This window comes from Oerskovia sp. NPDC060338 (assembly GCF_042726295.1).
GTDB lineage: Bacteria > Actinomycetota > Actinomycetes > Actinomycetales > Cellulomonadaceae > Oerskovia > Oerskovia merdavium.
The window spans coordinates 190989-303790 of sequence record NZ_JBHXCQ010000001.1 but is presented as its reverse complement, the minus strand read 5'-3'; the positions used below and the strand labels follow the sequence as shown (position 1 = coordinate 303790).

The 112802-nt window shown below is 73.3% G+C and carries 94 protein-coding genes and 4 pseudogenes (1 of these 98 only partly in view); 51 read left to right on the top strand and 47 right to left on the bottom strand.

Translation table 11 applies throughout. The annotated features are described in order from the left end of the window. The first annotated feature begins 180 nt into the window (after positions 1–180). The 7 genes from ACFWGN_RS01380 (at position 181) to ACFWGN_RS01350 (ending at position 5838) form a co-directional block, all read left to right on the top strand. Positions 181–918 (top strand): hypothetical protein, encoded by a 738-nt coding sequence (locus ACFWGN_RS01380; protein WP_377615339.1) that lies wholly within the window; start codon positions 181–183, stop codon positions 916–918. Continuing rightward, entirely contained in the window at positions 911–1216 is a 306-nt protein-coding gene (locus ACFWGN_RS01375; protein WP_191805210.1) for a transcriptional regulator, read from the top strand. Before ACFWGN_RS01380 ends, ACFWGN_RS01375 begins: the two co-directional genes overlap by 8 nt. Continuing rightward, the gene (locus tag ACFWGN_RS01370; RefSeq protein ID WP_377615338.1) at positions 1213–2454 is read left to right on the top strand and encodes an ABC transporter ATP-binding protein; all 1242 of its coding nucleotides are present in this window, start codon (positions 1213–1215) and stop codon (positions 2452–2454) included. Before ACFWGN_RS01375 ends, ACFWGN_RS01370 begins: the two co-directional genes overlap by 4 nt. Next, the gene (locus tag ACFWGN_RS01365; protein ID WP_191805208.1) at positions 2451–3254 is read left to right on the top strand and encodes an ABC transporter permease; all 804 of its coding nucleotides are present in this window, start codon (positions 2451–2453) and stop codon (positions 3252–3254) included. Before ACFWGN_RS01370 ends, ACFWGN_RS01365 begins: the two co-directional genes overlap by 4 nt. A gap of 215 nt (positions 3255–3469) precedes the next feature. Then, entirely contained in the window at positions 3470–4420 is a 951-nt protein-coding gene (locus tag ACFWGN_RS01360; protein WP_191805206.1) for an SPFH domain-containing protein, read from the top strand. Beyond that, the gene (locus ACFWGN_RS01355; protein ID WP_377615337.1) at positions 4417–4770 is read left to right on the top strand and encodes a hypothetical protein; all 354 of its coding nucleotides are present in this window, start codon (positions 4417–4419) and stop codon (positions 4768–4770) included. The genes ACFWGN_RS01360 and ACFWGN_RS01355 overlap by 4 nt, the downstream gene beginning before the upstream one ends. A 528-nt stretch (positions 4771–5298) precedes the next feature. After that, positions 5299–5838, top strand: coding sequence for a hypothetical protein (locus ACFWGN_RS01350; RefSeq protein WP_377615336.1), 540 nt, complete (start codon positions 5299–5301; stop codon positions 5836–5838). Between the two features lie 231 nt (positions 5839–6069). Here the strand turns inward: ACFWGN_RS01350 and ACFWGN_RS01345 are convergent, their stop codons facing one another. The 3 genes from ACFWGN_RS01345 to ACFWGN_RS01335 form a co-directional block, all read right to left on the bottom strand. Continuing rightward, positions 6070–8853 (bottom strand): heavy metal translocating P-type ATPase, encoded by a 2784-nt coding sequence (locus tag ACFWGN_RS01345; RefSeq protein WP_377615335.1) that lies wholly within the window; start codon positions 8851–8853, stop codon positions 6070–6072. 259 nt (positions 8854–9112) lie between these two features. Beyond that, positions 9113–9481, bottom strand: a complete 369-nt coding sequence (locus tag ACFWGN_RS01340) for a heavy-metal-associated domain-containing protein (protein WP_191805200.1) — start codon at positions 9479–9481, stop codon at positions 9113–9115. Between the two features lie 26 nt (positions 9482–9507). Beyond that, positions 9508–9849 carry a metal-sensitive transcriptional regulator gene (locus ACFWGN_RS01335; protein WP_191805198.1) on the bottom strand — a complete coding sequence of 114 codons (342 nt, stop codon included), beginning with the start codon at positions 9847–9849 and terminating at the stop codon, positions 9508–9510. Positions 9850–10119: 270 nt separating this feature from the next. On the opposite strand from ACFWGN_RS01335, the gene ACFWGN_RS01330 reads away from it, so the two are divergent. Then, positions 10120–10707, top strand: a complete 588-nt coding sequence (locus tag ACFWGN_RS01330) for an HdeD family acid-resistance protein (RefSeq protein ID WP_377615334.1) — start codon at positions 10120–10122, stop codon at positions 10705–10707. A 173-nt stretch (positions 10708–10880) separates the two neighbouring features. Here ACFWGN_RS01330 and hemL read toward each other — a convergent pair whose 3' ends face one another. The 6 genes and pseudogenes from hemL to hemE form a co-directional block, all read right to left on the bottom strand. Then, a complete protein-coding gene (gene hemL, locus ACFWGN_RS01325; protein WP_377615333.1) occupies positions 10881–12251 on the bottom strand; it encodes a glutamate-1-semialdehyde 2,1-aminomutase in 1371 nt (456 codons plus the stop codon). 5 nt (positions 12252–12256) lie between these two features. After that, entirely contained in the window at positions 12257–13219 is a 963-nt protein-coding gene (gene hemB, locus ACFWGN_RS01320; RefSeq protein ID WP_377615452.1) for a porphobilinogen synthase, read from the bottom strand. Between the two features lie 159 nt (positions 13220–13378). Then, positions 13379–14368: pseudogene (locus ACFWGN_RS01315) on the bottom strand (uroporphyrinogen-III synthase); the annotation flags it as partial. Beyond that, positions 14368–15540 carry a hydroxymethylbilane synthase gene (gene hemC, locus ACFWGN_RS01310; protein WP_377615332.1) on the bottom strand — a complete coding sequence of 391 codons (1173 nt, stop codon included), beginning with the start codon at positions 15538–15540 and terminating at the stop codon, positions 14368–14370. The pseudogene ACFWGN_RS01315 and the gene hemC, both read right to left, overlap by 1 nt. Positions 15541–15726: 186 nt before the next feature. Further along, a complete protein-coding gene (locus ACFWGN_RS01305; protein ID WP_377615331.1) occupies positions 15727–17223 on the bottom strand; it encodes a protoporphyrinogen/coproporphyrinogen oxidase in 1497 nt (498 codons plus the stop codon). Between the two features lie 54 nt (positions 17224–17277). Continuing rightward, a complete protein-coding gene (gene hemE, locus ACFWGN_RS01300; RefSeq protein ID WP_377615330.1) occupies positions 17278–18387 on the bottom strand; it encodes a uroporphyrinogen decarboxylase in 1110 nt (369 codons plus the stop codon). 49 nt (positions 18388–18436) lie between these two features. Here hemE and ACFWGN_RS01295 point away from each other — a divergent pair, with 49 nt between their 5' ends. After that, the gene (locus ACFWGN_RS01295; protein ID WP_377615329.1) at positions 18437–19900 is read left to right on the top strand and encodes a glutamyl-tRNA reductase; all 1464 of its coding nucleotides are present in this window, start codon (positions 18437–18439) and stop codon (positions 19898–19900) included. A gap of 111 nt (positions 19901–20011) precedes the next feature. On the opposite strand, the gene ACFWGN_RS01290 is transcribed toward ACFWGN_RS01295, so the two are convergent. Beyond that, positions 20012–20440 (bottom strand): NUDIX domain-containing protein, encoded by a 429-nt coding sequence (locus tag ACFWGN_RS01290; RefSeq protein WP_191805183.1) that lies wholly within the window; start codon positions 20438–20440, stop codon positions 20012–20014. Between the two features lie 212 nt (positions 20441–20652). Here ACFWGN_RS01290 and ACFWGN_RS01285 point away from each other — a divergent pair, with 212 nt between their 5' ends. From ACFWGN_RS01285 to ACFWGN_RS01260, 6 genes are all read left to right on the top strand, one after another. Continuing rightward, a complete protein-coding gene (locus tag ACFWGN_RS01285; protein ID WP_377615328.1) occupies positions 20653–21864 on the top strand; it encodes an SHOCT domain-containing protein in 1212 nt (403 codons plus the stop codon). Between the two features lie 10 nt (positions 21865–21874). Continuing rightward, complete coding sequence (locus ACFWGN_RS01280) at positions 21875–23155, top strand: TFIIB-type zinc ribbon-containing protein (RefSeq protein WP_377615327.1); 1281 nt, start codon at positions 21875–21877, stop codon at positions 23153–23155. Then, complete coding sequence (locus tag ACFWGN_RS01275) at positions 23155–23430, top strand: hypothetical protein (protein WP_191805177.1); 276 nt, start codon at positions 23155–23157, stop codon at positions 23428–23430. Before ACFWGN_RS01280 ends, ACFWGN_RS01275 begins: the two co-directional genes overlap by 1 nt. A 118-nt stretch (positions 23431–23548) precedes the next feature. Then, positions 23549–24472: a Ppx/GppA family phosphatase gene (locus tag ACFWGN_RS01270; protein WP_377615326.1), complete on the top strand. Its 924-nt coding sequence runs from the start codon at positions 23549–23551 to the stop codon at positions 24470–24472. 87 nt (positions 24473–24559) lie between these two features. Beyond that, positions 24560–24901: a PadR family transcriptional regulator gene (locus ACFWGN_RS01265; RefSeq protein WP_377615325.1), complete on the top strand. Its 342-nt coding sequence runs from the start codon at positions 24560–24562 to the stop codon at positions 24899–24901. Then, complete coding sequence (locus ACFWGN_RS01260) at positions 24898–25659, top strand: HAAS signaling domain-containing protein (protein WP_377615324.1); 762 nt, start codon at positions 24898–24900, stop codon at positions 25657–25659. Before ACFWGN_RS01265 ends, ACFWGN_RS01260 begins: the two co-directional genes overlap by 4 nt. 123 nt (positions 25660–25782) lie before the next feature. Here the strand turns inward: ACFWGN_RS01260 and ACFWGN_RS01255 are convergent, their stop codons facing one another. Further along, positions 25783–27222, bottom strand: a complete 1440-nt coding sequence (locus tag ACFWGN_RS01255; protein WP_377615323.1) for a DUF2252 domain-containing protein — start codon at positions 27220–27222, stop codon at positions 25783–25785. A 205-nt stretch (positions 27223–27427) separates the two neighbouring features. Between ACFWGN_RS01255 and ACFWGN_RS01250 the strand changes: the two genes are divergently transcribed. Beyond that, complete coding sequence (locus ACFWGN_RS01250; RefSeq protein WP_377615322.1) at positions 27428–28795, top strand: FAD-binding oxidoreductase; 1368 nt, start codon at positions 27428–27430, stop codon at positions 28793–28795. A gap of 110 nt (positions 28796–28905) precedes the next feature. On the opposite strand, the gene ACFWGN_RS01245 is transcribed toward ACFWGN_RS01250, so the two are convergent. From ACFWGN_RS01245 to ACFWGN_RS01235, 3 genes are all read right to left on the bottom strand, one after another. Continuing rightward, positions 28906–30723: a hypothetical protein gene (locus ACFWGN_RS01245; protein WP_377615321.1), complete on the bottom strand. Its 1818-nt coding sequence runs from the start codon at positions 30721–30723 to the stop codon at positions 28906–28908. A gap of 107 nt (positions 30724–30830) precedes the next feature. After that, the gene (locus ACFWGN_RS01240) at positions 30831–32630 is read right to left on the bottom strand and encodes a hypothetical protein (protein ID WP_377615320.1); all 1800 of its coding nucleotides are present in this window, start codon (positions 32628–32630) and stop codon (positions 30831–30833) included. Positions 32631–32815: 185 nt separating this feature from the next. Beyond that, the gene (locus tag ACFWGN_RS01235; protein ID WP_377615319.1) at positions 32816–34519 is read right to left on the bottom strand and encodes a glycoside hydrolase family 10 protein; all 1704 of its coding nucleotides are present in this window, start codon (positions 34517–34519) and stop codon (positions 32816–32818) included. Between the two features lie 222 nt (positions 34520–34741). Between ACFWGN_RS01235 and ACFWGN_RS01230 the strand changes: the two genes are divergently transcribed. Together ACFWGN_RS01230 and ACFWGN_RS01225 are read left to right on the top strand one after the other, a co-directional pair. Beyond that, entirely contained in the window at positions 34742–35140 is a 399-nt protein-coding gene (locus tag ACFWGN_RS01230) for a PadR family transcriptional regulator (RefSeq protein WP_377615318.1), read from the top strand. Next, a complete protein-coding gene (locus ACFWGN_RS01225) occupies positions 35137–36246 on the top strand; it encodes a hypothetical protein (RefSeq protein WP_377615317.1) in 1110 nt (369 codons plus the stop codon). Before ACFWGN_RS01230 ends, ACFWGN_RS01225 begins: the two co-directional genes overlap by 4 nt. A gap of 114 nt (positions 36247–36360) precedes the next feature. Here the strand turns inward: ACFWGN_RS01225 and ACFWGN_RS01220 are convergent, their stop codons facing one another. After that, positions 36361–37719 carry a glycoside hydrolase family 6 protein gene (locus ACFWGN_RS01220; protein WP_377615316.1) on the bottom strand — a complete coding sequence of 453 codons (1359 nt, stop codon included), beginning with the start codon at positions 37717–37719 and terminating at the stop codon, positions 36361–36363. Between the two features lie 242 nt (positions 37720–37961). Further along, a complete protein-coding gene (purB, locus tag ACFWGN_RS01215; protein WP_377615315.1) occupies positions 37962–39434 on the bottom strand; it encodes an adenylosuccinate lyase in 1473 nt (490 codons plus the stop codon). Positions 39435–39614: 180 nt separating this feature from the next. Between purB and ACFWGN_RS01210 the strand changes: the two genes are divergently transcribed. Both ACFWGN_RS01210 and ACFWGN_RS01205 read left to right on the top strand, forming a co-directional pair. After that, positions 39615–39914: a hypothetical protein gene (locus ACFWGN_RS01210; RefSeq protein ID WP_377615314.1), complete on the top strand. Its 300-nt coding sequence runs from the start codon at positions 39615–39617 to the stop codon at positions 39912–39914. Next, entirely contained in the window at positions 39911–41494 is a 1584-nt protein-coding gene (locus ACFWGN_RS01205) for a hypothetical protein (RefSeq protein ID WP_377615313.1), read from the top strand. Before ACFWGN_RS01210 ends, ACFWGN_RS01205 begins: the two co-directional genes overlap by 4 nt. Positions 41495–41564: 70 nt before the next feature. Here the strand turns inward: ACFWGN_RS01205 and ACFWGN_RS01200 are convergent, their stop codons facing one another. Next, positions 41565–41963, bottom strand: a complete 399-nt coding sequence (locus ACFWGN_RS01200) for a protein-tyrosine phosphatase family protein (RefSeq protein WP_377615312.1) — start codon at positions 41961–41963, stop codon at positions 41565–41567. Positions 41964–42068: 105 nt separating this feature from the next. After that, positions 42069–42458, bottom strand: coding sequence for a phage holin family protein (locus tag ACFWGN_RS01195; RefSeq protein WP_377615311.1), 390 nt, complete (start codon positions 42456–42458; stop codon positions 42069–42071). Positions 42459–42673: 215 nt separating this feature from the next. On the opposite strand from ACFWGN_RS01195, the gene hisC reads away from it, so the two are divergent. The 5 genes from hisC to ACFWGN_RS01170 all read left to right on the top strand — a co-directional run bounded on the left by hisC (position 42674) and on the right by ACFWGN_RS01170 (position 48191). Then, positions 42674–43786, top strand: a complete 1113-nt coding sequence (hisC, locus tag ACFWGN_RS01190; protein ID WP_377615310.1) for a histidinol-phosphate transaminase — start codon at positions 42674–42676, stop codon at positions 43784–43786. A 50-nt stretch (positions 43787–43836) separates the two neighbouring features. Then, positions 43837–44118 (top strand): hypothetical protein, encoded by a 282-nt coding sequence (locus tag ACFWGN_RS01185; RefSeq protein ID WP_377615309.1) that lies wholly within the window; start codon positions 43837–43839, stop codon positions 44116–44118. Between the two features lie 382 nt (positions 44119–44500). Then, the gene (gene pdhA, locus ACFWGN_RS01180; protein WP_377615451.1) at positions 44501–45670 is read left to right on the top strand and encodes a pyruvate dehydrogenase (acetyl-transferring) E1 component subunit alpha; all 1170 of its coding nucleotides are present in this window, start codon (positions 44501–44503) and stop codon (positions 45668–45670) included. Beyond that, complete coding sequence (locus ACFWGN_RS01175; protein ID WP_191805146.1) at positions 45667–46677, top strand: alpha-ketoacid dehydrogenase subunit beta; 1011 nt, start codon at positions 45667–45669, stop codon at positions 46675–46677. The genes pdhA and ACFWGN_RS01175 overlap by 4 nt, the downstream gene beginning before the upstream one ends. A 68-nt stretch (positions 46678–46745) precedes the next feature. Then, positions 46746–48191 carry a dihydrolipoamide acetyltransferase family protein gene (locus ACFWGN_RS01170; RefSeq protein WP_377615308.1) on the top strand — a complete coding sequence of 482 codons (1446 nt, stop codon included), beginning with the start codon at positions 46746–46748 and terminating at the stop codon, positions 48189–48191. Positions 48192–48204: 13 nt separating this feature from the next. On the opposite strand, the gene ACFWGN_RS01165 is transcribed toward ACFWGN_RS01170, so the two are convergent. Together ACFWGN_RS01165 and glsA are read right to left on the bottom strand one after the other, a co-directional pair. Then, positions 48205–49842 carry an MFS transporter gene (locus ACFWGN_RS01165; protein WP_377615307.1) on the bottom strand — a complete coding sequence of 546 codons (1638 nt, stop codon included), beginning with the start codon at positions 49840–49842 and terminating at the stop codon, positions 48205–48207. Next, positions 49839–50861: a glutaminase A gene (gene glsA, locus ACFWGN_RS01160; RefSeq protein ID WP_377615306.1), complete on the bottom strand. Its 1023-nt coding sequence runs from the start codon at positions 50859–50861 to the stop codon at positions 49839–49841. The genes ACFWGN_RS01165 and glsA overlap by 4 nt, the downstream gene beginning before the upstream one ends. Positions 50862–51363: 502 nt before the next feature. On the opposite strand from glsA, the gene ACFWGN_RS01155 reads away from it, so the two are divergent. The 3 genes and pseudogenes from ACFWGN_RS01155 to ACFWGN_RS01145 all read left to right on the top strand — a co-directional run bounded on the left by ACFWGN_RS01155 (position 51364) and on the right by ACFWGN_RS01145 (position 53698). Further along, positions 51364–52800: a choice-of-anchor A family protein gene (locus tag ACFWGN_RS01155; protein ID WP_377615305.1), complete on the top strand. Its 1437-nt coding sequence runs from the start codon at positions 51364–51366 to the stop codon at positions 52798–52800. 45 nt (positions 52801–52845) lie between these two features. Continuing rightward, a pseudogene (locus ACFWGN_RS01150) lies at positions 52846–53385 on the top strand (DUF5979 domain-containing protein); the annotation flags it as partial. A gap of 121 nt (positions 53386–53506) precedes the next feature. After that, positions 53507–53698 (top strand): hypothetical protein, encoded by a 192-nt coding sequence (locus tag ACFWGN_RS01145; RefSeq protein ID WP_377615455.1) that lies wholly within the window; start codon positions 53507–53509, stop codon positions 53696–53698. A gap of 120 nt (positions 53699–53818) precedes the next feature. Here the strand turns inward: ACFWGN_RS01145 and ACFWGN_RS01140 are convergent, their stop codons facing one another. Continuing rightward, complete coding sequence (locus ACFWGN_RS01140; protein WP_377615304.1) at positions 53819–54193, bottom strand: hypothetical protein; 375 nt, start codon at positions 54191–54193, stop codon at positions 53819–53821. Positions 54194–54569: 376 nt separating this feature from the next. Here ACFWGN_RS01140 and ACFWGN_RS01135 point away from each other — a divergent pair, with 376 nt between their 5' ends. From ACFWGN_RS01135 to ACFWGN_RS01095, 9 genes are all read left to right on the top strand, one after another. After that, positions 54570–56054: an MFS transporter gene (locus ACFWGN_RS01135; protein WP_377615303.1), complete on the top strand. Its 1485-nt coding sequence runs from the start codon at positions 54570–54572 to the stop codon at positions 56052–56054. A gap of 2 nt (positions 56055–56056) precedes the next feature. Next, positions 56057–58381, top strand: a complete 2325-nt coding sequence (locus tag ACFWGN_RS01130; protein ID WP_377615302.1) for a molybdopterin oxidoreductase family protein — start codon at positions 56057–56059, stop codon at positions 58379–58381. After that, positions 58378–60423, top strand: a complete 2046-nt coding sequence (locus tag ACFWGN_RS01125; protein WP_377615301.1) for an FAD-dependent oxidoreductase — start codon at positions 58378–58380, stop codon at positions 60421–60423. Before ACFWGN_RS01130 ends, ACFWGN_RS01125 begins: the two co-directional genes overlap by 4 nt. Next, positions 60312–64166, top strand: a complete 3855-nt coding sequence (locus ACFWGN_RS01120; protein WP_377615300.1) for a hypothetical protein — start codon at positions 60312–60314, stop codon at positions 64164–64166. The genes ACFWGN_RS01125 and ACFWGN_RS01120 overlap by 112 nt, the downstream gene beginning before the upstream one ends. A 196-nt stretch (positions 64167–64362) precedes the next feature. Next, entirely contained in the window at positions 64363–67047 is a 2685-nt protein-coding gene (gene nirB / locus ACFWGN_RS01115) for a nitrite reductase large subunit NirB (RefSeq protein WP_377615299.1), read from the top strand. Further along, positions 67044–67556: a nitrite reductase small subunit NirD gene (nirD, locus tag ACFWGN_RS01110; RefSeq protein WP_377615298.1), complete on the top strand. Its 513-nt coding sequence runs from the start codon at positions 67044–67046 to the stop codon at positions 67554–67556. The genes nirB and nirD overlap by 4 nt, the downstream gene beginning before the upstream one ends. Then, complete coding sequence (gene cobA / locus ACFWGN_RS01105; RefSeq protein ID WP_377615297.1) at positions 67553–68845, top strand: uroporphyrinogen-III C-methyltransferase; 1293 nt, start codon at positions 67553–67555, stop codon at positions 68843–68845. Before nirD ends, cobA begins: the two co-directional genes overlap by 4 nt. 65 nt (positions 68846–68910) lie before the next feature. Then, the gene (locus tag ACFWGN_RS01100; RefSeq protein WP_354508127.1) at positions 68911–70002 is read left to right on the top strand and encodes a uroporphyrinogen-III synthase; all 1092 of its coding nucleotides are present in this window, start codon (positions 68911–68913) and stop codon (positions 70000–70002) included. Next, positions 69999–70925: a sirohydrochlorin chelatase gene (locus ACFWGN_RS01095; RefSeq protein WP_377615296.1), complete on the top strand. Its 927-nt coding sequence runs from the start codon at positions 69999–70001 to the stop codon at positions 70923–70925. Before ACFWGN_RS01100 ends, ACFWGN_RS01095 begins: the two co-directional genes overlap by 4 nt. A gap of 71 nt (positions 70926–70996) precedes the next feature. Here ACFWGN_RS01095 and ACFWGN_RS01090 read toward each other — a convergent pair whose 3' ends face one another. Continuing rightward, positions 70997–72532 (bottom strand): MFS transporter, encoded by a 1536-nt coding sequence (locus ACFWGN_RS01090; protein WP_377615295.1) that lies wholly within the window; start codon positions 72530–72532, stop codon positions 70997–70999. Positions 72533–72684: 152 nt separating this feature from the next. Here ACFWGN_RS01090 and soxR point away from each other — a divergent pair, with 152 nt between their 5' ends. Beyond that, entirely contained in the window at positions 72685–73155 is a 471-nt protein-coding gene (soxR, locus tag ACFWGN_RS01085) for a redox-sensitive transcriptional activator SoxR (RefSeq protein ID WP_191805126.1), read from the top strand. Between the two features lie 24 nt (positions 73156–73179). Here soxR and ACFWGN_RS01080 read toward each other — a convergent pair whose 3' ends face one another. From ACFWGN_RS01080 to ACFWGN_RS01055, 6 genes are read right to left on the bottom strand one after another with little or no spacing between them, the layout of a single operon-like run. Beyond that, positions 73180–74301, bottom strand: a complete 1122-nt coding sequence (locus ACFWGN_RS01080) for a hypothetical protein (RefSeq protein ID WP_377615294.1) — start codon at positions 74299–74301, stop codon at positions 73180–73182. Then, the gene (locus tag ACFWGN_RS01075; protein ID WP_377615293.1) at positions 74298–75350 is read right to left on the bottom strand and encodes a VWA domain-containing protein; all 1053 of its coding nucleotides are present in this window, start codon (positions 75348–75350) and stop codon (positions 74298–74300) included. The genes ACFWGN_RS01080 and ACFWGN_RS01075 overlap by 4 nt, the downstream gene beginning before the upstream one ends. After that, entirely contained in the window at positions 75347–76453 is a 1107-nt protein-coding gene (locus tag ACFWGN_RS01070) for a VWA domain-containing protein (protein WP_377615292.1), read from the bottom strand. Before ACFWGN_RS01070 ends, ACFWGN_RS01075 begins: the two co-directional genes overlap by 4 nt. Next, on the bottom strand, positions 76447–76965 hold the full coding sequence (locus tag ACFWGN_RS01065) for a hypothetical protein (protein WP_377615291.1): 519 nt from the start codon (positions 76963–76965) through the stop codon (positions 76447–76449). The genes ACFWGN_RS01070 and ACFWGN_RS01065 overlap by 7 nt, the downstream gene beginning before the upstream one ends. Further along, positions 76952–77878, bottom strand: a complete 927-nt coding sequence (locus ACFWGN_RS01060; RefSeq protein WP_377615290.1) for a DUF58 domain-containing protein — start codon at positions 77876–77878, stop codon at positions 76952–76954. The genes ACFWGN_RS01065 and ACFWGN_RS01060 overlap by 14 nt, the downstream gene beginning before the upstream one ends. 10 nt (positions 77879–77888) lie before the next feature. Continuing rightward, positions 77889–78887: a MoxR family ATPase gene (locus tag ACFWGN_RS01055; RefSeq protein WP_191805118.1), complete on the bottom strand. Its 999-nt coding sequence runs from the start codon at positions 78885–78887 to the stop codon at positions 77889–77891. 249 nt (positions 78888–79136) lie between these two features. Here ACFWGN_RS01055 and ACFWGN_RS01050 point away from each other — a divergent pair, with 249 nt between their 5' ends. Next, positions 79137–81464, top strand: coding sequence for a cytochrome c oxidase assembly protein (locus ACFWGN_RS01050; RefSeq protein ID WP_377615289.1), 2328 nt, complete (start codon positions 79137–79139; stop codon positions 81462–81464). 195 nt (positions 81465–81659) lie between these two features. After that, a complete protein-coding gene (locus tag ACFWGN_RS01045) occupies positions 81660–82589 on the top strand; it encodes a type IV toxin-antitoxin system AbiEi family antitoxin domain-containing protein (RefSeq protein WP_377615288.1) in 930 nt (309 codons plus the stop codon). 121 nt (positions 82590–82710) lie between these two features. Here the strand turns inward: ACFWGN_RS01045 and ACFWGN_RS01040 are convergent, their stop codons facing one another. From ACFWGN_RS01040 to ACFWGN_RS01015, 6 genes are all read right to left on the bottom strand, one after another. Beyond that, positions 82711–83262, bottom strand: coding sequence for an OmpA family protein (locus ACFWGN_RS01040; protein ID WP_377615287.1), 552 nt, complete (start codon positions 83260–83262; stop codon positions 82711–82713). Continuing rightward, positions 83259–83852 carry a hypothetical protein gene (locus ACFWGN_RS01035; protein WP_377615286.1) on the bottom strand — a complete coding sequence of 198 codons (594 nt, stop codon included), beginning with the start codon at positions 83850–83852 and terminating at the stop codon, positions 83259–83261. The genes ACFWGN_RS01040 and ACFWGN_RS01035 overlap by 4 nt, the downstream gene beginning before the upstream one ends. 324 nt (positions 83853–84176) lie before the next feature. Next, complete coding sequence (gene phnE / locus ACFWGN_RS01030) at positions 84177–85067, bottom strand: phosphonate ABC transporter, permease protein PhnE (protein ID WP_377615285.1); 891 nt, start codon at positions 85065–85067, stop codon at positions 84177–84179. Beyond that, positions 85064–85984, bottom strand: a complete 921-nt coding sequence (locus ACFWGN_RS01025) for a phosphonate ABC transporter ATP-binding protein (RefSeq protein WP_377615284.1) — start codon at positions 85982–85984, stop codon at positions 85064–85066. The genes phnE and ACFWGN_RS01025 overlap by 4 nt, the downstream gene beginning before the upstream one ends. 141 nt (positions 85985–86125) lie before the next feature. Then, positions 86126–87061 (bottom strand): phosphate/phosphite/phosphonate ABC transporter substrate-binding protein, encoded by a 936-nt coding sequence (locus ACFWGN_RS01020; RefSeq protein WP_377615283.1) that lies wholly within the window; start codon positions 87059–87061, stop codon positions 86126–86128. Positions 87062–87129: 68 nt separating this feature from the next. Further along, positions 87130–88341, bottom strand: coding sequence for a TIGR03364 family FAD-dependent oxidoreductase (locus ACFWGN_RS01015; RefSeq protein WP_377615282.1), 1212 nt, complete (start codon positions 88339–88341; stop codon positions 87130–87132). Between the two features lie 166 nt (positions 88342–88507). On the opposite strand from ACFWGN_RS01015, the gene ACFWGN_RS01010 reads away from it, so the two are divergent. After that, complete coding sequence (locus ACFWGN_RS01010; RefSeq protein ID WP_377615281.1) at positions 88508–89521, top strand: GntR family transcriptional regulator; 1014 nt, start codon at positions 88508–88510, stop codon at positions 89519–89521. Next, on the top strand, positions 89518–90312 hold the full coding sequence (locus ACFWGN_RS01005) for a phosphonatase-like hydrolase (protein ID WP_377615280.1): 795 nt from the start codon (positions 89518–89520) through the stop codon (positions 90310–90312). The genes ACFWGN_RS01010 and ACFWGN_RS01005 overlap by 4 nt, the downstream gene beginning before the upstream one ends. Before the next feature lie 140 nt (positions 90313–90452). On the opposite strand, the gene ACFWGN_RS01000 is transcribed toward ACFWGN_RS01005, so the two are convergent. Then, on the bottom strand, positions 90453–90917 hold the full coding sequence (locus tag ACFWGN_RS01000; RefSeq protein WP_377615279.1) for a hypothetical protein: 465 nt from the start codon (positions 90915–90917) through the stop codon (positions 90453–90455). A 161-nt stretch (positions 90918–91078) separates the two neighbouring features. Here ACFWGN_RS01000 and ACFWGN_RS00995 point away from each other — a divergent pair. Then, positions 91079–93224 (top strand): annotated as a pseudogene (locus tag ACFWGN_RS00995) (prolyl oligopeptidase family serine peptidase). Between the two features lie 226 nt (positions 93225–93450). Here the strand turns inward: ACFWGN_RS00995 and ACFWGN_RS00990 are convergent. From ACFWGN_RS00990 to ACFWGN_RS00970, 5 genes are all read right to left on the bottom strand, one after another. Beyond that, positions 93451–93639, bottom strand: a complete 189-nt coding sequence (locus ACFWGN_RS00990; protein ID WP_191805102.1) for a hypothetical protein — start codon at positions 93637–93639, stop codon at positions 93451–93453. 301 nt (positions 93640–93940) lie between these two features. Beyond that, positions 93941–95110, bottom strand: a complete 1170-nt coding sequence (locus tag ACFWGN_RS00985) for a glycoside hydrolase family 1 protein (RefSeq protein ID WP_377615278.1) — start codon at positions 95108–95110, stop codon at positions 93941–93943. A gap of 10 nt (positions 95111–95120) precedes the next feature. After that, positions 95121–96011: a carbohydrate ABC transporter permease gene (locus ACFWGN_RS00980; RefSeq protein WP_377615277.1), complete on the bottom strand. Its 891-nt coding sequence runs from the start codon at positions 96009–96011 to the stop codon at positions 95121–95123. Between the two features lies 1 nt (position 96012). Next, positions 96013–96936 carry a carbohydrate ABC transporter permease gene (locus ACFWGN_RS00975; protein ID WP_377615276.1) on the bottom strand — a complete coding sequence of 308 codons (924 nt, stop codon included), beginning with the start codon at positions 96934–96936 and terminating at the stop codon, positions 96013–96015. 9 nt (positions 96937–96945) lie between these two features. Continuing rightward, entirely contained in the window at positions 96946–98235 is a 1290-nt protein-coding gene (locus ACFWGN_RS00970) for an extracellular solute-binding protein (protein WP_377615275.1), read from the bottom strand. A gap of 141 nt (positions 98236–98376) precedes the next feature. Between ACFWGN_RS00970 and ACFWGN_RS00965 the strand changes: the two genes are divergently transcribed. Continuing rightward, positions 98377–99093, top strand: a complete 717-nt coding sequence (locus tag ACFWGN_RS00965; RefSeq protein ID WP_191802652.1) for a TetR/AcrR family transcriptional regulator — start codon at positions 98377–98379, stop codon at positions 99091–99093. Further along, entirely contained in the window at positions 99090–102464 is a 3375-nt protein-coding gene (locus ACFWGN_RS00960; protein ID WP_377615274.1) for a GH36-type glycosyl hydrolase domain-containing protein, read from the top strand. The genes ACFWGN_RS00965 and ACFWGN_RS00960 overlap by 4 nt, the downstream gene beginning before the upstream one ends. Before the next feature lie 97 nt (positions 102465–102561). Here ACFWGN_RS00960 and ACFWGN_RS00955 read toward each other — a convergent pair whose 3' ends face one another. Continuing rightward, positions 102562–103302 carry an alpha/beta fold hydrolase gene (locus ACFWGN_RS00955; RefSeq protein WP_377615273.1) on the bottom strand — a complete coding sequence of 247 codons (741 nt, stop codon included), beginning with the start codon at positions 103300–103302 and terminating at the stop codon, positions 102562–102564. A gap of 100 nt (positions 103303–103402) precedes the next feature. Here ACFWGN_RS00955 and ACFWGN_RS00950 point away from each other — a divergent pair, with 100 nt between their 5' ends. Both ACFWGN_RS00950 and ACFWGN_RS00945 read left to right on the top strand, forming a co-directional pair. Further along, a complete protein-coding gene (locus tag ACFWGN_RS00950) occupies positions 103403–104242 on the top strand; it encodes a helix-turn-helix transcriptional regulator (RefSeq protein WP_377615272.1) in 840 nt (279 codons plus the stop codon). A gap of 211 nt (positions 104243–104453) precedes the next feature. Next, entirely contained in the window at positions 104454–104912 is a 459-nt protein-coding gene (locus ACFWGN_RS00945; RefSeq protein WP_191802658.1) for a YbaK/EbsC family protein, read from the top strand. A gap of 40 nt (positions 104913–104952) precedes the next feature. Here the strand turns inward: ACFWGN_RS00945 and ACFWGN_RS00940 are convergent, their stop codons facing one another. Next, positions 104953–105183 carry a hypothetical protein gene (locus ACFWGN_RS00940; RefSeq protein ID WP_191802660.1) on the bottom strand — a complete coding sequence of 77 codons (231 nt, stop codon included), beginning with the start codon at positions 105181–105183 and terminating at the stop codon, positions 104953–104955. Between the two features lie 187 nt (positions 105184–105370). Here ACFWGN_RS00940 and ACFWGN_RS00935 point away from each other — a divergent pair, with 187 nt between their 5' ends. Both ACFWGN_RS00935 and ACFWGN_RS00930 read left to right on the top strand, forming a co-directional pair. After that, the gene (locus ACFWGN_RS00935) at positions 105371–106408 is read left to right on the top strand and encodes a hypothetical protein (protein ID WP_191802663.1); all 1038 of its coding nucleotides are present in this window, start codon (positions 105371–105373) and stop codon (positions 106406–106408) included. Positions 106409–106452: 44 nt separating this feature from the next. Continuing rightward, positions 106453–106761, top strand: a complete 309-nt coding sequence (locus ACFWGN_RS00930; protein ID WP_377615271.1) for a hypothetical protein — start codon at positions 106453–106455, stop codon at positions 106759–106761. Positions 106762–106771: 10 nt separating this feature from the next. On the opposite strand, the gene ACFWGN_RS00925 is transcribed toward ACFWGN_RS00930, so the two are convergent. Beyond that, on the bottom strand, positions 106772–107263 hold the full coding sequence (locus tag ACFWGN_RS00925) for a GNAT family N-acetyltransferase (RefSeq protein WP_377615270.1): 492 nt from the start codon (positions 107261–107263) through the stop codon (positions 106772–106774). Positions 107264–107358: 95 nt separating this feature from the next. On the opposite strand from ACFWGN_RS00925, the gene ACFWGN_RS00920 reads away from it, so the two are divergent. Further along, positions 107359–109560 carry an NHL domain-containing thioredoxin family protein gene (locus tag ACFWGN_RS00920; RefSeq protein ID WP_377615269.1) on the top strand — a complete coding sequence of 734 codons (2202 nt, stop codon included), beginning with the start codon at positions 107359–107361 and terminating at the stop codon, positions 109558–109560. Positions 109561–109628: 68 nt separating this feature from the next. On the opposite strand, the gene ACFWGN_RS00915 is transcribed toward ACFWGN_RS00920, so the two are convergent. From ACFWGN_RS00915 to ACFWGN_RS00900, 4 genes and pseudogenes are all read right to left on the bottom strand, one after another. Then, positions 109629–110093 (bottom strand): PTS glucose transporter subunit IIA, encoded by a 465-nt coding sequence (locus ACFWGN_RS00915; RefSeq protein WP_377615268.1) that lies wholly within the window; start codon positions 110091–110093, stop codon positions 109629–109631. Continuing rightward, the gene (locus ACFWGN_RS00910; RefSeq protein WP_191802671.1) at positions 110093–110323 is read right to left on the bottom strand and encodes a PTS transporter subunit EIIB; all 231 of its coding nucleotides are present in this window, start codon (positions 110321–110323) and stop codon (positions 110093–110095) included. The genes ACFWGN_RS00915 and ACFWGN_RS00910 overlap by 1 nt, the downstream gene beginning before the upstream one ends. Before the next feature lie 191 nt (positions 110324–110514). Next, positions 110515–110793 (bottom strand): annotated as a pseudogene (locus ACFWGN_RS00905) (PTS transporter subunit EIIB); the annotation flags it as partial. A 25-nt stretch (positions 110794–110818) separates the two neighbouring features. Further along, complete coding sequence (locus ACFWGN_RS00900) at positions 110819–111610, bottom strand: GntR family transcriptional regulator (protein WP_377615267.1); 792 nt, start codon at positions 111608–111610, stop codon at positions 110819–110821. A gap of 235 nt (positions 111611–111845) precedes the next feature. Between ACFWGN_RS00900 and ACFWGN_RS00895 the strand changes: the two genes are divergently transcribed. Beyond that, positions 111846–112802: the 5' portion of a PTS transporter subunit EIIC gene (locus tag ACFWGN_RS00895; protein ID WP_377615266.1), read on the top strand. It continues 471 nt past the right edge of the window; 957 of the gene's 1428 nt are visible here — the first part of the coding sequence; its start codon is at positions 111846–111848; its stop codon lies beyond the right edge, outside the window.

Here is a 112802-nt window from a genome sequence, read left to right as displayed (position 1 = left end):
CACCGCCTTCACCGCCCCCCGTGCCCTATATTTTTTTACTGCCCCCTGATCCACGCGGATCAGGGGCATCTACTCACTTCTCGGCGTCCGAGATCGATCCCGGTCCACCCCTTGCGCACACCCCGCACCTCCTGGCAGGCTACAAAGTAGTTTGCAGTACAAACCTCAGGAGGAGCCGCCGTGCCCGCCCAGACGCCCGACCAGACCGCTGGACCCGCCCAGGGACCCGACGACGACCTGCCGCTCGACCCTGCCGAGAGCCTGCGCCTCATCGCGGCCCAGCAGGAGAGGGCCAAGGACGTCGAGCCCGACGGCCGCGTCCTCTACGGGGTCTGGGGGCTGGCCTGGCTGCTGGGCTACACGACGCTCTACGCGAGCTCGCTGCGCACGGCCGACGCCGCAGCGACGGCGACCGGAGCGACCGGGGTGGGTGGCGCCGTCGGGCAGCCCGAGCCCTGGGCGTTCCTCGCCTTCACCTTCCTCATCGTCTCGGCGGTGGCGATCACGATCGTGCACATCATGACCCGCACGAGCGGCCTGCGCGGCACGAGCGCCCGCTCGGGCGCGCTGTACGGCTGGGCCTGGTTCATCTCGTTCGCGGCCATGAGCATGGTCCTCGGCGGCCTTGCCCGGGCGGGCGCGAACCCCGAGGTCATGGCGCTCGCGAGCAACTCCCTGTCGTGCCTGGTCGTCGGGATCATGTACCTCGCGGGCGGGGCCATGTGGCAGGAGAGCCGTCTGTACGTCCTGGGCGTGTGGATCCTGATCGTCGCCGGAGCCGCGACGATCGTGGGCCTCCCGGGCCTCTACCTCGTCATGGCCGCCGCTGGGGGAGGCGGGTTCCTGCTCATGACGCTCGTCGAGCAGGTCCTGCGCGTGCGGACCCGCCGCCGGATCGCGGGAGGCGCCCGTGCCTGACGTCGAGCTCGACCCGGTCATCCACGCCCAGTCGCGGCTGCGCGTCGTCGCGACGCTCGCGACGCTCGGTACCGGCGACCAGATCGCGTTCCCCAAGCTCCAGAAGCTCCTCGACATGACCGCGGGCAACCTCTCGACGCACCTGCGCAAGCTCGAGGACGCCGAGTACGTGACCGTCACCAAGACCCACGAAGGTCGCACGCCGACCACCTACATCTGCCTGACCCCTCGCGGGCGCCGCGCCTTCGAGGTCTACACCGAGTCCCTGAGCACGCTCCTGAGAGGAGCCGGATCGTGACCACCGAGCACCCATCGACCGGACGGGAGGCCCCGTCGGCCACCGTCCGTACCGCAGCACGTGGAGGCCCCGCGCCCGACGGCTCCCTCGTCTCCGCGCAGCACGTGACCCGCCGCTTCGGCGAGGTCGTCGCGCTCGACGACGTGACCCTCGAGGTCGGGGCCGGTGAGCTCGTGGGCCTCCTGGGCCCCAACGGCGCCGGGAAGTCGACTCTGCTCTCGCTCGTGAGCGGGCAGCGCAAGCCGGACTCGGGCGTCGTGCGCCTGTTCGGCGGCAACCCGCGCGACGCCTCGTCCCGGCAGGGGCTGGGCCTGACGCCGCAGGAGACCGGGCTGCCCGCGACGCTCAAGGTGCGCGAGGTCGTCGACTTCGTCGGCAAGCACTACGCGAACCCCGTGCCCACCGGTCAGCTGCTCGAGCAGTTCGGGCTGTCCGAGCTCGCGGGACGCCAGACAGGGGCCATGTCCGGCGGGCAGAAGCGGCGGCTCGCGGTCGCGTTGTCGCTCGTCGGGCGGCCTCGCGTCGTGCTGCTCGACGAGCCCACCACGGGCCTCGATGTCGGAGCACGCCAGGCGCTGTGGGCCGCGATCCGCGAGTACCACGCGGCCGGCGGGACCGTGCTGCTCACGAGCCACTACCTCGAGGAGGTGCAGGCGCTCGCGCAGCGCGTCGTCGTGATCGACCAGGGCGTGGTCAAGGCCGACGACACGCTCGACGCGATCCTGCGTCGTGTCGGGCTGCGTCGCGTCGTCGTGCGCAGCACCGCGGACCTGGGGACCGACCTGCCGGGCGTGGTGCGTTCGGAGCGGACCGCTGACGGTGGGGCCGGTGGGCTCGGTGGGCTCGGGGGGCTCGGTGGGGCCGGTCAGTCCGACGGGAGCGGGGTCGAGTCCGGGCCCCGGAACCCCGCGGGCTGGCGCTACGAGCTCTACACGGCCGACGCCGACGAGCTCGTCCGCACGCTCGTGACCTCGGGCCTGCCGTTCCACGGGCTCGAGATCCGGGGCGCGAGCCTCGAGGAGGCGTTCGAGCAGATGGTCGCGAGCGGTCCCGCGGGGGCCGCGTCTCCGGGTGGCGGCCCCGGGGCCGACCGGCCGCCGGGCGGGTCGCGCCCGACGGGCAGCGGGTCCGACGGTGCCGACGCGACCACCTCCCGTGGTGGCGCCCGAACCCCGACGGACGTGGCGCCGTCGGGCGCTGCCGACCAGCAGACCTCCGAGGAGGAGAGCGCGCGATGAGCACCCCCGACGCAGTCACCACGACCCCCGGCGTGAGCGGACGCCCGCCCGGCGCCGCGACCCTCACCTGGATCCACCTCAAGTACCAGTTCCTCGAGACCGTGCGCGTGCCCATCGCGGTCCTCGGGAACCTCCTGTTCCCCGCGCTCGCGATGTTCTTCTTCGTCGTGCCGCAGAAGGAGGTCGCGGGCGACCCCGTCGCGGCGACCACGGCCGTCGCGTCGCTCGGGCTGTTCGCGATCTGCTCCGCGAGCCTGTTCACCTACGGGCTGGGCGTCGCGGAGGACCGCGCGCTGCCGTTCGACCCGTTCCTGCGCTCGCTGCCCGCGGGCCCCGCGCCGCGCATGATCGCGCGCATCCTCAACGGCGGGATCTTCTCGCTGTTCGGGCTCGTGCCGCTCATCCTCATCGGGTGGCTCCTGACCGCGGCCTCCGTGACGTGGTCGCAGCTGCTCGCGGGCGTGGGGACCGTGCTGCTCGTGTCGGTGCCGTTCGTGCTGCTGGGCATCGCGATCGGGTACTCGCTCTCGGCCAAGGCTGCGCTGCCCGTGGTGCAGGTCATCCTGTTCCCGCTCGCGTTCGCGGGCGGTCTGTTCCTGCCGCCGTTCCTGTTCCCGCCGTGGCTCGACGCGATCTCGATGGCGACGCCGACGCGTGCCGGCCGCGACCTGCTGGTCCAGGCGCTCACGGGCGAACCGGCCTATGCGCTCGCGTGGGTCGTGCTGCTGGGGTGGACCGTGGTGTTCGCGGTCCTGGCGGTGTGGGCGTACCGGCGGGACGAGGGGCGCCGGTTCAAGTAGGGCTCCTTGGTGCCGACGTGGTGCCGACGTGGTGCCGAGAACGAGGTTGTGGTCGCTTTCCGCTGGAAAGCGACCACAACCTCGTTCTCGACAGCGCGGAACCTCGTGCTCGGCGGGCACGCCCGCCCGTCCCGCTTCCGTCCGCGGCGATTAATGTGATATCACTTTGATAGATGCGGAGCGCGAGGCGCCGTAGCCCGACGAGAGGAACAGCCATGACCGAGACGACGGCCCCACCGCAGGAGTCCGTGGGCGGCGAGCCGAGCGGCCGACCCGTCGGGCACGACGGCACGCGCGTCGACGTGACCGAGCGCCCCGCCTGGTCGACCGGCGCGGGCGGCGCCCTGGTCGCCCTGATCGTGTTCGCCCTGCTCGCGGTCGGCGCTGTCGTGCTGTTCGCCCAGGGGGAGGGGCCCGCGGTCCTCGGCGGCGTCGTGGTGTCGGTGGTCGCGATCCTGCTCCTGACCGGGCTCGGGGTCGTCAACCCCGGCCAGACGCTCGTGGTCCAGCTCTTCGGTCGTTACCTCGGCACGATCCGCCGCACGGGCCTCGTCTTCACGGTCCCCCTCACGACCCACAAGCGGGTCTCGGTGCGCGTGCGCAACTTCGAGACGAGCGAGCTCAAGGTCAACGACGCCGACGGCAACCCCATCAACATCGCCGCGATCGTCGTCTGGCAGGTCGCCGACACCGCGAAGGCCACGTTCGCCGTCCAGGACTACGAGGACTTCGTGCGCGTCCAGTCCGAGTCCGCGCTGCGCCACGTCGCGATGTCCCACCCGTACGACCAGGCGGACGAGGGCGAGGAGAGCCTGCGCGGCGCGACCGAGCTCGTGTCGGCCGAGATCGCGCAGGAGGTCGCGGCGCGTGTCGTCATCGCGGGCATCGAGGTCGTCGAGGCCCGCATCTCCAACCTCGCGTACGCCCCGGAGATCGCGCAGGCCATGCTCCAGCGCCAGCAGGCCGGGGCGATCATCGCGGCCCGGTCGAGGATCGTCGAGGGTGCCGTGTCGATGGTCGAGGACGCGCTCCAGCGCCTCGAGGCCGAGTCGATCGTCACGCTCGACGACGAGCGCCGCGCCGCCATGGTGTCGAACCTCCTCGTCGTGCTGTGCAGCGACAGCCGCGCGACCCCCGTCGTCAACGCCGGGTCGCTCTACTCGTGACGCCGGAGGTCCCGGCGCCCGCTCCCGGCGGGTCGCCGGGGGCGGGAGAGCCGGGGCCCGACGGCGGAGCGGACGTCGGGCGTGAGGGTGCGCCGGGTGCGGGGGTGCCCGACGGCGGAGCGGACGTCGGGCGTGAGGGGGCGCCACGGAGGCCCCGGGCCGAGCGGAAGCAGGTCCTGCTGCGCCTCGACCCGGCGGTCCACGACGCGCTCGCGCGCTGGGCGTCGGACGAGCTGCGGAGCGTCAACGCACAGATCGACATGGTGCTGAGGCGGGCCCTCGACGCCGAGGGGCGGATGCCGCGCGACGTGCGCCCGCCACGCCGTCCGGGGCGGCCGCCCGCAGAGTGACCGACTCGTGCTGCGACGCCCCGAGGTGCCGAGCATGCGGTTGTCGTCCGACGAGCATGCGGTTGCTGTCGAGAATCGGCCGGGATCGAACGACAACCGCATGCTCGGCGGGTGAGTCGGGTGAGTCGGGTGAGTCGGGGCGTTCGGGGTCCGGAGTCGTGAGACTCGACGTCGGGGGCTGAGCAGGTCGCCCCTCTGCGCCGAGCACGAGGTTGTGGTCGTTATCCACCGGTTAGCGACCGGAGCCTCGTTCTCGACTGCGCGGAACCTCGAGCTCGACAGGACGAGCGACCCCGACCGGGCGGGGCCCGAACCTCCTCCGTCCGGCGAGCGCCCGTCCACCGAGTGCTGTCGTGTCTCGGTCCTCCGAGCGTCGTCACGCTCCACCCGCTCGCCCTGTTCGGCTCGCCCGAGCAGGCACGCTCCGGTGTCGACCGATGGGCAGTCCTCCCCGTTGAGCCGCGGTGCCCCGGCCGTTACTGTTCCCAGGCGGTGGTCGTCGGACCACCACGACGAGAGGTGGACCCCGTGGCGTGGTGGGAGGACGAGAAGCCGAGCCTGGCCGACCAGCTCGCGGACTCGAGCAGGCCGACGAGGTCGGCCTCGCGCTACACGACCGACCATTCCCGCAGCTGGGGGAGCCTGCCGCTGTGGCTGCTGCTCGGGACCGCGATCACGGCCGTGGGCGGTGCTGTCCTCTGGTTGGCGCAGTCGGCCGTGACGGTCTGCCTCGGCGTGACGGTGCTGGCGCTCGGGCTGTTCTACCTGAGCCAGTACGGGGTCCTGGCGTTCTACGTGCTGCAGGTCGGTCGGCTGCGTGACCGGCGCACCGCGGCGGCGCTCGCGCACGAGCCGGCGCCGGCTCTGACCGACGACGACGTCCGCCAGTTCCACGTCCCCGTCCGCCCCTCGTTCGCAGGGCCGGCGCGGCTGGGCCTCCTGGACCCCGGGGAGGGTCCGACGCCCCCGGCGATGCGCGTCGCCCGGATCGTCGGAGGCTCCTGCACCGCGGTCTTCATGGTGGGAGCGGTCGCGACGATCGTGGCGGGCTGGGCCTCGCGGTCCTGACCGGCACGGCCGAGCCCTCTCCAGGTGCCGAGAACGGGGTTGCGGTCGTTATCCGGTGGATAACGACCGCAACCCCGTTCTCGACTGCGCGGAACCTCGTGCTCGGCACCGACCGGGGCGCGGAACCCGGCACCCGGCACCCGGCACCCGGCAGACGCCCGACGCCCGACGCCTCGAAGACCTCAGCACGAGCACCCCAGCAGAACCCCGCCCCCGCGCAGGGCCCCGCGCTCAGCCCGCCGAGCGCAGCCGCAGCGAGTTCCCGACGACTAGCACCGAGCTCATGGCCATCGCCGCGCCCGCGATCATCGGGTTGAGCAGGCCGGCCGCCGCGAGCGGGATCGCCGCCACGTTGTAGGCGAACGCCCAGAACAGGTTCTGCTTGATGATGCGCAGGGTCCGGCGCGAGAGTCGGATCGCCGTCGCGGTCGAGCGCAGGTCGCCCCGGACGAGCGTGATGTCGCTCGCCTCGATCGCGACGTCGGTGCCCGTGCCCATGGCCAGGCCGAGGTCCGCCCCGGCGAGGGCTGCGGCGTCGTTCACGCCGTCCCCGACCATCGCGACGACCCGGCCCTCGGCGCGCAGCCGCGCGACGACGTCGACCTTGTCCTGCGGCAGGACCTGCGCGATCACGTCCTCCTCCGCGATGCCGACCTGCCGCGCGGCGACCCGGGCCGCGCCGGCGTTGTCGCCCGTGAGGAGGATCGGCCGCAGGCCCAGCTCGCGGAGCTCGGCCACGGCCTGGGCCGAGGTCTCCTTGACGGGGTCGCGCAGGACGAGGACGCCCTGGGCCGTGCCGTTCCAGGCGACGACGACGGCGGTCGCGCCCGTGGACTCGGCCTCGTCGAACGCCCGGCGCAGGTCGGTCCCTGCGGCGTCGGGGCGAGCGTCGTCCCCGGGGCTCGCCGGCTCCGCCGCCTCGAACGCGATGCCCTGCTCGGCGAGCCACGACGGGCGGCCGACCAGGACCCGATGCGCGTTGAGCGCCCCGGCGGGGGACAGGCCCGAGTGCGCGGTCCGGACCAGGCCGCTGACCCCGCCACCGGGCGAGCTCACGAAGTCGAAGACCTGCGCAGAGCCGATCACGACGCCGTCGGCGCCGGTCTCGACGGCGGCCGCGGACGACGACCGGTCGGGGGAAGTCGCGAGAGCCGCTGTTCCGCCCTGGTCCGCACCGGTACCGCCAGCACCGGTACCGCCAGCGCCGGCCGGCACCTCACGAGCAGTAGCTGACCCGACCTCCGCGACCTGCGCCGCAGCGGCCGCGACGGCCTGCGCGATCGGGTGCTCGCTCAGCCCTTCCACCGCGCCGGCGAGGCGCAGGGCGTGGTGAGCGGCGCCGTCGGGCCCCTCGCTCGGCGAGCCGGCAGCAGCCCGCGCCGCCTCCGACCCCAGGTCGAGCTCTCCCTCGCGCGTGACCACGCGCTCGAGCGCCATGCGGCCCTGCGTCACGGTGCCGGTCTTGTCGAGCACGATCGTGTCGACGCGGCGGGTGGACTCGAGGACCTCGGGTCCCTTGATGAGGATGCCGAGCTGCGCGCCCCGGCCCGTCCCGACGAGCAGGGCGGTCGGCGTCGCGAGCCCCAGCGCGCACGGGCACGCGATGATCAGCACGGCCACGGCCGCCGTGAAAGCGAACTGCGTGCTCGCCCCCGCGAGCAGCCACCCGCCGAGCGTGAGCACGGCCAGGACCAGCACGATCGGCACGAACACGGCCGAGATGCGGTCCGCGAGGCGCTGCACGGGAGCCTTGCCCGTCTGCGCCTGGCTCACGAGGCGCCCGATCTGGGCGAGCGTCGTCTCCTCGCCCACGCGCGTCGCGCGGACGAGCAGGTGGCCCGAGGTGTTGACGGTCGCGCCCGTGACGTCGTCGCCCGGAGTCACGTCGACGGGCACGGGCTCGCCCGTCAGGAGCGAGGTGTCGACGGCGGAGCTGCCCTCGACCACGACGCCGTCGGTCGCGACCTTCTCGCCCGGGCGGACCGTGAACAGGTCGCCCTCGCGCAGGGTCGAGACGGGCACGCGCTCCGTCACACGCTGGCCGTCGGGGCCGGTCGTGACGCGCTCGGCGTCCTTGGCGCCCATCGCGAGGAGCGAGCGCAGCGCGTCGCCGGCCTTGCGGCGCGAGCGGTGCTCGGACCAGCGGCCCGCGAGGAGGAACGTCGTGACGACGGCGGCGACCTCGAAGTAGAGCTCGGGCATCGCTGCATGCTCGCGCGAGGGCAGCAGCGAGACCGACATGCGCATGCCGATCTCGCCCGCACCGCCGAGCAGGAGCGCCCACAGCGACCACAGGGTCGCGGCGATCACGCCGATCGACACGAGCGTGTCCATGGTCGACGCGCCGTGGCGGGCCGCGCGGAAGGCCGCGGTGTGGAAGGGCCACGCGCCCCACGTCACGACCGGCAGGGCCAGCGCCGTGACGACCCACTGCCACCCCGGGAACTGGAGCGCCGGGATCATCGAGAGCAGCACGACGGGCAGCGTGAGGACCGCGGCGACCTTGAGGCGGCGGCCGAGGTCGGCGCCACGGTCGCGCGTGGGGGCCGAGGTGTCGGTCGACGGGGGCGTCGTGGGGGCCGGGGTCGCCGGCCGGGGCGCGGCCGTGGTCGTCGTCGGGGTCCCGCCGGCGGGAGCGGTCCCCGAGGTGCCGACGGCCGTCGACGTCGCGCCGCTCACCGCGGCGGGCGCCGTGACCGTCGCCGTGACCGGCGCCGCGACGGGCGACGCGGCCGCCGCCTTGGCGGCGACCGCGGGTGCGGCCGCCCGGCGGCCCGTGACCCGCGCCTGGTAGCCGGCCTTCTCGACGGCCGCGACGAGCTCGGCGTCGGTCACGCCGTCGGGCAGCACGACGTGCGCGCTCTCGAGCGGCAGGTTCACGGTGGCCTCGACGCCGTCGACGCGGTTGAGCCGCTTCTCGACGCGTGCGACGCACGACGCGCACGTCATGCCCTCGATCGCGAGGTCGACCTCGACGAACGTGGGGCCGGCGGTCAGGCCGGTGGGGGTGGTCATGGGTGCTCCTCGAGAGTCCGGTGGTGCGTCCGGCGGGTTGCGCCGGGTGGGGTCTCCGCCGCGGTCCGCTGTGCGCGGGCGGGGGCGGTGGGCGCACGCCGGGGTGGGGGTGCGCGGCGCGGGCGGCCTGGGTCAGCGGCGTGAGGGGCGCGGCCGAGGTGTCGGCAAGCGGCCCGCGGGTGGAGCGGTGCCCGACGACGGAGCGTGGGCCGGGAGTCCGGCCGGTGCTCCGTCGTCGGACGGGTCGTCGGGCGAGGCGTCAGGCCTTCGGGACCTGGAGGTCGTACGTCTTCTCGGCCGGGGTGGCGTCCGCCGCGGAGTCCGTGCCGCAGCCGCAGCCGCAGTTGTGCGCCTTGCGGTCCGCCGCCTGCTCGGCCGACTGCGCGGCCTGGGCGTTCAGCTGGACCTCGTAGCTGGCGACCTCGTAGCCGGCCTCGTCCACGGCCTCGCGCAGCGCGGCCTCGTCGAGCGGCTCGTCGGAGAACACGGTGACCTCGGAGGCCCCGCCGACGTTCAGGTCGACGCTGATGTTCTCGACGCCGGCGACCGCGCCGACGTCCTTGGTGACGTGCGAGACGCAGTTGCCACAGGTCATGCCGGTGACGCCGAGGGTGGTGACGGTGCTCATGGGTGCTCCTTGGGAGGGGTGGGTTGTCAGCTGCGGACGAGGCGTGCGATGGCCTCGGACGCCTCGCGGACCTTGGCGGCGCCCTCGGCCTCGGAGGACCGGGCGGCGTCGACGACGCAGTGACCGAGGTGGTCCTCGACGAGTCCGATGGACACCGCCTGGAGGGCCTTGGTCACTGCGGAGACCTGGGTGAGGATGTCGATGCAGTAGACGTCCTCGTCGATCATGCGGGCGATCCCGCGGACCTGCCCCTCGATGCGGCGCATGCGCTTGAGGTAGGCCTCCTTGTCGGAGGCGTACCCGTGCGGGCCGGTGTGGGCAGGGGCAGCGCCCGGCTCGACCGGGTGCTGGGTGGTCGTGTCGCTCATGCTGGGCCTCCGTGATCGCTCGCTCGGATACCCCTGTGGGGTACCGCTCTTCAAAGATACCCCTGAGGGGTATCAGGTTGTCAAGGGGTCGAAGGTCCCTCCGGGCCACGGACCCGCCTCTCTCCCCGCTCGCCCGGCCCGCTCGCTGCGACGAATGCGCCGTTCGCCACGACATGGGGCCGTTTCGGGTGTTCGATGAGAACCGAACAGCCCGCACGGACGGTGCTCCAGCGTTCCTGGCGGGACTCGACCCGACGTCAGGAGCCCACCATGACAACGCAGGACCCGATCCTCACCGCCTTCTCCTCCGCCGCCAAGCAGGTCTGGTACTGGCCCGTGATCCGCGGCGTGATCGCGATCCTCTTCGGCATCGTCGCGCTCGCGTGGCCGGAGATCACGGCCGTCGTCTTCATCTGGATCGTCGCCATCTTCACGCTCGTCGACGGGCTGTTCGAGATCGTCGAGGGCATCCGGCGCCGGGGGACCGGCGGCACCGCCGCGCTCGTCACGGTGGGTCTCGTGAGCGTCGCGGTCGGCGTCGTGCTGCTCGTGTGGCCCGGCAAGACCGCCGAGGTCCTGGTGTGGATCGTCGGTCTGTGGGCCGTGGTCCTCGGGATCTTCCAGGCGATCGCGAGCATCGAGCTGCGCAAGGTCCCCGGCAGCGGCTGGGGCTGGGGAGTCTTCGCGGGCCTGCTGTCGCTCGTGTTCGGTCTGCTCGTGCTCTTCAACGTCGGCGCGGGCGTCGTGTCGATCGTCTGGATCCTCGCGATCGTGGCCCTCGTGTGGGGCATCTCGCTCATCGCGTTCGGCTTCCAGATCCGCAGCCTCGGGAAGAAGGCCGGCCAGATCAGCTACTGACCGGCCCCCGTCGGTCGGGCGCCGCTCGACCGACGGGTCCGCCTGCCGCGCCGTGCACCACGGCGTGGCAGGGAACGAGGTGAGCGGCGCCGTCGGGCACGGAGGAAGGTGCCCGACGGCGCCGCTCACCCGCCAGGACACCTCACCCCGCGCCCGGGCAGGGCGTGCAGGGCTCAGGCCGTGGCTCGCGCCGCGGCCTTCGCTCCGTCCGGGAGCGCTGCGAGGATGCGCTCGACCGCGGCGTCGTCGTGCGCCGACGACACGAACCACGCCTCGAAGACCGACGGCGGCAGGTTGACCCCGGCGTCGAGCATCGCGTGGAAGAACGCCTTGTAGCGGAACGCCTCCTGCGCCTGCGCCTGGGCGTAGTTGCGGACCCCGGCCGAGGCCGCGAAGTCGCCGAACATGATCGAGAACAGGTTGCCCGAGCGCTGCAGGCGGTGCGCGACGCCCTCGGCGGCCAGCGCCGCGCTCGCGGCGTCACCCACGACCTGGGCGACGTGGTCGACGCGCGCGTAGACGGCGTCGTCGGCCAGGCGCAGCGTCGCGAGGCCCGCCGCGACCGCGACCGGGTTCCCCGAGAGCGTGCCCGCCTGGTAGACCGGGCCGAGCGGCGCGAGCTGGTCCATGATCGACGCCGGTCCGCCCAGCGCGGCGACGGGCATGCCGCCGCCGACGACCTTGCCGAACGTGAAGAGGTCGGGCGTGTACTCGGGGACGGCGCCCGAGGCCGCACCCGATTCCAGGCCCCACCAGCCGCTCGGGCCCACCCGGAAGCCCGTGAGGACCTCGTCGAGGATCAGCAGCGCGCCGTGCGCGGACGTGATGCGGCGCAGTCCCTCGTTGAAGCCGGGCGCGGGAGGCACGATCCCCATGTTCGCCGGAGCGGCCTCCGTGATGACCGCGGCGATCTCCGAGCCGCGCTCGGTGAACGCGCGCTCGACGGCCTCGAGGTCGTTGTAGGGCAGCACGAGGGTCTCGGCCGCGCTGGCCTCGGTCACGCCGGCCGAGCCGGGCAGCGCGAGCGTCGCGACGCCCGAGCCCGCCTCGGCGAGCAGCGAGTCGACGTGCCCGTGGTAGCAGCCCGCGAACTTGACGACCAGGTTGCGGCCCGTGAAGCCGCGCGCGAGGCGCACCGCGGTCATGGTCGCCTCGGTGCCCGTCGAGACCAGGCGCACGCGCTCGGCGGCGGGGACCCGACGACGGACCTCCTCCGCGAGGTCGACCTCGCCCAGCGTCGGGGCGCCGAACGACAGCCCGCGTGCCGCGGCGTCCTGCACGGCCGCGACGACCGCGGGGTGCGCGTGGCCCAGGAGCGCGGGGCCCCACGAGCACACGAGGTCGACGTACTCGCGGCCCGTGACGTCCGTGACGTACGCGCCGCGCGCGCTCGCGATGAAGCGCGGGTCGCCGCCGACCGAGCCGTAGGCCCGCACGGGCGAGTTCACGCCGCCGGGGATCGCGCCCTGGGCGCGCACGAACGCCGCGTGGTTGTCGTGGAGGGTGGTCGCGTGCGCCGGGGAGCCGGCCGGGTGGATCGTCATCGGTGTCACCGAATCCATTCTGCGATCTCGAGGGCCCAGTAGGTCAGGATGATGTCGGCGCCCGCGCGCTTGATGCCGAGCACGGACTCCAGGACGGCGCCGCGCCGGTCGATCCAGCCGTTCGCGGCCGCCGCCTCGATCATCGCGTACTCGCCCGAGACCTGGTAGGCGGCGACGGGGACGTCGCTGCGCTCGGCCACGGCCGCGAGCACGTCGAGGTACGAGCCTGCGGGCTTGACCATGACCATGTCGGCGCCCTCGGCGAGGTCGAGGTCGGCCTCGCGCAGGCCCTCGCGGAAGTTCGCGGAGTCCATCTGGTAGGTGCGGCGGTCGCCCTGGAGCGTCGAGTCGACGGCCTCGCGGAACGGCCCGTAGAACGCGCTCGCGTACTTGGCGCTGTACGCCAGGATGCTCACGTCCGTGTGCCCGGCGTCGTCGAGGGCCTCGCGGATCACGGCGACCTGGCCGTCCATCATGCCCGACGGCGCCACGACCTCCGCGCCCGCCTCGGCCTGGGTCAGGGCCATCGAGGCGTAGCGGACCAGGGTCTCGTCGTTGTCGACGACCAGCTCGCCGTCCGGGCCGGCCGTCAGGACCCCGCAGTGGCCGTGGTCGGTGAACTCGTCGAGGCACAGGTCGGCCATGACGACGGGGCCCGGCCGGCCTGTGCCCGCGGTGGCGTCCCGGGCCGCGTCGCGCGCGATGCGGATCGCCCGGTTGAGGATCCCGTCGGGGGCGTCGGCCTGCGAGCCGGTCGCGTCGCGGTGCTCGGGGATGCCGAACAGCATGACGCCGCCGACCCCGGCCGCGGCGGCCTGCGCGACGGCCTCGGCGAGGCTCGCCTCGGTGTGCTGCACGATGCCCGGCATGGAGCCGAGGGGCTTGGGCTCGGTCAGGCCCTCCTTGATGAACAGGGGGAGCACGAGGTCGGCGGCGTGCAGCCGCGTCTCGGCGACGAGCCGGCGCATCTGCGGGGTCGAGCGCAGGCGGCGGGGACGGATCACGGGAGGTTCCTGCCTTCTGTGGGGGAGAGGGAGTCGGAGTCGAGCAGGGGAGCGGGGGGGAGTGTCGCGGGGCCGTGCGGACGGGTCGGCAGCGACGCGGAGCACCGCTGCGGCCAGCGCCTCGTCGGTCGCCCTGTCTGCCACGGCGTCGACCCGCAGCCCGACCGCGTGCGCGGCCTCCGCCGTCGGCTCCCCGATCGCGACGCCCGCGACGCGCGGGTCGGCGCCGAGCTGGGCCGCGACCTCGCGCGCCACGCTGCCCGACGTCAGCACGACCACGTCGACCGCACCCGCCCGCCACGCCTCGACGACCTCCGGGGAGAGCGCGTGCGACACCGTCCGGTACGCCGTCACGACGTGGACGTCCCAGGCGCGCTCGCGCAGGCCCTCGGCCATGGTGGGCTTCGCGAGGTCGCCCTGCGGCACGAGCACGCGGCCGCTCGTGCCGGCGGGCGCGCCGTCCGCGGCGGACCGGGCGTCCGCCCGGTGCGCCTCCGACAGGTGGTCGAACGCCGCGAGCAGGCCGCGCGCCGAGTTCACGGCCGCCTCGAGGTCCACGCGGACCCCCGCGGCCTCGAGCGCGCGTCGCGTCGCCGGCCCGACCGCGGCCCACCGCGTGCCAGGTCCCACGGAGCCTGCGGCCCCCTCGCGACCCGACACCTCGGCGAGGGACCGTCCGCGGCGCGTGGCGCTCGCGGTCAGCTCGTCGATCGCGTTGACGCTCGTCACCACGACCCAGGCGAAGGCCCCGCGCGCGAGGTCCGCGACGGCGGCGTCCATGGCCGCGGTGTCCTCGATGGGTGCGCGTTCGATCGCGGGGCTCACGAGCACGGTCGCGCCCTGCGTGCGCAGCCGTGCGGCGAGGGGCTCGGCCCGCTCGGGCGAGCGCGGCACCAGGACGGTGGTCCCGGCCAGCGGTCCGGCGGCGCCGGCCGGTCCGGAGGCGGTCGGGGCGTCCGCAGCGGGCGCGTCCTCCTGCCCGACGTCGTCGCTCGCGGTGGCCGGACGGGCGGGAGTCTCGGTGGGGGTGTCCGCGGCGTCGGTGCGCTGCGGCGACGACTGCACCGGCGGCAGCTCGCGCCCGCGCTGGGGGTCGCGCAGCCTGCCTGGCATCAGTGCTGCTCCGGGTTCACGGGGGCGTCGGTGCCGCCGACCGTGAGCTCGTCGGCAGCGTCGGTGGGTGCGGTGCCGGGGGCCCAGAGCGCCGACGCCTCGGCAACGGGGAGCGAGCCACCGCCGGGACCGGTCGCACGCAGGGGCGCGAGCTCGGCGGCCCCTCCGGCCAGCAGGGCGTCCGCGACCTCGACGCCCAGGGCGCGGGCGAGCGCGTCCGACGCGTCGTCGGCACCGGCCGTCCGGGGAGCACCGGCCCCGCCGGCCGAGTGGCCGCCGACGACCGCGGGCAGCGCGACCCGGGCCGAGTGCGTGAGGACCTGCCCGCCGTCGAGCCGGGCCACGACCGCGGAGAGGCGGAGCTGGTCGTCCTCGACCACCGCGTGAGCGCCGACGGGGGCCGCGCACCCGGCCTCGAGCCGGGCGAGCAGCGCACGCTCGGCGAGGACCGCGAGGCGGGTCGGGAGGTGGTCGAGGCCCGCGACGACCTCGGCGAGGTCGAGGGGCTGGCGTGTGCCGCCGTCGGGCAGGAGGTCGAACGAGGACAGGGGCGAGAGGTCGGCGGTGCGGACCTCGACGCCCAGCGCGCCCTGCCCGGGGGCCGGGGCCATGACGCGCACGTCGATGACCTCGGAGACCGCGTCGAGGCGCCCCAGGCGCGAGAGCCCTGCGTACGCGAGGACGACCGCGTCGAGGTCCGCGTCGGGGCCGAGGGCGCGCGCGAGGCGCGTGTCGACGTTGCCGCGGATGTCGAGCACGTCGAGGTCGGGGCGGACCGCGAGGAGCTGGGCCGCCCGTCGCGGCGACCCGGTGCCGACCCTGGCGCCGCGCGGCAGGGTCTCGAGCGTCCAGCCGTTGCGCGCGCACAGGACGTCGCGCGGGTTCTCACGCTCGGGGGTCACGAGGGTCAGTCCCTCGGCCGCACCGGTGGGCAGGTCCTTGAGGGAGTGGACGGCGACGTCGCAGCGGCCGTCGAGCAGCGCCTCGCGCAGCGCGGTCACGAACACCCCGGTGCCGCCCATGGAGGCGAGCGATCCCGAGCGGACGTCGCCCTCGGTGCGGATGCGCACGATCTCGACCGGGTGCCCGGTCAGCTGCTCGATGCGCCTGGCGACGAGTCCCGTCTGGGTCGTCGCGAGGGCGCTGCCACGGGTTCCGACACGAATGCTCACGCTCCTAGTCTCCTCTGCGCGGCGGCATTGTCGAAATGCGTGCGAAGGTGTTTGGCGCGACATTCTGCGGAAAGGCGACGCGAGTGACATCGACCTGACAGGAGGTCAGAACAAGAAGACGAATTGTCAGGACGTTCGGCCGAGAAAATGCGGACGACATCGCGTGCCGTCCGCATTTCTCGGAGATCAGAGCTGCTCGGCGCAGTCCTGCGCGTGCCCGACGATCGCCGCGAGCCCCGTGCCCGCGATCCAGCCACCCGTGACCCCGAGCCCGTCGACGTGCGAGACCCGCTCGACGAACGCCGCGACCTCGCGCCGGTACACGGGCGTGGGCGGGGGGAGCGACCCGTTCCAGCGCGTCGACAGGTGCTCGCGCACCTTGCCGTCGAGGTCGACCCCGAGCAGCACCGAGGCGTCGCGCACGACCTGGTCCACGGTCGGCTCGACGGTCTCGCCGATGCGCCCGTAGCTCAGGCGCACCACGTGGTTCCCCGGCCCGACGGCGCCCGCCACCCGGGCGGCCAGCCACGGCCACTTCGCGGTCGAGTGGGTCAGGGCCTTGGCCTGGACCGGGTCGTGCGCGCCTGCCCGGTGGTTCTCGTCGCGCGTCGACCACGTGCGGGGCTTCGGCGCGACCAGCAGGCCGCTGCCCCGCGGGGCGGCGTCGAGCTCGGGGGCCTCGACCAGGAGCGTCACGAGACGGATGTCGGCACCGGGCTCGGGGTCCGGCACCGGGTCGGCCGTGCGGCCCGCGAGCGGGGACACCAGGTCCACGACCGCGGGGGTCGTGACCAGGAGCCGCGGGGCCCGGAAGGTCGTGGGGCCGCCGGGGCCCTCGGCCTGGACGCTCCACCCCTGGTCGCCGTCGCGGTCCAGCCCGACCACCTCGTGGCGCGCGAGCAGCACCCCGGCCGGGCCCGCGCTCCCGGCGGGAGCAGCGGCGTCGGGCGCGTCGTCCGTGACCGCGAGCGTGAGCTCCTCGACGAGGCGGTGCATGCCGCCCTCGATGCCGCGGACCGCCGAGCCCGCCGGCGCCTGGGCGCGCAGGGCCGCGACCGCACGGGTCAGCGAGCCCTCGCGGGCGTAGGCCTCGCGCAGGCCCGGGGCCACGGCGTCGACGTCGAGCCGTTCGAGCGGTGCCGAGTGGACGCCCGCGGCGACCGGGGCGACGAGGCGCTCCGCGACGCGGCGGCCCACGCGCGAACGGGTGAACGTCTCGAGGTTCTCCTCGTCGACCCAGCGCCGCGGCTTGATGCGGTCCATGCCCGCGCGCAGCGCGCCCGGCCAGCCGACCGCGCGGCGCACGTCGGCCGCGAACGGGTGGGCCGGGATGCCCATGATCCCCGCCTTCGGCAGCGGGAACGCGCGGCTCGCGGCGTAGCCCCACGCGCTGATCGGGGCAGGCTCGACGACCGTCAGGCCCAGAGCGGACACCAGGTCGCCCACGGCCGACCCGCGCGCCGCGAAGGACTCGGCGCCCACGTCGACCGACAGTCCCGTCGAGCCCAGCTTGTCGCCGTGCACCGGCCCGCCCGGGCGGTCGGCCGCCTCCAGGACGAGGACCCGCAGGCCTCGGCGGCGCAGCGTGCGCGCGGCGGTCAGGCCGGCCACGCCGGCGCCCACGACGACAGCGTCGAACGTGGTGGGGGAGTTGCCGGTCGATCCATCAGCAGCGGGGTGCACACGTCCAGTGTGCCCCCGCCGCGAGGGTGTGTCAGACCAGGCGTCGCCCCGGGGTCACGCCTGGTCCGACACGTTCCGGACGGAATGGACGAGCTCGACGACCCGGGTCAGGACCGTCGGGTCGGTCTCGGGCGGCACGCCGTGCCCGAGGTTCACCACGTGGCCCGGCGCAGCGCTCCCACGGCGCAGGACGTCGAGGACGTGCGCCTCGAGCACGGGCCACGGCGCGGCCAGCAGGGCCGGGTCGATGTTGCCCTGGACCGGCACGTACCCCCCGAGCGTCGCCGCGGCCTCGTCGAGCGGGGTGCGGTAGTCCACGCCCACGGTCGGGTGCGTCACCCCGGCCTCGGTGAGCGCGTCACGCATGGCCCCGAGCAGGTGCCCGGTGCCCGTCCCGAAGTGGATCGCGGGCACCCCCAGGTCGCTGACCTGCGACAGCGCGACCGTGCTGCCCGGCTTGGCACCCGCGAGGTAGTCCTCGAGCGACAGGCTGCCGGCCCACGAGTCGAACAGCTGGGCCGCGCTGGCCCCGGCCAGGACCTGAGCGCGCAGGAACGCCCCCGTGATCTGTGCGGTCCACGCCGTCAGGCGGGCCCACGACTCGGGGTCCGCGTGCATGAGCGTGCGCGCCGCGAGGTGGTCGCGCGACGGGCGCCCCTCGACCAGGTACGCCGCGAGCGTGAACGGCGCGCCCGCGAACCCGATGAGGGGCGTCGACCCGAGTGCCGCGACCGTGAGCGCGACGGCCTCCGTCACGGGCGCGAGCGACTCCGGGGTGAGCTCGTGCTCGACGAGGCGAGCGACGTCGTCGGGCGTCCGGTAGGCCTGCCCCATGACCGGGCCGACGCCCGGCACGATGTCCACGTCGACCCCCGCGAGCTTGAGCGGGATGACGATGTCCGAGAAGAAGATGCCCGCGTCCACGCCGTGGCGGCGGACCGGCTGGAGCGTGATCTCGCTCGCCAGGTCCGGGCGCAGGCATGAGTCGAGCATCCCGACGCCCTGGCGCAGCTCGCGGTACTCGGGCAGGGACCGGCCGGCCTGCCGCATGAACCACACGGGTGTGGTTTCCGGGCGGTCGCCGCGCAAAGCGCGCACGAGGGGAGAATTCGTCGTCCGGCCGTCGACGAGAGGGTGGTTGTCTGAAAGCGCGGTGAACGTCACAAGAACCGATTCTGCCGTGCGCGCAGAGGAATGATTCAATCGGAGCACTGTGGTTCTCCTGTCGATGACTGCAAGTCACCACGAGCTGGACATGTCCACCCTCGAGCTCCTCTCCACCGGAGCCGCGTCGGTCGGACGGGCAGCCGTCGAGACCTGCGAAGCGATCACCGGTGCCGTCGTCGTCGCGACGTGCAACCGGTTCGAGGTGTACCTGGACGTCGACTCGCCCGTGGACGGGCGGGGCGTGCAGCACGCGTCGCACGAGGTCGCGCGGCTCGTCGCCGCGGCGTCGGGAGTCTCCGAGGACGTCGCCGTGGGTGCGTTCTCGACCCGTACCGGGCCCGACGTCGCCGCTCACCTCTTCGAGGTCGCCGCGGGCCTGGACTCCATGGTCGTGGGCGAGCGCGAGATCGCCGGGCAGGTCAAGCGCGCGCTCGAGGAAGCACGCGAGGGCGGCGCGACGTCGTCCACGCTCGAGCTCCTGTTCCAGACCGCGTCCCGGACGTCCAAGAAGATCAGCAACGAGACGACGCTCGGGGGCAACGGCCGGTCGGTCGTGTCGCTGGGGCTCGACCTCGCGAGCGCCGAGCTCCCGCCGTGGCGCCAGGTCCGGACCGTGCTCATCGGCACGGGCTCGTACGCCGGGGCGTCGCTCGCAGCGCTGCGAGCGCGGGGCTGCGAGGACGTGCGCGTGTACTCGGGGTCGGGGCGTGCCGAGCAGTTCGCGGCCGACCGCGGCGCGGTCGCCGTGACGGACCTCGTGACGGCTCTCGAGGACGCGGACCTCGTGGTCTCGTGCAGCGGGGCACGGGGGCGGGTGCTGGCCGGTGGCGCTCCGACCGTGACCGAGCCGGGTGCCGGAGGCGACCAGGTGCCCGCCGAGGGGGCCGAGCTCCCTGGCGACCCTGACGCGCTCCTGGGCGGTGACGCGCTAGGCCACGTGCTCGACGCCGCGGCGGTCGTCCGCGCCCGGTCGCGCGCCGCGGAGGCCGCGGGCGACGAGGCCCCGCACCGGCCCATGGTGGTCCTCGACCTGGCGCTGCACCGTGACGTCGACCCGCGCGTCGCGGACCTCGACGGCGTCCTGCTCTACGACCTGGCCTCCCTCAAGGCGCACTCACCCGCGCTGGGGTCGCTCGTCGTCGGGCAGGCGCGGCGGATCGTGGACCGTGCGACGCAGGACTTCGAGGAGACGCGCCTGGGGCGGGCGGCCGACACGGCCGTCGTCGAGCTGCTCGACGACGCCGACCGACGGATCGCCGCCGAGGTCGCCGAGCGCGTGGCCGGACGCCGGGCCGCGGGGACCGAGGTCGACGAGGCCGAGGCCGAGGCGCTCACCCGCTCGGTCCGTCGTCGTGTGCACGCCGACCTGCACGACGCGATCGTGGCGGCTCGGGCGTCGGCGCTCGCGGTGGCTCAGGCCGAGGCCTCGGCCGTGGTGGCCGACGCCGAGGCGGCTCTGCGCGGCGCCGGGACGAGCGGGTCCGACGTCGAGGTGTGCGCGGGGCGCTGAGCCCCTACTCGGTGTGCCGAGCACGAGGTTGCGGTCGTTCTCGGGCTGTTCTCGACCGCAACCCCGTGCTCGACCGACCGCAACCTCGTGCTCGACCGCGGGAAGTGCCCCTCAGGCCGCGAGCACGCCCGCGTCGACCAGGTGCTCCAGGACGATCCGGCCCGCGGGCGGGACGCGGTGGGCCTCGCTCCCCGTGACCCACGTGAGCTCGCCGACCTCGGCGCGCGGGGCAGGCTCGGGCGAGCCCGGCAACGGCTCGGCGTAGAAGCAGTGCATCCGCACGAGCCGCCCGTCGAGCCCGTGACCGGGCGCCTCGGCGACGAGGCCCGAGCGGACCGTCGCCGGGTCGAGCAGGACGCCGAGCTCCTCCTCGATCTCGCGGACGAGCGCCTCGGTGTCGCTCTCGCCCGGGTCGAGCTTGCCGCCCGGCATGAAGAACAGCTCGTTGTCGCGGCTGCGGACGACGAGCAGCCGCCCGTCGCGGACGTGGATCCAGCCGACGGTCTTCAGGGGGGTCGTGGGAGTGTCGAGGGAGGTCACGGTCGACATCCTTCCACCCGGTGCGTCGCCGTCGGCGGCCGGTCGCGACGTCGTCGTCGGCACCGCGAGACCCAGGTCGCCGGGAACCCGCCGATAGTTCCGTTTCAGAACGAAAGTCGATACTGTGCCGATCGCGGACGGGCCCTACGGTGCCTGCCGCGACGACGACAGGTCACGCGCGGCACCGCCCGCCCGATCGGACGGAGAGCTCGATGGGATTCATCAAGGCCTTTGCTGGTGCCCTCGGAGGCACGCTCGCGGACCAGTGGAAGGACTTCCTCGCGCCGCCCACGAACCTCGCGCCGACCGCAGCGCTCTTCCCGGCGGTCGCGCAGGGGCAGAACGCCGGTCGTGGCTCCAACACCAAGGGCTCGGCGAACATCATCACCAACGGGAGCCGGTTCGTCGTCCCCGAGGGGTACGGGCTCCTGACGTTCCAGGACGGTGCGCTCACGGGCTTCGTGGCCGAGCCGGGCGGGTACCTGTTCACGTCCGACGACCAGAACTCCCAGTCGATCTTCGCCGACAACGGCTTCCTGAGCCCGCTGATCAAGACCACGTGGGAGCGGTTCAAGTTCGGCGGGCAGCCCGGGTCCCAGCAGCTCGGCTTCTACGTGAACCTCAAGGAGCTGCCGAACAACCGGTTCGGGACCCAGTCGGAGATCTACTGGGACGACGCCTACCTCGGCGCCCAGGTCGGAGCCGTGACCCGCGGGACCTACACGCTGCGCATCGTCGACCCCATCCTGTTCGTCAAGCAGTTCGTGCCGCTGACCTACCTCGGTGCGAGTGCCAAGGTCTTCGACTTCTCCGACCTCGACAACGACGCCGCGAGCCAGCTCTTCACCGAGGTCGTCGGATCGCTCGCGGCCGCCTTCTCGAGCTACACCAACGACCCGGACAAGGGGAACCGGATCACCCGGATCCAGAGCGACTCGGTCGGGTTCGCGCAGTCGTTGGCGGGCGCGGTCGAGGAGGGCTACCAGTGGACGTCCTACCGGGGCCTGTCGATCGTCAAGGTCGCGCTCGCCGCGATCGAGTACGACGAGGACACCAGGGCGCTGCTGAGCGACGTCAAGAAGGCCGACGCGCTCGCCGGCGCTCGGGGCAACTCGTTCCTCCAGCAGGCTGCCGCGCGCGGCATCCAGGCTGCCGGCGAGAACCCGGGCGGTGCCGGAGGCGGTGCGAACATGGCGATCCTCGGCATGGGGATGAACGCTGCGGGCGGCGCGATGGCCGGGCTCCAGCAGCCCGTCGTCCCGCTCCAGCAGGTTCCCGCGCAGGCTGCGCCGGTCGCGACCGCTGCGGCTCCGGCCGCCGAGGACCCGGTCGCGAAGCTCACGCAGCTCAAGGCCATGCTCGACCAGGGGCTCATCACGCAGGCGGACTACGACGCCGCCAAGGCCAAGGTCCTCGGGTTCTGAGGGACCGGCGATGACCGTCCACGAGCCGGAGGCGGCTGTCCCGCCGTCGGCCCCACAGCCTGCCGTCCTGCCTGCCGAGGCCCAGCCGTCCGCCGGCCCCCGGCCGGACGGGCCGGCGGTCGTCCGCACGGACGCCGGCGCCAGCGACGGCCTGGTCAAGTGCTCACGGTGCGGGGCGACCGAGATCTCGCTCAACGTCGCGACCGGGAACCTGCGCTGCGGGTTCTGCCGCTACGAGTGGGCGAGCGCGGGGACCATCGCCGACCTCGGCCTCGACGGCGACATCGGCGCGCTGCGCGGGGTCGTCGTCGGGTCCGGCACGGCCGCGATCGTCCCGGGGACCGACGAGGTCCTCACGTTCCGGTGCTCGGCGTGCGGCGCGGACGTCGTCGTCGACACCGCGCACGGCACGCAGGCGCGCTGCCACTGGTGCCGCAACACGTTGTCGGTCAACCAGCAGGTGCCCAACGGCGCGGTGCCCGACGTCGTGCTGCCGTTCCGCCTGCCCAAGGACGAGGCGATCGCGCGCATCCGGGAGTTCGTCGGCAAGCGTCGCTTCTACGCCCACCCGACGTTCCGGGCCGAGTTCGTCCCGGAGAGCGTCGTCGGGGTCTACATGCCGTACCTCGTCGCGGACCTCAACACCAAGGCCCGGTTGTCGGGTCAGGGTGAGCGCCTCGTGCGGTCGTACACCGTGAAGGTCAGGGGCGCGGACGGCGAGGAGCGCGACGAGCGGCGCTACGACGCCGACCTCTACGACGTCGTCCGCGAGTTCGACCTGCACGTCGACGACCTGACGATCGAGTCCTCGGCGGACCGGCGCGACCACGGTGCGAGTGCTCGGACGAACAACATCATCAACACGATCCTCCCGTTCGACGTCGAGAACGCGGTGCGCTACGACTCCAACTACCTCTCGGGGTTCACCGCTGAGCGGCGCGACACCGACATCGACGACGTGCGCGAGCCCGCGTTCGCGCAGGCCAAGGAGATCGCCCGGTTCCGGGCGCTCGACATGATCGGGGCCTACGACCGCGGGCTCCGCTGGGACCACCAGCAGCTCGAGGTCGTGGGCCAGCGCTGGGTCGCCGCCTACCTGCCGGTGTGGCTGTACTCATACCACGAGGTCCGCACGAACGGGAGCTCGCTCCTGCACTACGTCGCGGTCAACGGGCGGACGGGCGAGACCATGGGATCCGTCCCGGTCAACCGCCGCCGCCTGTTCGCGGTGTCGCTCGTCGTCGAGGCCGTCGCGGCCGTGGCGGCCCTCCTCGTCATGATCGGGACCTGATGCACGTGCTCGCCCTGGACGCGCTCACCGTGGCCGCCGAGTCCTCGTCCGGTGAGGAGGGGGCGCTGAAGCTCGTCGTCGTCGGTCTGCTGCTGCTCGCCGGGCCGCTCTTCTACTGGCTGACCTGGCGTCGGTACCGCAACGCCGGCGAGCGTCACGACCACCGGAGGGACACACGGTCCGAGGTGCGCGACGTGCGCGCGTCGGACGTCCACGTGCGTCGGTTGATCGGCCGGACGAACAGCAGGATGTCGGGCGCGAACCACCGGTCGTAGGGCCGCCGGGCGCGCCGCGCACGGAGTCGACGCCCCGAGCACCTCACCATCGGCCCCAGCAGGCTGCCCCCGGCGGGCCGTCGGGGGCAGCATCGGCACCTCCCGCTACCGTGGGCAGATGCGACTCGGAGTGCTCGACATCGGTTCCAACACCGTCCACATGCTCGTCGTGGACGCGGTGCGCGGCGCCCGCCCGGACCCGGCGGCGTCGGGCCGCTCGGTCGTCCGTCTCATGCGCTACCTCCAGCCCGACGGCTCGATCTCGGCCGAGGGCGTCGAGGCCCTGCTCGAGGCGGCGGACAAGGCGGCGGCCCTGGCCCGCGAGTACGAGGTCGACGAGTCGCTCGCGCTCGCGACGTCCGCGCTGCGCGAGGCGACCAACGGCCCCGAGGTGCTCGCGGCGATCGAGGAGCGCGTCGGGGTCCCGATCGAGGTCCTCTCGGGCCCCGAGGAAGCGCGGCTGACGTTCCTCGCGGCGAGGCGCTGGCACGGGTGGGCGTCGGGCCGCCTCATGGTCCTGGACATCGGTGGCGGCTCGCTCGAGATCGCGTCGGGTCTGGACGAGGAGCCCGACGTCGCTGTCTCGGTCCCGCTGGGGGCAGGCCGGATGACGATCGAGCACCTCCCGGACGACCCGCCCACGGCCCACCAGGTCGCGGCGCTGCGCACGCACGTGCGCGGGGTGCTCGCCGAGGCGCTCGGTGAGATCAAGGCTCTGCCGCGCCCGGACCACGTGGTCGCGACCTCCAAGACGTTCCGGTCGCTCGCCCGGCTCGCGGGCATGAAGGTCGCGGTCGTGGGCCCGGAGGAGCGCTGGCGCATGGAGCGCTCGCAGCTGTCCGACTGGGTGCCGCGCCTCGCGCGCATCCCCGCGGCGGGGCGGACCGAGCTGCCGGGGATCACGGCCGAGCGGACCTACCAGATCGTCGCGGGCGGGGTCGTCGCGGAGGAGACCATGAAGGCCCTGCGCGTCGCGGAGGTCGAGATCTGCCCGTGGGCCTTGCGCGAGGGGGCGATCCTGCGCCGTCTCGACCAGATCTGACGGCCTGAGCCGGGGCGCCGCGGCGCTCGGACGCGTTCTCCACGAAGCACCGTCCGGGCCCCCGCACGAGGTGCTATCTTGTCTCGCATGGTACCTAGCGAGGACATGATCCTCACCAACCTCCGGCGAGGGGCGATCGAGTACTGCGTGCTCGCGCTCCTGGCCGACGACGAGTGGTACGGGCTGGACATCGCCCGGCGCCTCTCCGCGGACGGCGTCCTCCTGAGCGGCGAGGGCACGCTCTACCCGCTCCTCGCGCGGCTGCGCAAGGGCGGGCTCGTGGAGACGCACTGGCGCGAGTCCGACGCCGGACCGCCCCGCCGCTACTACGCGCTGACCCCCGAGGGACGCGCGGCCCTCGAGACCTTCGCCCGCACCTGGGCGCCCTTCCGCGACGCCGTCGACTCGACCCTGGGGAGCCACCGATGAACCACACGACCGATGCGATCACCGCCTACCTCGACGACCTCGCGCGGATGCTCGCGCACGTCGACCCCGCCGAGCGCGCCGACGTCCTGGGCGGGGTGCGCGAGCACGTCGACGCGAGCCTGGCCGAGCTGGGGCACGAGCCCAGCGAGCAGGAGGTCGCGGCGGTCCTGGCGTCGCTCGGTGCTCCGGAGGACGTCGCGCGAGCGGCGTCGGGAGCCCCCAGGACCTCCCTGCCCGACGGCGCAGTCCCCTCGCGCCCCGCCCTCACCGGCACGTGGGTCGCCCCGGTCGTCTTCGGCCTCGCCCTCGTGGGCATCGTCGGGGCTCCGCTGCTCCTGCCGGGCGTCCTGTGGATCGCCGCAGCGGTCCTGCTCGGCGCCTCGCCGCTGTGGACCACGAACGAGAAGGTCTGGGGGATCGTCTCGGGGTTCGGCGCGGGGGCTGCGTTGCTCGGCATGACGAGCATGTTCTGGTTCGCGACTCCGAGCTGCGTGTCGGTCGGCTCGCAGTCCGCGGTGAGTACCTCGGGCGCGGGCGCGGGCGCGGGCGCGGGCACGGGTGAGGGGACCGAGGGCGGTTTCCACGCTCCGACGGCCGGGGACTTCACGACCACGTGCGACGCTGCGGGCGCGAACGTCGGCGGGATCGTCGTGACCGTCCTGCTCGGCGCGATCGTCCTCGCCGCGCTCGTCTACCAGGTCGTCCTCCTGCGCCGGGGGCTCGCGCGATCGGCCGCGGGTCGGACCGCCGTGGCCTGAGCAGTCCCGGCCCGCCTCGCCGCGGACGCGACCCGACGGGACGGGACCGTGCGAGGTGGGCTGCGCCGTCGGGCACCGTGACGCCCGCACCGGCACGGGGCCGACTCCGCGCCTGCCCCGGCGTCAGACGCCCTGGACCGCCTCCACGTCGCCCGCGGCGATCGCGTCGAGGAGAGCCTGGTGGTCCAGGGCGTTCTGGTCGGCGTAGCGGCGGGCGAACTCGGTGAACGCGTGGTCGGCGACGTCGCCCTTGCCGAGGTACGCGCTGATCGCGAGGGCGTCGCCCGAGCGGGCGTGCCCTCGCGCGAGGACCCACGCGCACATCTGCGCGTACGCTGCCATCGCGACCGGGAGCATGGTCTCGAGGTCCGCCGAGACCTTCCAGTCCCAGAGCTGGCGGAAGTAGTAGTCGTGGCGCCGGTCGTCGGCGCCGTGCACGGTGTTCCAGCCGAGCAGAGCGTCGCTCGTGGCCTGCAGGAGGCGTTGCCCCTCGACCACGCGCCGCCCGTTCTCCGGGTAGGGGCTGGCCGACGTGTAGGGCTCCAGGACGGACGGCTCGGCCTCCTTGACCTGCAGGAACAGCGGGTCGTCGTTGTCCCGGCCCACGAGGAGCGCGACCCAGCAGCGCGTCCCGACGCTCCCGACCCCGACCACGCGCCGGGCCAGGTCCACCAGCCGGTAGCGCTCGAGCAGGATGCGGCGCGCCCCCGTGAGCGAGTCGCCGTACGTCGCGAGCGCCGCAGCCACGACGCCGAGGTAACGGGCCTGCTCGTCCGCGTCGTACAGGTCGCGCACCGGCACGAGCAGGGGCGGGTCGCTCACGAACCGCAGCTCGCCGTCGTCGTGGAGCGTGGTGAGCCGACGGCGGGCCTTCTGCCGGTCCTTGGTGCGCGCCTTGCGCAGCGCCTTGTGAAGGTTCTCCATGACGACGGGCGGGACCGACCCGCGCCACCGGTCGACGATCTCCTCGCCGCGGAGCTGTACGTGCCACAGGTCGAGGTGCCCCAGGTCGGCGAACGTCCGGAGGGTCTGGCGGTACCCCCTCGCCGCCGCGAGGGCGACCCGCTCGCGCTCCTGGGGTGCCATGCCGCGGTGGCGGCCCGCGATCTCGAGGCTCGCGACGAGGCGCTGGAGGTCCCACTCGAACGGGCCGCGGTGCGTCTCGTCGAAGTCGTTGATGTCGAACACCAGTGAACGCTCGGGGGATGCGAACCCGCCGAAGTTCGCGAGGTGCGCGTCGCCGCAGAGCTGGACGGTCAGGTCGGTGCGCGGCCCCGTGCCGAGGTCTGCCGCCATGACGGCCGCCGCCCCCCGGTAGAACGAGAAGGGCGTCGCGGCCATGCGTCCCATGCGCAGCGGGACGAGCTCGGGCACGCGGCTCGCGTTCTGGGCCTGGAGGATCGCGACGGGGTCGCGACGGTCGGTGGGCGGCGTCCAGGCGGCGGTCGAGCGACGCGGGAGGAGCGAGCGCGCGGCGCGCCCCTGCGCCTTGCGGTGCTCGGGCGAGGGGGTCCCGCGCAACGGCGCGCGGTCGGGGTGCTGGTCCGTGGCGGTGTGAGGCATCGTCGCTCCTCGGGTCCGTGGGCGTGAGGGCGCGCCCACGCTCATCATGGCGCGCGCGGTCGTCGTGGGCGCGGCGGGGCGTCCCCCTCGGCGGACATTCCCGGCACCTCGAGCCGACCTGTCACCGGAAGCGCTCGCAGCTCTCTTTCTGGGGTAGCGCCGCTCTGCGCTGTCCGGCGCCACCACCTTTTGAGAGGGAACACCCATGACCACCCACGAGATCACGCAGGATGTCGTCCTCGACGCGCTCACGCAGGCCGTGACCGGACGCGTCCTTCCCGGCAACGCTGCCGAGGCCCGGCTCTCGGGCATGAACATCGCCGTCGAGCACCGTCCCGACTACGTCGTCGACCCCACGTCCCCGGCCGACGTCCAGGCGACCGTGCGGGTCGCCAAGCGGTTCGGTCTGCCCGTCGCGGTCTTCAGCACGGGCCACGGCTTCGCGCGCGGGATCGACGGCGGCATCGCGCTCACGACCGCGGGCCTGACGGGCGTCGAGGTCGACGAGCCCGCCCGCACGGCGCGCGTGGCCGCGGGCTCGCGCTGGAGAGACGTGCTCGACGCCGTCACGCCCCTGGGGCTCGCCGCGGTCACCGGGTCGTCGCCCGACGTGGGGGTCGTCGGCTTCCTCCTGGGCGGCGGCATGAGCCCGCTGGCCCGCGAGGTGGGCTTCGGGTCGAACTACCTGCTCGCGGCAGACGTCGTGACGGGCGACGGCGACCTGCTCCACGTCGACGCCGACCACCACCCCGAGGTGCTGCGCGCGCTGCGTGGCGGGAAGTGGGGCCTGGGGGTCGTCACGTCGGTGACGATCAGGCTCCTGCCCCTCGCGACCATCACCGGAGGGAGCTTCTTCGCGGTCGGCGACGACGCGGCGACCATGTTCCGCGCCTACGCCGACTGGGTCGCGACCGCCCCCTCGGACATCACGACCTCCGTCGCGCTGCTGCGCCTGCCCCCGCTCGAGTTCCTGCCCGAGCCCCTGCGGGGCCAGTACGTCGCGAACGTCCGGGTCGCCTCGACCCGTCCGCTCACCGAGGTGGCCGAGGCCATCGCACCGCTGCGCGAGGCCGCCCCGATCATCCTGGACTCGATCGGCGAGATGCCGTACGCCGCGATCGGCGCGGTCCACCAGGACCCGACCGACCCCATGCCCGTGCTCGACGGTTCGACCCTGCTGCACACGTTCGAGCCGCAGACCGCCGAGGTGCTGCTGGGCATCGCCGGGCCGCAGTCGACCGCGCCGCTCATGATGGCCGAGATCCGTCACCTCGGTGGGGCGCTCGGTGACGGCGAGCACGGGCCGGACTCCGTGACGGGCCGCGACGCGGCGTTCGCGCTCTTCGTGATCGGCCTCCCGGTCCCCGAGCTCTTCGAGACGGCCGTGCCGGCCGCGATCAACGGGCTCCTCGAGGCCGTGCAGCCGTGGTCCCTCGGAAGGACCCAGGCGAACTTCGCCGGGGCGGTGAGCGAGGCCGCCATGATCGACCTGTGGTCTCCCGCCGACCAGGCGCACCTCGCGACCGTGCGCCGGGACCTCGACCCCGAGGGCCGGTTCGTCATGCCGCGGTGAGCCGCCGGTGCTCCCGTCCGCCCCGCCTCACCGGCGGGACGACGGGAGAGGACGCGGCGCCGTCGGGCCGTGATGCCCGGCCGCGACGGCCCCTCCTGCGGTGCCCGTGCCTACTTGGCCGGCGTGATGGTCCCGGGGAACTGCTTGAGGTCCCCGCCGCCGCCCGAGCCCTGATTGATGGAGAAGAGCATCTCGACGAGCGAGCCGTCGGAGCGCGGGCCGCGGGCCAGGCTCGCGGCGTAGTCGAACGTGCTCACCGGCTTGCCGTCGTAGTCGAGCGCCAGGGCCGAGACCTGGTTGACCCCGATGCTGTCCTTGCTGTACTCGACGGCGTTGGCGTGGAGCGTCGCCATCTGGCGCTCGGTGAGCGTGAGCCGGAGCACGTCGCCCTCCTTGACCGTGCCGCCCGCGTCGAGACCCGAGAACTCGCTCTGGTTGAAGAGCTGGGTCGACATCTGGTCGGCCTCGACCGTGTACGTGTAGGTGCGGCCCGCGGTGTTCTCGGTCCCGTCCGGGTTGAAGGCCTGCGAGAAGAACGTGTCGCTGCGGCCCCCGTAGCTGAGCTTGGTCTGCTGGTCCGCCGACCCGTCCGGGTAGGTCGTGACGACGGCCGAGCCCGAATTCTCGCCGAGGTCCCACGACGCGCCGCCCACGGGCGTCTCGACGTCGAGCGACGTCGTGGACTTGTAGTCGATCTTCTCGATCGTCGTGAGCCCCGAGATGCCCGTCGACGCGTCCTGCGGGATCTCGCCCGTGAGGAGGTAGGTGTCGTACGCGGCCTTGCCCTCGGGCGTCGAGAGGTCCAGCTCGGCGCTGCGCAGCGACGCGCCGTCGAGCGAGGTCGTGTTGCCGAGCAGGACCTTGACGGCCTCGAAGTCGACGCCGAGCCCGCCGTAGTTGCTCAGTGCGTCCGTGGGACCGGACGTGATGCGCACGGTGTCGTCGCCCGTCTTCTCGATCACGCTGCTCACCCCGGCCGACTCCTCGATGCCCGACTTCATGGCGATGTGGCGGAACGAGGCCTCGAGCTCGGTGCCCGTGTAGCTCCCGCTGTCCATGGTGACGGTCGAGCCGGTCGGCATGGTCGAGGGGTCGAACGGGTTGACCGCACCCGGGTCGGTGATCTTGGCGCCGTCGGGCACCTTGACCGCGTACTCCGAGGTCACCCCGGTCGTGTAGCTGCCGCTCACGCCGTTGCCACCCTTGTCGAACCCGCCCTCGACGCCCACCGAGACGTCGGACTTGGTCGTCCAGGTCGTGAACCCGTCCTCGCTCTTCTCGCCCGACGTGAGCTCGGCACCGCCGGTCAGGCCGAACGTCACCTTGGAGCCGTTCGTGGTCTGGAACCAGTTCTCGAGCGTGCCCGAGCCGGAGACCGTGGTCTCGCCCGTGGTCGGGTCGTACGTCACGCCCCCCGAGACGGACCCGCCGCTGCCCTCGGTCGCGGGCGAGCCGAGCGAGCCGTTGTCCGTGCCCGACTCCTGGGTCCCCTTGACGGTCACGGTCGGGCCGCCGGGGGACTCGGCGTCGTCGACCCCCGAGGCGGAGCCGGAACCGCCGCCGGCCCCGCCTGCCGAACCGCCTGAGCCGGCGCCCCCGCCGGAACCGCCGGAACCGCCGGCCGAACCGCCGGCGCCGCCTGCCGCGCCCGACGACCCGGTGTCCGCCGCGCTCGTGCTCTCCTGGTCGTCGGCGTTGCGCCGCAGGGTCGTCGCCGCGTCCCGCAAGGACTGGGCGGTCTGCGTCAGGAGCGGCTCCAGCCGGCCGTCCCACTGTCCGCGTTCCTGGTCCGCGTCGGGCCCGTACCAGGGCACCGAGTGGAACGACCCCCGGACCTTCGAGCGTGCCTGGTCGAGGACGCCGGCCCCGCCGTCGAGGCTCGTGGCGAGGTCGCGCAGTGCTGCGACGTCGGCGCCGTACATGACCACGGGCGAACCTCTTTCAACCGGCAGGGAGTCCTGGACGAGGACACGCTACGTGACGCCGCAGGATCGCGACATGGGGAGGAGTCCCCAGGTGGAGCTCGCGGCGCAGGTCAGCCGACGACGCGCACGGTCCCGGGGAGCTTCCCGTCGTCGCTGATCCGTGCCAGGTGGTCGAGGACCACGCTGTTGTCGGTCGTCTGCCCCAGGAGACCGCCGACCACGGAGTCGTAGGGCTTGCGGGTCGGGTCCTGGCCGAAGTCCCCGTCCATGACGATCGAGGCGAGCGGGTCGTTCATGTCGACGACCTCGGTGGCACCGTTGAAGCCCGTCATGAGCTTGCCGAACGCCTGGTCGGCCAGGGCGCGTTCGTCGTGACCGTCGAGCGTGATCTGCAGCGTCTGGCCCGCTTCCGCACGGCCTCCCGCGGCGTCGAGGTAGCCGTTGTTGATGATCCCCGCGGTGTTCTTGTCGAGGTCGATCGAGACGGTGAGGCGTGAGGCCGACGGGTCCTCGACCCCGTTCGCGTCCATCGCGCGCTCGTACTCCATGCGTCGTGAGTCGTCGTCGAACGCCACCTGCCCGGACCACGAGACGGAACCGTCGGGTCGGGTCACCGCGACGCTGTCGCCGACCGACGCGACGTGCTCCTTCGACATCTCGTGACCGAACAGGGTGAGGTCCGCGCTCGACCCGCTCGTCCCGCTCCAGCGCGAGACCAGTGCCGACTCGGAGACGCCCGGGCCGTCCTGCGATGGCAGCTCCCCGCCCGCGAGGTAGCGCGCGTAGGCAGCCGACCCCTCGGGCGTCGAGACGTCGAGCACCGCGGTCTGCATCGCGCCGGTCTCGTGGGAGCCGGTGGTGCCCACCATGGCCTTGATGACGTCGAGGTCGAGGCCCACGGCTCCCGAGCGGTCGAGGCTGCTCGTCGGGCCCGTCGTGACGCGGACGTGGTTCTCGTCGAGCCGCTCGACCGCCTTGCTCATGCCCTCCGACGTCCCGATCGACTCCTCGTAGGCGAAGATCTCGAACGAGCCGGCGAAGTCCGAGCTCTTGAAGTTCTTGCTGTCGAGCGTCACGCTGCCGCCGACCGGGATGCTCCGGGGGTCGGTCGGTGAGATGCCGCGCGGATCGAACGTGGGATCGCCGGCGACGGCGTCGGGGACCGTGGTCTCGAACGCCATCTCGTAGCCGTTCCCGTACGCGACCGAGGCGCCGACCTCCTTGATCTCGGCCCCGCCGGAGACCGTGAGAGACCCCTTCTGGGAGCCCGCGTAGGTCGTGAAGCCGTCCTCGGAGTGCGTGGTGCGGGTGATCTCGGCGGCGCCTGACGCGCCGAACTCGAGGGTCGCCCCCTTGACCGCGAGGGCCGACGAGAGACCGCCCCCGGCGCCGACGGTCGTCGTGCCAGTCCCGGGGTCGTGCGACGCGTCGAACGAGCCGCTCGTGGTGTTGGTGATCGTGGCCGGAGTCCTGATCGAGCCGTCGGGGTTGCGGACGGCGTCGTCCTGCGCGTTCTCGCCCTCCAGGGAGAACGTGAAGCCGGGCCGGCTCGGCGTAGCGCCTTGCGCAGGCCCCTGCGCGGGCCCGGTCGGCGGGGTGGTCGAGGGCCCGGGACGCGGGGACCCGCTCGAGGTGCCACCGCCGTCGGCGCTGCTCGTGCGCTCCTGGTCGGCCGCGTTGGCGCGCAGGCGCCGCGCTGCCTCGCGGAGCGAGGCCGAGGTCCTGGTGAGGGCGGGTTCGAGCTGGTGCTGCCAGTCGGCCCGGTACCGCTCGGCCCCTGGGCCGTGCCACGGGACCGACCCCAGCTTGCCGCGGATGCCCGTCCTCGAACCGTCGAGCTCCTCGGCTCCGGCGTCGAACGTGGTGGCTAGGTCACGGAGTGCAGCGACATCTGCGCCGTAGAACGTCAAGATCTTCCCCCTGGTCGAGATCGCTGCACCGCGCAGCGGGCATCATCCTAGGGGCCCGGGCATCGCTGCCCCGGGAGCACTGCCTCGCGACCGGTGCCGTGCCGAGAAGTGAGTAGATGCCCCTGATCCGGCGGGATCGGGGGCATCTACTCACTTCTCGGCGGGCCTGAGCCCTGAGCGTCAGGTCAGACGACCCGGCGGACCTGGCTCGGCCGCGACTCGTTCCACAGCCGGTCGAGCGCGGTGACCACGTAGGTGTAGCGGCGCCCGGTGAGCGCGGTCTCGTCCACCCAGTCCTGCACGACGTGCCCAGAGGTGCGGACGGTCGCGACGAGGTTGGTCGCGTCCTCGATGTCGATGTGGCGGGCCTCGCCCTCGACCCGGTAGATCGCGAAGGCCGTGGCCCGGGTCCGCTGCGGCCCGGTGTCGTTCCAGTGCAGCCGGACGCCCTCGGGGACCCGCCGGGCGTTGGCGAGGACCGGGACGCGCAGCGGTGAGACCCCGAGCCGGGGCATCGCGGGCACGAGCGCGGGGTGACGGTAGTGCTCCTCGAGCACCCGGGTCATGGAGCCCTGCGGGTCGGCGGGGACGTGCTTGGCCGAGAAGTAGACGTTGCCCAGCACGGGCGCGACCTCGGCGTCGACCTGCTGCGTGAAGGTCAGGTGGTTCGACATCTCGGCCGGATCGGTGAAGACGCCCGACGTGACCTTGTAGAGCGCCTCGCCCACGAAGAGCTGCGTGCCGGATTGCGCCGCGACCTCGGCCCACCACGGCACGAGCTGCGCGTAGTCCGCGACGGCGAGCCCGATCTGCCAGTAGATCTGCGGGTTGATGTAGTCGAGCCAGCCCTCGGTGACCCATCTGCGCGTGTCGGCGAACTGCATGTCGTAGGACTGCGAGCCGCTCGTGGCCGAGCCGCGAGGGTCGGTCGAGGCGTTCCGCCAGATCCCGAACGGGCTGATCCCGAACTTGACCCACGGCTTGGTCGCCTTGATGCGCTGCGAGATCGACTGCACGAACGTGTCGACGTTGTGGCGGCGCCAGTCCTCTACGGTCGCGAAGCCCGCGCCGTGCGTCGCGTAGGTCTGGGCGTCGGGGATGGTCTGCCCCGCGATCGCGTAGGGGTAGAAGTAGTCGTCGAAGTGCACGCCGTCGAGGTCGTAGTTCTCGACCGAGTGCAGGATCGCGCGCTGGATGTGCTCCTGGGCCTCGGGCAGGCCCGGGTCGAAGTAGAGCTTGCCGCCGTAGGCCCACACCCACTCGGGGTGCCGGCGGGCGGGGTGCTCGGGGACGAGCTGGGCGGGGTCGGCCTGCATCGAGACGCGGTACGGGTTGTACCAGGCGTGGATCTCGATGTTGCGCTTGTGCGACTCCTCGACGACGAACGCGAGCGGGTCGTAGCCGGGGTCCTTGCCCTGGGTCCCCGTCAGGTACTGCGACCACGGCTCGTAGGGGCTGGGCCAGAACGCGTCGGCCGTGGGCCTGACCTGCACGAACACGGCGTTGAGCCGGTACTGCTCGGCGACGTCGAGCCAGTGCAGGTACTCGGCCTTCTGCTGTTCCGCGCTCAGGCCCGCGGCCGAGGGCCAGTCGATGTTGACGACGCTCGAGATCCACATGGCGCGCAGCTCGCGCTTGCGCGGCACCGGGCCCGACGGCGCCGCTCCCGTCGTCGGGTCCGGTGCGGCCGCGGCCGCGGCGGGGGAGAAGGAGCCGATCGTCACGCTCAGCGTGCTGGCCGCGATGCCCGCGGTCGCGAGCGTGAGGAAGCCGCGGCGCCCGAGGCCGGTGTCCTCGGTCGAGGGGGTGGTGGGAGCGGGGGCGACCGCCGTGGGGTCGCTCGGGTGGTGCGTCATGTCCATGCCTCCGTTGGTACGGGTCAGATGCATGGAAGAGAATTTCATAGTTCTTATTGATTGTGAAGGATTGCGCCATCCGTGGAGACGTGTCGCGCGGCGGCATCTGCGCGGCCGAGAACGAGGTTGCGGTCGCCAGCGGGCCGAGAGTGACCGCAACCTCGTTCTCGAGGTGGTCGGGCTGCTGGCGATCGAGGAGTCCGTCGCCGGAGTGTCGCCGCTCTATGTATTCGTGACGAGAGTATGTTCCTCGGCATGGCATCCAGACCGCTCCAGGAACCCGCGTTCCTCATCCTGTCCGCGCTCGCCGCGGGACCGCTGCACGGCTACGGCATCGCCAAGGACGTCGAGGCCAGCTCGGACGGCCGCATCACGCTGCGCGTCGGGACGCTCTACGGCGCGATCGACCGGCTCGCCGCGGCCGGGCTCGTCGAGGTCGACCACGAGGAGGTCGTCGACTCGCGGCTGCGCCGGTACTACCGGCTCACGGCCGAGGGCGGGGCACGGCTCGAGGCCGAGGCGCTCCGAGCCGAGGCCCAGGCGCGCCGTGCCCTGGAACGGCTGGACGCCCGCGGGAAGTCCCGAGCGAGCGCACCCGGACGCGCGACGGGAGCTGCGCCGTCGGGCCTGGGCGCCGGGCCGGTGCCCGCGTGAGCGCCGCCGCCCCCGACACCGCGGGTCACGCCGACGAGCCGCTGCCTGTCGCGCCCGTGCTCGTCCGCGACTACCGGCGGCTCGTCCGCCTCTTCCCCTTCACGTACCGGCGCGAGCGCGGGGCCGAGATGCTCGGCCACCTGCTCGACGGAGCCCGCCCGGGGCAGTCTCGCCCGACGTCGGCCGAGCGTCGCGACCTGCTGCGCGCTGCGGCGAGGGAGTGGCTGCTCGCCCCGCTGGGCGCGATGGCTCGGGAACGGCGCGCTGCGACAGGCTTGCTGTTCGTGCTGCTTCCTGCAGTTCTCGTGATCCCCGCGGCCAGGGCGATCGCCTATGCGTCGTTGCTCCTCGGTGGCGGCGCCGTCGTGGGTGACGAGGACACGTTGCTCGCGTACACCTTGTCGTCCGTCCCGACCGTGGCGATGTGGGTGATCTGGTGCGCAGGCATGGTCGCCTTGCTCGGCGGGCTGGCGCGCACGGGTCGCGTCCTGGTCGGGGCCGCGGCCGTGGCGGGGATCGCCACGGTCTCAGCGCTCGTCATGGCCGGCAGCGAGCACACCGCCTACCTCGAGCTCGGATGGGTGCTCGGACTGGTCGCGCACGTGGTGGTCGTCGCGGAGCACGCCCGTTGTCGGACCCCTGGGCACGGCTGGCGCCGCGCCGTCGGCACGGCTTGGTGCACGGCGCTCGCCCTCGGTGGCTACGTCACGGTGATGTCCGGGGACATGAGGTTCGGGACCCCCTGGTGGTCCAGCGCGGGGCCGAGCACGTTGGGCGATGCGACTGTCGCCCTGGCCGTCGCCGTCGTGCTGGGGGCTGGGGCTCTGTGGTCGCGCACCCGGCAGTCGGTGCCTGTGCTCCTGGGGGTCGCAGTCGGTGTCGGGCTGGGACGGTCGGACATCTTCTGGTCAGGGAACCGGAACATCGGGACGGAGGACCTCGGCAACATCCTTGCGCTCCTCGCATGCTCTCTCGCTGCGATGATCGCTGCTCGATGGTTCGCGAACCGACTCGACGAGCTCGCCGGGGCGCGGGCGGCGCACTACGAGCTCCTGGGCGCCACGACCGGGGTCTCTGGGGCACGCGGCGACCTGACACCGTCCTGAAGCGTCCCCGCGTCTGAGTCGTGTCGGATTGCCCACGTCGTGCCGAGAAGTGAGTAGATGCCCCTGATCCGATCGAATCAGGGGCATCTACTCACTTCTCGGCTGCGCCGATCGTCACCACTGCGCGTTGGCCGCGAGCTCCAGCGCCACGTCCTGCCACCACGCCCCGGCTGCGGGGCCACCGTTGCAGGCACCGTCGCTCTCGCCCGGCAGCTTGACCCACAGGAGCGCGGCCAGGTGCGTGCCGTCGTCAACGAGTCGTGGTCGCTCGCCGAGGGCACGGCCACGCGGGTTGCACCACTCGCCGTTCGACCCGTTGCCGTTGCGCGACGTGTCGATCACGAACGGCTTGCCACCGACCAGCGCCGACACCTGCTCGCCGTAGGCGCGCGACTCGGCCGTGGTCCGGTAGTTCGAGGTGTTGAGCGCGAACCCCTCGGCATGATCGAAGCCGACCTGCTGGAGCCGGGAAGCCACCTCGCCGGCACTCAACCAGGCTGAGTGCCCGGCATCGATGTAGACGTGCGCGCCGGCCTCGCTGAGCACCTGCGCCGCATAGCGCAGGTATCCGACCCTGTCTCCCTGCCCGGAGCAGTCGCCGAGCTGGGCGAGGGCGTCGGGCTCGAGGACCACCCAGGGTTCGCCCTGGATCCCCGCCGCGACGGTGTCGATCCAGCGCGCGTACTCGCTCGTGCCGACACCCCCTGCGGAGTGGCTGCCGCAGTCGCGTCCGGGGATCGCGTAGACCGTCAGCAGGGGCGTGCGGCCCGCAGCCACGGCGCGACCCGTGTAGTCCGCGACCTCGTCGCGGGCGTGCGCCGCGTCGTCCCAGTTCCCCACCCAGTACGACTGCGGGGTCAGGGCGATCTTCTCCAGCAGGGTCCGCGTGGTGCCGGAGGACGTGCTCCAGGCGGTGTACGCCTGGGTCGTCGTGTCGACGTAGAGGGCAGACGGCGTCGACGGCCCGGACGTGGGCCCATCGGTCGGCGTCGGCGTCGGCGTGGGCGTCGGGGTGGGCGTGGGCTCCTGCGTCGGTTCCGTCGTCGGCGCGACCTTCCCCGTGCACACCGTGCCCCCGAGCGAGAACGACACCGGGACCGAGTTGGCGCCGTGCCATGACCCGATGAAGCCGAACGACGCGCTGGCCCCGGTCGCGAGCGACCCGTTGTGGGCCGCGTTGCGGACCACGACCGAGCTGCCGGTCTGCTGCGCGGTGCCGTTCCACGCCTGGGACACCTGCTGGCCGTCGGCGAAGGTCCAGGCCAGCTCCCAGGAGCTGACGGGCGAGCCGAGGTTGGTGACGTCGACGGTTCCCTGGAACCCGCCGGTCCACTGGCTCGAGACGGCGTAGTCGACGCGGCACCCGTTCGTGGGCGCGGCCTGCGCGGCCGTGACCGCGCCGGCGGCAGCCACGACCAGTCCGACGGCGACCGCGGAGGCGGTCAGTGCTGTGCGCGTTCTGGGGTCTGGCATGGTCCACCGTTCCTCGCCGTGCGGGACGGCCGGCCTCGTCGCCGTCCGCCGTCCGGACACGCTGCCGGGGGCGGCGTCGGACGGCTCGAGGGTAGGTCCGGGGTCCGGGCCCCGGGCAGGGGGTGAATCGTTTAGGTCAGCCCTGCTCGCGCCGTCCCGCGCCCGCCCAGAACGAGGTTGCGGCCGCTATCCGACGGACAACGACCGCAACCTCGTTCTCGGCAGCCCGAGCGAACCCGGACTCAGTCCAGGTACTCGCCCACGAGCTGCTCCGCGATACCCGTGTACGTGCCCGGGGTGAGGTCCGTGAGGCGGCGCGTGACGTCGTCGGGCAGGCCGAGGCCCTGGACGAACTCCCGCATCTCCTCGCCCGTCAGGCGGTGCCCCCGCGTGAGGTCCTTGAGGCGCTCGTACGGGTTCTCCATGCCGGGGACGCCCGCGACCGAGGCCGCGCGCATGGCCGACTGGATGGGCTCGCCGAGCACCTCCCAGTTGGCGTCGAGGTCCGCGGCGAGCAGGTCCGCGTTGACCGCGAGGGCGCGCAGGCCGCGCGAGACGTTGTCCACCGCGAGCAGCGAGTGGCCGAACGCCGGGCCGATGTTGCGCTGCGTCGTCGAGTCCGTGAGGTCGCGCTGCAGGCGCGAGGTCACGAGCGTCGAGGCGAGCGTGTCGAGCAGCGCGCAGGAGATCTCGAGGTTCGCCTCGGCGTTCTCGAAGCGGATCGGGTTGACCTTGTGCGGCATGGTCGAGGACCCCGTCGCGCCCGGCACCGGGATCTGCTTGAAGAAGCCGAGCGAGATGTACGTCCACACGTCGGTGCTGAGGTTGTGGAGGATGCGGTTGAAGCGGGCCATGTCGCTGTAGAGCTCGGCCTGCCAGTCGTGCGACTCGATCTGCGTCGTCAGCGGGTTCCACGTGAGGCCGAGGCTCTCCACGAAGGACTTCGAGACGGCCGGCCAGTCGACGCCCGGGACGGCGACCGTGTGCGCGCCGTAGGTGCCCGTCGCGCCGTTGAGCTTGCCGAGGTACTCGGCGCCCTCGATGCGGCGCAGCTGGCGGCGCAGGCGGTGCGCGAGCACCGCCAGCTCCTTGCCCAGCGTCGACGGCGTCGCGGGCTGGCCGTGCGTGCGGCTCAGCAGCGGGACGGCCGCGTGCTCGCGCGCCATGTCCGCGACCTGGTCCGCGAGGGCCGTCGCGGCGGGCAGCCACACGGCGCGCACGGCGCCCTGCACCATGAGCGCGTACGACAGGTTGTTGATGTCCTCGCTCGTGCACGCGAAGTGCACGAGCTCGCCCGCGGACGGCAGGACCGTGCCCTCGCCCAGGACGCTCGGGGCGGCCTCGAGGCGACGCTTGATGTAGTACTCGATCGCCTTGACGTCGTGGACCGTGACGCGCTCGATCTCGCCCAGCTCGGCGATGCCCGCGGCGTCGAAGTCCGTGACGATCGCGCGCAGGTACGCCTTCTCGGCGTCGCTCAGCGTGGGCGCGCCCGGGACCACGGGGCCCTCGGTGAGGGCGATGAGCCACTCGACCTCGACGTGGAGGCGCTCGCGGTTGAGCGCGGCCTCGCTCAGGTGGTCGACCAGGGGCGCGACGGCGCGGCGGTAGCGCCCGTCGAGCGGGCCCAGGGCGATGGGCGGGGTGATGTCGGCGAGCGTGGCGCGCTGGGAGGTGGTCACAGGCGCGGCGGAGTCGGCGGAGTCCGTAGGCATGGCGCCATTCTCCCACGCGTGCCCGACGGCGGAGCGGGCGTCTCGCGGTCGGGCGGCGGGAGGGCGGGGCGCCGGCAGCGGGACGTCTGGCCGTGCACAGGCCAGGCTCCCATGACGCTTCTCCACAGCCGGTCCTGGCAGCCGGACGAGGCGCCTGGGGAAGACCCTACGGTCGTGCGCATGTCGCCCCCTCTTCCACTGCCCGGTGCCATGTCCACCTGGTCTCCCGCGCTCGACGTGGTCGATCCACGACCCGAGCTGCAGCAGGCGGCCGCTCAGGCGGCCGCAGCGATCCCCCTCGTGGACCAGAGCACCACGATCGCCTGGAGAGGCGAGGCGTCCGAGGGCTACCGCGCCCTCGTCGAGGAGGCCGTCCGCGAGCTGCACCGCGTGGACCGGGTCGCGGACGGAGCCGTGGGTGCGGCCACGAGGTACGTCCGGACCGTCGAGGCCGCGAACGCCGAGGCGAGCCTGCGATGAGCGGGACGTCCGACCCCACCGCGGGGATCGTGGTCTCAGGGGGCGTCACGTTCGTGGAGACCGCGGACCTGGTGGCGGCCGCGCTCGTGGTCGGAGTGGCCGCGCAGCGCGTCGAGGCCGCGCTCGTCGGAGCACGGCGGGCGCACGGCCTGGTCAGCGGGCTGCTCTCCGGGCCCTCTTCGTCGGTGCGCTGGGTCGACGGCACGGCCGCGTGCTACGCCGGGCAGTCCCTGCTCCGTGGCATGCCGGGCTCGTGGGCGCCGGTCCCGGTCGAGGTCCTCGCGGCCCGCGCGGCGCTGCTCGACGAGATCGTGGCTCTGACCGAGGCGCTGGTCTCGGTCGAGGGGATGCTCCAAGGCCTCGTCGACCGGCTCAGGAACGCCGCCGGGATCTACGAGGAGGGTGAGTCGGGTACTGAGGCGTTGCTGTCGTGGCTCGCGAGGGTGCCGGTGGCGGGGGTCGGGGTCTTCGTCGGCATGGGGATCGTGAGCGTCAGGAACGGGTTGGCGACAGGTCAGGGCTTCCAGCCGGCGCGTCTCCTCACGGGTTCGGGCGCCTACCACGACGAGATCGTCCAGGGGGCGAGCGTGGGCATCGGCCTCCTGGTTCCCGGAGCGGCCCTGACGGGGCAGTCGAGCGTGGGCCGGGCCGCGGGGGCGCTGCGCGGGGTGTCGCAGCCGTACCGGGGGTTGTTCGCCCCGGACGTCACGACGACCGAGCTCACGGGGGACGCCCTGCCCGTGGGGTTCGCCAAGCCGGTGGCGCACAGCGCCGAGGCGCTGCTGTCGGGGATCGACGTGGTCTACGGCAAGGGCAACGACCTGCCCGACTCGGTCGTGTCGGTCGAGAGGTACGTCGGAGCGGACGACCGCGCGACATGGGTCGTGACCGTACCGGGCACGCAGCTGGGGAACTCGACGACGCCGTTCAGCATGACCTCCAACTTCGACCTGGTGCAGGGCGCCGACGCCGACAGCACGGCGTTCGTCCTCGAGGCCATGCGGCAGGCCGAGATCCCTGCGGGCGAGGAGGTCCTGATCGTGGGGCACTCGCAAGGAGGCATGGTCGCGATGGCCGTCGCGACCGCGGTGACGGGCACCGCCGCCGGAGCGGGCGCCACCGGGGCTCCGGGGGGAGCCGCCCGCTACGACGTCCGGCACGTCCTGACGGCCGGCGCCCCCGTGGGAGGTGCGACCCTGCCCGCCGGGGTGCGGGGCACGCACGTCGAGATCGAGCAGGAGGGAGTGTCCCAGCTCGACGGCACCGACAACCCCGTCGGCCGGGACCGTGTCACCGTCCGGGCGGACCTGGAGGCGCAGGGGGCTCCCGGCACCGGGGGGAAGGTGCCGCACGGTGTGCCGTTCCACGTCGAGGTCCTCGGCCGTGCCCGTGAGGTCGGCCAGCCGGGGCTCGCCGACAACCTCGCGGCGATCGACGACGCCGTGTCGGGGGAGCGTGTCGAGGCACGCTACTTCCGGGGGGCGCTCGAGCTCGATCCCGCGGCAGTCGCCCGCTCGGTGACCCCGCTCGGGGCGGTCGAGCGCCTCGTGGAGGGGCTCGAGAGGTCGCGCAGTGGTTGAGGGACGTCCACGGCGGGCCGCCGAGGACGGTCTAGCGAGCCAGCTCGACGCGGGCGACGAAGCGTCTCTGCTACGGCGTCTCGACCGCCCGCTCGCGGTAGTGCGCACGGACCCAGGCGACCGCCTCGTCGTCCGGGACTCCGGCGAGCCGGGCGAGGATAGCCATCGCGGTGCCGGTGCGGCCCGTGCCGCCGTCGCACGCGATCTCCACCCGCGACGAGGCCGAGCGTTCGAATGCGTCCCGGAGCGCTGCGACCGCGTCCGACGGCGAGCGGGGGAGGCGGAAGTCCGGCCAGCTGATCCACCGCGACTCCCACGCGACCTCGACGTGCGGCCGCGCAGTGAGATAGAGCCCGAGCTCCGGGGCCTCGGTCAGGTCAGGCGGCCCGGCGTGCAGGCCACGACCGCGAACTCGTCGTCCACCCGGCAGGACGACGAGTCCTGCCGTGGTGTCGCTCCACAGGCTCATGGGTGTCCATCTCCACGGTCGGTACCGGACAGCTCCGGGGCCGGGGCCGGGGCCGGGTGCGGGGACGGGGCACGGCCCGCGCCCGTCCCTGGACCCGGCAGTCGGTCAGACCCGCGCCTTGGGTGCGACCACCGCGGAGATCGCGAAGTTCAGGACGCCGATGATCAGCGCGGCGAGCAGCGCCCACCAGAACCCGCCGTCGATGCGGATGCCCCAGTCCGTCTGCTCGGTGATCCACGCCGTGAGCATCAGCATGAGGGCGTTCACGACGAGCGTGAACAGGCCCAGCGTGAGGATGTAGAGCGGGATCGAGATGATCTGGACGATCGGCTTGATGATCGCGTTGACCAGCGAGTAGATGAGGGCCACGGCGAGGACGATCACGATCTGGCCGCCGACGGTGTCGGAGCCGACGATCTCGAAGTGGCTGCTCATGAACAGGCTCGTGAGCCAGATCGCGATGCCGGTGACGATGACGCGGATGACGAAGCTCATGCGTGTCATCCTGCCATCGCCCGCTGTGAGAGGTCTCCCGTACACGCGGTCGCCCCGATCCCGGCTCTCGCGGCCGGCCACGCCTCGCGCCGTACCCCGGCCACGCCTCGCGCCGTACCCCGGCCACGCCTCGCGCCGTGCCCCGGCCCGCCGCGCCCGGCCCGCGAGGTGAGCGACGCCGTCGGGCGGCTGGACGGGGTGGCATCCTGGTGGGCGTGACCAGCCCCACGCCCTCCGTGCCCACGTCCGCAGCAGCGTCAGCGTCCCAGGTCCGTGTCCCCCTGCGTGCCGCCGTCGCAGCCCTGCCGGCCTACGTGCCGGGCGCGCGCCTCGCGCCCGGGTCGAGCGCGTTCAAGCTGTCGTCCAACGAGAACCCCTACCCGCCGCCCGCTGCGGTCGTCGCGGCGATCGTCGACGCGGCGGCGGACACCAACCGCTACCCGGACATGTACGCGACCGACCTGACCGAGGCGCTCGCGACCGACCTGGGTGTCGACGCGGCGCAGGTCGTCGTGGGCAACGGCTCGGTGGCCGTGCTCGCGCACATCCTCTCGGCCGTCGTGGACGCGGGCGACGAGGTCGTCTACCCGTGGCGCTCGTTCGAGGCCTACCCCATCGCGGTCGCGGTCGCGGGCGGTACGTCGGTGCGCGTCCCGGTGACCCGGGACGGTCGCCTCGACCTGCCTGCGATGGCCGCGGCGATCAGCGACCGCACGCGCGTCGTCCTGGTCTGCACGCCCAACAACCCGACCGGCCCCGTGGTGCACCGGGACGAGCTCGACGCGTTCCTCGCGTCCGTGCCGGGCGACGTCCTGGTCGTCCTCGACGAGGCGTACCTCGAGTTCGTGCGCGACCCGCAGGCGCCCGACGGCCTCGCGGTCCTCGCGTCCCACCCCAACGTGGTCCTGCTGCGCACGCTGTCCAAGGCCTATGGGCTGGCGGGGCTGCGCGTCGGCTACGCGGTCGCCGAGCCCGCGCTCGCGGCGGGCATCCGCGCGGTCTCGACGCCGTTCGGCGTCTCGCACGTCGCGCAGCGCGCGGCGCTCGCGGCGCTGTCGGTCAAGGACGAGCTGCTCGAGCGCGTCGAGCACCTGGTCGCCCGGCGCGAGCGCCTGGTCGAGGGGCTGCGGGACCAGGGGTGGGACCTGCCGGAGACGCAGGCGAACTTCGTGTGGTTCCCCCTCGGTGGCCCGACGGCGGAGCTCGCCGTGGGCGCGTCGGCCGCGGGCCTGCTGGTGCGTCCGTTCGCGGGCGAGGGCATCCGGGTGAGCGTGGGCGAGGAGGAGGCGACCGAGGCGTTCCTGCGGGTCGCGGCCCGCTGGCGGTAGCCGCCCGGGTAGCGGTTGCCGCAGCGACCAGCCGGGAGAAGACTCCCGGTATGGACACTCCCACGGTCGACCAGCTCCCCGAAGAGTACAGCTGGCTCTTCGGCACTGCAGCCCTGATCATCTGGGCTGCCGTCGCGATCATCTTCCTGATCGCCTACATCCAGATCATCCGCAAGGCCGGCTACTCGGGGTGGTGGGTGCTCGTCGGGATCGTGCCCCTGCTGAACATCGTGATGTTCCTGGTGTTCGCGTTCTCGACGTGGCCCGTCACGCGAGAGCGTGACGCCCTGCGGGCGCAGGCCGGGTACTCCGGGACGTACCCGCCGGGCTGACCCCCACGTCTCGGTGGGCAGACCCTCGCATCGCTCGCGCGCCGCGCGCCCGGGGTGGGCCGGGCGGCGCCGGACCTGACGGAATGTGCCAACGATCCGGTCGTCCGTGCCCGGTGAGACCTGGAAGTGCCCCTCGGGCGTTTGGAGGGAACCTCCAAAGACGGGCGGGCCAGGTTTGTCCTCCAATGGCGGAGGAAGCTACGCACTCGTAGCCTACGCTTGCGTAAGCTACGGTAACGTAGGTTCGGTCGGAGACGACCGAGGACCGACCCCCCGAGCGACCCGGGCCCCCGCCTCCGGCCGCACCCAAGGAGAGCGTGTGAACCAGCAGAACACCGCCGTTGCAGCAGATCCCGAGGTCGGGTCCTCCGCTGACCCGCAGATCGGCACCGGGGCAGGTCTCCCGGTCGACGCGGAGCTCCTGCAGCTCCTGACCCCGGCCGGCGAGCGGGTCGAGACCCCCGAGAACGCGGCCTACCGTGAGCGCGTCGCCCACCTGGACGCCGACGCCCTGCGCGGCCTGTACCGCGACATGGTCCTGACCCGGAGGTTCGACGACGAGTCCACGTCGCTCCAGCGCCAGGGCGAGCTCGGGCTCTTCCCGCAGTCGCTCGGCCAGGAGGCCGCGCAGATCGGCTCGGGCCGCGCGCTGTCGCCGCAGGACTACGTCTTCCCGTCCTACCGGGAGCACGGGGTCGCCCACACGCGCGGTCTCGACCTCGCCGACATCCTGCGCCAGTTCCGCGGCGTCGACCACGGCGGCTGGGACCCGGACGAGCACAACTTCCACCTGTACACGCTCGTGATCGGCTCGCACACGCTCCACGCGACGGGCTACGCCATGGGCGTGCAGCGTGACGGCCTGGTCGGCACGGGCGACCCGACCAAGGACACCGCGGTCGTCACCTACTTCGGTGACGGCGCGACGTCCCAGGGCGACGTGAGCGAGGCGCTGGTCTTCGCCGCGGTCAACAACGCGCCGCTCGTGCTGTTCTGCCAGAACAACCAGTGGGCCATCTCCGAGCCCACGACCAAGCAGTCTCGCGTGCCCATCTACCAGCGCGCGCACGGGTTCGGGGTCCCGAGCGTCCGCGTCGACGGCAACGACGTCCTCGCGTGCTACGCCGCGACGGCCGAGGCGATCGAGCGGGCCCACTCCGGTGGCGGCCCCACGTTCATCGAGGCCTACACGTACCGCATGGGCGCCCACACCACCTCGGACGACCCCACGCGCTACCGGACCTCCGAGCAGGAGGCGCTGTGGCGTCGTCGGGACCCCATCGACCGCCTGCGCCTCCTCCTCGAGGCCGAGGGCGCGTGGGACGAGCAGTGGGCCGCGGACCTCGCGGCCGAGGGCGACGCGCTCGGCGAGCGCCTGCGGACGTTCGTCCGCGGCCTGGGCCGCCCCTCGACCGAGTCCATGTTCGACCACGTCTACGCGACCGAGCACTCGGTCGTCACGGCCGAGCGCCAGTGGTTCGAGGAGTACGAGGCGTCCTTCACGGACGACGGCGCGTCCCGCACGCACGACCAGCACGGAGGAGCACGATGAGCGCGCCGACCACCACGGCAACCACCACGTCCCGCCTCACGCTGGGCAAGGCCATCAACGAGGGCCTGCGCGCGTCGCTCGCGAGCGACCCCAAGGTCCTGCTCATGGGTGAGGACATCGGCCCCCTCGGCGGAGTCTTCCGCGTGACCGACGGCCTCCAGGCGAGCTTCGGCGAGGACCGTGTGGTCGACACCCCGCTCGCCGAGTCGGGCATCGTCGGCACGGCGATCGGGCTCGCGCTGCGCGGCTACCGGCCCGTGTGCGAGATCCAGTTCGACGGGTTCATCTTCCCGGCCTACGACCAGATCACGACCCAGCTCGCCAAGATGCACTACCGCTCGCGCGGGCGCCTCCAGCTCCCCGTGGTCATCCGGGTGCCGTTCGGCGGCGGGATCGGCGCGGTCGAGCACCACAGCGAGAGCCCCGAGGCGCTGTTCGCGCACACCCCCGGGCTGCGCGTCGTGTCGCCGTCGACCCCGCAGGACGCCTACTCGATGATCCGCGAGGCCATCGCCTCGCCGGACCCCGTGCTGTTCTTCGAGCCCAAGGGCCGCTACTGGGACAAGGGCGACGTCGTGCTCGACGGCCCCGTGGGCGACTCGACGCTCAACTCGGCGGTCGTGGTGCGCGAGGGCACGGACCTGACGCTCGTCGCGTACGGCCCGACCGTCCCGACCGCGCTCAAGGTCGCCGCGGCGGCCGCCGCCGAGGGCACGAGCATCGAGGTCGTCGACCTGCGCAACATCTCGCCGCTCGACACCGCGACCGTCGTCGCGTCGGTCCGCAAGACCGGGCGCTGCGTCGTGGTGCACGAGGCCGCGACGTACCTCGGCTCAGGAGCCGAGATCGCCGCGCGCGTGACCGAGGAGTGCTTCTACTCGCTCCAGTCGCCCGTGCTGCGCGTGGGCGGTTTCCACACGCCGTACCCCGTCGCCAAGCTCGAGCACGAGTACCTGCCGAGCCTCGACCGGGTCCTCGACGCGGTCGACCGCGCCATGGCGTTCTAGGCCCGGTCCCGCCCGGCCCGTCGCACCACCCCCAGACCACAGCACCACGATCACCCGAGGAGCAGGCAGTGCCCACCTTCGAGCAGTTCAAGCTCCCTGACGCCGGCGAAGGACTCACCGAGGCGGAGATCGTGCAGTGGCACGTCGCCGTGGGTGACGAGGTCACGGTGAACCAGACGATCGTGGAGATCGAGACGGCCAAGTCGCTCGTCGAGCTCCCGTCGCCCTACACGGGCGTCGTCGCCGAGCTGCTCGTCGCCGAGGGGGACACGGTCGAGGTCGGTGTCCCGATCATCGTGGTCGACACCGACCCGTCGGGCGCCACGTCGGCCGGTGCCCCGGCCACGGAGCCGGCGGCGGGGGAGGCGTCGGGCAGCGGCGCGGTCCTGGTCGGCTACGGCGTCGCCGAGCAGGCGAGCGCGCGTCGCCCGCGCCGCGGGTCTGCAGTTGCTGCGGCCCCCTCCGGCCCGACGGCGGAGCCCGCCCCTCCCGTCGTCGCACCTGCCGCGCCCGTCGCGGTACCGGCGGCCGCGGCGCCCGTGCGACCTGCGCCGTCGGGCCCCATCCGTGCCCTGGTCTCGGCCGCGACCGCCGGACGCACCGTCCTCGCCAAGCCCCCCGTGCGCAAGCTCGCCCGTGACCTGGGCGTCGAGCTCGCGTCGGTCCCCGCGACCGGTCCCGGCGGGATCATCACGCGCGAGGACGTGCTCGCCTACAGCGCACGCTCCGAGCCCCGCACGCTCGCGACCTACGCGGGCGACGACTCGCCGTGGCTCAACGACGCCGGTACGGGGTCGTCGGTGACCCCCGACGGACGCCAGACGCGCGTGCCCGTGAAGTCGGTGCGCAAGCGCACGGCCGAGGCCATGGTCCAGAGCGCCTTCACGGCCCCGCACGTGACCGAGTTCCACACGGTCGACGTCACCAAGACCATGAAGCTCGTCGCGAAGCTCCGCGAGGACCGCGAGTTCAAGGACGTGCGCGTCACGCCCCTGCTCATCACGGCTCGGGCCCTGCTGCTCGCGGTGCGCCGCCACCCGGACATCAACGCGAGCTGGGACGAGGCCGCGCAGGAGATCGTCTACAAGCACTACGTGAACCTGGGGATCGCGGCCGCCACGCCGCGCGGGCTCGTCGTGCCCAACATCAAGGACGCGCACCGCCTCGACCTCAAGGGGCTCGCGCAGGGCCTGTCCGACCTCACGGCCACGGCTCGCGCCGGGCGCACCACGCCCGCCGACATGTCCGACGGGACCATCACGATCACCAACGTGGGCGTGTTCGGGATCGACACCGGCACCCCGATCCTCAACCCGGGCGAGGCCGCGATCCTCGCGTTCGGCGCGATCCGCGAGCAGCCGTGGGTCCACAAGGGCAAGATCAAGAAGCGCTGGGTCACGCAGCTCGCGCTGAGCTTCGACCACCGCCTGGTCGACGGTGCGCTGGGCGCCTACGTCCTGAGCGACGTCGCGAAGATCCTCGAGGACCCGGCCCAGGCGCTCGTCTGGGGCTGACGGCGGAGGCCGGTCATTCGGTGTCCTCGGGGGAGGGGTCGGGGATCTCGCCGGGTCGGTAGCCCGGGAGCCGGCTGGCGGGCAGGATCGCCGTGGCGCTGATCGCGGCGAGGACGAGCAGCCCGATGCGCAGGGTGTCCAGGCGTGACTGCTCGTTGAGGGCGACGGCGGCGTCCACCTGCGCTGTGCTCGCATCCGTGGCCGCGAGGACCTCGCGCAGGTCGTCGTTGCTCACGAAGTTGACCGAGTCGAGGTCGACCTGGGCGACGAGCGAGGGGGGCAGCTCGGGGTGCTCGACGACGGCGCGCCCCACCGAGATCCCGAGGATCGTCACGAGCATGGCACCGACGACGGCCGTGCCGACGGCCGAGGCGAGGTTCTGCGTGGTGCCGCGGATCGATCCGACGTCTCCCGCGAGGGTCTTGGGGACCGAGGTCACGAGGACGTTGAACACGAGCGTGACCAGCGCACCCTGCCCCACCCCGAACACGAACAGCCCCAGGATCGTCGGGAGGGTCTCCCAGTTGTTCGTGACCACGAGCGCGAGCCAGGCGAGCCCGACCGTCGTGAGGACGAAGCCGAAGACGCCGATGACCCGGGGGCTGAACCGTCCGTAGAACCGCACGACCAGGGTGGCTGTGACGAACACGGTGAGGTTGAAGGGCATCATCGCGAGCGCGGTGTCGAACGGGGTGCGGCCCTGCACGATCTGGATGTAGAGCGGCACGGTGAAGTTCAGGGCCGCCTCGAGCGCGACGACGATGAACATCGCGTACACCGCGGCGCGCTCGCTCGAGGCCCCCAGGACGCTGAGGTCGACCAGAGGGACCTTGCCGGCCGCGGCTCGCCGTCGTGTCCACCAGAAGAAGGTCTGCCCCAGGACGATGCCCACCACGACGAACAGCGGTGCGGGCGAGACCCCCAGGACCGAGAAGGGCGCCTCGGGCGTCGCGTAGAGCAGCCCCCAGGCGTTGAGGTTGTTGAAGCCCAGCGTCAGGAGGACGATCGCGGCGCCGATGAGCACGGCAGCGACCAGGTCGATCCGGATCCCGGGGTCGCCGCGGTCCGAGCGCAGGCGGAAGCTGAACACGAAGACGGCCACCGCGAGCGCGAGCACGATCCCGAACACGGGCCGCCATCCCACGAGCGTGCCGAGCGCGCCGCCGATGAAGAAGGCGCTGACCCCGGAGATCGCGCGGGCCGAGCCGAGCGACCCGATCGCGGTCGCCTGCTGGGCGCCGTGGTAGTTCTCCGCGATGAGCGCGACGAGCGCCGGCACGATGATCGCGGCCGAGGCCCCGGCCACGGCCTGGCCCGCGATGGCCCAGCCGACCGTCGGCGAGAAGATCATCATCAGTGCCGAGGCGGCGAAGGTCGCGACCACGACGCGGAAGACCACGACCCACCCGATGCGCTGGCCGAGCTTGGCACCCGTCATGACGAGCGCCGCGACGGCGAGCCCGTAGACGACGATGGTCGAGCTGACGACCGTCGGAGGGACGCCGAACTCCTCGACCATCCCGCCCAACGAGACGGGCAGGGCCGCGACGTTGAAGGACATGAGGACCTGGGCGAGGAACAGCCCCACCATCGGGACCCACGACCGGCGTTCCTCGACGGTCGTTCCTGCGGCTGCATCGGTTCGGCTCATGCGGAGGGCTCCGTTCGTTCGGGCACGTGCACGGAAGACGCGAAGAGGTTCAGGCCCAGGGCCCGGGACAGGTAGGCCGTGGCTCGCTGCCCGCGGACGCTGTTCCCGGCGGGGTCCAGGAGCGGGGAGAAGGTGCCGATCGCGCCCTTGCCGGGAGCGACGGCGACGATCCCGCCCGAGACTCCCGACTTCGCGGGGAGCCCGATCTCGAAGAGCCACTCTCCCGAGCTCTCGTACATCCCGGTCGAGGCCAGGACGGCGAGGGTGTCGCGGCACACCTGCGCCGAGACCACGCGTTCGCCCGTGACCGGGTTGACGCCCCCGTCCGCGAGCGTCGCGCCCATGACCGCGAGATCGCGGGCGCTGACCCGCAGCGCGCACTGCCGCGTGTACACGTCGACCACCTCGAGGGGGTCGGTCCGGATCCGGCCGTAGCTCTCCAGCAGCCGGGCGATCGCCTTGTTGCGCATGTTCGTCTCGGCCTCCGAGCGGTACACGACCCCGTCGAGCTCGAGCTGGCGACCGGCGAACCGTGACAGGCCCGTGCGGACGTTCTCCCACTGCTCCGCCGGCGTCGCACCGGGCATCAGGGCCGTCGTGGCGAGCGCCCCCGCGTTGACCATCGGGTTCCGGGGGTGCCCGTCGTTGAGCTCGACCGCCATGACCGAGTTGAACGCCAGGCCCGTGTTGTTCACCCCGACGCGCTCGAGCACCTCCTGGTGCCCGTACGCCTCGCACACCAGCGCGTACACGAACGCCTTGGAGATCGACTGGACCGAGAACTCGACGTCGGCGTCCCCGACGGCGTGCACCTCTCCACCCGACTCGGCCACGACGACGCCGAAGAGCCCCGGATCCACCTCGGCGAGCACGGGGATGTAGTCCGCCACCTGACCGCCGTCATGGGCACGACACCGCTCGTGAGCCGCGTGCACGAGCCGTTCGACCTGGTCCCACCCCGGCAGCGCCCCCGTCGCCACCTCCTGCTCGACACCGTCGACGTCCGTCGCCAGGTCCATCGCCTCGCCCCTCTCGAGTGCTGAGAACTGCCCGGGCCTCTGTCTTTCTACACCCTCGACGTCCCGAGCGGGGCGTGAGGAGACGACACGCGCCGAGAGCCCGCGCCCTGCCTGTCCGGGGTGGTGCCCGACCGAGGCGCGACATCGACCGGCCGCCGAGCCGACGGCCGTGCGCTCCGGACGCCGACGCGCCAAGATCGGTGCGTGGAAGCCTGGATCGTCGAGAACGAGCTGGTCCTGACGTTCGTCCTGAACTCGCTCATCGCGATCGGGACGCTCGCTGCCGTGGTGGCCTCATGACGTTCTCCGACGCGGCCGGTCGGTGCCGGGAGCGGGACGCGCACGGGGTGCTCGTGCGACGCGCCGACCTGGACGCGGTGCATCGTCGGGTGACGGGGCCGTGACCTGGACGCGCACGGCGGCCCGGTGAATACCTACCACCGGTTGCCCACCCCGTTCCTCGGCCTGAGACTGTCAGCACCCACCGAGGAAAGGGCGTGACATGACCAGCGAGACCCCTCTGTCCGGACGAGCGGCGGCGCCTCCGCGCAGGCGACTGGTCGCCTCGACGTCGGTGCTCGTGCTCGGTGCGGTGATGACCTTCGGGGCCGCGGCCCTGGGTCCGTTCGTCGCCCCTGCCGCGGCCGAGCAGCTGCCGACGTGCCCGGACGGTGACAGCGACGGGACCGTCGGGCCGCCGTTGTTCACGGACAACGCCGTCGCGGTCTACGTCGGCGGTGACTTCACCGCGAACGAGGACGCGGCCGAGTCGGAGGGCCTGCTGGTCGTCCACGGGAACGCGAGCTTCGAGCGGGACGGGATCTTCAACGTCGGCGTCGTGGGCGCAGGGTCCGGCTCGGTGCCCACGCCCGGCTCGACCATGCTGGCCGTGGGCGGTGACCTGACCATCGGTCCGACCTCGGCCGTGGACGTCGGCGCGGGGACCGCGGGAGGGGGCGCCGTGCACGTCGGCGGCACGATCGACGGTGACTCCCGGCTCCTGACGAACGGTGCGGGAGCCATCGAGAACATGGGGCAGGGCCCCGCGCTGTCCCCGTACGACCCGGACGTCTTCCCCCAGGAGATGATCGACGTCTCGGCCGAGATGGCCGCGTTCGCTGCGAACGGCACGGCGGCCCGCACGGGTGACACGGTGATCTTCACCGCGGGGGCCGACGACCCGGCCCACCCGGGGCTCCAGGTGTTCGAGGTCGACGCCGCGACGCTCGACGGCTCGAACGCTATCCAGTTCAACGGCATCCCCGACGGCGACTCGATCGTGGTCAACGTGACCGGGGGGCCCGTGACCTTCTCGCCCCAGGACTTCACCGCGGACGGCGTGCGGGTCGACGCGTTCGGCTTCCCCGGGTTCGGGGCCTTCGCGTCGAGCCTGCTGTGGAACTTCACGGGCGACACGCAGGTGTCGATCGGTCAGAACGGTCAGTTCATGGGGTCGATCCTGGGCCCGGAGATCGACCTCACGGCGACGACCAGCACCAACGGCCGCATCCTCGTCGGTGGTGACCACACGATGGGCGGAGCGGGCACCGAGCACCACAACTACCCGTGGAACTACGCGTTCCCGTGCGAGGACGAGGTCCCGCCGATCCCGACCGAGGTCGGGTCGGTCAGCGTGACCAAGAGCGTGACCCCCGGGTCCGGGCTCACGGACCTCGTCTTCACGGGCTCTGCCCGCTGCAGCCTCCCCGGAGGTGCGATCTTCGTGACGCGCTGGGCCGTCAAGGCCGACGAGGTCACCGTCTTCGGCAACATCCCCCTGGGCGAGACGTGCGTGATCCTCGAGGACCTCAGCGGGGTGTACCAGGAGGTCGACGGTGAGCTGGTCCTGGTGGACGTCGGGGACCGGCGATGGGCCGAGCCGGTCTTCACGATCGACGGTGAGGCCACCAACGTCTTCACGATCACCGAGGACGGGTAGGAGATCACGATCGGCGTCGTCAACGCGTTGCTCGGCACGGTCGACGTGACCAAGGTCGTGTCCGGTCCCGCGGGCGGGTACGTGGGGGACCGGAGCTTCGACGTCGACTGGCAGTGCTCGGCCGGCGCCTACGTCGACGGAGTCGCAGTCGATCCCGCGGTGTCGTCGGGCACCGTGAGCGTCGCCGCCGGGGCGACGGCTCGCCCCACGGTGGACGGCAGCGAGGCCTGGTTCCCGGTCGGGAGCACGTGCACCTTCACCGAGGCGGCGCTCACGACCGAGCCCGGTGACTTCGCCGGCACCACGTACGAGTGGTCGGGGTCCACGGTCGACCCGAGCGAGGTCGTGATCGGTACCGGGGAGAGCGGGATCGTCGGGGTCACGGTGACGAACACGTTCGTCAGCGCGATCGGCGGCTTCTCGATCGCCAAGGCCCTGACGGGCGAGGGCGACGCGCAGGTGCCGGACGACACGGAGTTCACGGTGCGCTACACCTACGTCGTGAACGGGACGACGGTCAGCCAGGACGTCCGGGTGCCCTCCGACGGGACGCCCGTCCTCGGGCCCCAGGACCTGCCCGTGGGCACGGTCGTCACGTTCGAGGAGATTCCCGGGGATCCCGGGCGTCACCTGGGGCACGCCCACGATCACGGTCGACGGACGAGGGACCAACCGGCTCGTGGTGGCGGGGGGAGCCTCTGCCGAGGTGGTCGTCACGAACACGGCCGACGTGGTCCCGACCCCGACGCCCACCCCGACGGTCCCGACCACGCCCGGCGACGACCTCGCCTCGACGGGCGCCGACGTCGCGCTGCTCGCGGGCGTCTCGGTCCTGTTCGTCGCGATCGGCCTCACGATCGTCGCGGCCCGTCGCCGGCACCTCGCGGGTCGCGAGTAGGTCCGGCGTCGAGGCGCCGTCCTTCCGTACCGGGCTCCACCGGGCGGAAGGACGGTACCTGCCCGTCCTGGGGCGGCTCGCTGCCGGATGCCCCTCCCGGGGCGCCGACGGCGCGAGGTGCTAACCGTGGCCGGTCGTCGCGTGCCAGCGGTCCTGCGTGTCGTACGGCAGCTCGTCGTCGTAGTACCAGCCCGCGGGCATGCGGGAGGGATCGAACCACACGTGCCCGCCCCGGGTCCAGCGGCGGCGGTACGCGATGATCCGCTCGGGCGTGGTGTCCTCGACCCCGCTCTCGGCCCCGCAGCAGTCGCAGATCGCGTGCGTGGGTCCGTCGAGGGTCCAGCCAGGTTCCTCCAGGTCCCACGCGCACACGCGGCACAGCGTCGCGCGGTTCTCGACGTCGCCGGGGCCGTCGGCCCGAGCGAGCCGGACGAGTGCCGAGAGGGCGCGGAGGGGGTTGGCTGCTGCGAGTGCTGCGATTCTCTGACGCGGCATGCGCGGATCCTTCTGCTCGATCTCGACCGTCGGACGTCGGTCCGACGGCGGGCCGTCGTCGTCCGGGTCCTCGGAGAGCGCCCGCTCCAGGGGTGGACGACGCGTGGGCTGGCGTGAGTCTAGACCGCGAACATGTGGACCGGACAGGATGAAACGCCGGACTCCTGCTCGTGTCTCGAAGGCATGCGCCACCGACCCCCGCGACAGGTCGAGCACGAGGGTGGGGCTCCCTCTCACAGCCGCCGGGCAGGGGCTGTGCGCAAAGCCTTACGGCAGGGAAACGGTCGGCTCGCCCCCGGGAAACACACGTTTCCTACCGTCACGGGTACTGGTCGAGCACCGCTCGACGCTCCAGGTCACCGCTCCAGGAGGCGCCATGTCCGTCCCCGCAGGTCCCCCCTCGCAGGCCACGACCACGACCGACCACCCCGCCACCGACCACCCCGCGCCCGCGCTCGCGTCGGTCGCTGCGCCGTCGGGCACGGACGGACGGTCCGGCACCGCCGCAGACCCCGCGGCCCGGAGCGCCCCGCGCCGTCGCGGGCGCTGGATCGACGACTGGGACCCCGAGGACCCCACGTTCTGGCGCGACGGCGGCCGCAAGGTCGCGACCCGCAACCTGGGGATCTCGGTCTTCGCCGAGTTCCTCGGGTTCGCGGTCTGGGCCCTGTGGTCGATCGTCGTCCCGCAGCTCGGCGCAGCCGGCTTCACCTTCACCGTGGACCAGCAGTTCTGGCTCATCGCCGTCCCCAGCCTCGTGGGCGCCACCCTGCGCATCCCGTACACCTTCGCGGTCCCGCTGTTCGGCGGCCGCAACTGGACCGTCGTGTCGGCGCTCCTGCTCCTGGTGCCCACGGTCGCGCTCGCGGTCGTCGTGCAGAACCCCGGGACGCCGTTCGGCGTGATGCTGCTCGTCGCGGCGCTCGCGGGGGTCGGCGGCGGGAACTTCGCGTCGTCGATGGCCAACATCTCGTTCTTCTACCCCGAGAAGGAGAAGGGCCGGGCGCTGGGCCTCAACGCCGCGGGCGGCAACCTCGGGACGGCCGCGGTCCAGCTCGCGGTGCCGCTCGTGATCGTCGCGGGCGCGGGCATCGCGCTCGAACGGGCGGGGCTCATGATGATCCCGTTCATCCTGCTGGCGGCGTTCCTCGCGTGGCGGTACATGGACAACCTGTCGCACGCCAAGGCCGACTTCCGCTCGTTCGCCGCAGCGACCCGCAACCGGCACACGTGGATCATCTCGTTCCTCTACATCGGGACGTTCGGCTCGTTCATCGGGTACTCGGGTGCGTTCCCGACGCTGCTCAAGAACCAGTTCCCCGAGGTCACGCTCTCGATCGCGTTCCTCGGCGCGCTCGTGGGCTCGGTGTCCAGGCCGCTCGGCGGGACGATCGCCGACAGGGTGGGCGGGGCCCGCGTGACGATCGCGGCGTTCGGCGTCATGGCCGTCGGGGCGTTCGGTGCGATCCGGGCGCTCGAGTCGCACAGCTTCGGGGTGTTCTTCGGGTCGTTCCTGCTGCTGTTCGTCGCGACGGGCGTCGGCAACGGCGCGACCTACCGGATGATCCCGGCGGTCTTCTCGGCCTCGGGCGAGCTCGCCGCCGCGGTCCTGCCCGACGACGAGCGCGCGGCCCACCGCACCCGGGTCCGCAAGGCGGCCGCGGGCTGCATCGGCATCGCGGGGGCGATCGGGGCGTTCGGCGGCTTCCTCATCCCGCGCGGCTTCGCGATCTCGAACGACCTGGCCGGGTCGCTCGTCCCGGCCCTGTGGATCTTCATCGGCGTCTACGCCGTCATGGCCGTGGTGACGTGGGCCGTGTACCAGCGTCGGGGTGCGCCCATGGCCGCGGCCGGGATCTGAGCATGGTCGTCCACCCCGTCGCGGTCCCGACCGTCCTCGACCCGCCCGGCGCCCGGGCCGGCGTCGTCCGCCCCGGGCGCGCGGCGCCGTCGGGCAGCGGTGCGGACACGCACTGCCCCTACTGCGCGCTGCAGTGCGGCGTGTCGCTCACGCCCGCGCCACCGGAGGTGCCCGACGCCGGAGCCTCGCCCCGCGTGGTCGTCGCACCGCGCGAGTTCCCCACCAACAAGGGCGGGCTGTGCCAGAAGGGCTGGACCAGCGCGAGCCTGCTCACCGCGCACGACCGGCTCACGGTCCCGCTCGTGCGCGACCGCTCGGTCGACGCGGCGGGCGTCGTGACCCGCGGCGGGCTGCGGCCCGCGACGTGGGACGAGGCGCTCGGGCGGGTCGCGCGCGGCATCATGGCGATCCAGGCCGCGTCGGGGCGCGACGCGGTCGCGGTCTTCGGGGGCGGGGGGCTCACGAACGAGAAGGCGTACGCGCTGGGAAAGCTCGCACGGACGGTCCTGCGGACCGCGAACATCGACTACAACGGGCGCTTCTGCATGGCGAGCGCCGCGGCCGGTGCCAACCGCGCGTTCGGTGCCGACCGCGGGCTGCCGTTCCCGCTCGCGGACCTCGCGGGGGCCGACGCGGTGCTGCTGCTCGGCTCGAACCTGGCCGAGACCATGCCGCCCTCGGTCCAGCACCTCGCGGGCGTGCGCTCGCGCGGCGGGCTGGTGGTCGTGGACCCGCGGCGGTCGGCCACGGCCGCGCTGACGGGCGCCGGGGCGCCCGGCGGTGCGGCGGACGGGCCGCCTCAGGGCCTCCACCTCCAGCCCGTCCCCGGGACCGACCTCGTGGTGCTGCTCGCGCTCCTGCACGTCGTGTGGGCCGAGGGCCTCGCCGACGAGGAGTACCTCGCCGCGCGCGTGTCCGGGGTCGACGACGTGCGCCGCGCGGTCGCGGCCTGGTGGCCCGAGCGCGCCGAGACCGTGTGCGGGATCTCGGCCGACGAGCTCCGCCGCGTCGCGCGGCTGCTCGCGGCGGCCTCGCCCTCCCGCGGCGGGCGCGGGGCGTACGTCCTGACGGGTCGCGGCGTCGAGCAGTCGACCCAGGGGACCGCGACCGTGACCGCGGCGATCGACCTGGCGCTCGCGCTCGGCCTGCCCGGCCGGACCGGCTCCGGGTACGGCGCGATCACGGGGCAGGGCAACGGGCAGGGCGGCCGGGAGCACGGCCAGAAGGCCGACCAGCTCCCCGGCTACCGCAAGATCGACGACCCGGCCGCGCGCGCCCACGTCGCCGCGGTGTGGGGCGTGGACCCCGCGTCCCTCCCCGGGCCGGGCAGGCCTGCGGTCGAGCTGCTGCGCTCGCTCGGGACGCCGGGCGGGCCGCGCGCGCTGCTCGTGCACGGCTCGAACGTGCTGGTCAGCGCGCCGAACGCGACGTACGTCGCCGAGCGTCTCGATGCCCTGGACCTGCTCGTGGTGTGCGACCTGGTGCCTTCCGAGACCGCGCTGCGTGCCGACGTCGTGCTGCCCGTGACGCAGTGGGCAGAGGAGGAGGGGACCATGACCTCGCTCGAGGGGCGCGTGATCCGCCGGCGCCGTGCCGGGAGCCCGCCGGACGGCGTGCGGTCCGAGCTGTGGTTCTTCGCGGAGCTCGCGCGACGCCTGGGGTCGACCGTGTCCTTCCCGCTCGACCCCGCCGAGGTGTTCGACGAGCTCGCGCGGGCCTCGGCGGGCGGTGTCGCGGACTACTCGGGGCTCAGCCACGCGCGCCTCGACGCCGACGAGGCCGCGGGCGGGCCGGGGTTGTTCTGGCCAGTGCCTGCGGTGTCGCCCGCAGCGGCCGGGGGAGAGGCGCACCCCGGCACCCCGCGACTGTTCCTCGACCGCTTCCACACCCCCGACGGGCGTGCGCGCATGGTCGCGGTCGACCACGTGGGGCCGAGCGACGACGTCCGCCCCGACGCGCCCGTCTACCTCGTGACGGGCCGCGTCCTGCAGCACTACCAGTCGGGTGCGCAGACGCGACGCGTGGCCGAGCTCGACCGGATCGTGCCCGGACCGTTCGTCGAGATGCACCCGATCCTCGGCTTCCGCCTCGGCATCCAGGACGGTGACCCGGTGCGGCTCACGTCGGCCCGGGGCGAGGTCCGGGCGCCTGCGCGGTGGAGCGACAAGATCCGCCCCGACACGGTCTTCATGCCGTTCCACTGGAGCGGGGCCGGGAGCGTCAACCGGATCACGACCGACGCGACCGACCCGGTCTCCGGGATGCCCGAGTTCAAGGTCTGCGCGGTCGCCGTCGCGCCCGCACGCTCCCCGGAGGTGGTCGCATGACCGACGCCGCTGCTCGACCGCCGGTACCGGCGCAGCCTGCGGGCACCCGTTCCGACGGCCCGCCCGTGGACGGCGCAGCCAGGCCGTTCCGCGTCGTCGTGGTGGGCGACGGGATGGTCGGGTCCCGGTTCGCGGCCGACCTCCTGGCGACGGCCGGCCCGGACACGGAGCACCGCGCCCGGCCCTTGCGCGTCACGGTGCTCGGCGACGAGGGGTACGAGCCGTACAACCGCGTCCTGCTGAGCGAGGTCGTCGCAGGGCGTGCCGACATCGGCGCGCTGACCCTGCCCTCGACGGGCGACGCGCGCGCCGAGGTCCACCGAGGCGCCCCCGCGATCGCGATCGACCGCGGCTCGCGCACGGTCCTCACGAGCGACGGTGCGTTCCCGTACGACGCCGTGGTGCTCGCGACGGGCTCGGCCGCCCGTGTCCCTGACGTGCCGGGGCTCGGGTCAGGTCCCGGAGGAGCCCTGCCCGCCGGAGTCCACGCGCTGCGCACGCTCGACGACGCACGCGAGATCGTCGCCGCGACCGCCAACGCGCGCCGCGCCGTCGTGATCGGTGCGGGTGTCCTGGGCCTCGAGGTCGCGTGCGGCCTGGCCCGCCGCGGGCTCGCGGTGACCGTGGTCCACGGTGGGGCGAGCCCCATGGACCGCCAGCTCGGCCCCGACGCGGGCCTCGCCGCCTCGCGCACGCTCGCAGGGCTCGGCATCACGGTACGCACGGGGGCCCGCACGCGGGAGGTCGTGGTGAGCGGGGACGGTGGCCGGGGCGCGGCCGTCACGGGGGTCGTCCTCGTGCCCGACGGCGGGCGCCCGCCCCGCGCGGCAGGTCCCGGGAGAGACGGGGGACCGGGCCACGGGTCCACGGGCCCGGACGCGGAGCCGCGGGACCCGGACGCGGGGGGACGCCCTGCCGCGAACTCGAGCGGCCCGGCCGACGAGGTCCCGGCCGACCTGCTGGTGCTGGCCTGCGGGACCGTGCCCGAGGCGACCCTCGCCCGGACCGCGGGCCTGACGGTGGACCGGGGGGTCGTCGTCGGGCACGGGCTGGCGAGCCCCGACGACCCCGACGTGTACGCGATCGGTGACTGCGCGCAGCCGCCCGAGGGCGGGACGGGGCTCATCGCGCAGGGGTGGGAGCAGTCGCGGCGGCTCGCGTCCCTGCTCGCCGAGAGGCTGGCGGACGCAGCGAGCACCCTCGGCCTCACGGGCCCCGACGCGGTGGGTACGACGGACGCTGTGCTCCCGCCCCCGCCCGAGGGCCGGGCGCACGTCCGCTTCACAGCGGCCGAGCGCCCGAGCATGGCGCTGCGCATCGCGCTCGACGTCGAGCGGGCCGCGTGGAACCCGTCGGGTCGCGATCCTCGCGAGATGCGGCCCGCGGAGGGCCGAGGCGTGCCAGGAGCCCCGTCGGCCGCATCTCGGGAGCGGCGGCCACAGGTGGCGCCGACGGACCAGCCGTCGCCCCCCGCCGCACCGACCGACGTCGTGCGCCTCAAGGCCGCGGGCCTCGACGTCGTGGCGATGGGGGTCTGCGGCGCGCGGCGCGCCCACGACCCGAGCCACCGCACTCTCCGGCTCACCGACCCCGACGCGGGACGCCACGTCGAGGTCGTCGTGGCGGGCGGCCTCCTGGTGGGCGCGACCGTGGTCGGCGCGCCGCAGATCGGCGCCGACCTCACGGCGACCTACACGCGCCGGATCCCCGTGCCCGCCGACCCGGCCCACCTCCTGCTGCAACCTGTCGCGCAGGCCGCCGCGCCGGCGTCGGACCCCACGCACATGCCCGACCGGACCACGGTGTGCAGCTGCAACGGCGTGAGCAAGGGGGACATCGTCGCGAGCTGGCGCGAAGGCGCTCGCAGCACGGCCGACATCGCGCGCGCGACACGGGCCACCACGGGGTGTGGCGGCTGCAAGGACGTCGTGTGCGGGCTCGCGGACTGGCTGCGCAAGGCCGACCCGGAGCAGCCCGGGACGGCGTCCGCGTCGTCCCGCGCGGACGAACCGGCTCCCGAGTCCGTGCCGGTCCACGGCTGAGAGGCTGCGGGTGCGGACGCGCGACCCCTCTCCTAGCCTCGGAGGAGTCCGGAGCCCCTGCGTCCGCACGGCTCCCCGGCCCGATCGATCCGGAGGTAGAGCGTGCGACGAGGTATCGCGGCGGCAAGCCTGGTGGTCCTGCTGGCGGCGGTCGCGGGGGCCGGTGCGACGTCGTCGTCCGCGGTCGTCGAACCGCAGGCGACCGCACGGCTGTCGCTCTTCAAGCGCATCGAGAACCTCGACAGCGGAGCGAGCGAAGGGCGCCGCGAGCTGTGGACCATGCATGCGCTCAACCTCGACACGGGCCAGGAGATCACGGGCGAGGGCTCAACGGGGTCCAGTCGCTCGAGGTCGTGCCCGGGCGCTACCAGATCTCCGAGAGCGGCGGGGTGGGTGGCTACCGCTTCCAGGACTGGACGTGCAGCGGCGCCGACGTCTCCGAGACGACCGACCCGACCCCCGTCATCACGGTGTCCGACGGCGGCCAGGTGACGTGCACGGTCGACAACGAGGCGATCGAGCCCACGCTGACGCTCGTCAAGGAGGTCGTGGGAGGGTCGGCGTCGCCGACCGACTGGACGCTGCAGGCGCAGGGTCCCACCAACCTCGTCGGAGCGAGCGGGTCCGCCGAGGTCACGAACCGCACGGTCCGCATCGGCGACTCCACGCTCTCGGAGCAGGGCGGCCCCACGGGGTACACGCCGAGCGACTGGGACTGCGGTGACGCGGTCCTGGTGGGCAACCGGCTGACCGTGGGCCTCGACGAGAACATCACGTGCACGATCCGCAACACCTCGGCGGCCCCACAGCTCACGCTGCGCAAGGAGGTCGTCAACGAGGGTGGCGGCCCGGCCGTCCCGGGCGACTTCACGCTCACGGGGACGGGACCCACGACGATCTCGGGCCCCTCGGGGTCGGTCGCGGTCACGGGGGCGGGCGTCTCGGCGGGGACCTACGCGCTGAGCGAGTCGAGCCGCCCGGGCTACACCCCCGGTGCGTGGACGTGCGACGGCGGGTCGCTGTCGGGTGCCGAGGTGACGCTCGACGCCGACGACATCGTGACCTGCACGGTCACCAACACGTGGACGGGCGGGTCGCTCACTCTGCTCAAGGAGGTCGCCGAGGGCGGCGCACCACCGCAGGCCTGGCAGCTCGTCGCGACCGACGACGCGGGGTTCGCGCACTCCGGGACCATGGGGCAGCCCGCGGTCACGGGGGCCGGGGTCCCGGCGGGCTCCTACACGCTGACCGAGCTCGGGCCCGACGCCTACGACCTGGTCGGCTGGACCTGCACGGGCGGCGAGCTGGTCGTGGACCCGTCGTCGGGCGGGCCGGGGGCGACCTACCGCGTGACGGTCGGGACGCACGCTGCCGTGGAGTGCACCGCGACCAACACCCTCGCGGGCTCGTCGCTGACGCTCGTCAAGGAGGTCGTGGGTCCGGACGGCGGCCCTGCAGCGGAGCCGGCAGCGTGGACGCTCGCGGCCGACGGCGCCACACCCCTCGCGGGGGCCAGCGGCAGCCCCGCGGTGACGCACCAGGCCGTCACGCCGGGCGACTACACGCTCTCGGAGTCGGGCGGACCGCTCGGCTACGCCGCGGGCGACTGGGTCTGTGACGGCGCCACGGCCCCTGACGGGATCGTGACGATCGGGCAGCGCGACGACGTGACCTGCACGATCACCAACACCTGGGACGGGGGGACGCTGACGCTCGTCAAGGAGGTCGCGGGCGGCGGCGCCCCGGCCTCGGCCTGGGACCTCACCGCGACGGGCACGGACGCTGGCCTGCCGACCCTGACCGGCCGGACAGGATCGACCGGCGTCACGGCGGTGCCCGTGCCGCCCGGCGACTACGACCTCGCCGAGTCCGACGCGTTCCCGCTCGGCTACGAGCTCACGGACCTGACGTGCACGGGCTCGGCCGGGACCAGCGTCGAGGAACCCACGGTCACCGTGGGAGCGGGGGACGACGTGACCTGCACGTTCACGAACAGCCCGCTCGCGACGCAGCACCTCACGCTCATCAAGCTCGTGAACCACCAGGGCGGCGGCTTCGCTCCCGTCACCGCGTGGACGCTCGCCGCGACGGACGGAGCGGGCACGGACCTCTCGGGACCGAGCGGCTCGCCCGGTGTCTCGTTCGTCGCCGTCCCGCCGGGCGACTACACGCTCTCGGAGTCGGGCGGCCCCGACGGGTACCGCGCGGGCGCGTGGGTGTGCCAGGGAGCGGACGTGACCCCCGGGGGCGTCGTCACGATCGAGGAGAACACCGACGTCGCGTGCGTCATCACGAACTCGGCGATCGCGCCACGGCTCACCCTGGTCAAGGACGTCGTCGGCGGGCCGTCGGACGTCGACGACTGGCGGCTGTTCGGTGCGGGGTCGCCCGGCCTGGTCACGGGCTTCTCCGGGAGCCCCGAGGTGACCGACGCCCCGGTGACGGCCGGGACGTGGCGGCTGTTCGAGGTCGGCAGCCCGCTCGGCTACTCGGCGCGGCCCTGGACCTGCACCGACGCGGCCGGTGCGACGGTCCCCGTGACGGACACCGGGCAGGTCACCCTCGCGCTCGCCCAGGACGTCACGTGCACGGTGCAGAACGTGTGGGAGGGCGGTCGCCTGACCCTCCTCAAGGAGGTCACCGGAGGTCCGGCTGCCGCCGAGTCGTGGGAGCTGCGGGCGACCGGTCGCACGAGGACGGGTGCGGCCGGGGCCGTCGTCTCGGGCCCGACGGGCTCGGTCGGCGTGACCTCGCAGCTCGTCCCGTCGGGCGAGTTCGAGCTGGCCGAGGGCTCCGGTCCCGCGGGCTACCGCACGGGGACGTGGACGTGCACCGAGGTCGGGGGAGACGAGATCCCGGTCGTCGACGGCCACGTCGCGGTCGCCCAGGGCGAGGACGTGAGGTGCCTCCTGACCAACCACTGGACCTCGGGCACCCTCACGCTCCTCAAGGAGGTCGACGGCGGCTCGGCGCCCCCCGGCGCATGGACCCTCGCGGCCGACGGGGTGGCCGGCAGCCCGACCGACGGCGTCTCGATCACGGGTGCCGGCGGCGCCCCCGCCGTCACGGGCGCGACGGTCCTCGCGGGCGACTACGTGCTCGCGGAGTCCGGCGGGCCCAGCGGTTACGAGCAGACCGGGTGGGACTGCGGCGAGGCGCCGCTCGTCGACGGGGTCGTGAGCGTCGCAGAGAGCGCCGACGTCACCTGCACCGTGACCAACACCGCGGTGCTCCCGCACCTGACCCTCGTGAAGGAGGTCGACAACACGGGCGGGGGCACCGCCACCCCGGACGACTTCACGCTCCACGCGGACGGCCCCGAGGCGCTGGCCGGGGTGAGCGGCGGCGTCGAGGTCTCGCACGTGACGGTCGAGCCCGGTGGTTACGCGCTGACCGAGTCGGGCGGGCCCGAGGACTACGACGCGAGCGGCTGGACGTGCACGGGCGGCACCGTCACGGACGGGACGGTCGAGGTCTCGGCGGGCGGGGACGTCACGTGCACCGTGGTCAACACGTTCGTCCCCGCCGTCGGGCCCACGCCGAGCCCCACGCCCACCCCGACCGACCCGCCGAGCCCCACGCCCGCGCCGACGGACGGGGGAGGGGGCGGCTCGGCCGGCCCCGACGGCCCGCTCGCGAGCACGGGGGCCGAGGCCGCGGGCGCCGCGGCGCTCGCGGCGGCCCTCGCGCTGGCCGGAGCAGCCCTGGTCGTCGTGGCGCGCCGTCGACGCGGGGAGGGCTGAGCCGGAGGTCCACGGTCACGGCTGCGGGCCCCGGGGACCCGCAGCCCTGGCGGGTTCTCACGCGCCTGCGGCGGTGCGCGTGAGAAGAACGTTACGGAGGGGCAAAGGAGAGGGTGCGGCGCGGAAACCGCGCGTCTCTAGTGTCCGGAGCAGCAGCTGCTTCCCGGACACCCGGACCGCACCCCCAGGAGCCCCCGTGACCACACCATCGAGCTCTCCCCGCCACCTCGTGATCGTCGGCGGCGGCATGGTCGCCCAGCGCCTCGTCGAGGCGCTGCGTGCCCGTGACACCGCCGGCGGTTGGCGGGTCACCGTCTTCGCCGAGGAACCGCGCTACCCCTACGACCGCGTGGCGCTCACGTCCTACTTCTCGGCGCGCGACCCCGAGGAGCTCAACCTCGGCGACCCTGCGCTGTGGGACGACCCGCTCGTGCGCCTGGTCCGTGACTGCAGCGTCGTCTCGATCGACCGCGACGCACGCCAGGTCACCGACCGGTTGGGCCGGGTCCACGACTACGACGAGCTCGTGCTCGCGACGGGCTCGAGCGCTGCCCGGCCGCCCATCCCCGGCAACGAGCTGCCGGGGGTGTTCGTCTACCGCACGATCGACGACGTCGCGGCCCTGCGCGGCTGGGTCGAGGCCAAGCGCGAGGAGCGAGCCGGGTCGTCGTACGACCGCCCGGTGCGTGGCGCGGTCATCGGCGGCGGGCTCCTGGGCCTCGAGGCCGCGGGTGCGCTCAAGGCGCTCGGCGCCCAGGCGACCGTCATCCAGTTCGGCACGCACCTCATGGACGCGCAGATCGACCTGGGCGGCGGTCAGGCGCTCGGGCGTCTCATCAACGACATGGGCATCGCGGTGCGCGTGAGCACCGGGACCAAGGAGATGCGTCCCGCGCGGACGACGGGTCATGTGGGCCGCCTCGACTTCGTGGACGGCGGGCGGCTCGACGTCGACGTGGTCGTCATGGCGACGGGTGTCCGACCGCGGGACGAGCTGGCCCGTGGGGCGGGGCTGCCGGTCGGCGAGCGCGGTGGGGCGGTCGTCGACCTGTCGTGCCGCACCGTCGACCCGCACGTGTGGGCGATCGGCGAGGTCGCGTGCATCGAGGGGCGCTGCCTGGGCCTCGTGGCCCCGGGCTACGCGATGGCCGAGGTCGTCGCGGACCGCCTGCTGGGCGGCGAGGCGACGTTCCCGGGTGCGGACACCGCGACCAAGCTCAAGCTGCGCGGCGTGGACGTCGCGAGCTTCGGCGACGCGTTCGCGCGCACCGAGGGGGCCATGGAGCTCGTCTACGCGGACCCGGTCGCGGGCGTCTACAAGAAGCTCGTCCTGTCCGACGACGCGCGGACCCTCCTGGGCGGCGTGTTCGTGGGCGACGCGACGCCGTACGCGTCGCTGCGTCCCATGGTCGGGCGCGAGCTGCCGGGCGACCCGGGCGCGTTCCTCCTGCCCGAGGGGTCGTCGGGCGGCGGTGCGGCGGGGCTCGAGCTGCCCGACGAGGCCACCGTCTGCTCGTGCAACAACGTCACCGCGGGCACGATCCGCTCGGCCGTGACCGAGCACGCGTGCACCGACGTCGCCTCGGTCAAGTCGTGCACCAAGGCGGGCACGAGCTGCGGCTCGTGCCTCCCGCTGGTCAAGAAGATCACGACGACCGAGCTCGAGAAGGCCGGCATCGAGGTCTCGAACGCGCTGTGCGAGCACTTCGAGCTCTCGCGGGCGCAGCTCTTCGACGCGGTCCGTGTCGCGGACCTCCACACGTTCAGCGAGATCATCGCGCGGTTCGGACGCGTCCCGGCAGCGGCCACGCACGTGCCCGACGACGCCGCACCGGCCGGGCTCCCGGCCTCCGGCCCGGGCCGTGGCTGCGACATCTGCAAGCCGGTCATCGCGTCGATCCTGGCGTCGCTGGGCAACGGCCACATCCTGTCGGGCGAGCAGGCCGCGCTCCAGGACACCAACGACCACGTCATGGCGAACATGCAGAAGGACGGCACGTACTCGGTGGTGCCGCGCATCCCGGGGGGCGAGATCACGCCCGAGGGGCTGCTCGTGATCGGGCAGGTCGCCAAGGACTTCGGGCTCTACACCAAGATCACGGGCGGCCAGCGGATCGACATGTTCGGTGCGCGGATCGAGCAGCTCCCGCAGATCTGGCGCCGCCTCGTCGAGCACGGCTTCGAGTCGGGCCAGGCGTACGGCAAGTCGCTGAGGACCGTGAAGTCGTGCGTCGGGTCGACGTGGTGCCGGTTCGGCGTGCAGGACTCGGTGGGCATGGCGGTCGAGCTCGAGCTCCGCTACCGCGGGCTGCGTTCACCCCACAAGATCAAGCTCGGTGTCTCGGGCTGTGCGCGCGAGTGTGCCGAGGCGCGCGGCAAGGACGTCGGGGTGATCGCGACCGACAAGGGCTGGAACGTGTACGTGGGCGGCAACGGTGGCTTCACGCCCAAGCACGCCCGCCTCCTCGCGGAGGACCTCGACGACGAGACCATGATCCGCACGATCGACCGCTTCCTCATGTACTACATCCGCACCGCGGACCGCCTGCAGCGCACGTCGGTCTGGGTCGACGAGGTGGAGGGCGGCCTCGACGGGATCCGCGCCGTGATCCTCGAGGACTCGCTGGGGATCGCCGCGGACCTCGACGCCGCGATGGCGGGACACGTCGACGCGTACGAGGACGAGTGGCGCGCCGTCCTGGAGGACCCCGAGAAGCTCAAGCGGTTCGGGTCCTTCGTCAACGCGCCCGCGACGGCCGACCCCGACCTCGCGTACGTCGCCGAGCGCGGTCAGCCGCGCCCGGCCACGGCCGCCGAGCGCGAGAGCGCCACGACGGGTGGGGTCCTGATCGCCGGGACGACTCTGGAGGTGCGGAGATGAGCACGAACACGATGGGTATCGAGGCCGCAGCAGGACTGCCCGAGCAGGGGGAGGGGACGGGCGCGGACACCGGGACGGTCTGGGAGGCCGTGTGCCGGGCCACCGACCTCGCGGTCGAGCGAGGCGCCGCGGCGCTCGTCGACGGGCAGCAGGTCGCGCTCTTCCGGCTGACCGACGGGCGCGTGCTCGCGGTCCAGCAGGTCGACCCGTTCAGCGGGGCCAACGTCATGTCGCGCGGGATCGTGGGCACGCGTGCAGGAGTCCCGACCGTCGCGTCACCGATGTACAAGCAGGTCTTCGCGCTCGAGACCGGGGTGTGCCTCGACCCCGTGGGGTTCCTCCCGGTGCTCGCGGCGGGCCCGGACCTGGCGACGTGGCCCGTCGAGGTGCGGGGCGGCGTCGTGCACGTGGCTCGTCCTGCACACGTCGTCGCGCCGGCCGACGAGGCCGCCCAGGTGGGCGGCGCTCGGCGGGCGGGCCGGACCCGGGCCGACGGGCCGACGCCGTGAGCACGCTCGTGGGGCTCGACCTGCGCGGACGCCTGGTCGTGGTCGCGGGTGGCGGACCGGCCGCGGCGCGCCGCGCCCGCGCGCTGGTCGACGACGGAGCGCGTCTCCGCGTCGTCGCCCCCGCGCTGTGCGAGGACATGACCGACGTCCTGACCGGTGCGCCCGACGCGACCTGGCGCGTGGGCTCGGCCGAGGCCGCAGACCTGGACGGGGCCTGGTTCGTCGTGGCCGCCACGGGCGACGACGTCGAGGACCGGCACGTCACGGCGTGGGCCGAGTCGGCGCGCGTGTGGTGCCTCGCGGGGGCCGGTCCCGGGAGCCCGGGGCGCGGCGCCCGTCGGGCCGGCGCCGCCTCGGCCGTCGCACCGGCGACGACGCGCAGCGGACGGGTCCAGGTCGCGGTGCTCGCGGGCGACGAGGACCACGCCGGAGCGCTGCGAGACCGCCTCGCCGAGCAGCTCCGCGAGGGCCGGGTCGACCTGCGCCGCCCCCGTCCGGACGAGCTGTCGGGAGCCCACCGGGCCGCGACGCGACGGGTACCCGCCGCCGGGTCGGTGACCCTCGTCGGGGGCGGCCCCGGCGCGACCGACCTGCTCACGCTCCGGGGCCGGCGCGCGCTCGCGACGGCCGACGTGGTCGTGACCGACCGGCTGGGGCCGGTCGGGGTCCTCGACGAGCTGCCCGGGAGCGTCGAGATCATCGACGTCGGCAAGACCCCGGGCCACCACCCGGTCCCGCAGCACGAGATCAACGCGATCCTCGTCGAGCAGGCGCAGCGCGGCCGGACCGTCGTGCGCCTCAAGGGCGGCGACCCGTTCGTCTACGGCCGCGGAGGCGAGGAGGTCCTGGCCTGCCGGGCCGCGGGGGTCGCGGTCGAGGTGGTCCCCGGAGTGAGCAGCGCCCTGTCCGTCCCGGCGCTCGCGGGCATCCCGCTCACGCACCGCGGGACCGTCGGCGCGTTCCACGTGGTCAACGGCCACGACGGGCTGGACGTGGGCGCCCTCGCCGCGGTCCGTGATCGCACGGCTACCCTGGTGATCCTGATGGGAGTGTCGATGCTGAGCGAGATCACGGACCAGGCGGTCGCCGCCGGGGCCGACGTCGGCACGCCCGTCGCCGTCGTCGAGTCGGGTTCCACGGAGCACCAGCGGGTCACGCGCGCCACGCTCGGGACGCTCGTCGAGCGCGCCGCCCAGGTCGGCGTCCGCGCCCCGGCCGTCGTGGTGGTGGGCGACGTCGCGGCCGAGGGCCTGCTGGCTCCGGCCCTCGTCCCGGAGATGGCCCGGTGACGGGAGCAGGCCAGGGGTCCGCGGTCCCCGCCACCGCATCGCAGCGCCCCGCGCTCGGCCAGGTCATGGCGGGCTGCACGGTCCTCGTCACGGCCGACCGCCGCTCGGCCGAGCTCGCCGCGGCCCTGGTCCGCCGGGGGGCCGAGGTGCGCCACGCGCCCGCCCTGAGCATGGTGCCCAACGAGGACGACGAGGCGCTCCTCGCAGGCACGCGCGACCTGATCGCCCACCCGCCGGACGTCGTGGTCGTCACCACGGGCATCGGGTTCCGCGGGTGGATCGAGGCGGCCGACGCCCACGGGCTGGCCGACGAGCTCCTGGCCGTCATGGGCGGGGCCCGCCTCGTCGCCCGAGGCCCCAAGGCGCGCGGCGCGATCCAGGCTGCGGGTCTCCAGGCGGACTGGGTCGCAGAGTCGGAGACGTCGGGCGAGATCGCCGACGTCCTGCTCGGCGAGGGCGTCGACGGGCTGCGCATCGCCGTCCAGCACCACGGAGCGGGGGCCGACGGACTGGACACCGTCTTCGCGCAGGCAGGTGCGGACGTCGCGAGCCTCATCGTCTACCGCTGGGGTCCGCCGCCCGACGAGGCGGCGCTCCGCGCCTCGGTCCACGCCGCCGCGGGCGGCGAGATCGACGCGGTCGTCTTCACCTCGGCCCCGGGCGCCGAGGCGTGGCTCGCGGCCGCGGAGTCCGAGGGCGTCGGCGACGCGGTCGTCGCACGGTTCGCGAGCGGCGGCATGATCGCCGCTGCCGTCGGACCCATCACGGCCCGCCCCCTCGCGCACCGAGGGATCGCGACCCTCCAGCCGGACCGCGGGCGCCTCGGCGCGCTGGTCCGCACGCTCGTGGGGCACTACGAGCACGCCGAGACCCTCGCGCTCGTGACCGTCGCGGGCATCCTGCAGATCCGCTCGCGCGTCGCGGTGCTCGACGGTCGCGTGCTCCCGCTCTCGCCCAGCGGGCTCGAGGTCCTGCGCCTGCTCGCGTCGCGGGCCGGGGAGATCGTGACCCGCGACCAGGTCCTCGCGGCGCTGCCCGGCGACTCGCGCGACCCGCACGCCGCGGAGGTCGCCGTGGCGCGGCTGCGCGAGGCCGTGGGCGAGCGCGCCCTCGTCAAGACCGTCGTCAAACGTGGCTATCGACTGGAGCTGGCATGAGCACGGAGATCCTGGGGTTCCCTTCCGGCGAGACCGAGGGGAGCCCGTCGTCGGGTACGGCAGGCGCAGCGGGCACTGCAGGCGCAGCGGCCGCTCCCGTGCTCGTCGGCTGCTCGCACGGGACCAACGACGTCGCAGGCCAGGCCGCGATCCGTGCGCTGCTCGACGACGTCCGTGCGACGCGCCCCGACCTGGACGTCCGGGAGGCGTTCGTCGACGTCCAGCAGCCCGAGGTGGCCGACGTCGTCACGCACGCGGTCGCACCGTGCGCCCCGGGCGAGGGGGCGGGAGGCCAGGCCGTGGTCGTCCCCCTGCTGCTCTCCACGGGCTTCCACGTGAACGTCGACATCACCGAGGCCGTCTCGCCCGAGCACGAGGGGCGCGGGCCGGAGCACGGCGCAGCGACGGCTGCCCGCGCGCTGGGACCCGACCCCCGGCTCGCCGAGATCCTCGCGGACCGCCTGGTCGCGGCGGGGGTCCGGCCGCACGACGCGGTCGTCCTCGCCGCCGCCGGATCGAGCAGGTCGGGGGCGGCGCGCGACGTCGAGGCCGTCGCCGAGCACCTGCGTGCGCACCACGACGGACCGGTCACGGTCGGGTTCGGCGCCATGGCCACCCCGTCGGTGCGGGACGCGGTCGAGGCGGCGCGCGAGGCGCTCGGCGCTGCCGTCGTCCCGGGCGAATCGCCCACCGCCCCGGGTGGAGCTGCTGACGCGGCCGGTGCTGCGCCGTCGGGCAGCGAGGGCGAGCCCGCCCCCCGCGTGGTCATCGCCGCCTACCTGCTGGCCCCCGGCTTCTTCCACGACCGCCTGCTCGAGGCCGGCGCGGACGTCGTCACCGCGCCGCTGGCCCCCGACGCCCGGCTCACGGCGATCGTCCTCGACCGCTACGCCGAGGGCGTCGCGGCGCTGCCTGGTCGCTAGGCCACGGCTGCGCGCAACCGCTCAGGTGCGACGCGGGCGCCGCACGGGCCGAGCCCGGGCGGCGCCACGGCTCAGGCCTGGACCCGCGTCCTCGGCGCGACGAACGCCGCGAGCAGCGCGATCACGACCGTCACCCCGAAGCAGATGACGTAGGCCAGGAGGCCGAACGCGTCGTGCAGGGCCCAGAGCATCGACCCGGTCACGGCCAGCGCGATCGCCGCGGACAGCGCGTCCGAGACCTGGAGCGCCGAGCTGTTCGCACCCTGCTGGTCCTCGGGCGACAGGGCGAGCGTGAGCACCGAGAGCGTCGGGTGGACCATGCCCATGCCCAGGCCCGCGACGGTCCACGCGAGCATGCCGAGGATCGGGGGCACCGAGGGCCACGCGAGGAGCGCGGTGCCCGCGATCCCGCCCGCGATGAGGAACGACCCGATCAGGATGAAGCGCGAGTGCGGCCACCCCCAGTGGGCCTTGCCGCGCAGCCACGCGCCGACGGACCAGCCGATCGCGCCGAACGTCAGGACGCCGCCCGCCTGTGCGGGGGACAGGCCGCGCTCGTGCGAGAGGAGCAGCGGCAGCAGGACCTCGGTGCCCGTGAAGGCCGCCGCGACCAGGCCGCGGATCGCGATCACCGAGGGCAGCCCGCGCGCCGCACGCACCGTGCCCCGCGGGAGCAGGTGCGGCACGCTCACCACGACCAGGGCGAGCGCGACCACGAGCGCCGCGTACAGCAGCACGCCGTCCTGCTGGCCCGCGAAGTGCAGGAGACCGATGCCCACAGCAGCGGCCACGGCCCACCAGAGCGCGGCGTTCCCCGCAGGGTCCGGGGTGTCGCTCGCGCGGCGGTCCTGGACGACGGCGCGCAGGCCGGGGCGCATCATGAGCACGGCCGGGACCGCGAGGAACGGCACCGCGAGGAAGACCCAGCGCCACCCGACGTGCTCGACGACGAGCCCCGCGACCGCCGGGCCGACGATCGAGGGCACGACCCACGCCGCGGCGAAGGCCGCGAACACGGACGGGCGACGGTCCTCGGGGAACACCCGGGCGACGAGCACGTACAGCGCGACGATGTACATCCCGGTGCCCAGCCCCTGCACCACACGCCCGGCGACGAAGACCTCCATGGTCGGGGCGAGGCCCGCGACCACCAGGCCGGCGAGGAACAGGCCGACGCCGGCCCACAGCGACGGGCTCGGTCCGAACCTGTCGCACCACCGACCGGCGGCGACCATCCCGACGACGCTCGCCGCGATCGACCCCGCGAACGCGACGGCGTAGAGCGTCAGGCCGTCGAGGGCCTGCGCGACGGTCGGCATCGCGGTCGCGACGGCCAGGGCCTCGAACGCCCCGAGCAGCACCAGGGCGACCATGCCGATCATGACCGTGCGCTGGGTCGCGGGGGACAGGCCGCCGCTCCGGGGGGCGGTGTCGGTGTCGGTGGTGCCGGTTGTGCCGACGCTCGGCGCGTCGGCGAGGGGGTGGTCCACCGAACCGGTCGCCGGCGCGGCCTCCGGCGCGGCGGTCAAGGGCGAACCGAAGGCAGGGGAGTCGGCGATCGCCTCGGCGACGTCTGCCTCGGGCGCCGATGGGCGTGGTGGTTCCATGATTCCTCGCAGGGGTGGGCGCCGGCCTGGTGGGGCGTCGCGCGACGGGTGCGCTCGGTCGAGCGCTTCGACTAGTCTCGAACCTCAACCATTGTCGAGGTCAAGTGCATTCGACCCGTCGATGGCCGGAGTGACGAATGCCTGGAGCAATCATGCCTGACGAGGGGCCCCACCCCGACGACGAGCTCACGGTCGGCGAGCTCGCGCGCCGCAGCGGCGTCACGGTCTCGGCGCTGCACTTCTACGAGCGTGAGGGCCTGCTCACGGCGCGCCGAACCCCCGGCAACCAGCGGCGCTACCCGCGCGAGACGCTGCGCCGGGTCTCGTTCATCAAGGTCTCCCAGCGCGTCGGGATCCCGCTCGCGCTGGTTCGCGAGGCCCTCGCGACCCTCCCGCAGAACCGCACCCCGACCGCCAAGGACTGGCGCCGCCTCTCGCGCATGTGGCACGCGGACCTCGACGCGCGGATCGAGCAGCTCGTGCGCCTGCGCGACCACCTCACGGACTGCATCGGGTGCGGCTGCCTGTCGCTGCGCAAGTGCGTCCTGGCCAACCCGCACGACGTGCTGGCCGAGGAGGGCCCCGGCCCCCGGACGCTGCTGGTCGACGGTCTGGACGACTGAGGGGCGGACCGAACCACCCGTCGCTCACCAGTTCTTGGTCGAGCCTCCGCCGCCCTGCTCCTCGCCCGTGCCCCCCGCGGGCTCGTCGCCCCCGTAGTAGTTCTGGTACTCCTGCTGGCTCTGGTCCTCGTCGTCCCTGGCCTCGGAGTTCTGCTCCTGGAGCTTCTCCTGCCGCTCGGCCTCGGCCCGCTCCTCCTCGGTCTGGTCGGGCTCGGGCTGCTCCTGCTCGTCGCCCTCCGGCGGGTCCTGGGGCTCTTGCGGCTGCGCGTCCTGGGCCTGCTGCTGCTTGTCCTGCAGGCGCTGGACCGACTGCTCGTTCTGCTCCTTCTCCTGCTCCGACCGGTCCTCGCACCCGGGCCAGCCGCGCACCTGCTCGGCCGTCGCGAACGAGCGCTCGGCGAACGAGTACCAGGTCGTGGCGTCGTCCTGGACCTGCTCGGGCGTGAGCTCGTTGCCGTCACCGAAGGGGTCGATCACGGTCGCGTCGTAGTCCTCGCCCGCAGCTCGGGAGGCGAGAGCCTCCTCGAGCGCCTTCTTCTGCGCCATGTAGTCGTCGGCGGTGATCTTCTCGTAGTCCCCGGAGGTCTCGTAGGAGATCGACAGGTTGACCTGGATCTGGCAGCGGACCATCGGGTCCTCGCCCTCGGCGAGGTCGTAGGCCCGGTGGAGGTCGTTGATCGCGGTGTAGTCGTCGCCGCTGCTGTGCCGCGCGGTCCCGGTGTTGAACCAGGCCTTCCACGGGTCGACGACGTTCATGGTCTTCTGGACGTCGAACAGGTCGGCGGCGTCCGAGTAGTCGCCCGCGTCGTAGTCGTCGGAACCCATCGAGGCGATCACGGGCAGGAACGCGAGCTTGACCCCGAGCACGATCGCGGCGACCAGGAGCGGGATCGGCAGGAGGAGCAGCAGTGCCCGACGGCGCAGCCGCCTGGAGCGCAGCGCCGCGGCCCGGGGGGAGCGCAGGCCGGGCCGCTGCGCGCGGGGCGGCTGCGGGTACGGCGCGCCGGGGCGGACCGTCGACGGCCCGCCCCACGGCGGGGCCGGCCGCGGAGGCCGGCCCCCGGTGGCCGGGGAACCGGAGGGCTCACCCGACCCGTTCGCGCTGCCCCACGGGGGCTGCTGCGGGGGCACACCGTCGCCGCTCATGCGCGCACCCCCACCCGGCGGGCCGCGGACCGGCCCGCGAACCATGCCTCGATGCCCAGGAGGCCGGCAGCGAGGAGCCCGAAGGGCCACACGATCGGGCGGTAGGCCGTGACGAGGCGCCTGCCGTCGGCCGCGACCTGCTGCGGGTCGACGCCCGCGACGAGCTCCGCCGTCGGGCTCGTCGTCTCTCGGTGCACGTACGGGACCCCCAGCTGGTCGGCGATCGCGCGCAGGTTCTCCTCGTCGAGGATCGACAGGGCGTCGGGGACCTCGGACTCGTCGATCGTCGCCTGCGACGGGTCCTCGATGTACTCGGCCGCGGCCGGGTCCTCGCCCGGCATGTACTCCTTCATGCGCCCGCCCTCCGCGGTGCCGTAGCCCAGCACCGCGCCGCCGTCGACGAGCGGGGCGAGGTCCTCGAACGAGCGGGGCTCGCCGTCCGCGGTCTGCTCGCCGTCGGACAGGAAGAACACGAGCCGCATGTTCGACGGGCGCTCGGCCGCGGCTCCCTGCAGTGCGTCGCGCAGCTCGTCGAGCGGTCGGTCGGTGAGCGAACCCTTGGAGTAGAGCGTGATCTCGCGCTTGAACGTGTCGGCCCAGGACGTGATGGCGCGCGCGTCGGTCGTGAGCGGGAGCTGGCGGCTGGCCTGCGAGTCGAACGAGATGATCGAGTAGCGGGCGCCCGGGATGTCGGCCGTGAGGCTCGCGATGTCGTGGCGCACGCCCACGAGGCGCTCGTTCGTGCCGTCGAAGTCCTCGGCAGCCATGGAGCCCGTGCGGTCGACCACGAAGAACAGGTCGACGTTCGCGACCGACGTGTCCCGGTCCGTCACGGGGACCGAGGGCCCGAGGCCGATCACGGCGAGGACGGCGACGAGCGCGGTGCGTCGCGCCCACGCGCCCGGCGGGCCCGCGGGCGGGCCCTGCCTGCCGGCGGAGCCCCGCGACGAGCCTCGCAGCGCGGCCACGAGCTGCCACACGGCGAGCCCGAGCAGCGGCACGAACACCACGGCCCACGCCCACAGGGGGATCAACGGGTGGAAGGTCATTCGCGCAACCTCCAGGCCACGACGAGCAGGAGCGCGGCACCTGCGGTCGCCACGAGGAACCAGACCGTCGGCAGGTCCGTCACGATCACCTCGGGGCTCGCGTCGAGCTCGACGGCCTGCTGCGCCACGACGTCCTCGACCATGCCCTCGACGGCCTGCGGGTCTCCCGCGAGGAAGTACAGCCCGCCGCCCGCCTCGACCACGTCGCGGTACTCGACCTCCTCGGGTGTGCCCGCGTACAGGTCCGAGCCCCCGTAGATCCCGTGCAGCGTGATGTCGCGCGAGGTCACCAGGGCCGCTGCCTGCTCGAGCGTGTAGATGGGCTCGCCCGCCACGTAGTTGTCGGTCGCGAGGATGATCGAGCGCGAGCGTTCCGTGGCCTCCTCGTCGAACTGCAGCGCACAGTTCGCCAGCCCGTCCCCGATGAGGCTCGCCGCGGACTCGTTCGCGAGCGTGCCCGCGGTGTACGTGAGGTACTCCAGGATGTCCTTCTCGTCGCCCTCGCGCGTGAAGTCAAGCGTGCTCGGGTCCTTGTCGAACGCTGCGACGCCCGCCGCGAGCTGCTCCTTGACCAGGGTGTAGTCGTCGGTCAGCGGGAACACCGTGCGCGACGTCGAGTTGAAGATCGACAGCGCGATCCGCTCGCCCTCGAAGTTGTCCACCAGCTCCGAGTACACCTTGAGGATCTCGCCGTCGTACGCGGTCATGGAGCCCGACACGTCGAGGCACAGCACGATGTCGCGGGTCCCCAGCCGGTCCACGACCACGTCGGTCTCGACCGGCCGCGCCGCGACCGCGCCGACCCCGACGAGGGCCACGAGCAGCCCGACGAGCCCCGCGACCTGCAGCGTCCGGTAGCGGCGCACCCACGCCGCGAAGGCGGGGACCTGCGCCAGGTAGGACGAGTTCGCGACCCACGTGACGCCGTCGGCGTCCCGCGCCTGCTCCGCGCGTGCCCGACGGCGGCGTGCCAGCCACCAGGCCGCCGCACCCGCGGCGAGGACCACGACGACGACCGCGGCGAGGAGCCACGGCCACAGGATCGAGGCGCCCTGCGGCCCGGGCGTCAGGACCGCGGGAGCTGCGGCCAGCGGTGTCACCACGTCCTCACCACCGTGCGGGCGCGGTCGATCGAGTCCCTGCCCGTGGGGGTGACGCCGTGCTCGTCGAGGCGGGCCAGCGGGTCGACGTCGTACTCCGCGAACGACGGGCGGTAGTAGCGCGCGATGAGGCGCGTCAGGTGCTGGGTGCCCGTCATGCGCTCGATCTCCGAGAGCGTCAGCACCGAGGCGTCCACGCCCAGACGACCCGACGCGAAGCCGCGGACCTCCTTGGACAGCGCCAGGTGGAGCCCGCGCTCGTCGAGCTCGCCCGCGAGGTAGCGCTGCTCGACCGCGTCGAGATGAGCCTCGAACTCGGCGCGCAGGCCCGCGTACGGGTCGTACGGTCCCGTCGGCAGGCGCGGGGCCGGGGGCTGGGCCTTCTCCTCGGCCGACGCGCGCGTCGAGAGGAACGCGAACACGATCCACCCGACCACGAGCAGCAGCAGGGCGACCCCGAGGGCTGCCCACCAGCCGCTGTAGAGGACCGGGGCGTAGAGCTCATCGTCGGGCACGCTTCGCCCTCCCCAGCAGCTCGACGAAACGAGGCACGACGTCGTCGGTCCCGGTCACGCTCACGGCCTCCACCTGGAGGGTGCGCAGCAGGGCCACGACCGACTCGCGCCGGGCACGCACGGCCTGCGCCGCGCCCTCGGCGACGTCCACGCGACCCCGCAGGAACGGCGGCAGGTCGAGCGTGCCGTCGACGTCCGCGACCGCTCCGAGGGCACGGTGCGCCGCGGGGCCGGCCGTGGCGCCGACGGTCGCCACCCCGACGGGCGACAGGTCCGCGACCGCGACGACCATGACCTCGTGGCGCACGCGCAGGCGCCGCAGCAGGCGCTCGTGCTCGGGACCCGGGCGGGCCTCGTCCGTCACGACGACCATGAGCGAGCGCCGCTGGAACGCGTTGAGCGCCCGGTCGAGCGCCCGGTTCAGGTCGCTCGCGGGCGCGTCGACGCTCAGCTGCTTCTCGACCGTGCGGAGCATGAGCTCGAGGTCCTGCGTGCTGGCCCTGGGCGGGAGCTGGACGATGCGCCCGGCGTCCGCCGCGACGAGCGCGACCCGGTCGCCGCGGTCGCGCGCGAGGTAGGCCACGAGCGCGCAGCAGAAGCTCACCGCGTCGGCCTTGGGCTCGCCGCTCGCCGCGGTCGCACCCATGTTGCGTCCCGTGTCCACCACGAGGACCAGGTTCACGTTGGACTCGCGCACGAACCTGCGCACCACGGGGATGCCAGCGCGGGCGCTCGACTTCCAGTCGATGTCACCCACGTCCTCGCCGGGCGCGTACAGGTGGAGGTCGTCGAAGTCCTGCCCGTGCCCCTTGAGGACGGAGCGGTGCCGCCCCTCGAGCAGCCCCGAGGCCCGCCGGGCCAGCGGGAGCTCGAGCCTGGCTCGCACCTGGGCCAGTCGCGACACGTCTGCCATGGACCGCGCCCTACGGGGTGGGGACCGCGTCGAACACGGCGTCGATGAGCTGCTCGGGCTGGACGTTGGTCGCGAGCGCGTCGAACGTGCGCACCAGACGGTGCCGCAGGACCGAGTAGCGCACGGCCTTGATGTCGTCCGGGATGACGAACGCGCGACCCGCCTGGATCGCGAGGGCCTGGCCCACGCGCATGAGCGCGATCCCGCCGCGCGGGCTCGCGCCCACGCGCACGTGCTGGTCGAGGCCCGGGACGGGACGCGGCCCCGACAGCCGGGTCGTGTTGATGAGGTCGACGATGTACCGCTTGATCGACTCGTCGACGTACACGTCGTCGACCAGGCGCTGGAGGAACACCACGTCGTCGATGCTCACGGGTTCGGCCGTGATGGGCGCCGTCATGCGCCCTGTCGAGATGCGGTCGAGGATCTCCAGCTCCTGCGCGGGGGCCGGGTACGTCAGCACCTCCTTCATGAGGAAGCGGTCCATCTGGGCCTCGGGCAGCACGTACGTGCCCTCCTCCTCGATGGGGTTCTGCGTCGCGAGGACCATGAACGGCGACGGCAGCGGGAAGTTCTCGCCGCCGATCGACGTCTGCTTCTCCTGCATGGCCTCGAGCATCGCCGACTGCGTCTTGGCGCTCGACCGGTTGATCTCGTCGAGCAGCACCAGGTTCGCGTGCACGGGCCCGAGCTGTGTCGTGAACGACCCGGTCGCGTAGTTGTAGATCTGGGTGCCCACGATGTCGTTGGGCATGAGGTCCGGCGTGCACTGGATGCGGCGGAACGAGCCGTTGATCGCCGCCGCGAGCGTCTGTGCGGCCGTGGTCTTGGCGAGGCCCGGGACGGACTCCAGCAGGATGTGGCCGCCCGCCAGCAGCGAGCTGATCAGGGCCGTGCGCAGGGCTTCCTGCCCGACGACGCGCTGGTCGAACACCTGCTCGACGCGCTTGAGCAGGTGACCCGCACGGTCCAGGTCCGTCGTGGAGATGCTGCCGTGACCTGTGGCCATGGTGGAGGTCCTTCGCGTGTGCTCGGGTCGTGCTGAGGACGTGGTCACGGCCGTCGCCCACGAGGGGGACGCCGTGCGAACCCGGCCCAGTATGCCAGCGGACCCTGACGCGGGACCGGGTTCTCCACAGGTGGGACATGGTGCGAGGTCCCCACCCGTGCGCCGCCCACCGGGCGCGGCTCCTCGCCCACGGGAGGGGCCGACCAGCGGGAATACCACGATCCGCCGCACGCCGCCTACCCTGGACCGGTGACCGCTACCGCCCCCCGCAGCACCCCAGGAACCGCGCCCGACCGGGCCGCGCGCACCCCCGGCCGGGACGTCGTCGACTCCCCGCGCAACCCCTGGTGGCTCGTGGCGGCCGGACCGGCCGCGGTCGTCGTCGCCGTCCTCGCGGTCCTGGCCGCCGGAGCGTTCTCCGGAGCCTTCGAGGCGCTCACGGGCTTCGCCGACCCCGGCGCGGTCTCCCGCTGGGGCCTGCCCGTCTCCACGGTCCTCACCGAGCTCGCGATCTCGCTCACGATCGGCGCGCTCGTCCTCGCCGCCTGCGTGCTGCCCGCCGGCCCACCCATGCGCCGGGCGCTCGGGGTCGCCGGTGCGGCGTCGGCCACGTGGGCCGTGCTGACCGTCGTGCAGACCGTGCTGCGCTACTCGGTGCTGTCGAGCATGCCCGTCTCGAGCATCGGGTTCGGCGACCAGCTCGCGGCGTTCGTCACCCAGATCTCGCTGGGCCGCAGCCTCCTGGGCGTCATCATCGTCGCCGCGCTCACCTCGGCGTGCGCGCTCGCGGTCCGCACCCCCACGGGCGCGCTCTGGACCGCGCTCCTCGCGATCTCGGCCCTCGCGTTCCAGGCCAACACCGGTCACACGGCGGGCGCGGCGAGCCACGAGCTCGCGATCTCCTCGATGTTCCTGCACCTCGGCGGCGCGGCCCTGTGGATCGGCGGGCTCGGCGTCCTCGCGATCGTGCGGCTGCGCGGCGGGCTCGACCGGACGTCGTTCGCTTCCTCGGTCTCGCGCTACTCCTCGATCGCGGGCTGGTCGTTCGTCGCGGTCGCGGTCTCGGGCGTCGCGAACGCCTGGATCCGGGTCGGGGGCATCGACGGGCTCAGCACCGACTACGGCATCCTGATCCTCGCCAAGGTCGGGCTCATGGTCGTGCTCGGGGCGCTCGGGTTCGCGCACCGCGAGCTCGTCGTGCGAAGGCTCCAGGGAGTCGGCCCGGCGGGTGCGGCCGGCCGGGGACGCGGCGGGGCTGCCGGTGGGTCGGGCGGCGCGAGCGGGTCCGCGCGTGCCGCGGGAGACGCTCGTCCGGCGGGGAGGACGACCGGTGGGCGAGGGGTCGCTGCCGCGGCCGACAAGGAGGCCGCTGCCTCGGCCCGCGCGACCACCGCCCCGGGTGGGGCGACGACGGCGGGCGGCTCCGCCGTCGGGCAGAAGAAGGGGGCGGCCGCTGCCCGGACCGCCGTGGCTCCCGCGACCGAGAAGGCCGCGACCTGGCTGTTCTGGCGGCTCGTCGCGGTCGAGCTGCTCGTCATGGGGGCCGTGTCCGGCGTCGCCGTGGCCCTCGGTTCGACGGCCCCGCCCATCCCCGACGAGCCCCCCGCGCTCCCCACGCCCGCCGAGATCGTCACGGGCCACCCGCTGCCCCCCGAGCCGGACCTGGGCCGGTGGTTCACCGAGTGGCGCTGGGACCTGCTGCCCGCGTTCGCGTGCGTCGCGGCGCTCGTCGTCTACCTGCGCTGGGTCCGGCGCCTCGCCCGGCGCGGCGACAGGTGGCCCGTGGGACGCACGATCTCGTGGTGCTTCGGCATCGTCATCCTGTTCTGGGTCACCAACGGCGGGCCCGCGATGTACGGGCACGTGCTGTTCAGCGCGCACATGGTCCAGCACATGGTCCTCGCGATGGTCGTGCCGATCTTCCTCGTCCTCGCCGCCCCCGTGACGCTGCTCGTGCGCGCCGTGCCCGTGCGCAAGGACGGCTCGCGCGGGCCCCGCGAGTGGGTCCTCGCGCTCGTGACCTCGAAGTGGGGGCAGTTCTTCGCGAACCCTGTCGTCGCGGCCGTGAACTTCGCCGGCTCGATGATCGTCTTCTACTACACGCCCGCGTTCGAGCTCGCGCTGACGACGTACGTCGGGCACCTCGCGATGCTGCTGCACTTCACGCTCGCCGGGTACCTGTTCGCGAACGCGCTCATCGGGATCGACCCCGGTCCGCACCGGCCCGGCTGGCCCCAGCGCCTGCTCCTGCTGTTCGCGACCATGGCGTTCCACGCGTTCTTCGGTGTCGCGCTCACGACCGGGACGGCGCTGCTCGTGCCCGAGTGGTTCGGGCTCCTGGGCCACGACTGGGGGATCACGGCGATCGCCGACCAGCAGCGAGGCGGAGGCGTGGCGTGGGGGATCGGCGAGCTGCCGACGCTCTCGCTCGCGATCATCGTCGCGATCATGTGGTCGAGGTCCGACGACCGCGAGGCCAAGCGGCGCGACCGGCGTGTTGACCAGGTGGGCGACGTCGAGATGGACGAGTACAACGAGATGCTCGCGAAGATGGCGGAGCGGGACGCGAAGGACTGAGCAGGCTCCTGGGGTGCCGAGCATGCGGTTGGCGTTCAGTTTTCGTCGATTCTCGACGTGAACTGCATGCTCGACGGACGTGAACCGCATGCTCGACCCGGGGCTGGCCTGTCCACAGGGCTGACCGTCACCCTCACGTCCACAAAGGCCTGCGGGTCGTCGGTGCGGCTCGGACGGATCCGCTGAACTGGACCGATGCCTCGACGCCCGGTCCCGCCCGCACTCCTCACGCTCGCAGCCGACCAGGCAGGCCTGGTCGATGTCCGTCAGGCGTGCGCCGCAGGGCTCACCGACGGCGAGGTTCGTGGGTACGTCACACGGGGCATCTGGCTTCGCATCGCACGGGCGGTCTACGACACGTCGAATCTCCCGATCCGCGAACGGTCGTTCAGCGAACGACGCCGCCGCGCGGCCTGGGCGGCGCTGCTCGCGTTCGGACCGGAGGCGGTCGCGGTAGGTGCCTGTGCCCTTGCGCTCCACGAGATCCAGGGGCTACCCGCCAGCATCAGGCCCGAAGCGGCACTCCCGCGGGCCGTGAACCGTGTCGACCGCGCTGCGATGCGGCTGCGTCAGTTCGACAACGGGATGACGACGACTCGCGTCGGGTCGCGACGACTCGTCACTCTCGACTGGGCGCTCGCCCAGGCGGTCCCCGAGCTCCCGCGAGCGAACGCACTGGCGGTCCTCGACTCGGCACTCCACCGCGGCGCGATCGGCCGCCAAGGTCTGGAGGTCGCCCACCACATGGCTCGCGGGCGGAGGGGCGTCGCTCGGACCCATGAGCTCTGGGCCCTTGCGGACGCGCGCGCAGAGTCGCCGCTCGAGTCCTTCGGCAGGCTCGACTGCCTCGACGAGGGTGTCCCGCCGACTGTGCTTCAGCTGCCGATCGAGCACCCGGACGGGATGTCCACTCTCCGAGGAGACATGGCGTGGCGGAGGGACAGCGGCCGGTGGCTCGTGGCGGAGATGGACGGCCACGAGGTGCACGGCGAGCCGAGCGCTGTCTATGCCGATCGGTACCGACAGAACCTGATCGTCGCCACCGGTCGGGTAGACGTGCTGCGCTTCACCCATCGCGATCTCCCGGGGGTGGGACAGGTCGTGCGGAGGATGCTGGGGCGCTAGGTAGGGCCCGACGGTGCCGACCATGCGGTCGTCGTCACTCGAGCATGCGGTTGGCGTTCGGATCCGCGGGTTTTCGAACGCCAACCGCATGCTCGGCACCCCAGGCGGCACCAGGACAACGTCAGCCCTTGAACCGCAGCTCCACGCGACGGTTCTCGGCCCGCGCCGGCCCCGGGTCGTCGCCCTCCTCGGGCGTCTTGAGCTGCGTCTCGCCGAAGCCCTGGACGTCGAGCACCAGGTCGGGCCTCGATGCGGCGACCGCGGCCCCCACAGCCTGGGCCCTCCGCAGCGACAGGTCGAGGTTGTGCACGTCGTCGCCCACCGAGTCGGTGTGACCGTGGACCGAGAGGGTCGCGCCGTCGGGCACGTTCGCGACGAGCCCGGCGACGGCCGCCGCCGCTGCGGGGGACACCTCCGCGCCGTCGACCTCGAACAGGATGTCCGAGGTCAGGGTGATGACGGTCTCCTCGCCCTGGGTCTCGACCGTGTCGATCGTCTGGACGCTGCCCTCGAGCGTGAAGCGCGAGATCGACGCCGCGATCTGCTCGGCGGTCGGCTCGGGCAGGGTCGTGATGTCGAACTCGACCGGTGCGTCGACGGTCGCGGACGCCGGGAGCGTGCCGAGCAGCAGCGCGGCGACCGTGAGGCCGAGCACGGCGCGTGCGGGCCTCATCGTGTCACCGGGATGTTCTCGAACGTGGGCCACGAGTCCACGACGCTCACGTCGAGCGTCGCGACGTCGTCCTCGATACCTGCGAAGACGCCGGTCCAGCGGACGGACTCGCCGCCGACCGCGGTGGTCGTGAAGATGCTCGACCCCATCGGGTCGTAGCTCTCGTCGACGATCTGGACGTACTTCTTGAGGTTCTCGCGATCGACGAGCGCGGCGTCGAACGAGGTGGCGCCCGTGAGCTCGTAGACGCTGCGCTCCCCGCCGTCGTCGGCCGAGGCGGTCGGTGTGAAGATCACGCGCAGCTCGGTGAGGTCGCCCCGCACGGTGAGCGACTCGATGCCCACGCGGACCGTGTCGCCGGGGCGCCCGGGGACGTCGAGCGTCTCCTCGAGGACCACGGCGTCGGGGTCGACGGGCGAGATGCTGGGCGCGGCGGCTGGCTCCGCCTTCGTGCCCGGCGCTCTCGCGGCCTGGCTCTGGGTGCCCGACGGCGCAGGCTCGCCTCCCGCCAGGAGCGAGCAGCCGGTCAGGGCGACCAGGGAGACGGCGAGTGCGGTCGCCGTGATCGTGCGGTGCACGGAAGTGCGCATGGTGGTGCTCCGATCGAGGGTGGGGATCGCCCACACTGTCTCAGAGAATCGATGACGCACCTGCATCTCTCCCATGGGGAGAACTGCCCGTGGGTCCGGTGCCCGGTCGGTGCCCGTGTGCCGCTGTCCGGCTGGCCCTCCTCACCGCCCTCCTCGGCCGGCCCTCCTTTGCCGCACACCCCGGCCGGGCCGCGAGAACGAGGTTCCGCGCAGTCGAGCACGAGGTTGCGGTCGGAATCTGCCGGATAACGACCGCAACCTCGTGCTCGGCACCACCACGGGGAGCCACGCCCCACCACGGGGCACCACGAAGCGCCCGGAGGCTCAGACCGCGATCCGCGCCCTGGCCCACGACGAGAACCGGTCCACGACCCACACCAGCACGAGAACCATGAGGCTGTAGGTCAGCATCTCGTCGAACCGGAACAGCTTGATCGACTTGTTGATGAGGAACCCGATCCCGCCCGCGCCCACGAGCCCGAGCACGAGCGAGGACCGCACGTTGACGTCGAACCGGTAGAGCAGCAGGCCCAGGAACTGCGGCACGACCGCGGGCAGCACCGCGTGCGTGACGACCTGGGTCCGGCCCGCGCCGTTGGAGCGCAGCGCGTCGGCTGGCCCGGGGTCGATCTCCTCCATGGCCTCGGCCCACAGCTTGCCCATGACGCCCGTGTTGTGGACGACGAGCGCGAGCACCCCCGCGAAGGGCCCGAGCCCCACGGCGGTCACGAAGATCAGCGCGAACACGACGTCGGGCACGGCGCGGAAGAACGACAGGATCGCGCGCGAGCCCTGGTACCAGAACGACCCCGGGGTGCTGCCGCGGGCCGCGAGCACCGCGAGGAGCAGCGACAACGGGATGGACAGCGTGGTCCCGAGGAGCCCGATCCACAGCGTCACGAGCGTGGCCTGGAGCCCGGGAGCCACGACGGTCGACCAGTCGAGGTCGGGCGGGAACGCCTCGCCGACGAACCGGGCCATGCCCTCCCAGCCGCCCACGAGCGCGCTGATCGAGAAGCCGGTGCCCTGCCAGGCCAGGACGTGCAGCCCGAGCAGCACGGCACCGGCGGTGACCCAGGTCGTGACCTGCCGGCCCGAGCGGTGGGCCGTGGGCACGACGACGTGCTCGAGCCGCTCGCGCGAGGGGCCGTCGGTGCGGTCGCGGGCAGCGCCGCGGGGCGGTCGGGGCGCGTGCGAGGGGGCGGTGGTGGTCATGCGGGGATCCTCGTTCCGGCGGTCAGGCCGTCGGTCGTCGGGGCGGCGGTGTCCACCGCGTACAGGTGCTCGACGGCGTCACGCGTCACGGCGTCGGGCGCACCGTTGAGCCGCTCGCGTCCGGCGACCATCCCGACGAGGCGGTCGGCGTGCTCGCGTGCGAGCTCGGGGTCGTGGAGCACCGCGACGACCGCCAGGCCCTCGTCGTGCGCGAGGGTCGCGAGGAGCTCCATGACCTGGGTCGAGGCCGCGGGGTCGAGAGCCGACGTCGGCTCGTCGGCGAGCAGCACGCTCGCCCGCTGGCACAGGGCCCGGGCGACGGCCACGCGCTGCTGCTGACCGCCCGAGAGCTGGCCGACCCGGTCGAGCGCACGGTCCGCGAGGCCGACCCGCTCGAGGCACAGCATGGCCTCGGCGCGCAGCTCGCGGGGGAAGAGGGACGCGACGAGCGACTGTCGCAGGGGCAGGCGTCCGAGGGCCCCGGCGCACACGTTGTCGAGCACCGTGCGCCGCCGCACGAGGTTGACCTGCTGGAAGATCATGGCGACCCGTCGTCGGGCCTCGTGCTGGTCCGCGGCGGACGTCCTGTGGTGAGGGTGCACCTGCTCGCCGTCGACCCACACCTCGCCCGAGGTCACGGGCGCGAGCCCGATCACGGACTTGAGCGTGGTCGACTTGCCGCACCCGTTCGCGCCGAGGATCGCGACGAGCTCGCCCGCAGCGACGTCGAGGTCCATGCCGTCGACCGCGCTGCGCAGCACGTTCTCGCCGCCCTCGGACCGGGTGCTGAACTGGACCCGCAGGTCCCGGACGTGCAGACCGGGCGAGCGGACGCCGTCGGGCAGGTGCAGCACGCCCCCGGCCGAGCCGGGCCCGCGCGGCGAGCCCGGCTCGACCGCGCCGTGGTGTGAAGCCATCTGGAACAACTCCTTGCTGGTGCGGGACGCGAGCCCGCGGGGAGAGAGGGCGGTCGGCAGTGGTGGTCGACCGGGCGAACGGGTGCGGGTGGAGCGCCGGGCGATGGGCGCCGGGCGCCCCACCCGCACCGTCCCGAGGGATCAGACGTCGTCGGACGTCAGCTCGAGGGTCTTCGCGAGGTCGAACAGCGGCTTGTACGTGTCGACGTCGACCTCGACGAGCGGGCCCGCCGGGTCGACGTCGAGGAACGCGCCGATGGCCTCGACGTCGGCCGTGTCGAGCGTGAGGAGTGCGTCGCGCACGGCGTCCTTGAACTCCTGGCTCTGCGAGCCGGCGACGGTGATGGGGTCGTTCGGGATGGCGTCGGACTCCCAGATCTGGCGGTACCTCGAGGAGTCGAACGTGCCCTCGCGCTCGGCGGTCGCGAGCGTCTGGGAGTTGATCTGGGCAGCGTCGACCTGGCCGTTGGTCAGGGCGAGGAGAGCCTCGGGGTGGCCGCCCGCGTAGGTGATCTCGACGTCGGACTCGGTGAGACCGGCGTCGAGGATCGCGAACCGGGGCAGGGCGTCGCCCGAGGTGGAACCGGTCGAGCCCAGCGCGAGCGTGTGGCCCGGCAGGTCGTCGATGCTCTGGACGGGCGAGTCGACGGGGACCCAGATGCCCGCGGTGTAGCTCGAGAGCGTCCCGTCGGCGAGGCCGAACGACGCGAGGGGCTCGGCGTCCGCCCGCTCGCTCGCGAACACGAAGCCGAGCGGGCCGAACTGGGCGAGCTCGAGCTTGCCGTTCTCCATGGCGAGGACCTCGGCCGAGTAGTCCTCGACGATCGTGAGCTCGACGGGGCAGTCGAGCTTCTCGGCGAGCGCGTCGGCGAGGTGCTGGTAGGCGGGCTCGAGCTTGGCGGGGTCCTCGTAGGGCTCGATGCCGAAGCGGATCGCGCCGTTCGGGCACGTCGCCGAGGCGGTGCCGTCGGTGCCGGTGCCCGCGTCGGCGGTGCCGGTCGAGCACGCGCTGAGCGTGCCGAGGAGCAGTGCGGCGGCGAGGACCGAGGTGGCCTGGCCGGTGCGGCTGCGGTGCATGTCTTCTCCTGGTGTGGGGGTTCGCGAGAGAGGCTGGTCTGGTCGGTGGAACGGGTGAGGCGGGTTCGTCAGAGGAAGCTGTCGAGCACGCGCGGGGCGAGCCCGAGCGCGGTGGTCATGCCGATGCCGGACGTGACCGACACGGCGCGCACGCCCGGCATGGGCGTGGCGTTGAGGAACGGCGCGGGAGCGGAGGCGTAGACGCCCTGCCAGCGCTCGCGGACCGTGAGGGGACCGGTGCCGAAGAGCCGCGCGGCCTCGGTGAGCAGGAGCTCGTCGAGGGCCTCGGGGTGGAACGGCCCGGGCGTGGTCGCGTAGGCGTGCGTGTCGCCGAGCGTGAGCGTCCCGTCGGGGCGCTGCGTGACCATGAGGTTCACTGCGGCGTCGATCAGGGCGGGGTGCTGGGCCGTGAGGCGCTCGCGGACCGCGGCGAGCGCGGGGGAGAGGCGGAACCCGTTGTACCGGAGCATCGAGGTGCCCGTGAAGATCGCGGGGTCGATCTCGCGCGGCCCGCCGGCTGCGCCTGCCGGGGCGTCGACGCGCAGCATCTGGAGCGTGCAGCGCTGGATGCCCGCGGTGCGGGCCGTGTCGGGGAAGAACCGGTCCACGTCGTGCCCGACGGCGAGGATCACCTTGGTCGTCACGACGTCGCCCCGGGAGGTGCGCACGAGGGTCACGCCGCTGCCGGCCTCGAATCCCTGGACCGTGGTGGACCACGCGACGTGGGCACCACGCTGCTCGGCGTACCAGCGGGCGATCGCGGGGACGGCCTCGCGGGGGTCGACGCGGATGTCCTGGGGGAGGAACGCGCCGCCGAGGACCTCGTCGGGGTCGCCGGGGACGCGGTCGAGCACGGCGTCGCGGTCGAGCAGGCGGGCGTGGCCGTCGCGGACCTGGGCGAAGTCCTGGAGGACCTGCATCTCGTCGTCGGCGCGCGCGACCACGACGGTGCCGGACTCACGGAGCCAGAAGTCGGCCTCCTTGGCGAGCTGGATCCAGCGCTCGCGGGCCGTGAACGCGTAGGTGAGGGCCTCGCCGTCCTGCGCGGTGAAGCACCCGTGCCCGAAGTTGCGGACCGAGGCGCCGACCGCACGGTCGTCGCGCTCGACCACGAGGACCGAGAGTCCGCGACCGACGGCCTCGACCGCGTGCGCGAGCCCGACGATGCCGGCCCCGACGACCACGAGGTCGACGCGGGCGGGGAGGTCGGGCCCGGTGCGGGGGGTCGTGCCGGGTGTGCCCGTCGAGGCGGCCCGGGACGGCGGTGGTGTGCTGCTCACGACACGGACACTGCCGTGCCGTCCGAGCCGCGATCAAGCGAATCCGGCACTTGTCCAGACAAGTTTCCGGAGTGTTCACCTGTGGTTGGCGCGCTGTGTGCCAGGTTCATTCGACCGTCACCCGTTTCTCGGTCCACCGTGGAACGGGCGCCTGTATGGTCAAGTCATGGCACCATCCTCGTCGTCCCCGCATGCCGTCCCGCCACCCGGAGCGGGCGTCCCGTCCCGCACGCCGCACGCGGCCACCGCGCCCCACGGCCCGCTGCACCAGCACGTGCTGGGAGAGCTGCGCCGTCGGATCGTGTCCGGTACGTACGCGATCGGCGACTCGTTGCCCTCCGAGTCCGCGCTGTGCGCCGAGTTCTCGATCTCGCGCGGCACGGTCCGGCAGGCGCTCGGGACGCTGCGCAGCGAAGGGCTCATCGGCGGGGGGCAGGGGCGACCGCCGGTCGTGCGCTCGCGAGCGGTCCCGCAGCCCTTCGAGACCTTCCTGTCCTTCAGCCGCTGGGCCGCGGGGGTGGGGCGCGTGCCCGGTCAGCGGACCGTCGAGGTCGCGCGCCGCGGCGTGCACGGCGTCGCGGCCGACGCCCTGGGCCTCGAGGAGGGCACGCCCGTGGTCGAGGTCCTGCGCCTGCGCCTGCTCGACGGCGTCCCCGCGATGGTCGAGCGCGACACGTTCATCGAGCCCGTCGGGCGCCTCATCTTCGAGTTCGACCCGGACACGGGCTCGATCTACGACCACCTCATCTCACGCGGTGCGGACCTGCACGCGGCCCGGCACGTGATCGACGCGGTCGCGGCCGACGAGACCGACGCCGACCTCCTCGAGGTCGCGGCGGGCGCCCCGCTGCTGCGCGAGCGCCGCACCACGCGCAACGCCGCGGGCGTCCCGGTCGAGTACGCCGACGACCGCTACCTGCCCGAGCTCGCGGCCTTCACGATCGACAACACCCAGGACACGTCGCTCTCGATGGTCCGTTTCCCGACGGCGTCGGCCGCCGCCGCGTCGCTCGTGTCGCCCACGGCCGGGCTCGACCCTTTCACCGCTGGCACGGCAGGCCCAGCCGGCCCAGCCGGCCCAGCTGGCACTGCTGGCACAGCTGGCACTGCCGGCACGGCCGAGACCGCAGCCACCACAGGCCCCGCAGCCACCGACCCGAACCAGGAGCCCACCGCATGACCAGCACGACCAGTACCTCCACGACCAGCCCGGCCACGACCGCCGCCCGCCGACCCCTCGTGATCGAGCTCGTCGCGCTCGACATCGCGGGCACGACCGTCGAGGAGGGCGGCGCGGTCTACGAGGCGCTGCACGCGGCGGTCCTCGAGCACGGGAGCGGCGCGACGTCGTCGGACATCCAGCACTGGATGGGGGCCGAGAAGCGCGCGGCGATCACGGCCCTGCTCGCGATCGGTGCCGACACTCCCAGCGCTCCCGACGACGCTCCCGACGACGCGACGGTCGACGCCGCGTTCGCGCGCTTCACCGCGCTCCTCCAGGAGGCCTACCTGCTGAACCCGCCGACCCCGATCCCCGGCGCGCCGGAGGCCTTCGCGGCTCTGCGCGCCGCGGGGGTCAAGGTCGCGCTGACCACGGGCTTCACGCGCGAGGTGACCCAGGGGATCCTCGACGTGCTGGGCTGGACGGTCGCGGCCGGCGCCGAGCAGTGGCTCTCGCCCGAGGTCACGCTCGACGCCGTGACGTGCGCCGACGAGGTGCCGCTCGGACGTCCCGCGCCCTACATGATCCACCGCGACATGGAGCGCACGGGCGTGCTCGACGTCGCGCGCGTGCTCGCCGCGGGGGACACAGTGCTCGACCTGCGCGCGGGAGTCAACGCGCGGGCCGGGGCGGTCGTCGGCGTGCTCACGGGCAAGCTCGGCGCGGCGGACCTGGGGCGTGAGCGGCACGACTTCCTGCTCGACTCGGTCGCCGAGCTCCCCGGGCTGGTGGCGCGGCTCAACGCCTGACGCCGGCGCGGTTCCGAGGGTCGCCGAGCACGAGGTTGCGGTCGTTCTCACGCTGGGAACGATCGCAACCTCGTGCTCGGCACCCGCAGCACCCGCAGCACCCGCAGGAGCCGCCGGACCCGCCGGACCGGCCGCACCCCTCAGCTGCGCGTCACGATCCAGCCGTCGCCCGTCCCGCGCGCCACGTGCAGCGTCGCGCTGCCGGGGCTCAGGACGCGGTTGGCGATCGAGAGGTCCTCGCTGCACACGTCGGCCTGGGCCAGGCGCAGGGTCGCGGTGTGCGCGACCTCGTTGTTGTTGACGAACACGAGGTAGCCCGTGCCGACGTCGACCGTGTTGGGGAGGTCGCCCGTGACCGGTCCGGCGTCGCTCCCGGCGGCCTCGGCGACCTCGGTCACGTCGTCACCGGGGCAGACGATCACGGCCTTCTGCCAGTCGAAGTGGGTCGTGCTGATGAGGTCGAGCTCGCCGTCGGCGCGGCCTGCGGCCTGGACCCCCGCGAGCACGGTCTCGTCGAGGTCCTGGGCGGGCTCGGACCCGCAGCCTGTCAGGAGCAGCCCGACGGCGGCGCACACGGTCAGGGCGGGGAGGGGAACCTTGGGCACGGCTCCAGTATGCGCCCGACACGGAGACGCACCTGGGCCCCCCGCCGTGATAGGACGGTGCAGTGACCACCGACTCCGCGAGCGCCCCCGACCAGCCGGGCGCCACCCCCTTCCACGACCTCGACGAGTACATCGCGATCCCCCGCACGGGCGGCCTCGTGATGTCCCCGGACGGCCGTCGGCTCGTGACGAGCGTGTCGACGCTCGACGCGAAGCGCACGGCGTACGTCTCGGCCCTGTGGGAGGTCGACCCCACCGGCGAGGCCCCGGCCCGTCGCCTGACCCGGAGCACCAAGGGTGAGTCCGGCGCGGCCTTCACGGCCGAGGGCGACCTGCTCTTCACGTCGGCCCGCCCCGACAGCGATGCCTCGGCGACCAGCGAGGGCGACCCGACCTCGGCCCTGTGGCTCCTGCCCGCGGCCGGTGGCGAGGCACGCGTCGTCGCGTCCGCACCGGCCGGGGTCTCGGCCCCGCTCGTCGCGCGCAGCGCGCCCGTCCTCTCGCTCGCGGCCGACGTCCTGCCCAGCGCGCGCGACCTGGCCCACGACGCCGAGCTGCGCAAGACCCGCAAGGACAAGAAGGTCGCAGCGATCCTCCACACTGGGTACCCCGTGCGGTACTGGGACCACGACCTGGGGCCGTCCGAGCCGCACCGGTTCGTGGCCGACCTCTCGCACCTGACGGACGAGCCGGCGCGTCCGCTCCCGGCGCCCGCGGGCACCGACGCGGAGGACGCCACGCCCGAGCTCCCCGTGGGGCGCGTCGAGCTGCGCGACGTGACTCCCGCCGTCGGGCCCGCGCTGCGCGAGCACTCCGCGGACCTGTCCGCGGACGGGACCACGCTCGTCACGTCCTGGTCCGTGCCCGGGCCGGACGCCTCTCAGCGCTCGATCCTCGTCGCGGTCGACACCTCGACGGGCGAGCGTCGCACGCTCGTCGACGAGCCCGGCGCCGAGGCCTCCTCGCCCGTGATCTCGCCCGACGGCGCCTGGGTCGTGTTCGTCCGCGAGACCATCACGACGCCGCAGGCGGCGCCCGAGCAGAGCCTCGCCGTCGTGCCGCTGCGCCCGGGTGACGGCTCGGACGGCGACCCGAGCGACGGCGCGAACCACGGTCTGCGCTCGCTCGCCGCGAGCTGGGACCGGTGGCCCACCTCCGCTGCGTGGCTGCCCGACGGCTCGGGCCTGCTCGTCACGGCCGACGACGACGGGCGCGGCCCGGTCTTCCACGTCGCCTTCACGCCCGACGGCTCGGGCGAGGACGGTACGGTCTCCCGCCTGACCTCGGACGACGCGATGTTCACCGATGTCCGCATCGCGCCCGACGCCTCGGCCGCCTACGCCCAGCGCGTGAGCTACCTCGAGCCCTCGCACCCCGTGCGGATCGAGCTCACGGACTTCCTCGCGGCCCCCGCGGGCGAGCGCACGCCCGTCGCGGCGACCGCGCTGCGCGGCCCGGTCGCGAGCCCCGACCTGCCCGGCACGCTGACCGAGATCGAGACCGCCGCGTCGGACGACGTGCGCGTCCGCGGCTGGCTCGCGCTGCCGCACGGTGCGAGCGCCGAGGACCCCGCGCCGCTGCTGCTGTGGATCCACGGCGGCCCGCTCGGCTCGTGGAACGCGTGGAGCTGGCGGTGGAACCCGTGGATCCTCGTGGCCCAGGGCTACGCGGTCCTGCTCCCGGACCCGGCGCTGTCCACGGGCTACGGCCAGGACTTCGTGCAGCGCGGCTGGGGCTCGTGGGGCGCGGCCCCGGTACACCGACCTGCTCGCGATCACCGACGCGGCCGAGGCGCTGCCGGAGATCGACGAGACCCGCACGGCCGCGATGGGCGGGTCGTTCGGCGGATACATGGCGAACTGGGTCGCCGGCCACACGGACCGGTTCAAGGCGATCGTCACGCACGCGAGCCTGTGGGCGCTGGACCAGTTCGGCCCGACGACGGACGCCGGCTACTACTGGCAGCGCGAGATGACCCCCGAGATGGCGGCCGAGCACTCGCCGCACCGGTTCGTGGCGGACATCGTGACGCCCATGCTCGTGATCCACGGCGACAAGGACTACCGCGTCCCGATCGGCGAGGGCCTGCGCCTCTGGTACGAGCTGCTGTCGGCGTCGGGCCTGCCCGCGGCCGCGGACGGGAGCACCGACCACCGCTTCCTGTACTTCCCCGACGAGAACCACTGGGTGCTCCAGCCGCAGCACTCGGTCGTCTGGTACCAGGTGGTGCAGGCGTTCCTCGCGGAGCGCGTGCTGGGCGTGGCCCCGGGCGAGGGTGCGGCGGAGCTCCCGACGACGCTGGGCTGACCGAGGTCCGCCCCCGCGCGGGGGAGGCCTGACCTGTTCCACCCATGAGGTGAGAGGCGCGGTCGCCGTGCGGGGAGGCGCGAGGTAGAACGTGGTGCGCGAGGTAGTGCGTATCGCGTTCTACCTCGCGCACCGCGTTCTACCTCGGCGGGCGTCCGCCCGGGTGGCACGCCCCCACGGGTGAAGGCCCGACGGCGTCACGTGCGGGGCGTGGGCGACCCGTGCGCTAGTGCGACATCCTCCGGTGCGGTGGGAGGTGCCGGTCGTGCGCGGCTCGGACCATCTCGACGATCATGAACACGATGATCGAGGCGATCAGCACGATCCCGAAGAGCAGGAACCAGTTGGCGGGGCCCGACCCCGTCGGGACGTAGATCGCAGCATCGACGTTGCTGGCGAGCATGAGGCCGGACATGTCGACTCCTCCCTGACCGGGGAGCTCCGGGGCGGAACCCCTTCCTCCCAGGATGCACCCGGACACCGGGGGCGCACCCGGTGAGACCGACTTCCGGGGGCTGAGGTCTGCCGAGAACGAGGTCTGCCGAGAACGAGGTTGTGGTCGTGATGGGGCTCCATCACGACCACAACCTCGTTCTCGGCGACCGGCGACCGGCGACCGGCGACCGGCGACCGGCGACCGGCGACCGGCGACCGCGCGTCGAGCAGGTACGCGCCGATCGGGCACCTGTCGGCTCCGAGGGCGGCGCACCCTCGGGTCAGTCGTCGAGCGAGATCTCCCCGCGAGCGACGGACCCGAGCCAGCCGAGGCTCGGCTTGGGGGTGCGCTCGAAGGTCTCCGGGTCCCAGGCGACGAGCCCGAAGGTCGGCGCGAAGGAGCCCCACTCGTAGTTGTCGAGCAGCGACCAGTGGAGGTACCCGATGAGGGGCAGTCCTGCCTCGACCTCGGCGCGGAGCGCGCGCAGGGCGTCGCGCGTGTAGTCGATCCGGCGGGCGTCGTCGGCGGTCGCGATGCCGTTCTCCGACACGAGGACCGGCAGGCCGGTGATCTCGTGGCCCAGGCGGGCCGCCTCGGCGATGGCGGCCGGGTAGTACTCCCAGCCCGTGAGCGTCTTCTCGGAGTCCTCGGGTGCGGGGAGCGGCCCGTCGAGCGTGATGCGGGTGCGCGTGTAGGCCTGGACGCCGACGAAGTCGTCGCCGCGCGCGGCCTCGAGGAAGACGGTCTCGCGCGGGTAGGCGTACTCCCGCAGGACCTCCTCGGCACCGGGGTCCGCGAAGAACTGCTGCGGAGCCACGGGCCAGCCCACGGGGACCCCGACGGTGCGCACGAGCTCGACCGCGCGGCGGTGGGCCGCGATGAGGTGCTGCGTCGCGACGGGGTCCGGCGCGTGCATGGTGCCCGCCTGGAGCTGCTCCTCGCCCTTGGCCGCCGTGATCATCATGGCGAGGATGTTGGGCTCGTTGATGGTGAAGACGTGCGAGGCGGCGTCCAGCAGCGGCAGCACGCGCTCGACGTAGCGGGCGAAGCGCTCGACCGACCGCGGGTCGGTCCATCCGCCGTCCTCGGCGAACCACCGGGGCGAGGTGAAGTGGTGCAGCGTGATCAGCGGCGTCACGCCGTGGTCGAGGCAGCACTGCACGACGCGACGGTAGTGGTCGAGCTCCGCGCGGGAGAACATGCCCTCGGAGGGCTCGATGCGGGCCCACTCGATCGAGAACCGGTAGGACGTGAGGCCGGACTCGGCCAGCAGCCGGATGTCCTCGGCGTAGCGGTGGTAGCTGTCCGCGGCGTCGCCCGAAGGCTCGGCGAGCGTCGAGTCGGGCGCGACCTCGCGCGCCCACCAGTCGCTGTTCACGTTGTTGCCCTCGATCTGGTGGGCGGCGGTCGAGGCGCCCCAGACGAAGGGGTCGGGGAAGGTGAGAGGCATGGGGTATCTCCTACTTGATGCCGGTCATGGCGATGCCCTGCACGAAGTAGCGCTGCAGGAAGAGGAAGAGGATCAGGATCGGGGTCACGACGAGCACCGAACCGGCCATGAGCAGGCCGTAGTAGGTGCCGTTGGAGCCGACCGAGTAGAGCGAGAGCGCGACCGGGAGGGTGTACATGTTCTCGGTCTGCGCGACGACGAGCGGCCACAGGAAGTTGTTCCACGAGCCGAGGAACGTGAGGATGCTCAGCGTCGCGAGCGGCGGCCCGCACTGGGGCAGGACGATCCGGAAGAAGATGCGGAACTCGCCCGCGCCGTCGATCCGTGCGGCCTCGATGAGCGCGTCGGGGATGCCGAGGATGAACTGCCGCATGAGGAACACCCCGAGCGGCCCGGCGAGGAAGGGCAGGATGAGCGCCGGATAGGTGTTGACGAGCCCCATGTTCGAGACGAGGACGAACATCGGCACGAGCGTGACGACGCCCGGGACCATGAGGGTGAGCATCACGAGGGCGAACAGCACCTTCTTGCCCGGGAACCGCATCTTGGCCAGGGCGTACCCGACCATCGAGCAGAAGATGATGTTGCCGAGCACGACCGCGACGGCGACGACGATCGAGTTCATGAAGAACTGGCCGTAGTTGAGCTGGGACAGCCACTTCTCGTAGTTCTCGAGCGTCGGGCTCTCCGGCCACCAGGTGATGGGGCGCTGCAGGAGCTCGCCCTGCGTCTTGAAGCTGCCGAGCAGCATCCAGATGAACGGCATGAGCGTCAGCAGGAGACCGACGACGAGCGCGGTGTACGTGGCGCCGCGCGACCAGCGGATCGGGCGGCGGGGCGGGCGCACCAGGGTGCTCGTGCCCGACGGCGCGGGGGTGGTCCGCGAGGACGTGGGGGGCATGTCAATCCTCCTTCGACCGCAGCAGGCGGAACTGGACCGCGGCGAGGGCGGCGATCAGCGCGAAGAGCACGTAGGCCGCTGCGGACGCGAACGCGTAGTTGCCGTAGCCGAACTGGTTGTAGACGTAGTAGCTGATCGTCAGCGTGAAGTTGACCGGTCCGCCCTTGGTCATGACGAACGGCTCCTCGAACACCTGGAGGAAGCCGACGGACAGCAGGACGGCGCCGAGCAGCAGGGTCGGGCGCATGAGCGGCACCGTCATGGAGCGGAAGCGGCGCCATGCGCCGGCGCCGTCGACCTCGGCAGCCTCGTAGACGTCGCGCGGGATCGCCTGGAGCCCGGCGAGGAAGATGATCATGAGCGTGCCCATGTTGCGCCACGCGGCCATGACGATGATCGAGGGCATGGCCCAGGTGCTGTCGTTGAGCCAGTCGGGCCCGTTGATGCCGACCCAGCCCAGCACGGTGTTGACGAGGCCGGAGTCCTGGAGGATGAACCGCCAGACGACCGCCACGGCGACGATCGACGTCACGACGGGGGTGTAGAAACCGACCCGGAAGACGCTGCGGAACTTCTCGATGCCCGAGTTGAGGGCGACGGCCAGGGCGAGGCCCAGCGCCATCGTCAGGGGGATCCCGACGACCACGAAGAAGAAGGTGTTGACGAGCGCCTTGCGGAACAGCTCGTCCTGGAAGACCTGGGCGAAGTTGTCGAGCCCGACGAAGTTCACCGCGAAGGGGGTCTTGATGTCACGGATCGTGAGGTCCGAGAACGACATGCCGAACGACGCGAGCAGCGGTCCCAGCATGAAGACCGAGAAGACCGCGACGAACGGCAGCGCGAACAGCCAGGCGACGACGGCTTGACGTCGCCGGTGGACGGCGCCGACCGAACGTCGGCGCCGTCCCTCGGTGGTCGTTGTCATGGCTGCTCGTTACCAGCCGAGCCCGAGCGCATCGGCCTTGGCCTGGATCGTCTTGGCCGCGTCCTCAGCGGTGACCTGACCGTTGGCGACCTTCTCGGCCTCGGTCTCGATCGTGGCCGAGAGCTCGTCCCAGCTGGGCACGGTCGGCGGGGCGACCGTGTTCTTGAGCTGTTCCTGGAGGACCTGGGTGCGGGGGTTGGCCGTCAGGGCCTCGTCGTCCCAGGCGCTGTTGACTGCCGGGAGGTCGTTGGTCGCGGCGTACCACTCCTGCTGCGTCTCGGGCTCCGCGAGCCAGCGGACGAGCTTCCATGCGCCGTCGGCGTTCTTGGCCTCGTCGAAGACGCCGAGGTGCGCGCCGCCGATGTACGAGTCGTTGTTCGCGGTCCCCGCGGGGACCGGGACGGTCGCGACGTTCTGCTCGACCCAGTCCTCGCCCTGCATGTCCGCGAGGACGTTGACCATCCACGGCCCGGAGATGAAGGCCGGGTCGGACCCGTCGACGAACGCGCTGTTCTGCGTGTCGCCGTAGCCCGCGAGCGGGGACAGGCCCTCGGTGAAGAACGAGGCGTAGTAGTTCAGCGCGTCGATCATCGCCTGGTTGTCGAGGTCGTAGGCGTCACCGGCCTCGTTGAAGACCGATCCGCCCGCCTGCGAGTAGAAGGGGAGGATGACCTGCGTGGAGTCCTCCGCGTCACCCATGGGGAGCTGGAGGCCGTAGGTGGAACCGTTGGCCTTCATGGCCTCCGCGAACGCGGTGAGCTCCTCCCACGTCGTGGGGGCGGCCACGCCGGCGGCCTCGGCGAGGTCCGAGCGGTAGTACATGACGCGCGTCTCGACGTACCACGGCACGCCGTACTCGACGCCGTCGGCCACGGTCGAGGCCGCAGCTCCTTCGACGAAGTCGCCGGAGTCAACGAGCCCGTCCGGGACGGGCGCGAGGCCACCGGTCGACACCATGGTCGGCATGAACGACGTGCCGATCATGATCGCGTCGGGGACCGTGCCGGCGGCGACGGCCGTCTGGAACTTCGTCATGACGTCGGCCCACGGGATCGTGGTGACCTGGACCTTCGCGTCGGGGTTCTCGTCCGTGAAGCCCTTGACGAAGTCGGGGAGCTTCTCGCCCTCTTCGCCCATGGCCCAGACGGTGATGTCGCCGGTGGCGGGCGAGTCGTCCACGGTCGTGGTGGTCGCGGCGCCGGTCTGGCGATCGGCCGACCCTTCGTCGGCGCGCCCACAGGCGGTCAGTGCCAGGAGTCCGACGATGCCGACGGCGACCGCCTTGCGTCCGAGCTTCATGAGCAATCCTCCTCATCGAGTGTTCGGCTCGATCTCTGAGCCGATGCGAAACTACCATAGCGTGCGCTCGGTTAGTCTTTTCACCAGGGGTGTCCGGAGCCGTACCGTGGATACCGACAAATCCTGACGAAGGAGACGGTGATGACCCAGAGCGGGCCCGGCACGCGAGCTGCCGACACGGCGACGACCCCGAAGAACCCCACGACCCCGAACGAGGGCAAGAGGCCCGACGGACGACTCGTGCGCGGCGAGCAGCGCCGACGCGAGATCCTGCGGACCGCGGTCGAGGTCTTCGGTGAGCAGGGCTTCCGCGGCAGCTCGCTGCGCGAGATCGCCGCGCGGGTGGGGATCTCCGAGGCGGGCCTCCTGCACCACTTCGGGAGCAAGGCGGCGCTCCTGACGGCGACCATCGAGGAGCGCGACCGGCGTGACCTCGAGCGCCGCACCGAGGCGGAGACCGACGGGGCCTCGCTGCTGGCCACCATCCGGGACCAGGTCCGTCGGAACGCCGAGACCCCCGGGCTGGTCGGGCTGCACGTCGTCGTCGCCGCCGAGGCCACGGAGCCGAACCATCCCGCGCACGACGTCGTCCGCGACCGCTACCGCGCGCTGCGCCACCAGGACGACACGCGCTTCCGGGACGCGATCGACCGTGGCGAGCTGCGCCCCGAGGTCGATCCCCAGGCGATCGGCCAGCTCTTCTCCGCGGTCATGGACGGCCTGCAGCTCCAGTGGCTGCTGGACCCCGAGAACGTCGACATGGTCGCGCTGTTCGACCACTTCGTCGCGCTGCTGCAGCCGGTCCAGGACGCGGCGTCCGCCACCGATGAACACACCACAGAGCAGGAGTCCACGTGACCACCACCGCCATGACCGCCGCCCCCGCGGGCACGACCCTCGCCTCGGGCGGGACGACAGTCGAGCTCACGGCGGGCGGTGACGTGCGCGCCGTCCGCACCGGCGGGCTGCTCGTCAACCAGTACCTCCCTGGTGAGCACGACCGCATGCCGGGCGGCATGGTCCTGCGCGCGACCCGCGCGGACGGGACGGTCGAGGTCGCGCAGCTCACCGGTTCCGCGCCCGCCGTGACGGGCGTGGAGACCGGCACCGACCGCGTCGTGTGGTCCGGGGCGGCGCTCGGGCTGGAGTCGGAGGTCTCGCTCACCGTGGACGACCAGGTCCTCGTGTGGCGCGTCGACCTCCGGGCCGGGACGGGGACCCGTGCGGACGCGGTCTACGACGTCGTGCACGTCCAGGACCTCGCGCTCGCGCCTCCCGCTGCCGCGCTCTCGAGCGAGGCGTACGTCTGCCAGTACCTGCTGCACCGCGCGCTCGAGCACCCCACCGCGGGGAGCGTCCTCGTCAGCAGGCAGACCATGTCGGCGCTGCCGAGACTGCCGCTCGCCGTCACGTTCCTCGTCGAGGGCGCAGCCGCCCACCTCACCGACTCCCTGCAGGTCTTCACCCCGCGGTCGCGGCGCGACGGCGTGCCGCACGGGCTGCTCGGCCCGGTCTCCTCGGGCGTGCTGCAGTACGAGTACGCGATGCAGACGCTCGTGTCGCACCCCCTGGACCTGTCGACGGGCGCGGCCCAGGTGCACGCGGTGACCGTGGTCGACGTCGACGCGCGCGGACCGCTCGACGCGCACGTCGAGCAGGTGTCCGGCTGGGTGGACGCCGCCGTCGCCGTCGCGGCGGCCGAGCGCCCTGCCGTCCCGCTGCCCACGACGGGCTCGGTGCTGCGCGACGCTCCTCTCCTGGCCGGGGACGAGCTCGACGAGGCAGGACTGGTCGCGGCCCTCGGACTGGCGTCCGACGAGGTCCTGCTGCCCGAGCGCGACGCCGAGGGCACGCTGCTCTCCTTCTTCACCCCGGGTGGGTCGCACGTCGTCGACGGCCGCAAGGAGCTCGTCACCGAGCGGTCGCACGGCCACGTCCTCAAGGCGGGGGACGCGGTCCTGCCCACCGACGAGGTGCTGTCCGTCACCGCGTTCGCGCCCGGTGTCTTCGCCTCGCACGTGGTCCTCGGCAACACGACCGCCAACCGGCTCGCCACGGTCCACCGCCACCACCTCAACCTGCTGCGCAGCAGCGGGCTGCGGGTCCTCGTCGACGACGGCCGGGGCCCCCGCCTGCTGGGCGTCCCGTCGGCGCTCGTGCTCGACGTCGGCGGTGTCCGGTGGCTGTACGAGACCCCGCTCGGCCGCATCGACGTGCGGACCGTCGCCCATCACCGCCAGGACCGTGTCGACGTGAGCGTGCGGTGCGAGCGGGCGCTGCGCGTCACCGCCACGCTCGAGCTCGACGACGAGGCCGGCGGCTGGACGGTCGAGCACACGTCCGAGACCTCGCTCGTCGTCCGCCCCGTCCCGGGAGCGGACGTCGCGACGCACTACCCCGACCTCCGCTACGCCGTCTCGTCGAGCGCCCCCCTCGCCCTCGATGGAGCCGCCGCGCACCGGGTGGACAGCTCGTCGGACACCGGCGCGCTGACCCTCGCGATCGCGGGTTCGCTGCACGGCGACGCCGGCGCGCTCGCCCTGGTCGCGCCCGAGCACGACCCGCTCGACGACCTCGAGGCGACGCTCGCGGGCCATCTCGAGACCGTGCGGGGGCTCGTCCGCGGGCTGCGCTTCCAGCCGCACCCGGAGCTCGCGACGCAGGAGCTCGACCTCCTCGTGCCCTGGTACGCGCACGACGCGCTGATCCACTTCCTCGTGCCCCACGGGCTCGAGCAGTACTCGGGCGCGGCCTGGGGGACCCGCGACGTGTGCCAGGGACCGTTCGAGCTGGCGCTGGCGGGTGGCCGGACCGACATCGCCCGGCAGATCGTGCTGCGGGTCCTCGCGCACCAGCACACCTGGGGCGGGTTCCCGCAGTGGTTCATGTTCGACGAGTACGCCGAGCGGTACAACGACTCCTCGCACGGCGACGTCGTCGTGTGGCCGCTCTTCGCGCTCGCCCAGTACCTTGAGGCGAGCGGTGACCTCGGGATCCTCGACGAGGTGGTCCCCTTCTGGGACCACGCCCGCCGGAGCCCTGCCACGCAGGGCCCTGACGCCCGCGCGACCGTCACCGAGCACGTCGTGCGGATCCTCGACCACCTCGAGACCGACCTGCTGCCCGGCACCTCGCTGCCCGCCTACGGCGAGGGCGACTGGGACGACACCCTGCAGCCGGCGGACTCCCGGATGCGTACCAACCTCGCCTCCACCTGGACGTCGGCGCTGCTCGTGCAGGCCTCGCTCCTCCTGGCCCGCACCACGGCCGGGCGCGACGAGGTCCTGTCCGCGCGTGCCGCGGCGCTCGCCGCGTCGGTGCGTCACGACCTGCGCGAACGCGCTCTGGTCGACGGCGTCATGGCCGGGTACGTGCGGCACGACGAGCTCGGCGACGAGCTCGTCATCCACCCCCGGGACACGAGCACGGGGATGCGGTACCGCCTCATCCCGATGACCCAGTCGATCCTCGCGGGCATCCTCACGCCGGAGGAGGCCGAGGAGCACGAGCGCCTCGTCGTCGAGCACCTGCTCTTCCCCGACGGCGTGCGGCTCATGGACCATCCTGCCGCGTTCGACGAGGGGATCCCTCACACGTTCCTGCGCGCGGAGCAGGCCGCGAACGTCGGGCGCGAGGTCGGGCTCATGTATGTGCACGCGCACATCCGCTACGTCGAGGCGCTCGCCGCGCTGGGCCGGGGGAGGGCTCTCGACGAGCTGCTCCGTATCAGCCCGTTCGACCTCGGCTCCCGCATCGACCACGCCCTGCCCCGGCAGCGCAACGCGTACTTCTCGTCGAGCGACGCGGACTTCCCCGACCGGGCGAGCTTCGCCCGTGACTTCGAGAAGCTCCGCGACGGGTCCGTGGGCGTGCGGGGCGGGTGGCGCGTCTACTCGAGCGGTCCGGGGATCTACCTGCGCCAGCTCGTCCAGGGCGTGCTCGGTCTCACCGAGCAGTCGGGTGCACTCGTGGTCGACCCCGTCCTTCCGGCGACGGCCGACGGGCTCACCGTCGATCTCGAGGTCGGAGGCAGGACGCGCCGCGTCGTCTTCCGGGTCGGGGACGCGGGCACCGAGGTGCAGGTCCGCGCTGGATCGGGACCCGACGACCTCGTCGTCGTCCCGTCCACCGCGCGCGCGGGGGACTACCGGCAGCGGGGTGTCGTCGTCGCGCCCGAGGCGTTGGGCGTCGCGGCCGTCGTCGAGGTCACGGTGCCCGCCGGGTCGTAGCCCGGCTGGGTCCCGTCGCCGTCGCGCCGAGGACGAGGTCGTGGTCGCCATGGCCCCCCGCGCGACCACGGCCTCGTCCTCGACGGGGCGGGCCCCGCTACTCCCGCACCGCCCGGACGATCTCCGCCGCCAGGTCGGCCGGACGCGAGAACATGGGCCAGTGCCCGGTCGGCAGGTCGACGTAGGTGACCTCGAGCTCACCGAGCTCGGTGTGCAGGGGCGGCCCGGGGTGCGCCATCTGCCGCAGGACCTCCGACGGCAGGCTCGTGCAGATGGCGGTCGCGGGCACGTCGAGCCTCGCGGGGTCGCTCACCCGCACCCGGCCACCGGCCACGCCCGCGGGGTGGGGGACCGCCCGCGCGCGGAACCGGGCGAGCCCGGCCTCGTCGATCCCGTCGAGGCTCGACCCGGCGGCCTCGAGGTCCTCCCACGCGGGCAGCGGGAGGTCGACCGTCCCCGCGGGGAGGTCGGGGGCGAGCGAGGCCCCGTCGACCAGCGGGCCCGTGTCGACGTAGACCGCGCGCCGGATGCGCGCGGGGTCCCGGTCGACGACCTCGTGGATCACGGGCCCGCCACCGCTGTGCCCCACGAGCACGACATCGCCCTCGAGCGGTGCGATCACGTCGCGCACGGCCTGGACGTGGTCCTCGCGGGTGAGGCCGCTGCGGTCGGTCTCGACGTCGTCGAGCCCGGGGAGGGTGACGGCGTGCGGTGCGAGGCCCGCGGCCTCGAGGTGGGGGACGACGTCGTCCCACGCCCAGGCCCCGAGCCAGAAGCCCGGGACGAGGACGACGTGGGTCTGCCGGTCGCTGCTGCTGTGCTGCGTCGAAGTGGTCATGGACCCACTCTCGCCCGACCCTGGTGACACCTGTCTGTCACCATTGTTCGAGGAGGTTCGACGGGGTCCACCGACGAGCACGGGACGCGACGGAGGCGACGTGAACAAGACCGAGCGGCTCTACGCGACGGCCGAGGAGCTGCGTCGCGCCGGACGTACCGGGACCACGGGGGCCCGGCTGGCCCGCCTCTTCGAGGTCAGCGAGCGCACCGTCAAGCGCGACGTCTCGGCGCTCCAGCAGGCCGGGCTGCCCGTGTGGGCGCAGGCCGGGCCGGGCGGCGGGTACGTGCTCGACCCCTCCGCGTCGCTGCCTCCCGTCAACTTCTCGCCCCAGCAGGCGGTCGCGGTCGCGGTCGCGCTCGCCGCGCTCCCGCCCGGCAGCCCGTTCGCGGTCGACGCCGCTGCGGCGCAGGGCAAGGTCTGGGACGCGCTGGGCCCCGAGGCGCGCGAGCGCGCGTCGGCGCTCGCTGCCAGGGTGTGGATCGACCGGGGAGACACGGCCGGCCGGCCCCGGGAAGCCCCGCAGCCGGTGCCCGACGGCGCTGCTCGTCCGGGCGCGGACGTCGCCCCGGGGGGCCCGGGGGTGCCCGACGACGCCGCTCGCCCGGGTACGGACGTCGCCCCGGGTGGGGTCGTCCCGCGCGCCCACGCCCACCTGCAGGTCCTGCGGGCGGTCGAGCAGTCGCTCGCCCGGTCGCTCGTGCTCGCCCTCCGCTACCGCGACGGCCGCGGCAACGAGTCGGTCCGGAGGGTCGAGCCCGTGATCCTGGCCCACACCGAGGCTGCCTGGTACCTCGTCGCGTGGTGCCGCTCCCGGGAGGCCGTCCGGTGGTTCCGGCTCGACCGCGTCGAGCGGGCAGACCTCACCGGTGAGACGTACGTGCCGCGGCCGGTCGCGGAGGTGGGGACCCCGCCGTCGGGCGCTGTGCCTGTCGCCTGAGCGGTCCGTGGCCCGCGCGGTCTCCCGAGAACGACCCTGCGCCGGGTCGAGCACGAGGTTGCGGTCGTCCAGGGCCCCAGAACGACCGCGACCTCGTGCTCGGCACCGGACGGGCGCGGCCCGGGTCCTTCCGCGGTCCCCGTCCGCGGGTGATGATGGCCCTGACCACGCGCTGCACCGACGCCGCGCGCCCGACCAGAGGAGCCCGTCCGTGAGCATCGACCGCACCCGCGCCTTCTTCGACGCCCAGGCCCCCGACCTCACGGTCCTCGACACGGGGAAGGACACCGCGACGGTCCAGATGGCAGCCGACACGCTGGGGGTCGAGCCCGGGCAGATCGCCAAGACGCTCGCGCTGCGCGACGGCGAGCGCAGCTTCCTGCTCGTGACGCGCGGCGACGCCCGGGTCGACAACGTGAAGTTCAAGGCCGCGTTCGGGGCCAAGCCGCGCATGCTCGACGCCGAGAGCACCACGGCGCTGACGGGACAGCCGATCGGGGGAGTCGGGCCGTTCGGCCACGCGGGGCCCGTGACGGTGTACTGCGACGTGTCGTTGCAGGGGTTCGAGACCGTCTACCCGGCGGCGGGGAGCCCGACGAGCGCGTTCGCCATCGCACCCACGAGGCTCGCAGAGCTGGCCGGCGCGGAGTGGGTCGACGTCAGCCGGTAGGCGTCGATGGTCGCCGACGCCTGCGGGAGGCGTGCGGCGCTCAGGCCGCCATGGCGCAGGTCAGCGCCGAGGAGATCGCCGAGGCCTCGAGCCAGCGGCGGACCAGGCGGGCGTCCGCGGCACGGCGCAGCGGGCTGCGCAGGCTCAGGTGGGCCGAGGCCCGGTGCTCGACCAGAGCGGCACGGTCGTGGTCGAGGGCCCAGAGGATGGCGCAACGGATCTCGTCGGTCGTGGGCCGGAAGGCGTGGTCGAGGTGCATGGTCCTGTTCATCGTCGTGAGGGCCGCGGATGCGCGGCGGTGAAATGTGTGTACACCTCTCAAGAGGGGTGAACCGTGACTTCATGACGCGAGATCTGCCGCGAGTTTTGCGATCATCTGCGCGCGGGAGGGCAGATCCGCGTCCGGCACCGCCCGAAGGTGGCGCGCGCGTGTCGGTGGGCTGTGCCAGCCTCGTCGCATGGACAGGGACGAGGCACGGGAGATCAAGCTGCAGCTGGCGGACTTCGCGCGAGATCTCGCGGAGCGTGCGGGCACGGACGCGACGGCCAGCGCCGCGGGCGCGCCCGGTGAGGACACGGCGGCCGCGCAGGCCGTGCGGGCCCCCACGCTCGCGCTCGGCCTCGCCCCCCGCGAGGGCGGCGGGTACGGCATCGCGGTGCGTTACCGGCTCGGCGTCCCGGCGGCCCGGAGCATCGCGCGCCGCGTCGCGTCCGAGGCCGGGCCGGTCGTGGACGTGCGCCGCACCGGACGGATCCGTCCGCTCGCGCGGACGGGCGGCACCGGGCCACGCCCGCCCGTCGTGACCGCGCAGGCAGCAGGGGAGACGGGGCGCGTGCGCCCGCTGCGTCCGGGCGTCTCGATCGCGCACGTCGACGTCACCGCGGGCACGCTCGGCGCGTTCGTCCTGGTCGGGGAGGTGCTGCACGCCCTGTCCAACTTCCACGTGCTCGCGGGCTCCCCGCGCGCGAAGGTGGGGGACGCCGTCGTGCAGCCGGGGCCTGCCGACGGCGGACGTGCACCCGCAGACCAGGTCGGGACGCTCGCCGCGACCGTGCCCCTCGCCCCCGGGCGGACGGCGACCGTCGACGCCGCTATCGCGCTGCTCGACGACCCTGAGGTGCACCTCGACTACCCCGTGGGGCGCATCACCTCCACGGCCGTCGCGCTGGGCGGCGAGGTGGTCGGCAAGATCGGCCGCACGACCGCGGTCACCGCGGGGCGCGTGACCGCGATCGAGCTCGACGACGTCGTGGTCGGGTACGGCGAAGGGCTCGGGGCGCTCCGCTTCGACGACCAGATCGAGGTCGAGTCCACGGGCACCGGCCCCTTCTCACGGGGCGGCGACTCGGGGTCGCTCGTGTACCGGGAGGACGGTGTCGCGCTCGGTCTGCTCTTTGCCGGGTCGGAGACCGGGGGAGAGAATGGGACCGGGCTGACGTACGTCAACCCGATCGACACCGTCCTCGCCGCGCTCGACGCACGGCTCGCCGTCTGACGCGGGCCCGCGTCACGCGCCGGACGGTGGGAGGGCGGTGCGCCGTGGCGAGCCTCGAGCAGGCCCGGGAAGCGAAGGCCGCGCTCAAGCACGCCCTGGCGGAGCACGACGGCGTGACCGGGATCGGGCTGACGCGCGGGCCTGCCACCCCGGGCGTCGCCGCCGGCCCGGCCGGTGCGGGCGACGGCGAGGCAGCCGTGCAGGCCGAGCCGGCGCAGGACGCGGAGCCGGCCGAGGACACCTGGTGCCTCCAGGTCAACGTGGTCAACGCCGACGCGCGGGGCGAGGTGCCGCAGGAGGTCGACGGCGTCGCGGTCGTCGTGCGCGTCACGGGGCACGTGGGCGCGGGCTGAGACCGGCCCGTCAGGCGGGCAGCTCGAGGATCAGTTCCGTGATGGTCGTGTCGCGTGCCGTCGCGAACGACTCCTCGCTGCCGATCCGCACGAACCCGTTGCGCTCCAGGACCCTGCGCGAGCCGAGGTTGTCCTCGGCGACCCGTGCCTGGAGCGGCCGCGTGGGCACCTCCTGGAGCAGGGCTGCCAGCGCCTCTGTCGCCACTCCTCGGCCCCACCAGTCCCTCCGGATCCAGTAGGTGACCTCGGTGTCGCCCTCGATCGGGAAGGCGGCCACGCTGCCGACGACCTCGCCGTCGACCTCCACGACCCTGCTCACGATCGCGTCGTCGGCGAGGATCCTGCGGAACTTGCTCAGGTAGGCGTCGCGGTCGCCGGCGGTCGCGTCGGTGAAGGCGGCCTGGCGCTGGGCCGTGGCGTCGCGCTGGATCTCGAACAGCACCGGGAGGTCGTCCTCCCGCATCCTCCGGAGCCGAGACCTCCGTGTCGCCTCGTCAGTCATCACGCCTCCTTGCGCAGGGGTCGGTCCACGAGCCTCAGGCCGCGAGGCTAGCAGCGGGTGGCGGGCGGACGCCCGGCCTGGGGCAGAATTCTCGGGTGAGCTCCACGACCCCCCACGCCCGCCTGCCCCGCGTCCGCGCCTCCGAGCTCGTCGGGCGCGGCTGGCTCAACACCGGCGGCCGCGACGTGTCGCTCGCTGACCTGCGCGGGCGGGTCGTCGTCCTCGACTTCTGGACGTTCTGCTGCGTCAACTGCCTGCACGTCCTCGACGAGCTGCGCGAGCTCGAGGAGGCCCGTCGCGACGACCTCGTCATCATCGGCGTCCACTCCCCGAAGTTCGAGCACGAGGCCGACCCGGTCGCGCTCGCCGCCGCTGTCGAGCGCTACGAGGTGCGGCACCCGGTCCTCGACGACCCGGAGCTCGTCACCTGGTCCGCGTACACCGCACGGGCCTGGCCGACGCTCGTCGTGATCGACCCCGAGGGCTACGTCGTCGCGCAGATGGCCGGCGAGGGGCACGCGTCCGCGCTCGCCGCGCTCGTCGACGAGCTCGTGACCGAGCACCGCGCCAAGGGCACGTTGCGGTCCCTCGCCGCGGGGAGCGACGACGTCTACGTGCCCCCCGCCCCGACGTCGGGCACGCTGCGCTTCCCCGCCAAGGCGATCGCGCTCCCGGGAGGCAACCTCCTGGTCGCGGACGCGGGCCACCACTCGCTCGCCGAGCTCCTGCCCGACGGCGAGACGCTCGTCCGGCGCATCGGCTCGGGCGAGCGCGGGCTCGTCGACGGCGGGCCCGACGACGCCCGGTTCAGCGAGCCCAACGGGCTGTGCCTGGTCCCGACCGAGCTGCGGTCGCTGCTCGGCTACGACGTGCTGGTCGCCGACACCGTGAACCACGCGCTGCGCGGGGTGCGGCTCGCAGACGGCCACGTGACGACGGTCGCGGGGAACGGGCAGCAGTACATGGTGGGCGGTGTCGAGAACGTGGTGGGCGCCTCGGGCGAGGAGGGTGGCGGCGGCGGGTCTGCCATCCGGTCGCTCGTCCCTCACGACCTCCCGCCAGACCCGCCACGACCCGCCGCCGCCACCCTCCTCGCCCTCCCCGATCAGCGATCTTCGGGCCGTTTCGACCCCGCGCTGACCTACGACCCGCTGGACGTGAGGCTGTCGTCGCCGTGGGACGTCGTGTGGTCGGAGGCTCTGGGCGGGTTCGTGATCGCCATGGCCGGCAACCACACGCTGTGGGCGGTCGACGGCTGGAAGCTGGGGCTCCTGGCCGGGACCATGAACGAGGGGCTGGAGGACGGGCCTGGGTCCGGGGCGTGGTTCGCGCAGCCGTCCGGTCTGGCGGTCGGGGAGGATGGCGCGGTCTGGGTCGCGGACTCCGAGACGTCGGCGCTCCGCCGCGTCACCGGGCTCGGTGGTGGCGTCGCCGTCGTGCCGGAAGGGGTGGAGGTGAGCACCGCCGTCGGGCAGGGGCTGTTCGACTTCGGTCACCGCGACGGTGCGGCCGACCAGGCCCTGCTCCAGCACCCGCTCGGCGTCGCCGTGCTGCCCGACGGGAGCGTCGCCGTCGCCGACACGTACAACGGCGCGATCCGCCGGTTCGTCCCGCCGGCCGCCGCGGGCTCCGACCCGGGCGTCGGTCAGGACCCGGTCGCGGGCCAGGTGACGACCCTGGCGACGGGGCTCGCGGAGCCGAGCGACGTCGTCGTGCTCGTGGACGGCGAGCCGTGGACGCCAGGAGCGCCCGCGGCGCCCGGCGCGCGCATCGACCTGCTCGTCGTGGAGTCGGCCGCGCACCGCATCACGCGCGTCGCGCTCCCGGCGACCCTGGCCGGGGAGCTGCTCGACGGCGGAGCGCACCGCACGCAGCGCCCCGTGACCGAGGTCGTGGCCGGCGCCCTGCGCCTCGACGTGCCGTTCTCGCCCGCCCCCGGGCAGAAGCTCGACGACCGGTACGGCCCCTCGACGCGCCTCACGGTCAGCTCGACGCCGCCCGAGCTGCTGCTCGAGGGGGCGGGGACGGGCACCGACCTGTCCCGGGAGCTCGTCGTGAACCCCGAGGTGGGCGAGGGAGTGCTGCACGTGACCGCGCAGGCCGCGTCGTGCGACGTCGTGCCGCTGCTGGCCGACGGGACGCCCGACCCCGACGTGTTCCCCGCGTGCCACCTGGCGCAGCAGGACTGGGGCGTGCCGGTGCGGGTCGTGGACCGCGGCGTGTCCCCGGCCGGCCCGGACGACGAAGCTCCTGAGGTGGCCCGGGGCCGGGGGCTGACGCTTCCGCTCCGCGGCTGAGCTTCGCCTCGGGGCGCCCCCTCAGGTCGAGCGTGACCGGGACGTCGGGCTCGGCCTGACGGCGCGGCTCACCCCCAGGACAACAGCTCGGTGCCGCGAGCGATCCATGCGCCCACCTGGGCCAGGGGAGTCATGGCGTCGCGCGCGCCGTCGAGCGCCACGACCGGGCACACCGCAGAACGTCCTCCGGCCTCGACCGCGACGGGGTCCCACGTCACGAGCGTCGCACCGCGGCGGACGACGTCGCCGAGGGCGGCGTGGAGCGTGAACCCCGCGCCGCCGAGCTGGACCGTGTTGATGCCCAGGTGCACGAGCACGGCTCGACCGTCCTCGTGCTGGAGCACGAACGCGTGCGGGTGGACCTTGACGATCGTCCCGCTGATGGGTGCGACGACGAGGGCTCCCTCGGCCGGGTCGGGCTCGATCGCGAGCCCTGCTCCGACGAGCCCGGCCGAGAACACCGGGTCGTCGACCTCCGAGAGCTCCACGACGGTCCCCGCGACAGGGGCCAGGAGGGTGAGCGGCGCGGGCATCAGCGCAGGTCCGCGATGTCGGAGGCGAGGGTGTCGGCCTCGGGGCCGACGATCACCTGGACGGCGCGACCGCTCCGGACGATCGCGACCGCGCCCGCCGTCGTCAGGAGACGCTCGTCGACGAGCCCGGGGTCCTGGACCTCGACGCGCAGCCGCGTGATGCAGGGCTCCAGGTCGAGGACGTTGGCGTCACCGCCGAGTCCCAGGAGGATCTGCTGTGCCTTGCTCATGCGGTGCTCCTTCGAGTGCGGGAACGGCGGCGGGTCGGTGGTCCGGGCGCCGCGCGGGTCGGCGGTCCGGGCGTGCTCGTCCGCTGCGCGCGGGGCGCGTCGGGGCGTCGAGCGGTGATGCGTGGGCGGGCGAGGCGGGTGGGGCCAGGGTGGACAGCGGTGTCTCCTGGCGCGGGGCGACCGGTCGCGTCCTACATGAGGTCGGCGAGGTCCGAGGCGATGGTGTCGACCTGCGGCCCGACGACGACCTGGACGACCCTGCCCGTCGTCATGACGCCGTAGGCCCCGGCCGCGCGCAGCGCTGCGACGTCCACCAGGGTCGGGTCCTTGACGAGCGAGCGCAGGCGCGTGGTGCAGGGGTCGATCTCCTCGATGTTCTCGACCCCGCCGAGGCCGGCGAGTATCGCGGCGGCCCGTGCTGCATCTGCTGCAGTCATCGCTGCATCCTTCCTGAGGTCGGTGGTGAGGTCGGTCCTACCCGGGGCGGCCCGCCCATCAGGCGTCCGCCCCGTCCGCCGTGTCGTCGGCGTCGGGCTGGACCCGGGGGACGATGGTCGGTCGTGCTTCGCGCAGCGGGACGACGACGCTGTACCGGTCGCCGCGGTAGCACATCTGGGAGTACATGCAGGCGCCGTCGTCCGAGAACGTGCGCCGGTGGGCCCGCAGGACCGCGCGCCCTCCGTTCATGGCGAGGAGCGCGAGCTCCTTGGCCGTGGCCTCGGCCGCCAGGATCGTGTCCTCGCCCCACGTGGGTGCGTGGCCACGGACCTTCAGGGCGTCGTAGAGGCTGTCAGGGACGCCGTCGTCGAGCAGGTCGGGCGCGAGGTGGACCGGGACCCACGCACGCTCGACGCCCATGGGGGTCCCGTCGGCGAAGCGCAGGCGCTCGACGTAGTGCATGAGCTCGTCCTCGCCGCACCCGAGCGCCTCGGCGACGAGCCGTCCTGCGGGGGTCGTGCCGCTCTCGAGGACCTGCGTGCCCGGGACCATGCCACGGCGCCGAGCCTCCTCGCCGAACGTCGTGAGCCGCATCTCGAAGTCGGTGTGCTGCGGGGCCACGAAGGTGCCGCGCCCCTGCTCGCGCTGGAGGACGCCGTCGGCCACGAGGGCGTCGAGGGCCTGGCGGACGGTCATCCGGGAGACGCCGAACTTCTCGGTGAGCACGCGCTCGGAGGGGACGGCGTCGCCGACGGCCAGCTCGCTCACGATCAGGTCGGCCAGGTAGGCACGGACGGCTTGGTACTTGTGCCCGCCCTTGGGTGCTTTGGCCTGCGTCGTCGCTGCCACGTCGTCCTCACTCTCGGTGCCCCGGGGTGGCCAGGGCTTGACACATGATGATGTCTAGACCACTCTTTGCGCAAGTGGTCCAGACAACTATCGCGCCAAGGTCGGAACGATAGCGGGACCACAGCAACGACGCGCTCCCCGTCCGGTCCTGCGTCGCGATCTCGCCAGCTCGACCCAGTCCAACGGTGCGCACGTGGTCCCTCGGTGCGGCACCAGCGCCCGACGAGGAGTGCCCATGACGACCGCCGTCGACACACCGCGCGTGAAGCGCGGGATCCCCGGCTTCGCCCAGCTGCAGAGGGTCGGGCGATCCCTCATGCTCCCCATCGCCTCCCTGCCGGCCGCCGCCGTCCTGGTCCGCCTCGGCCAGCCCGACATGCTCGGGTCCGAGGGGGTCGCCGGGACGATCGGATGGATGCAGTACGTCGCGGACGTCCTCGGGGCGGCCGGGAACGCGCTCTTCGACAACCTGCCGCTCCTCTTCGCGGTCGGCGTGGCCGTCGGGTACGCCAAGAAGGCCGACGGCTCCACGGGGCTCGCGGCCGTCATGGGATACCTCGTGTTCAAGGGCGTGGGCGACGCGCTCTCGCCCGCGATCCTCGGCGAGGCGCCCCCGGGAACCGAGCAGCCGCTCATCGACTACGGGGTCCTCGGCGGGATCGTCATGGGCCTGGTCGCCGCGCTCCTCTTCCAGCGGTACTACCGGATCAAGCTCCCTGCCTACCTCGCGTTCTTCGGCGGCCGCCGCTTCGTCCCGATCGTCACGGCGGGTGCCGCCGTCGTGATCGCCGTCCTGGGCGCCCTCGCCTACCACTGGTTCGAGGCAGGCTTCACGGCCCTCGGCACCTGGGTCACGGGCTCGACGATCATCGGGGCGTTCGTCTACGGAACGGTCAACCGCCTCCTCGTGCCCCTCGGCCTGCACCACCTGCTCAACTCGATGCCCTGGCTCCAGTTCGGGGACTACACCGACCAGAACGGTGCGGTCTGGCACGGCGACATCGCGAGGTTCCTGCACGGAGACCCCACGGCGGGGACGTTCATGACGGGCTTCTTCCCGATCTTCATGTTCGCCCTGCCCGCGGCCGCGCTCGCGATCGTGCACACCTCCAAGCCGCAGCACCGCAAGGTGGTCGGCGGCATCATGGGCTCGGCCGCGCTCGTCGCGTTCGTCACGGGTCTGACCGAGCCC

Coding starts and splice junctions, on each gene's coding strand:
- ACFWGN_RS01340 (WP_191805200.1), bottom strand. CDS start 9,481: ATGAGCACCGTCACCACCCTCGGCGTCACCGGCATGACCTGTGGCAAC.
- ACFWGN_RS01140 (WP_377615304.1), bottom strand. CDS start 54,193: ATGCCGCGTCAGAGAATCGCAGCACTCGCAGCAGCCAACCCCCTCCGC.
- ACFWGN_RS00915 (WP_377615268.1), bottom strand. CDS start 110,093: ATGCCCGCGCCGCTCACCCTCCTGGCCCCTGTCGCGGGGACCGTCGTG.
- ACFWGN_RS01275 (WP_191805177.1), top strand. CDS start 23,155: ATGCACGTGCTCGCCCTGGACGCGCTCACCGTGGCCGCCGAGTCCTCG.
- ACFWGN_RS01205 (WP_377615313.1), top strand. CDS start 39,911: ATGAGCGGGACGTCCGACCCCACCGCGGGGATCGTGGTCTCAGGGGGC.
- ACFWGN_RS01195 (WP_377615311.1), bottom strand. CDS start 42,458: ATGAGCTTCGTCATCCGCGTCATCGTCACCGGCATCGCGATCTGGCTC.
- ACFWGN_RS01125 (WP_377615301.1), top strand. CDS start 58,378: ATGACCGACGCCGCTGCTCGACCGCCGGTACCGGCGCAGCCTGCGGGC.
- ACFWGN_RS00940 (WP_191802660.1), bottom strand. CDS start 105,183: ATGAACAGGACCATGCACCTCGACCACGCCTTCCGGCCCACGACCGAC.
- ACFWGN_RS01175 (WP_191805146.1), top strand. CDS start 45,667: ATGAGCGCGCCGACCACCACGGCAACCACCACGTCCCGCCTCACGCTG.
- ACFWGN_RS00965 (WP_191802652.1), top strand. CDS start 98,377: ATGACCCAGAGCGGGCCCGGCACGCGAGCTGCCGACACGGCGACGACC.
- ACFWGN_RS01250 (WP_377615322.1), top strand. CDS start 27,428: ATGACCACCCACGAGATCACGCAGGATGTCGTCCTCGACGCGCTCACG.
- ACFWGN_RS01255 (WP_377615323.1), bottom strand. CDS start 27,222: ATGCCTCACACCGCCACGGACCAGCACCCCGACCGCGCGCCGTTGCGC.
- ACFWGN_RS01165 (WP_377615307.1), bottom strand. CDS start 49,842: ATGAGCCGAACCGATGCAGCCGCAGGAACGACCGTCGAGGAACGCCGG.
- ACFWGN_RS01095 (WP_377615296.1), top strand. CDS start 69,999: ATGAGCACGGAGATCCTGGGGTTCCCTTCCGGCGAGACCGAGGGGAGC.
- ACFWGN_RS01010 (WP_377615281.1), top strand. CDS start 88,508: ATGGCACCATCCTCGTCGTCCCCGCATGCCGTCCCGCCACCCGGAGCG.
- ACFWGN_RS00935 (WP_191802663.1), top strand. CDS start 105,371: ATGGACAGGGACGAGGCACGGGAGATCAAGCTGCAGCTGGCGGACTTC.
- ACFWGN_RS00980 (WP_377615277.1), bottom strand. CDS start 96,011: ATGCCCCCCACGTCCTCGCGGACCACCCCCGCGCCGTCGGGCACGAGC.
- ACFWGN_RS01100 (WP_354508127.1), top strand. CDS start 68,911: ATGGCGGGCTGCACGGTCCTCGTCACGGCCGACCGCCGCTCGGCCGAG.
- ACFWGN_RS00990 (WP_191805102.1), bottom strand. CDS start 93,639: ATGTCCGGCCTCATGCTCGCCAGCAACGTCGATGCTGCGATCTACGTC.
- soxR (WP_191805126.1), top strand. CDS start 72,685: ATGCCTGACGAGGGGCCCCACCCCGACGACGAGCTCACGGTCGGCGAG.
- nirD (WP_377615298.1), top strand. CDS start 67,044: ATGAGCACGAACACGATGGGTATCGAGGCCGCAGCAGGACTGCCCGAG.
- ACFWGN_RS01135 (WP_377615303.1), top strand. CDS start 54,570: ATGTCCGTCCCCGCAGGTCCCCCCTCGCAGGCCACGACCACGACCGAC.
- ACFWGN_RS01365 (WP_191805208.1), top strand. CDS start 2,451: ATGAGCACCCCCGACGCAGTCACCACGACCCCCGGCGTGAGCGGACGC.
- ACFWGN_RS01020 (WP_377615283.1), bottom strand. CDS start 87,061: ATGCACCGCAGCCGCACCGGCCAGGCCACCTCGGTCCTCGCCGCCGCA.
- ACFWGN_RS01335 (WP_191805198.1), bottom strand. CDS start 9,849: ATGAGCGACACGACCACCCAGCACCCGGTCGAGCCGGGCGCTGCCCCT.
- ACFWGN_RS01260 (WP_377615324.1), top strand. CDS start 24,898: ATGAACCACACGACCGATGCGATCACCGCCTACCTCGACGACCTCGCG.
- ACFWGN_RS01330 (WP_377615334.1), top strand. CDS start 10,120: ATGACAACGCAGGACCCGATCCTCACCGCCTTCTCCTCCGCCGCCAAG.
- ACFWGN_RS01230 (WP_377615318.1), top strand. CDS start 34,742: ATGGCATCCAGACCGCTCCAGGAACCCGCGTTCCTCATCCTGTCCGCG.
- ACFWGN_RS01185 (WP_377615309.1), top strand. CDS start 43,837: ATGGACACTCCCACGGTCGACCAGCTCCCCGAAGAGTACAGCTGGCTC.
- phnE (WP_377615285.1), bottom strand. CDS start 85,067: ATGACCACCACCGCCCCCTCGCACGCGCCCCGACCGCCCCGCGGCGCT.
- ACFWGN_RS01075 (WP_377615293.1), bottom strand. CDS start 75,350: ATGACCTTCCACCCGTTGATCCCCCTGTGGGCGTGGGCCGTGGTGTTC.
- ACFWGN_RS00970 (WP_377615275.1), bottom strand. CDS start 98,235: ATGAAGCTCGGACGCAAGGCGGTCGCCGTCGGCATCGTCGGACTCCTG.
- ACFWGN_RS01080 (WP_377615294.1), bottom strand. CDS start 74,301: ATGAGCGGCGACGGTGTGCCCCCGCAGCAGCCCCCGTGGGGCAGCGCG.
- ACFWGN_RS01025 (WP_377615284.1), bottom strand. CDS start 85,984: ATGGCTTCACACCACGGCGCGGTCGAGCCGGGCTCGCCGCGCGGGCCC.
- ACFWGN_RS01280 (WP_377615327.1), top strand. CDS start 21,875: ATGACCGTCCACGAGCCGGAGGCGGCTGTCCCGCCGTCGGCCCCACAG.
- purB (WP_377615315.1), bottom strand. CDS start 39,434: ATGCCTACGGACTCCGCCGACTCCGCCGCGCCTGTGACCACCTCCCAG.
- ACFWGN_RS01360 (WP_191805206.1), top strand. CDS start 3,470: ATGACCGAGACGACGGCCCCACCGCAGGAGTCCGTGGGCGGCGAGCCG.
- ACFWGN_RS01090 (WP_377615295.1), bottom strand. CDS start 72,532: ATGGAACCACCACGCCCATCGGCGCCCGAGGCAGACGTCGCCGAGGCG.
- ACFWGN_RS01005 (WP_377615280.1), top strand. CDS start 89,518: ATGACCAGCACGACCAGTACCTCCACGACCAGCCCGGCCACGACCGCC.
- ACFWGN_RS00910 (WP_191802671.1), bottom strand. CDS start 110,323: ATGAGCAAGGCACAGCAGATCCTCCTGGGACTCGGCGGTGACGCCAAC.
- ACFWGN_RS01235 (WP_377615319.1), bottom strand. CDS start 34,519: ATGCATCTGACCCGTACCAACGGAGGCATGGACATGACGCACCACCCG.
- ACFWGN_RS00955 (WP_377615273.1), bottom strand. CDS start 103,302: ATGACCACTTCGACGCAGCACAGCAGCAGCGACCGGCAGACCCACGTC.
- ACFWGN_RS01220 (WP_377615316.1), bottom strand. CDS start 37,719: ATGCCAGACCCCAGAACGCGCACAGCACTGACCGCCTCCGCGGTCGCC.
- ACFWGN_RS01270 (WP_377615326.1), top strand. CDS start 23,549: ATGCGACTCGGAGTGCTCGACATCGGTTCCAACACCGTCCACATGCTC.
- hemL (WP_377615333.1), bottom strand. CDS start 12,251: ATGACGATCCACCCGGCCGGCTCCCCGGCGCACGCGACCACCCTCCAC.
- glsA (WP_377615306.1), bottom strand. CDS start 50,861: ATGGACCTGGCGACGGACGTCGACGGTGTCGAGCAGGAGGTGGCGACG.
- ACFWGN_RS01040 (WP_377615287.1), bottom strand. CDS start 83,262: ATGAGGCCCGCACGCGCCGTGCTCGGCCTCACGGTCGCCGCGCTGCTG.
- ACFWGN_RS01060 (WP_377615290.1), bottom strand. CDS start 77,878: ATGGCAGACGTGTCGCGACTGGCCCAGGTGCGAGCCAGGCTCGAGCTC.
- ACFWGN_RS01035 (WP_377615286.1), bottom strand. CDS start 83,852: ATGCGCACTTCCGTGCACCGCACGATCACGGCGACCGCACTCGCCGTC.
- ACFWGN_RS00985 (WP_377615278.1), bottom strand. CDS start 95,110: ATGCCTCTCACCTTCCCCGACCCCTTCGTCTGGGGCGCCTCGACCGCC.
- ACFWGN_RS00925 (WP_377615270.1), bottom strand. CDS start 107,263: ATGACTGACGAGGCGACACGGAGGTCTCGGCTCCGGAGGATGCGGGAG.
- ACFWGN_RS00975 (WP_377615276.1), bottom strand. CDS start 96,936: ATGACAACGACCACCGAGGGACGGCGCCGACGTTCGGTCGGCGCCGTC.
- ACFWGN_RS01285 (WP_377615328.1), top strand. CDS start 20,653: ATGGGATTCATCAAGGCCTTTGCTGGTGCCCTCGGAGGCACGCTCGCG.
- ACFWGN_RS01045 (WP_377615288.1), top strand. CDS start 81,660: ATGCCTCGACGCCCGGTCCCGCCCGCACTCCTCACGCTCGCAGCCGAC.
- ACFWGN_RS01055 (WP_191805118.1), bottom strand. CDS start 78,887: ATGGCCACAGGTCACGGCAGCATCTCCACGACGGACCTGGACCGTGCG.
- ACFWGN_RS01155 (WP_377615305.1), top strand. CDS start 51,364: ATGACCAGCGAGACCCCTCTGTCCGGACGAGCGGCGGCGCCTCCGCGC.
- ACFWGN_RS01210 (WP_377615314.1), top strand. CDS start 39,615: ATGTCGCCCCCTCTTCCACTGCCCGGTGCCATGTCCACCTGGTCTCCC.
- ACFWGN_RS01130 (WP_377615302.1), top strand. CDS start 56,057: ATGGTCGTCCACCCCGTCGCGGTCCCGACCGTCCTCGACCCGCCCGGC.
- ACFWGN_RS01265 (WP_377615325.1), top strand. CDS start 24,560: ATGGTACCTAGCGAGGACATGATCCTCACCAACCTCCGGCGAGGGGCG.
- hemB (WP_377615452.1), bottom strand. CDS start 13,219: ATGCGCCGGCTCGTCGCCGAGACGCGGCTGCACGCCGCCGACCTCGTG.
- ACFWGN_RS01200 (WP_377615312.1), bottom strand. CDS start 41,963: ATGAGCCTGTGGAGCGACACCACGGCAGGACTCGTCGTCCTGCCGGGT.
- ACFWGN_RS01345 (WP_377615335.1), bottom strand. CDS start 8,853: ATGACCACCCCCACCGGCCTGACCGCCGGCCCCACGTTCGTCGAGGTC.